This window comes from Nocardioides endophyticus (assembly GCF_039543845.1).
In the GTDB taxonomy this organism is placed as follows: Bacteria; Actinomycetota; Actinomycetes; order Propionibacteriales; family Nocardioidaceae; genus Nocardioides; species Nocardioides endophyticus.
Genome location: NZ_BAABKN010000015.1, coordinates 57,672 through 168,586 on the forward strand (window position 1 = coordinate 57,672; position 110,915 = coordinate 168,586).

The window sequence follows — 110,915 nt, forward strand, 5'->3', positions numbered from 1 at the left end:
ACCCCTGTGTCGCGTTGGTGAACCCGGGCGACCGCTACGACTACCTCCTTCGGATGGTCAACGCGGGCACGGAGCCGGCCACGGCGATGCGGATCATCGACCGGTTCCCGGTGCAGGGCGACAAGGGCGTGGTGCTCAGCGGCACCGACCGCGGTACCGAGTGGGACCACCGGCCGCGCCTCGCGACCGAGCCGGCGCTGGTCGGCAGCGGCACGCTGACCACGACGTACGCCGACAGTGAGGCGGGCGTGTGCACCGACGACCTGTCGATGACCGACGCGTGCGCCGCCGGCACCTGGGCGGCCGACTTCAGCGCCGCCGCCGTCGCCGCGCAGCTGCGCGTCGCGTGGCCGACGCCGCTCGCCCCGGGCGACGGCGTGAGCATCACGTTCTCGATGGACACGCCGCTCGAGGTTGCGCAGGTCTCCGACCCGACGATCGCCTGGAACTCCTTCGGACACGCCGAGACCACCCGGCGGGGCAACGGCAGCACCCGCGTGCTGCCCCCGACGGAGCCGATCCAGGTCGGTGTCGCGACGGCGTACGGCACCCTGCGCGTCGAGAAGCAGCTCCTGGACAACCCGGGTGACCTGCCGGTCGACGACCGTGAGTTCGACATCGACTACTCGTGCCACATCGAGCCGGTCGGCAACCCCGACCAGGTCGTCGCCACGGGCACCCTCACGCTGCGGCCGGGGGAGTCGGACCAGGTGACCGGGCTGCCCGGCGGTGCGATCTGCAAGGTGTGGGAGACCGACGCGTACGGCGGCGTCACCAACCACCCGGCCGACGACCCCGCGGTCGTCACGATCGACCCGCAGCTCGGCCCCGACCCGGCGCCCGCCGCGTCGGTGACCGTCACCAACAGCTACCCGCTCGCGGAGATCGAGCTCGTGAAGTCCGTCGAGGGTGACGCCGCGTCGTACGGCGCGGCCACGACGTACCCCGTCCAGGTGCTGTGCGCGATGGACGGAGAGACGGCTACCGGTTTCCCCGTGACCGTCGACCTGGTCGGTGACGACAGCGAGACGCTCGACGCTCCGGTCGGCTCGACCTGCACCGCGACCGAGCTCGACAGCGGTGGCGCGACCTCGTCGACCGTGACGCCGTCGGCGGGCTTGCTCGTCACGCCGGGTGCGACGACACCGCTGACTCTGACGGTGACCAACACCTTCGAGGAGGGGCACCTGCAGATCCGCAAGCTCGTCGCCGGGACCGGTGCCTCGCTGCCCGACGGGCCGTTCGAGTACGACGTGGCGTGCACGTTCGAGGGCACGGCGATCGCTCCCGTGACGGTGACGATCTCGCGGCCCGCGGGTGAGACCGAGCTGACCGCTGACGTGCCGCTCTCGCTGCCGGTCGGCGCCGAGTGCACGGTGACCGAGACCGACGACGGCGGCGCCGACGCCACCCCGGCGCCGGTGACCGTGACGATCGTCGAGAACGCCGACGACAACACCGTCGCCGCGACGTTCACCAACGAGTTCTCGGCGGGGACGGTCGCGCTCCGCAAGGCGCTCGACGGCGCCGCGGCCGGGGCGTCGTACGCCACCGGGGCGGTGTTCACCGTCGACGTCACCTGTGCGTTGGGCGCACCCACGAACGTCCTCTACTCCAGGCCGGTCGCGATCAAGGGTGGCGAGCGGATCGAGCTGGAGGACGCCCTGGGCGACCCGGTGCTGCTGCCCGTCGGAGCACGCTGCTGGGCCGTCGAGAGCAACACCGGCGGGGCGAGCAGCCACGTCGCGAACGCTCGCTCGTACGACGACGGTCTGACGGTGGTCGCCGGCCAGCCGAGCGACGTGCAGGCGCTGGAGCTGGAGGTCACCAACACCTTCGCCCGCACCAGTCTGGTCATCGACAAGGTCGTGACGGGTGACGCCGCCCGCTACGCCGAGGGTCGGGAGTACGACGTCGCCGTGACGTGCGTCCTGCCGCAGGGCGGTGTCGAGACGCCGATCATCACGGCCCAGCCGTACACCGTGACGGCAGACCAGTCGGTCACGGTGCCGGACCTGCCCGTCGGAGCGAAGTGCTGGGCGGTCGAGACCGACAATGGCGGCGCGACGGAGTCCATGGTCGACCACGGGGGTCCCGCCGCACCGTTGGTGCTCGACGGTCAGCCCGGCACCATCGTGGTCACCAACGAGTTCGACGCCGCCGACCTCACGGTCACGAAGAAGGTCGTGAACGGGCCGGCAGGCCCCTACTCCTTCGAGGTCTTGTGTGTCACCGACGAGGGCCCGGTCGAGCTGCGTCCCCAGGACGCGGCGTTCACGCTCCGCGACGGCAAGCACCGGACGATCGGTGTCCCGCTCGGTGCGACCTGCACGATCGAGGAGGTCGACGTCGCGGACCTGGTCGTCGTGAGCTTCCGCGAAGGTCGTCGAGGTGACGGGCGAGCCGACGGGAAGGTGGTGGTCGACCGCGACCGCGACGTGACCGTCGTGAACACGTTCGCTGCCGAGGTCGACTCGAACCTGCACGGCGACGACGGCGACGAGGGCGACGAGGGCGACGTCGGTGGCACCGAGGCCGGGACAGACGACGGCGACGGAGTGCTGCCGAACCTCGGCGGCCCGGCTATGGGCCTCCTCGGGATCGCCGCGCTGTTGCTCGCGGGCGGTGCAGTGCTCGTGTGGCGCAGTCGGCGGACAGGCAGGGCCTGAGGGTTGGAGTACGCCCGGTCCGGGTCGGCCGCTTCGGCCGCCCGGGCCGGGCGTCTGTCGCATTCCCGCTGCATGACGACAAGCGGCCGCTCCTGGGCCGCAAGCTGCACCACAGTCCGCGGAGGAGCTGCGCGTCGGGCTCGTCGTCGACGAGCCTGGCGGCCGCTGAGTCTTCTTCAAGGTTTCCGCAAGACCGGTACGAACCACTTGGGGCCGGTCGGATCGGTCATTAAAGTTGCGATCACAAGCCGCGCTGGTGACCCGAGACGCCAGCGCGGCTTGTTTCTATTTTTCCGGCTCGGTGGGTCAGAGCCCGCCGATGCCCTGGCCGAGCAGCACCACGCCGATCACGAGCAGCAGGACGCTCATCACGGCGACGTGGTTGGCCTGCAGCCAGTGCGCAGCTCGTCCAGCGGCTGACGCAGCCGCTCGTGCGCGACGAGGAAGCCGACGACGGGCACCGCCACCGGTGCTCGCGGCGATCAGGGTGAAGATCGCGATCGCGGCGACCACTTCGCTGGTCCCCAGCCCCGCGCTCCCGATCGCGGAGCCGGCCGCGATGCACATCAACAGGTTCTTGGGGTTGACGGCCGACAGCAGGAGCCCGAGCCCGAGCGCCTTGACGAAGGTGAACGAGTCGATCGCGGCCATCCACGTCGGGAGGGCGGCGACCTCGCCGGCCTTCGGACGCCTGCGCCACTGCCGTACGCCGAAGAGCAGGAGCAGCGCGCCGAGCACGATCTTGATCCAGGCCGCCGCGGCGGAGGAGGTCTCCGACGACACCGTTCATGGGCTCCCTCGCGTTCCCCGAGCCTCCTGCGGCTCACCCGGAGAGGGTGGTCCGCCGGAGTCTCGGCGAGGCCAGGGAGCGCTGCTCGTCACGTCGTCTTAGCACAACCTTCATCCGCGAACTGAGAAAACCGGGCCGAGAAGGTTCGATCCGGAGCGATGGTTGGTAACGTGTCTTCTGCAACAGGTGCAAGTTCCAGCAGGTATGACGCCGGCGGAGTTTGTGATCCAACGGCGTTTCTTCTTTCGTGGGCCTACCACTCATGCGAAGTCGGAGCGACGTGTCACCGCACCTGATGTGGGACCGTCGAAGTGACGGTCTCTCGCCCCGACAGAGGAGTAACGAGCACATGGCTCAGGGCACTGTTAAGTGGTTCAACGCAGAAAAGGGCTTCGGCTTCATCGCTCAGGACGGCGGCGGCGACGACGTCTTCGTTCACTACTCGGCGATTCAGACCCAGGGCTACAAGTCCCTGGACGAGAACCAGAAGGTCGAGTTCGAGGTCACCCAGGGTCCCAAGGGCCCGCAGGCGGAGAACGTCCGCGCGCTGTGATCTGACGGTCGTCCGAGCGGCGGCCTGAAGGGGCTCCACCCGCGAGGGTGGGGCCCCTTCATCCTTTGTGGCCCCCGGTTGCTCCCCGGCCAGTTCCCTTCGGAGCAGGCGAGCATGGCCCGGACGGGTCAGATTTCCGGTTGCCGCGTTTGTCGGCGTGACCGTCGGGCAGGCTGGCCGTTAGGGGAGGTCAGACGATGCCTGAGACCAGGGCGGCGCGTGCGGGCCCGACGCATACAGGCCGAACCCGGATGGGAGTGATGGACGTGCAGGACCAGTTCGACGTCTCCCTCGAGGACTCCGATCTGCTCGGCGAGGTCGAGCTGACGACCAACCTGATCATCGCTGCCAGTGAGTCCGACGAGCACCTCTCTGTCGACGAGATCGACAGGATCCTCGGCGTCGTGCCCTCGCCGCGGAGCGAGGCCTGAGCCGTCGCAACCGTGGCCGCATACCCCTGAGGGGTATGCTGGACACATGAGTGAGCACGTTGCCGGCGAGCACCAGCACGGCTACATCCAGCGCAAGGACGACTACCTCCGGCGACTGCGACGTATCGAGGGGCAGGCCCGGGGCCTCCAGCGGATGGTCGAGGAGGAGCAGTACTGCATCGACATCCTCACCCAGGTCGCGGCGATGACCAAGGCACTGCAGGCGGTCTCCCTCGGTCTCGTCGAGGAGCACCTCGCCCACTGCGTGGTGGACGCGGCCCGCGCCAGCGACGAAGCCGCGCAGGAGAAGATCAGCGAGGCCGTCGAGGCCATCGCCCGGCTGGTGAAGTCGTGACGGGGTCGACGACCGCGACCTGGCAGGTCGTCGGCATGACGTGCGGGCACTGCGTCTCGGCGGTGCGCGAGGAGCTCTCGGCCATCGAGGGCGTCCAGTCGGTCGACGTCGTGCTGGAGTCCGGCAGCGTCACCGTGGTCAGCTCAGGTCCGCTCGAGCCGCAGTCGGTCGCGGCGGCGGTCGAGGAGGCTGGCTACCAGCTGGCCTGATCGTCCTCGGGACGGACCGTCAGCACGTGGCGAACAGCACCGGCCCGGACGAGAGGTCGGAGAAGACGTACGACCCCTCCTTGGGACTGAGGTCCAGGGTCACCAGGTCGCCCTCGGCGGTGGCCGAGCTGACGGAGAACCGCTCGGCGAAGTTGCCGCCCTGTCCCGGTGCGGGCCCGATCGCCAGGGTGGAGCGGCTGTCGGCGTTGGTGCGGGCCTGCTCGTCGTCGGCGAAGGCCATCACGGTGCGTACGTCGCCGCCGGGCTGGACCGACATCGCGTACGCCGTCAGCGGGTCGACGGTGCCCGCCTCCTTGATCAGCCGGTCGGCGGTCTGCTGGTCGTCGTCGTCGGCCTGGCTCATCGCGAGGGCGCGGCACACCCGGTCGCCGTCGTACACCGCGGCGGTCAGCGGCTCCCCGGACGCGGCGACGACCGAGCGCATCGGCCCGGAGATCTCGTCGTCGCCGAGCCCGTCGACGACCTGCTGCAGATAGTCGTCGCGGTCGCTCGTGAGGACGAGTCCCGCGTCGGCGTCGAGGGCGACGTACTGCAGCTCGGGGGTGAGGTTGTCGCCGACCTCCGGGAGCAGGGTGTCGCCGCCCATCCACACGCCGTCGTCGTCCTTCGGGCGGGCGAACCCGAGGTCGTCCAGGTGGTCGGCCACGGCGCCGACGGCAGCACCGTCCGGGAGCTTGACGATGACGACGGCACCCTCGGCGGACTGGCTGAAGAGCTCCCATTCGGCGTTGGCGGGGGAGAAGCCGAACTCGCTCTCGAGCACTGGCGCGGACTCGACGAGGGCCGAGGCGGACGACAGATCGGCGTCGAAGGCTGCGTCCAGGTCGGAGCCGACCTGTTTGCGGACCGCCGACCAGTTGGTCCAGGAGAGGCGCTCCGCGTCGCTCGGTGCGTACGCCGCCGCCTGCTCGAATGTGGTCTCGTCCCGGCCCTGCCACCAGTGGACGCCGACGACGACGGCCGCCGCGAGGAGAGCCAGCCCCAACACCGCCACGACCATGATCGTCACGCGTTTGGGCACAGGTGGGTCTCCTCTTCGGGCCGGGGTGGTGTGAGACTAACTGCATGGCCACGAAGGACGTGCTCGCCGCCGGCGCCGTCGTGTTCCGCCCCGGGAAGCGCGTCCTGCTGGTGCACCGCCCGCGCTACGACGACTGGTCCTTCCCCAAGGGCAAGCTCGACCCGGGGGAGCACGTCACCTCGGCCGCCGTACGCGAGGTGTCGGAGGAGACCGGCCTGCACATCCGCCTGGGCGTGCCGCTGTCGTCGCAGCGCTACCCGGTGACCGGCGGCCGGACCAAGCAGGTCTCCTACTGGGTCGGGCGGGTGGTCGGCAGCGACGACGTGTCGCACTACCGGCCGAACGCCGAGATCGACGCGGTGGAGTGGGTGCCGTACGACGCGGCGATGGACCGGCTCTCCTATGACTACGACCGCGCGACGCTGAAGGAGGCCCGACCGCAGCGCCGCAGGACGCACGCGGTCGTCGTGCTCCGGCACGGCCACGCGCGCTCCCGGAAGGGGTGGCGCCAGGACGACCGGCTGCGACCGCTCGTGCAGCTCGGCCGCACCCAGGCTCAGCAGCTGGTGCCGGTGCTCGCGGCGTACGACGTCACCAGGGTCGTGAGCTCCGGCAGCATGCGCTGCCTGGAGACGGTCACGCCGTACGCCGACACGACAGGTTGGAGCCTCGAGATCGCCGACGGGGTCAGTGAGGAGGGAGCGAGTCCCTCGGCAGTGGCCGAGGTGGTCGATGGCCTGGTCGCCGGCGACGAGGCTGCGGTCCTGTGCACCCACCGCCCGGTGCTGCCGTCCGTGCTCGACGCTCTCGGTCTCGAGGACACCAAGCTGGAGCCCGGGTCGATGCTCGTGGTGCACCTGCGTCAGGGCACGGTGACCGCTACCGAACTCCACCGGACCGGGTGAGTCAACGGGTTCCTGGGCTTGTTCACGTGATTGCCGTCTCGTGAGCGGCTGCCGGACTCCATCTGGGCGATTCGAGTTCACCGCTCGTTCACCAACGACCCCGGAACCGTCCACTTCGACTCCCTAACTTCGCTGTTGTCAGAGACAGAGAAGACAGAGGAGTCTTGAAGTGATCCGCACTTCCATCCGCCGGGCAGTCGTGCCGGGCATCGCCGTTCTCGCGCTCGCCCTCACGGGCTGCGGCGCGGGGAACAGCAGCGACACCGACAGCGCCAGCGACGGCAGCAGCAGCGGTGCCGCCAGCCTCAGCGGCTCGCTCGCCGGCGGCGGTGCCTCCTCGCAGGAGTCCGCGCAGACCGCCTGGCGCGCCGGCTTCCAGACCGCCAACTCCGGCGTGACCATCACCTACGACGCCGTCGGGTCCGGCACCGGACGCGAGAACTTCATCAACAAGGCGACCTCGTTCGCCGGCTCCGACTCCTACCTGAGCGACGACGAGGGGCAGCTGACCGCCGCCAAGGAGCGGTGCGGCGGCACCGACGCCATCGAGGTCCCGGCGTACGTCAGCGCGATCGCGATCGTGTTCAACGTGCCGGGTGTCGACTCGCTCAACCTCGACGCCAAGACCGTCGCGTCGATCTTCGACGGCAAGATCACCACCTGGAACGACCCGGCCATCGCCGCCCTCAACGACGGCGTCGAGCTGCCCGACTCGAAGATCTCGCCGGTGCACCGCTCCGACGACTCCGGCACGACGGACAACTTCACCGACTACCTGAGCAAGGCCGGCGGCGGCGCCTGGCCGCACGACGCCGACGGCGTGTGGCCGATCAAGGGCGGCGAGGCTGCTGAGGGCACCTCCGGCATGGTCGCCGCGGTCAAGGGCGGCGAGGGCACCATCGGCTACGCCGACGAGAGCCAGGCCGGTGGCCTGGGCCTCGTCTCGGTCCAGGTCGGCGAGGAGTTCGTCGCCCCGTCCGCCGAAGGTGCCGCCAAGGCGCTCGCCGTCTCCAAGCCGGTCGAGGGTCGCGCGGACGTCGACATGGCGATGGAGATCGACCGGACCACGACCGAGTCCGGCGCCTACCCGGTGCTGCTCGCGTCGTACCTGATCGCCTGCCAGACCTACGACGACGCCAACGAGGCCGCGCTGGTGAAGGGCTTCCTGTCCTACATCGTCTCGGACGAGGGCCAGCAGGTTGCCGCCGAGCAGGCCGGCGCCGCTCCGCTCGACGCGACGCTCGCCTCCCAGGCAGCCGACATCGTCGGAGCCATCTCCGCCAAGTAACGACGTCGGACGTACGGCGGCCCGCGACCTGGGTCGCCGTACGGCCGCAAGAACAGCTAGAGCAACGAACTCCCGACAGGAGCCCCGTGTCCGTCACCGCACCGTCCCCGCCGAGGGCCGACAAGCCGGTCGTGCGTCCCGGCGACCGGATCTTCGCAGGCACCGCCAGGCTCGCCGCCCTGACGATCATGCTGGCCCTGGCCGGGGTCTTCGTGTTCCTGGCGATCGAGGGCTTCCCGGGACTGAGCGCTCCCGAGAACATCTACGCCCCCGCCACCGACTTCTGGTCGTACGTCGGCCCGCTGGTCTTCGGCACGATCCTGGCCGCCGTCGTGGCGCTGGTGATCGCGGTGCCGTTCTCGATCGGCGTCGCGCTCTTCATCTCCCACTACGCGCCCGCTCGCATCGCCTCCCCGATCGCCTACGTGATCGACCTGCTCGCGGCGGTGCCCAGCGTGGTCTACGGCCTGTGGGGCGGCCTGGCGCTCGCGCCGGCCCTGCGACCGGCCATCGACTGGCTCTACGACCACCTCAGCTTCATCCCGCTCTTCGCCGGCCCGCCGTCGGTCACCGGCCGGACCATGCTCACGGCCGGCATCGTGCTGGCGATCATGGTCGTGCCTATCACCACCGCGATCTCGCGTGAGGTCTTCGCCCAGACCCCGCGCCTGCACGAGGAGGCCGCGATGGCCCTCGGCGCCACCCGCTGGGAGATGATCCGGCTCGCGGTCTTCCCGTACGCCCGCTCGGGCGTGATCTCCGCGGTGATGCTCGGCCTCGGTCGCGCGCTCGGCGAGACCATGGCGGTCGCGATGGTCCTCTCGGCGACGCCGGTGGTGACGCTCAACCTGATCTCCGACACCAACCCCGCGACCATCGCCTCCAACATCGCCTCCAACTACAAAGAGGCCTCGCCGGACAAGCAGGCGGTCCTGATCGCCACCGGCTTGGTGCTGTTCGCGGTCACCTTCGCGGTGAACTTCGCGGCCCGGTGGGTCATCGGTCGCGGCGAGAGGAAGCTGACTCGATGAACCACCCCACGAAGTCGCTCGCTCCCTCCGCTTCGCTCCCTCCGCTCACGACTCCGAGGGGACCCCGATGAACCACCCCACGAAGTCGCTCGCTCCCTCCGCTTCGCTCCCTCCGCTCACGACTCCGAGGGGACCCCGATGAGCACCACGACTCCGCTGGAGCCGGACTCCTTCGCGATCACGGCCAACCTGGCCCAGCCACGGCTGCCCAAGTGGGCGCTGGTCCTGGTCGCCGTGCTGTCGCTCGGCATCGCCGGGCTGCTCACACTGCTGCTCGGCTGGAGCCCGTTCGCCGGCCTGGTCCTGGCGATCGCGCTGGCCGCCGTCGGCCTGCCGCTCTGGGCACTGCTTCTCGAGGGCAAGCGGTCGGCCGCCGACCGGCTCGCCACCTCGCTGGTCTGGGCGGCCTTCGGCGTGGTGCTCGTGCCGCTCGTCTGGCTGATCTGGCTGGTCGTCAAGAACGGCATCGGCGTCATCAACGGCGAGTTCCTGACCTACGACATGCGCAACGTCGTGGGCGCGGGCGGCGGCATCTACCACGCCCTGTGGGGCACCATCCTGGTCACCCTGGCCGCGGCGATCATCTCGATCCCGATCGGTCTCTTCACCGCGATCTACCTGGTGGAGTACGGCCGCGGCAGCCGTCTCGCCCGGGTCACGACGTTCCTGGTCGACGTGATGACCGGCATCCCGTCGATCGTGGCCGGCCTCTTCGCGCTGTCGCTCTTCGTGCTGATCTTCGGTCCGGCGATCCGGATCGGCTTCGGCGGCGCGGTCGCGCTGTCGCTGCTGATGATCCCCACGGTGGTCCGCTCGGCCGAGGAGATGCTGCGGCTGGTGCCGAGCGACCTGCGCGAGGCGTCGTACGCGCTCGGCATCCCGAAGTGGCGCACGATCGTCAAGGTGGTGCTCCCGACCGCGCTCGGCGGCATCATCACCGGCGTCGTGCTCGCGATCTCGCGGGTGATCGGCGAGACGGCTCCGCTGCTGGTCGTCGCGGGCGCGACCGACTCGGTCAACTTCAACCTCTTCGAGGGCCGGATGATGACGCTCCCGGTCTACATCTTCAGCCAGTACAGCTCGCCCGGCGTGGTGCCGATCGGCATGGAGGGTGACCCGCCCGGATATGCCCGCGCGTGGGGTGCCGCCCTCGTGCTCATCGCTATCGTGATGGTGCTCAACCTCGTGGCTCGCATCATCGGCGCCTACTTCGCCCCCAAGACCGAACGGCGCCGCTGAGCGCCTGTGTGAGAGAGAAACCATGGCCAAGAGCATCGACGTCTCCGACCTCAACATCTACTACGGCGACTTCCTCGCCGTCGAAGGTGTCAACATGACGATCCGCGCCAAGGCGGTGACCGCGTTCATCGGTCCCTCCGGGTGTGGCAAGTCGACCTTCCTGCGCACCCTCAACCGGATGCACGAGGTGATCCCCGGCGCCCGCGTCGAGGGCAAGGTGATGGTGTCGGGCCAGTCGCTCTACGACCCGGCGATCGACCCGGTCGCCGTACGCCGCCAGATCGGCATGGTCTTCCAGCGGCCGAACCCGTTCCCGACGATGTCGATCTACGACAACGTCCTCGCCGGGTCGAAGCTGAACTCGAAGAAGATGAAGAAGTCCGAGGCCGACGCGATCGTCGAGAAGTCGCTGAAGAGCGCCAACCTCTGGAACGAGGTCAAGGACCGGCTCGACAAGCCCGGCATGGGCCTCTCCGGTGGTCAGCAGCAGCGCCTCTGCATCGCCCGCGCGATCGCGGTGTCGCCGGAGGTGCTGCTCATGGACGAGCCGTGCTCGGCCCTGGACCCGATCTCGACCGCGGCGATCGAGGACCTCATCCACGAGCTGAAGTCCGAGTACACGATCGTCATCGTGACCCACAACATGCAGCAGGCGGCGCGGGTCTCCGACGACACCGGCTTCTTCAACCTCAAGGCCACGGGTGAGCCCGGGCACCTGGTGGAGTTCAACCCGACCAACAAGATGTTCACCAACCCGGACGAGGAGTCCACCGAGGCGTACATCTCCGGCCGGTTCGGTTGACGGGGACGCGCCAGCGGACCCGTTGATGGTGGTCAAGCAAGCGGCGCGGCTGAGGAACGAAGTCGCGACCCGCGTGTCGAGACCGGATCGCTCAGATCCCGGCTGATCGTGCCGATACAGCGATCATGCCTCGTCGTGCAGTCGTGATCGAGGACGACGCGGACATCGCGTCGCTCCTCGAGCTCGCGCTGTCCTCGCAAGGCTTCGAGGTGGCGATCGCGACCGACGGCCAGGAGGGAGTCGCGCTGGTCACCGCGCTGAAGCCCGACCTGGTCACGCTGGACGTCGGGCTGCCCGGGATCGACGGCCTCGAGGTGTGCCGACGGATCCGGCCGATCACCGACGCGTACGTCGTCATGGTGACCTCGCAGGCAGAGGAGATCGACCGCCTGATCGGTCTCGAGACCGGCGCCGACGACTACCTCGCCAAGCCGATCAGCGTGCGCGAGCTCAAGGCACGGGTCAACGCGATGTTCCGCCGGCCGCGCCACTTCTTCGAGGTGCCCGACGCGGCGTACGACGTGGCGCCGGTCGCGGCGATCGCCGAGGCTGCGGGCGCCGCGGAGCACGAGGTGCTGCGCCACGGTGACCTGCTCGTCGATGTCGACGCCCACCGAGCGTGGCGCGCGGGCGAGGAGGTCGTCCTGACCCCGACCGAGTTCGACCTGCTCACCACGCTGATGCGCTCGCCGACCCGGGTGTGGCCGCGGGCGCTGCTGATGCAGGAGGTCTGGGGCCAGAGCTGGGGTGAGACCCACCACGTCGAGGTCCACATGGGCAACCTGCGACGCAAGCTGGGAGACCGGCGCGGCGAGGTGCGGTTCGTGGAGACCGTGCGTGGCGTGGGCTACCGCTTGCGCGCGGCCAGCTCGAGCACCGAGCCCGAGCCCAGCCGGGCTCCGATCGGCTCGTCGACCAGCTGACCGGTCGTGAACCGGGTGCCCGGCCCGCCGAGCTCCACATCGTCTGCGGCGGCCACGAGTCGGCGCGGCCGCAGCGGCAGGAACTTCGAGTCGTCGGTGATCATGGGCGTGGCTCCGATGTGATGAGGGTGAGGCGCGGACGCGCGTCCGGTGCCGGCGCGCGGTGGCGGAGTGGGTCCTGCCGCCAGATCAGGCTCAGCCCGAGCAGGACGACGCCGCCGAGGGCGACCCAGACGGCGCCGTACCGCACGACGGTCGCGCGGACCGCCTGGACGACGTGGCCGACCTTCGGCACGACGTACGCCGTCTCCCAGACCTTGCCGCCCGGCACCATGCCCTTGGCGTCCACGTGGATGCCCTGGTCGTCGTCGTTCATCAGCACGCTGACCTTGGCACTCCCGATGCTCACGTCGGCGGACGTCGTGCCCGTGTAGGCGCCGTACGTGCCGATGCCGGCGACGGCTGCCGCGCTGGCGACGAGGGCGACCGTCGCGAAGATCTTGACGGCGTTGCGGCGTGCAGTGGTGGCGCGCATTGCGGGTTCCTCCCCCAAGGTTCCCCCAGGCGTCCGCCTGGTGATGACCCGATCAAACCCTTCCGATCGCAAGACGCTGCCCGCCCGATCCCCCGTTTTCCTACAAGACAAATGCAAGGTGCTCAGGTGGGGGTGGGCGGGGTGAAGGGGTAGCCGGGAGAGCGAAGCGGCATAGCCACGGACGAAATGGTCGTCCCGTGCCCCTGGGGCCAGCCATATCGTCCGTGGCTATCCCCGCTGCCACCCAAAGGGGCCCTTCGCTATGGCGGATGGTCAGCGCTGGTGGGCTGTGGATGACGCGAGCAGGATCTGCTCGAACATCGCACCCTGGGCCACATGATGTGGTTGACCGAGCCGCCGCCGTACGACGTGGGACGCGCGCCACTCGTCCGGCCGGTGCGGATCGATCCGCTGGGTCGCGCCGGCCCGACCCGCGCCCAGGCCCGCGGCCCGCGGTGGCGCCGCACGGGCCAGGGCTTCTACGTGCCGGCAGACGTAGACGCAACGTTGCCCGCACAGCGCATCCTCGAAGCCAGCCACGATCTCCGCGGCTCCCAGTCGGTAACGGGGTGGGCGGCGCTCCACTGGCACGGTGCGTTCTGGCTCGACGGCTTCGACGCCCCCGGTCGGCCCGCGCCGGTGAAGATCGCGGTCGTCCACGGGAGTCGTCGACCGCAACTTGGCGTGGAGGTCACGTCGGAGTTCATCCCGCCCAAGGAGCGCCAGACCGTCGGTGGTCTGCAGGTCGTGTCACCGCGGTGTGCGGTCGCCTTCGAGATGCGCTACGCGCCGACTCCCGTTGCGGCAGTTCGAGCCTTCGACATGGCCGCGGCCGCAGACTTGGTCTCCCGAGCAGAGCTGCTCGACTACTTCGAGCAGCTCTATCACTGGACCGGCATTCCCGGCGCTCGCGACGCGGGCCTGCTGGTCGACGAGAACGCCTGGTCGCCGCCGGAAGTCGACGCACGGCTGGTGTGGCCGCTGGAGTTGGGTCACGCCCCGCCGCTCACCAATCGACCGCTTTTCGACCGCTCCGGCCGGCACATCGGAACACCGGACCTCCTCGACCTCAACGCCGGCCTGGTCGTCGAGTACGAAGGAGCCCTGCATCTTGCGGGGGTACGACGCGCGAAGGACCTGGTCCGCGAGGATGCCTTCCGCAAGGTGGGGCTGGAGTACCTGACCCTGGTGTCGGCTGACCGCGCTGATCGATCGCGCATGGCGCTCCGGGTCGCTGCTGCCCTGGACCGCTCGCCGTACCTGCCCCGTGAAGAGTGCGCCTGGACAATCGAGCCGCCGCCGTGGTGGCTCCCGACCCACACCGTGGAACTGCGGCGCGCGCTGTCACCGGAGCAGCGCGAGCGGTTCCTGGGATATCGCCGTACAGCGTGACGGTCCGTGATGCGCGACCGGCGCAGGCACAAGTCGGGGTAGCCACGGACGATCGGGTTGCTTATCCGCGCCTATGGCAACCATTTCGTCCGTGGGTATCGGGCCCTCAGCCCCGACGAGCGATCCTCAGACCCCAAGCACCGCATGCAGTACGACGTAGCACCCGGCGGCGACGAGACCGGCCATGGGGAAGGTGAGGACCCAGGCGGCGACGATCGAGCGGGCGACACCCCAGCGGACGGCGGAGAAGCGCTTGGTGGCGCCGGCGCCCATGATCGCGGAGGTGATCGTGTGGGTCGTCGAGATCGGGGCGTGGAAGAGGAACGCCGTGGTGTAGAGGACGCCTGCGCCGACCGACTCGGCGGCGAAGCCGCGGGCCGGGTCGAGGTGGATGATCCGGCGGCCGAGGGTGCGCATGATGCGCCAGCCGCCGGAGTAGGTCCCGAGCGAGATCGCGGAGGCGGCGAGGATGACGACCCAGAGGGGGAGGTTCTCCTGTGGCTCGCCCGCGGCGTTCGTGTAGTAGCCGGCAGAGGTGAGCGTCAGGAAGATGACGCCCATCGTCTTCTGAGCGTCCTGCAGGCCGTGGCCGAGAGCGAGCGCCGCGGCGGAGAAGGTCTGGGCCATCCGGAAGCCGCGGAAGACCTTGTGCGGGTTCCGCTTCCGGAAGATCCACATGATGGCCAGCATCACCGCGAACGCGGCGAGGAAGCCGAACACCGGCGACAGCACCATCGGGATCAGCACCTTGTCGACGATCGTCGCCCAGTGCACGAGCGCCCCCGCCGTGATCGCGGCGCCGACGAGACCGCCGATCAGGGCGTGCGACGAGGAGGAGGGCAGCCCGAAGTACCAGGTGACGAGGTTCCACACGATCGCGCCGAGCAGGCCGGCGAGGATGACGACGAGACCGGCGTTGCCGGCCATCGGTGAGATCACGTCACTGACCGTGTGCGCGACCTCCTGGCCGAGCAGGGCGCCGACGAAGTTCATCACCGCGGCCAGCACCAGCGCGATGCGCGGCGTGAGCGCGCGCGTCGACACCGAGGTGGCGATGGCGTTGGCGGCGTCGTGGAAGCCGTTGGTGTAGTCGAATGCCAGGGCAACGACGACGACCGTGATGACGATCGCGAGCTCCATGTCCGGTCAGGACTCCTTGACCGCGATCTGCTCCACGATGTTGGCAACCTTCTCGAACGCGTCGATCGCCTCCTCGAGGGACTCGACGATGTCCTTGAGCTTCAGGACCTCGATGGTCTTGAACTCGCCGCTGAAGAGCTTCGCGATCGTACGCCGGTGGTTCTTGTCGCCGGCGTTCTCGAGGCGGTTGATCTCGATCCAGTACTCCTCGAGCGACTGCAGCGACTGCAGGTTCGGCATCGACGACGCCGTCAGTTCCGCGCACCGCTGGAGGACCTCCACCTGGGTGGACAGCTCCGGCGGCAGCAGCTTCACCTCGTACAACAGGATCATGTCGACGACCTCGTCCATCAGGTCCATCACGTCGTCGAGCCCGGAGGCCAGCGCGTAGATGTCCTCGCGGTCGAACGGCGTCACGAAGGTCGAGTTCACCTTCTTGACGATCGCGTGCGTCGTCTCGTCGGCATTGTGCTCGGCTTCGCGCATTCGACGGGCTACGTCGTTGTGGTCAGCGCCTTCGGCGAGCATCTCCGCCAGGAGCGAAGCGCCGGTCACGAGGTGCTGAGCCTGTTCGGTGAAGAGGATGTAGAACGACGTGTCGACAGGGCGGAATCGGAATCCCACGAAACAACTCCTGGTGAGGAGGAAACGAACGCGATCAGACTAGGGGGTGGCCAGCCGAATCGCGCAAGCGCCGCCCCCGTCGTACGCCGAAGCCGGGCCCCGGGGTGTGGCTCAGGTCACCGCCGGCGGCGCTGCGCCTCGATCAGGTTCTCCTGCAGATGCACGGTGCCCGCGTTGCGGGTCCAGTGTCCGGCGCTGTCGAGCTCCCACGCACTGGTGCTCTCGTCGAAGGCGAGGTCGAGCAGCGCGCCGATCGACGCCACGTTGTCATCGCCGGGCAGTCGGACCAGCACCTCGACCCGCCGGTCCAGGTTGCGGTGCATCATGTCGGCCGAGCCGATCCACGCCTGAGGGTCGCCGTCGTTCTCGAACCAGAAGATCCGACTGTGCTCGAGGAACCGCCCCAGGACCGATCGCACCGACACTGTCTCCGACAGGCCTGGCACCCCCGGGCGCAACGAGCAGATGCCGCGGACGAGCAGGTCGACCGTCACTCCGGCCTGCGAGGCGAGGTAGAGGGCATCGATGACCGCCTCGTCGACGACGGAGTTGGCCTTGAGCCGGATCCCCGCTGCACGCCCGGCCTGGTGGTGGGCGATCTCGCGGTGGATCTGCTCGATCAGGCCCGAGCGCACGGAGTCGGGCGCCACCAGGAGCTGGTCGTACGACGCGTTGCGCGACCAGCCGGACAGGTTGTTGAAGAGGTGAGCGACGTCGTCGCCGATCCGTTCGTCGGTGGTGATCAGGCCGACGTCCTCGTAGAGCCGCGACGTCTTGGGGTTGTAGTTGCCGGTGCCGATGTGGGTGTAGCGGCGGATGCCGTCAGGCTCGTCGCGCACCACCATGGCCAGCTTGCAGTGGGTCTTGAGGCCCACCAGGCCGTAGACGACATGGCAGCCCGCTTGCTCCAGCTTGCGAGCCCACCGGATGTTGGCCTCCTCGTCGAAGCGCGCCTTGATCTCGACGATGACCAGCACCTGCTTGCCGGCCTCGGCGGCGTCGATGAGGGCGTCGATGATCGGGCTGTCACCGGAGGTGCGGTAGAGCGTCTGCTTGATCGCGAGCACGTGCCGGTCGGCGGCGGCCTGCTCGATGAACCGCTGCACCGAGGTGGCGAACGAGTCGTACGGGTGGTGCAGCAGCACGTCGTGCCGCCGGGCCGCCTTGAAGACGTCGACGGGTGCGGCCGACTCGACCTCCGCCAGCAGGGGGTGGGTGGTCGGGACGAACGCAGGGTACTTCAGCTCCTGACGCGGCAGGTCGGCGATGTCGTGCAGGCCACGCAGGTCGAGGGGTCCGCGGAGCTTGAACACCTCCTCCTCGCGTACGTCGAGCTCCGAGACCAGCAGTTCGAGCACCTGGGGGGCGATCGACTCCTCGACCTCCAGGCGCACGGGCGGCCCGAACCGGCGGCGGAGCAGCTCCTTCTCGAGAGCCGCGAGGAGGTTCTCGGCGTCGTCCTCCTCGACCTCGAGGTCCTCGTTGCGGGTCACCCGGAAGGTGTGGACCTCCAGGACCTCCATGCCCGGGAAGAGCCGCTTGAGGTGCTCGCCGATGACGTCCTCCAGCGGCACGAAGCGCTGGTTGCCGACCGGCACGAAGCGGGAGAAGATCGGCGGCACCTTCACCCGCGCGAAGTGCTCCTTGCCGGTCTTCGGGTTGCGGATGAGCACCGCGAGGTTGAGGGACAGGCCGGAGATGTAGGGGAACGGGTGCGCCGGGTCCACCGCCAGCGGCGTGAGGACCGGGAAGACCCGGTCCTTGAAGAGCCGCTTGCAGGTCTTCTGCTCCTCGCGGTCGAGGTCGTCCCAGCGGACCAGCTCGATCCCGGCGTCCGACAGCGCCGGGACGATCTCGTCGCGGAAGAGCCGCGCCTGCCGTTCGACGAGCTCGCGGGTGGTCGACCAGATCACCTCGAGCACCTCGCTCGGCATCAGCCCGGAGGCGGCCGGCACGGCCAGCCCGGCGGCGATCCGCCGCTTGAGGCCGGCGACCCGGACCATGAAGAACTCGTCGAGGTTGCTGGTGAAGATCGCGAGGAAGCGGGTCCGCTCCAACAGCGGCAGGTGGGGGTCCTCCGCGAGCTCGAGGACGCGCTGGTTGAACCGCAGCCAGGAGAGCTCTCGATCGAGGAAGCGGTCGCCGTACTTCTCCACCGCGGCGAGCGCCTCGTCGTCCGGCTCGTACGGCGGCTCGACGTCGAAGGGCTCCTCGGGGACTCCCTCGCCATGGCTGGAGGCCGCATCCGGCTGCAGGCTGTCGAGCGTCATGTCCTCAGTCTGGCACTGCGAGGTGAACGGTAGGTTGCGCTCGTGACCGCCCTCGACCGCGCCAAGACGTGGGGGCTGCATGCGGCCCTGGCACTCCCGCATCGAGTGCAACGTGTGCTGGCCGGCCGGCCGGTGGTGGTGGACGGGGCGCCGCTGGCCGCGGACATCCAGCTGATGCTGCGACTCCAGCGCCTGACACGCGAGCAGGGGGCGGAGACGCTGCCGATCCCGGAGGGTCGCCGGACGATCCGCACGCACACCCGGATGACGGCCGGCCGCCAGCCGGTGGGTGCCGTCCGGGACCTCACCGTGGCCGGGATGCGCGCTCGCCTCTACTCACCGTCGCTGTCGCGCGGCGGACTGCTGGTCTTCTTCCACGGCGGCGGCTTCATGTACGGCGACCTCGAGTCCCACGACGCCGGGTGTCGGTTCCTCGCGGAGCGATCCGGCGTCCGGGTGCTCGCGATCGACTACCGGCTCGCCCCGGAACAACCCTTCCCTGCGGCGTACGACGACGCGATCTCGGCGTACCGCTGGGTGGACGAGCACGCCGACGAGCTCGAGGTCGACCCGTCACGACTGGCGGTGGGGGGTGACTCCGCCGGCGCCAACCTGGCGATCGGCGTCGCCATCGAGGCGGCCCGCACGGGGCTGCCGCTGGCCTTCCAGCTCCTCGTCTACCCCGTGACCGACGCCGTCCGTGACACCGCGAGCGCGCGGCTGTTCGCCGACGGCTTCTATCTCACCAAGGCGTTCATGGACCTGGCCGAGACGGCGTACGTCGTGGGCGTCGAGTCTCGCGATCCCCGGGTGTCGCCGGCATACGCGGAGCTTCCGGCTGGGCTCGCCCCGGCGTACGTCGCCACCGCCGGCTTCGACCCGCTGCGTGACGAGGGCGAGGCGTTCGCGCACAAGCTCGCCGAGTCCGGCGCTCCGGTCGAGCTGCGCCGGTTCGACGACCTGATCCACGGGTTCTTCAACATCGTCGGCCCCGGTCGGTCCGCGCGCGCCGCCAACACCGAGATCGCCGCTGCGCTGCGGGCGGGGCTGAAGAAGAGCTAGCTAGCTCCCGTGGAAGCGGCTGCGGCAGGGGCAGGCCCAGCCGAGGTCGGTCTGCTCGCCGCACTCGACGCGCTGTGGCTTGCGGCCGACGGCGCGTCGGACGAGTTGGGCGACGCCGCTGGGCGGATGCCGGCGGGCATGCCCGCAACGCCGACAGCTGTCGTCTGGCAGGGAGCTCTCAGACATACGGCCATTGTGCGCCCATAAACCCGAGCGCACGGCAGATCCCAACAGTTGACAGAGATTCTCGCCATTTCATCGAGTGGGCGAGACGTTCAGGTGAACGCAGAGTTAACGGCCGCGCCGCCAGCCGCGCTTCTGCTGCTGCAGGTCGAGGAGCTCGGCGCGCACCTCGGCGATCTCCTGGGCGAGCTCGCGAGCCTTCTCTTCGGCCGCGACCCGCTCCAGCATCGCCTCCTCGGCGATCTCGGCCTGATGGCGTACGGCGGCCTCGACCGCGCTGCGATCGGTGGTGCGCTCGGTGGCCACGGCCTCGGCCTCGGCCCGGAGCCGGGCCTGCTCCGCGGCTGCCTGCTCCGCGGCCTCGCGGGCCTCCACGGCGACGCGCAGGTCCTCGGCCTGAAGGGCCGCAGCGGCCGACGTGGCGTCGAGGACCTCGCGCAGCTTCTGCTCCGCTGCCTGCCGCTCCGCTGCGGCGGCAGCTGCGAGCTCGGCATGCGCGCGCGCATCGTTCTCCGCGACTCGGCGGGCCTCGAGCGCCTCGGTCGCAGCGAGCTCGGCGGCCTCCCGGGCGGCGGCGTGCTCCTGGGCGGTGGCATCCGCGGCAGCGCGGGCCTCGTGGGCGGCGCGGGCGTCCGCAGCCTGCTGCTCCGCTCGCTGGTGGGCCGCGGTCTGGTCGGTGGCCGCCTGCGCGGCCGCCTCGGCCTGCTCGCTGGCCCGCATCTCGGCCTGTTCGCGGGCGACCTGCGCGGCCTCGGCCCGCGCGGCCGCCGCCGCGGCAGCCCGGTCGGCCGCCTCGCGGTCGCCGTGTGCGGCCGCGGCCAGGTCGAGCTGGGCGCGGGCCTGCCGCTCCGCCTCCTCGCGCGCGGCGACGGCGGCGGTCGCGGCCTCCTCCGCGGAGAGCCGAGAGGCGTGTGCCAGCTGCGCCCGCTGGGCGTGGACGGTCGCGTTCTCGTCGGCAGCGATCCGTGCGTCGTTCGCGGCCTGCAGCGCCTCCGCCATCTGTGCGGCGGTGCGCCGTGCCTCCTCCTCGCCCGCGGCGGCGGCCGCGGCCGCCTCTGCCTGTCGGGTGGCGGCCTCCTCGGCGCGCGTGCGCGCTGCTTCGGCCGCCTCGGCCTCGGCTGCCTGCCGGCGGGTGGCCTCCTCGGCCTGAGTACGGGCGACGTGAGCCTCTTCGGCGAGCCGGGCGTGCTCGGTCGCGGCCTCGTCGGCGGCGGCCCGGATCCGGCTGGCCTCCTCGGCCGTGGCCTCGGCGGCTGCCCGGGCGGTGGCCTGGTCGGCGGCCTCCCGCTCGGCAGCTGCGCGGGAGTCCTGAGCCACCCGGACGAAGTCCTCGTGTGCCTGGGTGGCGGCGGCCAGCTGCGCGGCCAGCTCGGTCGCCCGTGCCTCGGCGGCCTCCCGGTCGGTCTGCGCCTGCTGGGCGCTCGCCTCGGCGGCTCGTACCGACTGGTCGGCCTCGGCCGCGGCATCGCGCACGGACTGCTCGGCGGTGGCGGCGGTGGCGCGCACGGACTGCTCGGTGGAGGTCGCGAGCTCCTGCACCGACTGCTCAGCGGTGGCGGCCGTCTCTCGCACGGACTGCTCGGCGGTGGCGGCCGTCTCGCGCACCGACTGCTCAGCGGTGGCGGCCGTCTCGCGGACGGACTGCTCGGCGGCCGTGGCCCTCTCGCGTACGGACTGCTCGGTCGAGGTGGTGAGCTCCTGCACGGACTGCTCGGTCGCGGTCGCGAGCTCGCGCAAGGACTGCTCCGTCGACGCCGCCAGCTCCTTCAGCGAGGCCCTGGCCGAACCGGCGGTCTCGTGCAGCGACTCCAGGCTGGAGTTGGCGGTGTCCATCAGGGCCTGTTGCGCCGACGCGGCTGTGTCCTGCAGCGACGCCTCGGCGGTGGACGACTTCTCCAGCAGCGAGGACTCGGCTGCCGACGTCCTCTCCAGCAGCGACTGCTCGGTGGCGTTGGCCGTGTCGCGGAGCGCCTGTTCGGCCGTGGCCGACAGCTCGCGCAGGGACTCCTCGGCGCCGGCGGCGGCCGCGCGTGCTGCCTCCTCGGCCTCGGTCCGGGCCGCGTGGGCCGCGGTGGCTGCCTCGGCCTGCTCGCGAGCCGCCGTCTCGGCCTGCTCCCGCGCAGCGTCCGCGGCGGCGGACCGCTCGGCGGCGTCACGCGCCGACTCTTCGGCGGCGGTCCGATCGACGGTCGCCTGGGCGGCGGTCTGCTCGGCGGCGAGCCGCAGCGCGGTGGCGACCTTCGCGGAGTCGACCAGCTTGCGGGCGGCCTCCTCGGCCTCGTTCCGGGCGCGGGCCGCTTCGGTCGCGGCCTCCTCGAGGCGGGCCCGCTCGGCGGCGTGCGCCTCGCCGGCCTCCTCGGCGGCGCGGCGGGCGTCGTACGCCTCCTGCGCCTTGGCCGCGTGCTCGGCGGCTGCGGTCTCGGCCTCGGCCCGGGCACGGGCAGCGGCCTCGGCGGCCTCCTCGGCGACCAGTCGCTCCGCGGCCTGCTCCGCGGCGGCCAGCTCGGTGCGGCGCCTGAGCTCGGCGGTCCGCTCGATCGCGGCCTCGAGGTCGGCGGGTTTGCGCGTCGCCGGAGGGGGCGCCGCGGGTGCCTGCGGCGGCGGTGCCGACGGGGCGTCGGTCGACGGAGCTGCCGGCTCCGGCTTGCGTTGCCACCAACGGGTGGGCTGAGCGTCTGTGTCGACCTCGTCGTCAGGTCGGCGTGGTGGTGTCGCGTCCATCGCTGCTGAGACTAGTGCTTGAGAGTGACCGTGTGTGACCGGTGTCAGTACACCAACGCCTGGGCGTCCGGAGCCAGCGCCTCCTCGACGAAGGTCGAAGCCCCCGCGATCCGTACGCCGGGCAGCAGGTCGGCCTCGGTGATCTCGCGTCGTACGGCGCACTGGGTGCAGACCGTCACCTGGCCTCCGGCGGCAACCGCCGCCACCAGGTCGGCTGCCGGAGCGGCGTGCGGCAGCACGAATCCCTCGCGCCCGGCCACCCCCAGCCAGGCGCCCTCGCCGGTCAGCCACAGGCTCACCGAGGCGCCGGCGCTCAGCGCGGTCGCCGCGACCGTGAGGCCCTGGTTGGACCGCTCCGGGTCGTCAGCTCCGCAGGTGACCTTCACGACGAGTGGGCGAGTCATACCGACCACCCTAGAGTGATCCTCATGGTGTTCGAGCTGCCCGACAACCTCCACCCCGACTGCGCCCCGGTGGCCTGGCTGCTGGGGCGATGGGGCGGACGCGGGAAGGGCGACTACCCGACGATCGAGCCGTTCGAGTACGGCCAGGAGCTGGTGTTCACCCACGACGGCCGCCCGTTCTTCCACTACTTCGCGCGGTCGTGGATCGTGGACGCGGACGGCGAGAAGGTCCGCGACGCCGCTCAGGAGGCAGGCTTCCTGCGGTGCCGCCCCGGCGGCGACCTCGAGCTGGTGCTGGCGCACTCGTCGGGCATCTCCGAGATCTGGTACGGCAAGGCCGAGGTCGCCAAGTTCGAGCTGCACACCGCGGGCGTGGGCTTCACGGAGTCGGCGAAGGAGGTCACCGCAGGCAAGCGCCTCTACGGCAACGTCAACAGTGACCTGCTCTACGCCTACGACATGGAGGCCATGGGCCAGCCGCTGCAGCCGCACCTGTGGGCGCAGCTGGAGCGGCAGTAGTCGCCATGACCGACGAGCTCGCGTCCCGGCTGCACAGCCTCGGCTACCGGCTGACCCCTCAGCGCCAGCTGGTGCTCCAGGCGGTCGAGAAGCTCGGCCACGCCACCCCTGACGAGATCCTCGCCGAGGTGCAGCAGCACGCCAGCGCCGTCAACGTCTCGACGATCTACCGCACGCTCGAGGTCCTCGAGGAGCTCGGCCTGGTGCGCCACGCCCACCTCTCCGACCGCGCCCCGACGTACCACTCCGTCACCGACCACGTGCACTTCCACCTGGTCTGCCGGAATTGTCACCGGGTCATCTCGGTTGCCCCTGAGGTAGTCGCTCCGTTCGCGGGCCGGCTCCGCGAAGAGCAGGGGTTCGCGATCGATGTGGGCCACCTGGCGATCTTCGGCGAGTGTGTGGAGTGTGAGGAAGACAGTGAGTAGTCGATTGCCGAGTCCGTTGCTGCAGCTGCCCGGAGCGGTCGGCGCCGACGGCATCGACCGCGACGTGGCCGCGCACTACGGCTCCTTCAACGGTGAGCAGCGCACGCTCGAGTCCGGCGCCGGCTTCGTCGACCTCTCCCACCACGACGTGCTGCGCGTGTCCGGCCCGGACCGGCTGACCTGGCTGCACTCCCTGACGACCCAGCACCTGGAGACGCTCGCGCCGAAGGTGTGGACCGGCGTCCTGATCCTCAGCCCGCAGGGCCACGTCGAGCACGCCTTCTTCGGGTACGACGACGGCGAGGCGTTCACGGCCTTCACCGAGCCGGGGGCGGCCGAGGCGCTCGTGACGTTCCTGGACCGCATGCGCTTCATGATGCGGGTGGAGGTCGCCGACGTCACCGACGAGCTGGCCCTCACCTGGCGGCCGTCCGCCACCGGCGACGGACCGTACGCCGGCTACGAGCTGGTCCCGCGCGACCAGCTGTCGGCGTACGCCGAGGCGGCCGGGCCGGCCTGCGGACTGTGGGCCTTCGAGGCGTTGCGGATCGCGCGCGGCGAACCCCGGCTCGGCCTCGACACCGACCACCGCACGATCCCCAACGAGGCCGGCTGGATCGGGCCCGCCGTCCACCTCGACAAGGGCTGCTACCGCGGCCAGGAGACCGTCGCCCGCGTGCACACGCTGGGGCGCCCGCCGCGCCGGCTCACGCTCCTGCACCTCGATGGGTCGGAGAACCGGCTGCCCGCCGTCGGCGCCGAGCTGCTCCACGGCGACAAGGTCGTCGGGTTCGTGGGCACGTCGGCTCGGCACCACGAGCTCGGCCCGATCGCGCTGGCGATGGTCAAGCGCAACGTGCCCCTCGACGTCGACCTGACCGTCGACGGGATGCCGGCCGCCCAGGAGGTCATCGTCGACCCCGAGGTGGGCCTGCACGTGCGCCCGCTGCGCTGAGCCCGCCGCCTCGGGGGCCCAGCAGGGCCAGCGGCACGACGGCGATGCCGTCGCGACGGCGATAGGCCTCGTCGCCGGTGTTGAGGACGACCGCGTCGAGCAGCCGGTCGCCGTTGCGGGTCCGCAGGTGTCCGACGGACGCCTCGGCCGCCTGAGCAAGGACGCGGACCGTCAGCGCGGCCAAGGACTCGAACAGTGCGCCGAGGAGGCTGCTGGACTCGCCGCCGAGATGGTGCTTCGGGGCCTGTTGCAGGCGAGCGGACGCGTTGCCGGTCGGGATCCACCCCGGGACCGGGTCGAGCAGCCACAGGCGGGAGAGGATGTAGCGGTAGCCGATCGTCGTGGTCTTGGCCGGCCTGTCGGACTCGCCGGGCGAGGCGGCATCGAGGATCCGGTTGTACGACGTGGCGGTAGCCGTCGCAGCGGCGTACGACGTCCCACACCTCGGGGACGCGCTGCCACTCGTCGATGAAGGTCGGCAGCGCGCCGCGTAGGACGGGCGCCGGGTCGGCCTGCACGATCTGACGGCGCTGGCCCGAGTCCAGTTTGTTGAGGGTGAGGACACGACGCGTCTCGGTCTCGGTCTCGGTCCTGCCGACGCCCTTCGGCCACTCGAGTGCGATGGCCGCCAGCGCTGCGAAGAGGCCGTCGAGCTCACCGTCGATGACCCGGCGCAGATACATCGCCCTAATCTGCCGTTAGCAGGGCCTGTGGCAGACCGTGAGCATAGGTGGTTCAGCGGTGCCGGTACATCACGTGGGTGTCGGCGTCGGCATGGGTGAAGCCCAGTCCTGAGTAGACGGCGACGGCAGGCGCGTTGTCGGACTCGACGTACAGCAGCACCTCGGCGACACCGCGCCCCGCGAGGTGGTGGAGCCCGGCCAGGGTGAGCACCTTGCCGAGGCCGCGTCCCTGGGCGGCCGGGTCGATGCCGACCACGTACACCTCGCCGAGGTCGGGGGAGTGCTGCTTGGTCCAGTGGAAGCCGAGCAGGCGCTCTCCGTCCGTCGCAAGCAGCAGCCCCGCGGGGTCGAACCACGGCTCGGCCATCCGCTCGGCCAGGTCGGTGGCATCCATCGAGCCTTGCTCGGGGTGGTGTGCGAACGCCGCGGCGTTGACCCGGATCAGCTCATCGGCATCGCCCGGGGTGTAGGCCTGGATCGTCAGCCCTGCCGGTACGACGAGCTCGGCGAGCGGCTTGCTGGTCGGTCGACGCATCACCCACAGCGACCGCACCCGCTCGAAGCCGTGACTGCGCGCCAGCGCCGCTGCCGCCGGATGGTCGCCGTGTGACCAGGCGCTGACCGGGCCGGCGGGGAGAGCGTCGGCCAGGAGTGCACCCCCGACGCCACGTCCCCGGGCGCCCGGGCGTACGACGAGGCTCAGCTCGCCCCCGATCAGCAGTGCGACTCCGTCATCGATGACCCAGGACCGCACACTCTCAGGTCGGTGCCGCAGCGCGCGCCAGGTCGCCTCGTCGAGCGGGGCCGCCCCGTCCTCGGCCTCGGCCTCGGCAGCGACTTCGGCAACAACGTCGAGGTCGATCACGACCCCAGACTAGGTCCGACTCAGACGGACTCGTCGACCCGCTCGGTCGCACGGGCGTCGGCGGCGGCCTGCTGGTCCTTGGACGGCAGCACGAACCGGTAGCCCACGTTGCGCACGGTGCCGATCAGCGTCTCGTTCTCGACGCCGAGCTTGGCGCGCAGGCGGCGGACGTGGACGTCGACGGTGCGGGTGCCACCGAAGTAGTCGTAGCCCCACACCTCCTGCAGCAGCTGCTGGCGGCTGAAGACGCGACCGGGGTGCTGGGCCAGGAACTTCAGGAGCTCGAACTCCTTGAAGGTCAGGTCGAGCGGGCGGCCACTGATCTTGGCGGTGTACGTCGCGTCGTCGACGACGACCTCGCCGGAGCGGATGACGTGCGACTCCGGGTCGTCCGCCTCGCGCCGTGCGTTGAGTCGGCCGATCGCGAGCTTGATGCGGGCCTCGAGCTCGGCGGGGCCGCACGTGTGCAGGACGACGTCGTCCATGCCCCAGTCGTGCAGCACGACGGCGAGACCGCCCTCGGTGCAGACCAGCAGCACGGGCACGTCGGTGCCGGTGGTGCGGATCAGCCGGCAGAGATCGCGAGCGTGGGCCAGGTCCTGACGGCCGTCGACCAGCAGCAGGTCGGAGTCCGGGGCCTCGAGCAGGGCGCTGCCCTCGGACGGGAGGATCTTGACCTGGTGGCCGAGCAGCGCGAGCGCGGGCAGCACCTCGGCGGACGGCTGGAGGGCGCTGGTGAGAAGCAGGAGCGTGCTCATGAGATGGTCTCCTCCCGGATGGGGCGGGGACCGAAACGCAACACTGGGCTTCGGCCGATCGCTGGTTCTTCGTGAACAATACCGAAACATGGGTGTCTCATTGGAAGGTCCCAAGCGAAATGAGACCGACATCATCCGGGTCCACTACTGGGCGTCGGCCCGGGCTGCTGCCGGTGTGAGCGGTGACGACCTCGCCGTCGACGGCCCGATCACCCTGGCCGAGGTCGTACGCCGCGCGGTCGCACTGCACCCCGGCGCGCGGCTGGCCGAGGTGCTCCAGGTCTGCTCGACGCTGGTCGGCGACCAGCCCGTCAGCACCGAGGACCCGGGCGACGTCGTCATCGAGCCGGGGGAGTCGGTGGAGTTCCTGCCGCCCTTCGCCGGCGGCTGAGCCGTCGAGCAACCAGCACCGCGACCCCACCGACGAGCCCGCCGAGCGTGTTGGCCACGATGTCGACCTGCGAAGCGGTGCGGTGAGGGAGCAGGGCTCCCTGGGTGAGCTCGACCGCGCACGCGATGACGAACGCGTACGCCGTCCAGTCGCGCCACGTCGTACGCGCCCAGATCAGCGAGCCCAGCGCCGACACCGGAGCGAGGATCGCCGCGTTGCACAGGAACTCCGCCCGCGACTGGCTCGCGGTCTCCGCCGAGAAGCCGACCCAGACGCCGAGGTCGCTCACCCACGACGCCATCCCGGACTGCGTGCCCGATGTCGGCGCCAGCAGCGCGATGCCGAGGAGCACCGAGTAGACGACCAGCGCGACCTTCATGACCGGTGACGCTTTCACATCGACGGAATGTGACGGTCGCCGCGACCGTTGCACGGACGTGAACAGTGGAGCCTGGATCGTCGTCGCCGCGGTCGTGCTCGGTGTCGGCTTCGGCCTCTACCGGCTGCTGACCGACGGCCGGTTCCGCGGCACCCACCGGGTCCGCGCGGCGAGCTCGCTGGTCGAGCAGGGAGGCGCCCCGGCGCCGACCGGGTCGAGACCCCCGCAGGCCAGCGACGGCCTGTGGCCTGACGTGCTGGCCGCGATCCCGGACGCCAAGCTCGGTGAGAAGGCCACGCTCCTGCAGTTCTCCTCGGCGTTCTGCGCGCCCTGCCGAGCGACCCGGCGGACCCTGTCGGAGGTGGCCGCGGTCGTCCCCGGCGTCGAGCACCTGGAGGTCGACGCCGAGCACCACCTGGAGCTCGTACGCCGCCTCGGGATCCTGCGAACGCCGACGACACTGGTGCTCGACGCGGCCGGTCGCGAGATCAATCGAGCGGCCGGTGCGCCGCGCAAAGATCAGGTTCTCAACGCTTTGACGAGCGTGTGATGTCCAACATGCGGACAATCGTCTCAATCTGCAAGACGCGGATTGTCGGCTCGACGCGAGACGTCCCTACTCTGGTCGACATGTCCTCGACCATGCTGACCAAGCGCCGCGCAGTGGATCACTGCCGCACGCGCTCGGCGCTGTGTCGAATGCGCTGACCGAACCGCGCCCTCGGCCTCCGTGCTGACCTGCGTGGTCCCGTCCACGCATCCGTCCGCAGGAGAGACATGTCCACCACCACAACACCGCAGCACGCTCGTTCCGCTGCCGGCATCGACCCGCGTGGTCCGCAGTTCGCCGCCGGGATCACCGCCCTGGTCCTGATCGGCGTGCTGCTCCTGGCGCCCGGTCCGGCCGCGACCGTGCTCCTGGCTGCCCAGGCGGCCGTGTTCGCGATCGGCGCGATCCGGGGCGTACAGCACACGCCGTACTCCTGGCTCTTCCGCACCTCGGTGCGGCCCCGGCTCGGAGCACCGGGGGAGCTCGAGGACGCGGCGCCGCCGCGGTTCGCCCAGGCCGTGGGCCTCGGCTTCGCGGTGGTCGGACTGATCGGCTTCGTCACCGGCCTCGACCTGCTCGGCGAGATCGCCGTCGGCTTCGCCCTGCTCGCCGCCCTGCTCAACGCGATCTTCGGGTTCTGCCTCGGCTGCGAGGTGTACCTCCTCTTCAAACGCGCAACCGCGCACTGACCTACCAGAAGTTATCCAAGACCCCGCGCCCCTTCCTCGGCGCACAAGAAAGGTAGAAACAGATGACCCGCGAGAACACCCTTGTCACCGCCCAGTGGGTGGCGGACAACCTAAACGACCCGAAGGTGGTGCTGATCGAGGTCGACGAGGACACCACTGCCTACGACAAGGGCCACATCGAGGGCGCCATCAAGCTCGACTGGACGACCGACCTGCAGGACCAGGTGCGTCGTGACTTCGTCAACAAGGAGCAGTTCGAGGCGCTGCTGTCGAGCCGCGGGGTCGCGAACGACGACACCGTCGTGCTCTACGGCGGCAACAACAACTGGTTCGCGGCCTACGCCTACTGGTACTTCAAGCTCTACGGTCACCAGGACGTCAAGCTCCTCGACGGCGGCCGCAAGAAGTGGGAGCTCGACTCCCGCGAGCTGACCGCGGACCTGCCGAGCCGCGAGACCACGTCGTACACCGCGCAGGAGCAGGATCTCTCGATCCGGGCGTTCCGCGACGAGACCGTCGCCGCGATCGGCGTGAAGAACCTGGTCGACGTCCGCAGCCCCGACGAGTACGCCGGCCGTCTGCTCGCCCCGGCCCACCTCCCGCAGGAGCAGGCCCAGCGCGCCGGCCACGTGCCGACGTCGATCAACGTGCCGTGGAGCAAGGCGGCCAACGACGACGGCACCTTCCGGTCCGACGACGAGCTGCGCGAGATCTACAGCGCTGCCGGTCTCGACGACAGCAAGGAGACCATCGCCCTGTGCCGTATCGGTGAGCGCTCCTCGCACACGTGGTTCGTCCTCAAGGAGCTGCTCGGCCACCAGTCCGTCAAGAACTACGACGGCTCCTGGACCGAGTACGGCTCCCTGGTCGGCGTCCCGGTCGCCCTCGGCGACGAGCCCGGGGAAGCCTGATGTGCGGCGCCACTGAGGGCGGGCTGTCCCTCGACGGCATCGACGTCAAGAAGGAAGCGATCGTCCAGGGCCAGGTCCTGCGCGGCGGCGAGCCGGTCGGTACGGCGTACGTGCGCCTGCTCGACCGCACCGGTGAGTTCACCGCCGAGGTCCCGACCTCGGCCAGTGGTCACTTCCGGTTCTTCGCCGGCAACGGCGAGTGGACGCTGCGGACCCTGGCCCCCCAGGCCGAGCCCGTGGACACCAAGGTCGTCGCGTCGGTCGGCGCGGTCGCCGAGGTCGTTGTCGCCATCTGAACACCGCAACAAAGGGGGCCCGCACCGCTCGGTGTGGGCCCCTTGTGCGTCTGAGCTGTCCAGACCATGGACGCGAGTGATGCGAATCACGCCACGAACTTTTGAGGCGACCCCAGGCCGCACCTGCCGCCTTCAATAGCCCAAATGGGTCACTATCGGCACTCGGGACCAGCATCTGAGGTAAACCTACTGGCGAGTCCGTGACGGCGGCGTAAATTCTCGGGCACTCATGGGGGCCAATGGCCATCATCGATGCCCACATACCCAATCTTTATGATTGGATTGCCGCTCCAGACCGAAGCACTCATGGGGAGTCCCAATGAAGAAGCTCATCTCCGGCCTCATCGCAGCGTTCCTGCTGTCCGCCGGTTTCGTCGCGGTCTCCGCCGAGACTGCTTCCGCCGCCTGCAAGCCGAGCCAGTACACGCCGTGCCCGTCGTCTACGACGAAGGCGGCCGGCGCCAAGACTGTCAGACAGGGCCAGAAGCCCAAGACCGCCATAACGGTCCGCACTGCGGGCAACGTCAAAGCGAAGGGCACCGTCCTCGTCACGTACAAGGGCCCCGGCGTCAACAAGACGATCCGCGTGAACTACAACGGCAAGCCCATCAAGGTGACTGGGCCGGCGCTGAAGAAGCCGGGCAAGTACACCGTGACTGTCGTCTTCAAGGGTGACAACACGAAGGACTCGAAGTCGTCGTACAAGATCACCGTCAAGAAGAAGCGGCGATAGTCCGCCTCAGGCTCGAGTACGAAGGGAGTGTCGGCCAGGCCGACGCTCCCTTCGTCAGTTTCGGCTTCCGTTGACGAGGCTGCGGCGAGTACATGCCGCGGGCTAGGTAGGTTCTCCGCATGCACAAACGCAAGGTTTGGGTGGCGATCGTACTCGGCGCGGCGCTCTTGGTGGCAGCGTGGGTGGGTTGGACGGCCTTCCGGGTCAACCAAGACCTCACCGCTTCCGTAGGCGACGCAACGACGCTGAGGAGCGCACTGGAATCTGGGAACGACGCAACGGTCGATGCGGCGCTTGCCGACCTCAAGCAGCACAGCGGCGACGCCGCTGACCGCACCGGCGGTATCACCTGGAAGGTACTTCAGCATCTACCGCTGTTGGGTGACGATGCCCGGGGGGTCGCAGTCGTGAGCAGTGTTATCGACGATCTCAGCGGGGATGGCATCGCTCCTCTCGTGGAGGTTTCCGACAATCTGGAGTCGATCGTGCCGAGCAACGGCCGTATCGATCCTGATGCTGTGGCCGCGCTGCTGCCACCCGCCGCGGCAGCCCATGCGGCGTTCGCCGACGCCGACGTCCGGTTGTCCGCTGAGGATCCCAGTGGCTACGTCGAAAGGCTCAAGAGCAAGTACCGAGAGTTGGCCGCGCAAGTCGACGACGGCGCCAGGGCATTGGGTAGTGCCGAGACCGCGGTCCGCGTTCTTCCCACTATGCTCGGGTCCGACAGGCCGCAGACCTACATCCTGGTCTTTCAGAACAATGCGGAGATCCGCGCTACAGGTGGCCTTCCGGGGGCAGTCTCCCTGGTTCGATCGGATGACGGCAAGCTGCTGATGGGCCGCCAGGTGGCAGCCAGTAGCTTCGGCTTCACCAAGAAGCCTGTTCTTCCACTCACTCCTGCCGAACGAGAGATCTACGGCGACATCGTCGGGACCTTCTTCCTAGACGCCAACCTCCAACCCGACTTTCCCCGCGCGGCCGATCTCTGGAAGGCGCGCTGGGAGCAAGTCCAACCCGAGAGCATTGACGGAGTGCTGTCGATCGACCCTGTCGCGATCTCGTACGTGCTCGGGGCAATCGGATCGATCAGTGCTGACGGTGTGACGCTGACGGAGGAGAACGCGGTCGACCAACTGCTGCACGAGGTGTACATCCGTTACCCGGATCCAGATGACCAAGACGCCTTCTTCCGAGTGGTTGCACGCGCAATGTTCGACAAGATCGCTGGTGGCGGCGAGTCGCCACGAAACCTGATGGCGGCTCTAGCGAAGGGCGCAGATGAACACAGGATCTACGTCCACGACTTCGACGAGGCTGTCCAAAACGAGTTGGCAGGGTCGAGGGTCGCCGGTGAGTTGCTCACGAACGCCGACACCGAGCCGCAAGTCGGCGTCTACTTCGCAGACGGGACAGGCGCAAAGATGTCCTACTACCTGCGCTATGACGTCGACCTCCGCGCAACCTACTGCTCAGGGGATGTGCAGGCGCTAACGGGGCACCTTCGGCTGTCCTCTGAAGCGCCTCTCGATGCTGCTACCTCGTTGTCCGACTACATCACGGGCGGGGGGACCTACGGCGTGAAACGTGGCGACCAGCTCGTCTTCATCCGCTTGTACGGCCCTGTGAACGGAACCATCTCCGCCGTGACGTTGGACGGGGACCCGATTACCGGCTTCCCAGCCGTCGACGCCGAGGGACGCAAGGTGTTCACCGCGGTCGTGCAATTGAAGCCCCAGCAGAAGAGTGACCTAACATGGCGCATGAAGACTGGCCCGGGCCAGGTTGGCGACACAGTCCTATCGGTGACTCCCAGCGTCGCAGAGAACAATTCATCATCCGTGGTCGCGAGTTCGTGCTGATGGCCGAACTTGTGCGAAGCGTCGGACCCTGGCGATCGGTCAGCTCCTTGGTCCGGGGAAGCGACTTGCTCCAAGGCGAGCGCGAGTGCCGCCCACCTAGTTCGGTTGCGTTGCGCCGTACGACCGCCGGTGTGAAGGGAAATTGAGCATTGGAACTCCGCGACTATCTCCGTATTCTGCGACGGCGATGGCTGTTGGTCACGGCATCTACGTTAGTAGTGCTCTCTGCGACCGCCGCCTACACGTTCGTGGTGACACCGCAGTACACCTCGACCGCGCGACTCTTCGTTTCGACGCCGCAGAACAGTGATTCGAATGATGTCTATCAAGGCGGACTCTTTTCGGCCCAACGGGTCACGTCGTACGCCGACTTCGTTACGGGACGGGAACTAGCTACGTCCGTCGTCAAGAGCTTGGATCTCGATCTCTCTCCGTCCGAACTGACCGCTAAAGTCAGCGCGGAGGTTGTGCCCGACACGGTCAACCTCAACATCTCGGTCACGGACCCGAGCGCCGCACGCGCGCAGGCACTGACGCAAGCGTACGCGGAGGGCCTCGTGGACTTGGTTCGTGAGCTCGAAACACCGCCGGGGACACGAGATGCACCGATCAAGGTGACAATCGTTGACTCCGCGTCGTTGCCGACGGCGCCGTCCTACCCGAAGCCCGTTCGGAACCTCGCGCTGGGGCTGGTGCTGGGCGTCATCGCGGGACTCGGCCTTGCGCTGTTGAGGGAACTCTTGGATAACACGGTCAAGAGCCCAACCGACGTCGCAATCGCGACCGAATCGCCATTGTTGGGCACGATCGCGTTTGACAGCGGCGCGCGTTCCAAGCCGTTGATCAGCTCATTGGACAGCCACGCGCCGCGGATTGAAGCCTTTCGCGTCCTCCGTACGAATATGCAGTTTGTCGAGGTCGATCAGCAGAACAAAGTATTTGTCGTTACCTCAGCTGTCCCGGCTGAAGGCAAGACCAGCACCTCCGTAAACCTAGCACTGACGATGGCGCAAGCGGGCAACCGCACTTTGCTCCTCGAGGCGGACTTGCGTCGGCCTAAGGCAACGGCGATGTTTGGGATGGATCACGCCATCGGCGTCACAACCGTCCTATTGGGGCGGTTGACTTCAGGCGATGCTATTCAGCACGATGAGGTGAGCGGGTTGGACGTGCTAGCTAGTGGGGCCGTTCCTCCTAATCCCTCAGAGCTGCTGCAGTCGAACGCGATGAAGGAATTGATCGCCGAGTTGAGGTCCGTGTATGACGTCGTCATTGTCGATGCGCCACCGCTTCTCCCAGTGACTGATGCAGCGCTACTCGCCGCGCAGTCCGACGGAGCGCTGGTGGTAGTCCGATACGGCAAGACGACCAAAGACCAGCTCGCACAGGCGATCAAGAGGCTGGACCAGGTCGACGTACGACCTGTCGGCGTCGTCATGAACATGGTGCCAAGCAAGAGGCTCAGCGGCTACGGCTACGGCTACGGCTACGGCTATGGGTACAGCTATGCGCCCGAGACGAACGAATGAAGGCCCACGTCGGGGTGCGTTGGAACGGAGGGGCATGATGGGCCAGGACCGGGTAGTGCTTGTCAATGCCTGGCACGATCTAAATGCGGGCGACTCTGCGATCGCCGATGTCTCCGTGTCTCTTGCCAAGCAGCGATGGCCGAACAGCGCAATCGTCGTTCACACGATGCTCGGGGATTCGGACCCCGACTACCCTGGATGGAACCGACACCTACAACGTAGTCATCCGGACGTTGAGTTTCTGCCGGCCTTGTACCCGGAGCCCCAGAACGCAGGTTCAACGCTGGTGCGCCGTGCGAACCTGGCCCGCCGCAGCTTGGAGAGTCTCCCGCTCCTGTGGGGTAGAGGTCGGGGTCGTGCCGACCGGCACCTGGCTGGCTGTCTGGCTCTGGTTGTTATCGGCGGAAGCGACCTCTTTGCAGTGCGCAGTCCTCGTGTTCTACCCGACCTGAGACTCGCCCGGCTTCTTCAGCCGGCTCTTCAGGCCGCGGCACTCGGCGTGCCGGTCCATATCTGGGGGCACACTCTCGGGCCGTTTGAGACCCCTCGGTCTCGTCTGCTCATGGCCAAGGCTCTCGATGTGGCGACGGAGGTGGTTGTTCGCGAGTCGAGATCCCGCGACCTGGCTACCGAACTCTTGCCGGCGTCCGATCCGGTGGAACTGCCCGACTTGGCATTCGCTCTGACTGGCACAGTAGCCGCAGGCAGCACGACAGCGCGTGTGATCTTTGTGCCCCGTGCGCAGATCCACGCTGGAGCAGAGGCAGCGAACCAGCGACTGGTTCGCACGTTCGCTGAGTTCGGGCGCGAACTAGTCCAATCCGGTCGGTGTGCCGAGGTGCTCGTCACACCCCAGGTTGGCGGACCCGGCGAGCGCGAGCAGGACTCGCGCATCTGCGAGGACATCGTGCACGCGGCGAGTGACTCGAGAGTCGTCATGGGCCCAGAAGGGCTTGGTCCGAGAGACCTTCGCAATCTGTACGCCGGATCGAACGCAGTAGTCGCCGTCCGTCTCCACGGCGCAATACTTGCCATGAGCGCAGGGGTGCCGTCGTTCGCGGTCTCTTACTTCACAGCGAAGACGGCCGGAGTGATGGAAAGCGTTGGAGCTCCCACCTCTTGGTGCGAATGGGACGACTTCACTGTCGCACGCGCCCTGGACTGGTACGACAACGACCGACCCCGGACAACGGGGCCTCTTCAGGGCCGGGTCGATTCGCACCGTCATCGCATTTTGGACGAACTCGGGAGGCCAAGGTGAGCGATCTTGGATGGCGTACTCGCTTGACCGATGATCGTCGCAAGAACGCCGGTGACCGAAAAGCCGAGCTGATCGTGCTCATGTTCAGACTGACCTCGGCGGCGGCGCAAGGCCCACGTGCCACGAAGCTCTTGGGTTGGCCGTTACGAGTGGCGTACAGAGTCATCGTGGACTGGATTCTTGGCGTCGAAATTCCGCCCGGCACGAACATCGGTGGAGGGCTTCGGCTACACCACGCACATGGCATCGTCATTCACGGTGCAACGATCATCGGCAGAGATGTCGAGATTCACCAAGGAGTCACGCTGGGAGCGCGCCGTACCGGTTCGGACTGTCCGACGATCGGGTCGAGGGTGAAGATCGGCACAGGCGCGATCATCATCGGAGCTGTGACGATCGGTGACGACGCGAAGATAGGCGCGGGAGCGGTGGTCATCTCTGACGTCCCAGCGCGCGGAATTGCTGTAGGGAATCCCGCACGGGTTATCCCTCCCGCCGACTAGCCACGACTCTGAACAGCGCCTTTCAAAACAAGGGTGCTCGACTAAAACGGACTCCTTGCCCGAGGTGCTGAACAACTACGGGCGGTCCGCAGTTCGCTCAGAGGCAATTTGGCGTGCGGGAACGCCAGCGATCCTGGAGCCATCCGGGAAGGACCGGGTCACGACGGCTCCCGCTCCTACGGTGCACTGATCGCCGAGAGTAACGCCGTCGAGAATCGTCACCCTGTGACCCAGCCAGCAGCCGCGCCCCAATTTGATGCCGGCACGAGTGACCTCGATCCCCTGATCCGTACTGGTGGGATGGGACGCATGGTTTTCCGAAATCAGTGTCACGCCGGACCCGATCTGGCAGTCGTCGCCGATATCGATCGGCCCGCCGACGCCGATGATGGCTGCTGGACCGATGTACACATCAGAACCTATAACGAGTTGATCGCCCGGATTGCTCGGGGAAGACGAGCATTGGATCCATCCGTTTTCTCTAATGGTCACGCGCTCGCCGAACCGCACGCCGTTCCGCGAGAAGGCATTGACTCGAACGTTGTCGCCGAGGAACACGCCGCGGCCAGCAGACACTTGACCGGCGTAGAAGATTCGGACTCTGCGACCCACGAACACCGGCCGCGCGAAACCTCTGAGTCGAAGGGACCAGACTGCTCCGCGCAACATAGGTCCCGCACCCATTCGCCAAGCCCAGCCAGCTTGCTCGAACACATCGACGTTGTCGTCGGCAGCTCGTGGACGGACTCGTCGGATGAGACCCCGAATCAGGCTCTCCGCAATGCCAGAAATCACGCTTCCGACCTCCCCTTCCTCGCGACGGCGTCTTGATACGCCATGTCGATCACCGCGACCGTCGACTCCCAGGTTGCAGCGTAGTTGGCGCGTGGTCGCGGTCCGGTCGTGCGCGCCTTTGCCGTGAGCAGGCCCTCCGTCACATCAAAGGAGTCCAGCACTTCGACTGACTCCGGAAGCCATTCCGCGCTATGTCCGGCCGGTGTGGCGACCACCGCGCATCCGCACAAAGATGCCTCAAGGTCGACGAGGCTTTGGACCTCGGCCCAGGACAGATTCAGAACAACCCTATGGCTACCGAAGATGTTGAGCACCTCAGCATGGGGTCGTGGGCCATCCCAATGTACGAAGTTCGACGACGACGCCAGTCGCCGGAATTCATCAGCATAGACCGGGTCGCTGCCCACGCCACCGACCACCCGGATAGGAATACCTGCACGATGTGCCTGCTGCGCAACTTCGAGTATTCGCTTTCTAGGTTCGACTCGTCCGACGATCAAGATCACTGGTTCTCGATCCTCCCAGTCCATCAGTTCGACCTGCGCTGGGAGTTCCACTGCGTTCGGAGTGAGTGCCGCATTCGTACCGGACCACCCGGTGTCGCGCATCAACGCTCTGCGCTCTCCGTCCGCCAACACAAAGACCCGGTCGCATCGTGCTAGGACGCTCCCGGCCGACCGCCATGGACGCCACAATAGGCGAGCCGAGCCGAGCATTGCGCCGAGACGGGAACGCGTCGGCATCGGCGGACGAAGAATCGATCTGACCATGAAAGCGAGATATTCTCGAACCGTTTCAGGAAACCTCCGATCGACAATGCGACGTAATCCGCGAGACGGTACCGACTCCCTCATTTGTCGAACAAGTGCGGAGTCGTGATGAATGGGGGAGGCGACCAATATGCACTGCCTGGCCCGGTGCGCGGCATACAGAAAGTCGAATATTCGGTCGATGTTGACCAGATGGACGATCGCCGATCGAGGAAATGACATCGTTACTGCGAATGGGACGATGTGGCATACGTACCCCAGCTTCTCCAGCCGACGACAGTACGTCGCGACCTGTATAGAGTCGCCGCCTTCCTTCACCGCCTCGTCGGAGCGCATGACGAAGAAGACCTCTTGATTAGCCATCGACTTCCCCTCCGGCCTGTAAGTTGGATGCGCGCTGGCTTGCTGCCAGTACCACTAGTAGTAGTACGGCGACCCGCATCGCGAACGGTAGATCGATAACGAGGCTGCCAACGAGGGTCGCAAGCAGCGCTGATCGACCTGCTACGTCCGATCGCCTAAAGAGCGACACGTAGAGAACGCACCACAGAAGGAGGCCGACAATACCGGTCTCGACGAAGATGCGAAGCAGTGCGCCGTCGACAGAAGGACCCGGAAACGATGGACCCAAGCCGAGCAGATAAGCGCCCTCGGCAGATAACGCAAACAGCAGGAGATTCCAGCGATAGAACCGGATGAGACTGCTGTTGTCCGCTGAGGGGCCTTCTTGAATGCTGGAGATGCTGCCGTACGCGATCTGAAAGTACTGCATGGACGAATGCGGGGTTGGCACGACGCTCGCGATCTCCCGCGAATCGTGCCAGGTCGATAATATTGACGTACTCGTCAGCCTGTCGGAAAGAGGCGAAGTGATCGATCCCATGACTGGCGACGCAATGAGCGCCACAACCAAGGCCATACTCCCGAGTGTGACGCCCACCGTTCCAGGGCGGACTGTCGTCGTGCTCCGCCGCCTGAGCAGAAGTGCCCCGACTAGGAAAGTTGCGCCCACCAGGTAGGCAACGAGCGAGATCCGCGACGCTGAAAGCAGAATGCCTAGGAGTCCGACCGCGAATATCGCGAGGTTTCCTCGACCGAGGGCATACAGACCGCCAATCACGCAGATCGCTCCGAGCTCGTATGGTCCGGCTGTTAGCCCCGCTCCTCGCTCGACGCTGAACTTTGAAAAGCCAAAGCTCACTCCTCCCAGTACCTGTGCTGAGGCTGCAGCTACCTGCACGAGCACCACCACGTAGACGAGCCGTCGCAACCTAGATTCCGAGACGGTCAGTCGCCCCTTGGCGGGCACAAGTGTGGCGTACACCACCCAATACTCAAGAGGACGCAGCGCGTACAGCAAGCCGACCGGAGCCTCAACTCGACCGGCGCCACTAGCAAACCCGAGGCTCATGACCGAAGCCGCGGCAATCAGAAGCATCAGCAGGTTGACGCGGTCCTTGGCCAACTCAGGTAGACGCGGCAGCAGTCGCGCCGCCAAGCCGGCAAGGATGACGTCCTCAAGTCGGACGGACGAGCCGCCCAAGGAGACGAGATCAACTCGTACACCGAGAAGAAGCCAAGCGATCGACAGCAGTGAGATCCATTGCGTCTGCGCGGAAACCGGATCGTCGAACGGAGGCCGCGAAGTGACCTGTGCTGTCGTCATACGACGCTCGTTTCGGGAACCTTCGCCTCAATGTTGCTCCATGCGCTCCTCAGCCCAGCGCTGGTGCAAGCAACCGCGAGGACTTGGACCGCAAGGTATGTCGCGGCGTAGAGGACTACCCGGTCCGGGGCAACCTGAGCGACTGCCAAGCAGCAGACCAGTGCGATAGCGACATTAGCCAGCGACAAGATCGTCGCCCCTCGGCCGCTTACGGCTGCCAGACCGATCAGCAGCCACCTGTTTACCCCGTACGCTAAGCCGGCGATCGCGAGCATCGGCAGGATGTGCGCCGCCTCATGAAAGTCGCTGGGGAACAGCAGCAGGACTGCAATTATGCCCGCCACCGAGATCAGCAAGGTTAGTGCTGCAGTCTCAACTATAGGTCGCACAGTAGCGGCAGCCCTCCGATGAAGCAACGCTCCAACCGCGGCGCCTTCAGTAGCGTTGGAGACTACAAGAGCCAGCGTGAAACCAATTTTTCCGACCGCGTACACGCCGAGGATCTGCGGTGTTGAGACTGCACCGAGGATAATGACGTCAATGTTGAGAACAATGGTTGGAGCTACATTCGTAACGGAGAGCTTCCAACAATCCCGCAGGAGCCCATCTGCAAAGTTCGCACCGTGACTTCCGATATAGTCCACTAGCCGAAAGGTCATGGCAAGCATGATTCGCGCGGCTTCCACCGCGATACAAACTGCAATTGCTGCGTGAAGGGAGTATTGACCAGAGGCAAGGAGGATGCTGGAAACACCAACGTCTACCAAGCTGGGCACTCCAACCAACATGACGATGCGTTTCTGCAATTGTCGAAGCTGGGCGTCTACTAGCTCAAACTGTAGAATGGTGTAGAGCGGCGCAATCGCCACACAGATTACGATTGCAATCATGACGCTGCGTGGGTAGTCGTACCCAAGAGCGACGCAAACCGCTCCGACAGGGAAAGCTACGCAGAGACTTGATGTGACCAAGCCACCGTAAGGGACTGAGAATCGGCTATCGCCACTCAGGTGATGCTTGTAGGCGGCTGGTCGTGCGCCGAGGATGGATACGTTGATAATCACCAGAAGAGCTGCTTGGAAGTATGCCAAGGCGCCTCGCCCGTCGACGTCCAGTGCTGAAGCTCTTGCCGGTGCTAGGACAAATGGAAGCGCGTTCGAGCCTAGTATGACCAAGCCCGACAACGACGTTTTGTTGAGCCTTATCCGCACCATCAGGCACTTTCTGTGCAGTCAAGGTTGGCGTGGGCGCAGTCGGCGGTTTCGACTTGGAGCCAAGACCGCATGTAGCTTGGATAGATTCGATGAAGTGCGCTCGGCAGTAACAGATATGGCCGAAGGCGATAAAATGTTCGAGCGGCACGGATTTCGCGTTGCCACGGTTTCCACTGGAGTTTTTTAGTTTCGCGGGCCCATTGATGCACGACGGGAGTGCATCCACAGATGGTGGTTGGCACACCTGACCTCCACGCTCGCAGGGAGATCTCGGCGTCTTCGTAGTAGAGAAAAAAGCGCTCGTTCCAGCCACCCAGTGAACGGACGGTCGATGTTGCGCCGAAGACGGCCGCTCCCATAGCCCACGACGCGGAAACCGCCTTTCCGGGTGGCGCGAACAGCAGATAGTTCGACCGATTTCCGAACAGTCGGTTAGCGAACTTTGCCCAAATTGTCGGATAGCCCCGGCCGGCTGGCTGGGTGCTTCCATCCGGGTATGTCAACTGCGGCGCAGCAAGGCCGGGGTGCTGTTCCAAGTGACGCGCCATGTTGGCAACATGATCTTCATTGATCGTGATGTCGGGATTGACAAAACCTACGTACTTCGAATCGCAACGTGACAGCCCTATATTGTTGGCGCGAGAGAAGCCAACATTCTCGGATAGCGAGATGACCTCCGCGCCTAGATCGCGGGCCACCTGAGCGGAGTCATCGATGGAAGCATTGTCGACGACAATCCACCGCACCGAACTGGACACAGTCTGCCAACAGCTTCGAAGCGTTGCAGCGCTGTTATACGTCACCGTAATTAGCGTGACTTCGTGGGCCTTATCCATTCGCACCTCCGCACCGAACTTCCTACGGGCTCAGCGTAGAGGCCATCAATGGCGGGCAGGTTACGAAGCCGAGTTGATCATGCCGGCGCCCACTGTGACGCCGGTCGCCTCGTCGATGAGGATGAAGGACCCGGTGGTGCGGTTCTTCGAGTACGGGTCGCACAGCAGCGGCACCGTGGTGCGCAGCTGGACGCGGCCGATCTCGTTGACGCCGAGCTCCTTGGTCTCCTGGTCACGGTGCAAGGTGTTGACGTCCAAGCGGTACTGGATGTCCTTGACCAGGGCTCGCGCCGAGCGGGTGGTGTGCTTGATGGCGAGCTTCTGCCTTGGACGCAGCGGCTCGTTGGTCATCCAGCAGACCATCGCGTCGATGTCCTGCGACGGCTTCGGGGCGTTGTTGACTCGGGCGATCAGGTCGCCGCGAGAGACGTCCACGTCGTCCTCGAGCCGGACCGTCACCGACATCGGCGGGAACGCCTCGGTGATCTCCTGGTCGAAGAGGTCGATACCCGCGATCTTCGAGGTCATGCCGGACGGAAGCACGACGACCTCGTCGCCAGGCTTCAGCACGCCGCCGGCGACCATGCCGCCGTAGCCGCGGTAGTCGTGGTGCTCGTCTGACTTCGGGCGTACGACGTACTGCACCGGGAAGCGGACGTCGACCAGGTCGCGGTCGGAGGCCACGTGGACGTGCTCGAGGTGGTGCATGAGCGTGGGGCCGGAGTACCACGACATGTTCTCGGAGCGGTTGACCACGTTGTCGCCCGCGAGCGCCGAGATCGGGATGACCTCCAGGTCCGGGATGTTGAGCTTCGTCGCGAACGCGGTGAACTCGGCGTGGATCCGCTCGTAGACCTCCTGGGAGAAGTCGACGAGGTCCATCTTGTTGACCGCGAGCACGAGGTGCGGGACCCGCAGTAGGGAGAGGATCACCGCGTGGCGGCGCGACTGCTCGGTGAGGCCCTGGCGGGCGTCCACCAGCACGAGGCCGAGGTCGGCCGTGGAGGCGCCGGTGACCATGTTGCGTGTGTACTGCACGTGCCCCGGGGTGTCGGCGATGATGAACTTGCGGGCCGGGGTCGCGAAGTAGCGGTAGGCGACATCGATCGTGATGCCCTGCTCCCGCTCCGAGCGCAGGCCGTCGGTCAGCAGTGCGAGATCGGTGTAGTCGTAGCCCTTGGACTGCGAGGTGGCCTCGACCGCCTCGAGCTGGTCCTCGAAGATCGACTTGGAGTCGAGCAGCAGGCGACCGATGAGGGTCGACTTGCCGTCGTCGACGGAGCCGGCGGTGGCGAAACGGAGCAGGTCCATCTGCTCGCTCTTGACGGTGGCCATCAGAAGTAGCCTTCCTTCTTCCGGTCTTCCATGGCGGCTTCGGAGAACCGGTCGTCGCCACGAGTGGCGCCGCGCTCGGTCACGCGGGCCACGGCGACCTCGTCGATGATCTCGTCAATGGTGCTGGCGGTGGACTCCACGCAGCCGGTGAGCGTCAGGTCGCCGACGGTCCGGAACCGGATCGTGCGCTCCTCGACGGTCTCGCCGGAGCGCAGAGGGTTGTGCTCGCTCTCGCTCAGCAGCATGCCGTCGCGCTCGAACACGCGACGCTGGTGAGAGAAGTAGATGGTCGGGATCTCGATGCCCTCGCGGCCGATGTAGTCCCAGATGTCCAGCTCGGTCCAGTTGGAGATCGGGAAGATCCGCATGTGCTCGCCCTCGTGCAGGCGCCCGTTGTAGAGGCTCCACAGCTCGGGGCGCTGCATCTTCGGGTCCCACTGACCGAACTCGTCACGGTGCGAGTAGACCCGCTCCTTGGCGCGGGCCTTCTCCTCGTCGCGGCGCCCACCACCGAAGGCGGCGGTGAAGCCGTTCTCCTCGATCGCGTGGAGCAGCGTGCCGATCTGGAGCCGGTTGCGGCTGGTCTTGCCGTCATCGACGACCACACCGTTCTTGATCGCCTCCTCGACGCTCGCCACGATCAGGCGTACGCCGAGCCGGTTGACCCAGTTGTCGCGCGTGGCGAGCACCTCGGGGAAGTCGTAGCCGGTGTCGACCTGCAGCACCGGGAACGGGATCTTCGCGGGGTAGAACGCCTTCTCGGCAAGGCGCATCATCACGATCGAGTCCTTGCCCCCGGAGAACATCAGGACGGGCTTCTCGAACTCGGCGGCGACCTCACGGAAGATGTGGATCGACTCCGCCTCCAGCTGGTCGAGCTGACTCAGCCGGTAGTCGGTGTGCGTTTGGGTCATGACGGGGGGAAAACCTCTCCTCGGGACAAGCAGCCCACATCGTAGCGATCGGCGCCCGTCCGGGACGAAGCGCCGAGCAAGTCGAGTGACGCGCTTCACTTTAGCCGCCGCAGGGCGATCCCGGTGGCCGTCTCACCTCCGGTTCCATCCCGGGCGAGCAGGGGGCACGGCACGAACCGCCTACCAAGATCAGGTGAACGTTCGGCGCACCCCGGCTACAGGCGTGTTTCGCGTCTTACCTTCACAACGTGAAGGTGGCCATTGCAGGGATCGGGTACGTCGGGCTGTCCAACGCCGTCATCCTCGCCCAACACCACGACGTCGTCGCCATCGACCTGGATCGCCGCCGGGTCGACCTGGTCAACCGCCGGGAGTCGCCCATCGAGGACCGGGAGCTGGAGGAGTACCTCAGCTGTCGTGCGCTGCGCCTCACCGCGACCCTCGACCAGACCGAGGCGTACGCAGGCGCGGAGCTGGTCGTGATCGCGACCCCGACCGACTACGACCCGCACACCAACAAGTTCGACACCTCGTCGGTCGAGGCCGTCATCCGCGACGTGATCGCGATCGCCCCGGGGGCGGCCATCGTCATCAAGTCCACCGTGCCGGTTGGTTTCACCGCGGAGATGCGCGAGGAGCATCCGGATGCCGAGATCCTCTTCAGCCCCGAGTTCCTCCGCGAGGGGCGGGCGCTCTACGACAACCTCCATCCGTCGCGGATCGTCGTCGGGGACCGTGGGGAGGCGGGGAAGGTCTTCGCCGAGCTGATGGTCGAAGGTGCCGTGGACAAGACGGTGCCGGTCCTGCTCACCGACTCGACCGAGGCAGAGGCGATCAAGCTCTTCTCCAACACCTACCTGGCTCTGCGGGTCGCCTACTTCAACGAGCTCGACACCTACGCGGCGACGTACGGTCTCGATCCCGTGCAGATCATCGAGGGCGTCGGCCTCGACCCGCGGATCGGCAACCACTACAACAACCCGAGCTTCGGGTACGGCGGCTACTGCCTGCCGAAGGACACCAAGCAGCTCCAGGCGAACTACCGGTACGTCCCGCAGAACCTGATCAGCGCGATCGTGGACGCCAACACCACCCGCAAGGACTTCATCGCCAACGACATCCTGCGTCGGCGCCCGAAGACGGTGGGTATCTACCGGCTGATCATGAAGGAGGGATCCGACAACTTCCGGATGTCATCGGTGCAGGGCGTGATGAAGCGGATCAAGGCTCGCGGTGTCGAGGTGGTCGTCTACGAGCCCAACCTCGAGGGTGACACCTTCTTCCGCTCCCGGGTGATCCGGGACCTCGACGAGTTCAAGCAGGCGGCGGACGTGATCGTCACGAACCGTCGCACCGACGTGCTGACGGACGTGGACCACAAGATCTACACGCGCGACATCTACGGCCGCGACTGACCCTCTACCTGGGAGGTGGTGGCGCGCCGTACTCGACCGCGTCGAGCTCGGTGACGGTCGGAGCGCCGAACATCGGCAGTCCCTGGGTCTTGCGGACCAGTCCCCAGATCAGCGGCACCAGTGCCAGCATCACCAGACCGATGACCCCGATCAGGATGGGGTGCGTCTCGTCCTTGCCGAGCGGAGCCCAACCCGACTTGTCCAGCAGAGCGACGCCGGACATCGTGAGCACGATGACGATGCCGCGTCGGATGATCGACTGCGGCACGCGCGGGGCGATCCGGCTGCCGATCATGGTGCCGGGGGTCGAGCCGATGACGAGCGGGATGAGGATCGACCAGTCGAGCCCGTTGATCGCGATGTTGGAGATCGCCGCGGCGAGCACCAGGGGGACTGCCTGGACGAGGTCGGTGCCGACCAGCTTCACGGCCGACAGGCCCGGGTAGAGCATCAGCAGGGCGATCATGATGACCGAGCCCGAGCCGACGCTGGTGATGCCGACGAGCAGTCCCCCCAGGGCGCCGACGAGCAGCGTCGGGATGGGGCGGATCGGTGGGTTGGGGTCAGCGTCCGGGTGGCCGCCGCGCACGCGCCGCAGGTTGATGTAGAGACGCAGGGCGTACGTCGAGGCCGCGAAGAGCAGGGCGAACCCGATGCAGGTCTTGAGGAGGGTGTCGAGAGACTCCGGCTCCTGACCCGCGATCTGGTGGATGATCCACGGCCCGAGCAGGGCCATCGGCACCGAGCCGACGATCAGCCACTTGGCCAGTCGGTAGTTCGGCGACCCCTCACGGGCGTGCACGGCCGCGCCGCCGGACTTGTAGATCGCCGCCGCGGTGAGGTCGGCGGTCACGACGGTCGCAGCGTCGCCCACGCCGAGGAAGATCAGTGCGGGAGTCATCAGGGCGCCACCGCCCATGCCCGTCAGGCCTACGATGACGCCGACGAAGAAGCCGGCGGCCAGGATCGAGAAGAACGTGGTCGTCAGGACATCGTTCACGCCGGCAGTCTCCTCGCGTCGGCCAGCGCCGGGACCACGACGCGCAGCAGCTCCTGCAGCTGGGTTGCGCAAGCCTGGGCGGCTTCGGGGCCGCGCCGATAGGGGTCGGGTACGTCGAGCGTCGGGTCGGCCGGTCCGCGGTGCTCCCCGGCGTACGAGATCAGGTCCCGGCCGCGCAGGTCGGTGGCGCGGGCTGCCTCGGCGAACTGCCCGAGCGTGAAGACCTTCCGGAAGTCGGCCGGGTGGTCGTCGAGGATGAACTGCCGGTGCGTGTGCTCCGCGGTCAGCACCAGATCGGCGTCGCGCAGCAGCGCCGCGGTCAGTGGCCTGCTCCGGAAGCTCTCGCGGTCGACGGCGTCGAGCAGCGCCGCCATCTCAGTGTCCATCGCGCTCTCGCGGAAACCGTGGGTGCCGGCGCTGCTGAACGTGATCTCGGCGTCCGGGCCGGCGACCTGTCGGGCGACCAGCTCCATGTACGGCGAGCGGCAGATGTTGGCGGTGCAGACGAAGAGGACGTTGAGGGGAGCGATGGGCTCGAGGCTCGTCGAGCTCGCACCGTTGGTCGAGCTTGTCGAGACCCCCGCGGCCCGGGCACCACCGTTCAGGTCCAGGTAGCCGGACTCCGCGAGCGCGTCGAGGACGTCCTCGAGGGCCTCCTCGATGGTGCGGCCGGTGGTGTCGACGCGGACGTCGGCGTCCTCCGGCTCCTCGTACGGAGACGAGATCCCGGTGAACTCGGGGATCTCTCCTCGACGCGCCTTCGCATACAGCCCCTTGCGGTCGCGCCGCTCGCACTCCTCGAGCGGCGTGGCGACGTGGACGAGGAAGAAGGCGCCGCCGGCGTCCTCGACCATCTCTCGCACCTGTTGCCGGGTTTCATCGAAGGGAGCGATCGGGCTGCAGACGGCCAGCCCGCCGTGCCGGGAGATCTCGGCGGCCACCCAGCCGATCCGCCGGATGTTGGTCTCGCGGTCCTGCTTCGAGAAGGTCAGGCCGGCCGAGAGGTGGCGGCGTACGACGTCGCCGTCGAGGCTCGTCACCGAGCGGGCGCCCTGCTCGAGGACCCGGTCCATCAGTGCCCGGGCCAGCGTCGACTTGCCGCTGCCGGACAGGCCTGTGAAGAAGAGGACGAGGCCCTGGTCGGCGGGCTCGGGGCGCTCCTGGTCGACGATGGCCTGGATCGTCGGCGGGCAGGGCGCGGTGGAGTCGGGGACGCCGATGACCGGGTCGGGGCCGGCGTAGTTGGCCACGACCTGCAGGCCGAGGGCATGGTCTGCCTCGCCGTCGTCGTGCGAGGCCAGGGGTACGGCGACGACCGCGGCGTCCGGCAGCAGGTCCGCCGCGGCCAGGGTGGCGCGGATCAGTCCGGTGGCCGGCAGGCCGGGGGTCCCGTGGCCGACCAGGGCGAGGAGCAGGACCGGTCCAGCGCCGGAGAGGACGGCGATCTCGTCCTCGGTGAGGGCGTCGACGACGGGGACGACGGTGCGCCCGGCGTACAGCTCCCGGGACCGGGCGGGCGACAGGTAGAGCCGGCGGAACGGGCCGTACTGCGCGTGGCTCAGCGGGGTGACGACACCGCCGGGGACGCCGACCCGTGCGAGGGGCAGTCCCTCCGGGTCCACCAGTTCGACGGCACCGGCCTCCTCGGCTGCGGTGGCGACCTCGGGCGGCAGCGTGAGCGTGACCGGGCTGCCCGGCTCGTCGAACGCTGCGGTCGGCGCGAGCGCCCCGGAGGCCAACAGCTCGAGGTCGTCGAGCTCACGCGGCGTCGGGCAGTACTGCGGGGCGGGCGTCGGCACGGCGCAATCCTGCCATCTCGCTGAAGTTAATCTGCACTCATGCCGAACCCCGTGGTCTCTGTGCCGGTCGTCGTTGCAGAGCTCGTCCGTTCCGGCTTCATCGAAGGACACCACTACGGCTCGGTGGTCGCGCTGGACCAGACCGGCGCCGTCGAATGGTCGGTCGGCAGCACCGAGCGGCCGATCCTCCCTCGGTCGAGCAACAAGCCGCTCCAGGCGGTGGGCATGGTCCGGCTCGGACTGGATCTGCCGCCCGAGCTCCTGGCTCTCGCATCCGCGTCCCACTCCGGCGAGCCGTTCCACCTCGACGGCGTACGCCGGATCCTCGCGTTGGCCGGGTTGTCCGAGGCCGCGCTCCAGACACCGCCGGACTATCCGCTCGAGGATGCCGAGTGGCATGCCGTCGTGGCCGCCGGCGGGCAGCGGACGCCGCTGCAGATGAACTGCTCGGGCAAGCACGCGGCGATGCTCGCCACCTGTGTCGTCAACGGCTGGGACACGAGCTCCTATCTCGACCCGGCGCATCCGCTCCAGCAGGCGATCCTGGCGACCGTCGAGGACCTGACGGGCGCGCCCGTGGCCGCGGAGGCCGTCGACGGTTGTGGCGCGCCGCTGCTGTCCGCCTCCTTGGTCGGACTCGCGGGCGCGTTCCGGCGCCTGGCCGTCGCTGAGGATGGTGCGGAGCGGCAGGTGGCCGAGGCGATCCGCGCCCACCCCGAGTGGGTCTCCGGCACCCGTCGCGACGAGCGCGCGCTGCTGGGCGCCATCCCGGGCGCCGTCGGCAAGGCCGGGGCCGAGGCGTGCTACGCCGTGGCGCTGCGGGACGGACGCGCGTTCGCACTCAAGGTCGACGACGGCGGCGCTCGCGCCCGGCCCGTCGTGATGGCGGCGGCGCTGCAGCGCTCCGGAGTCGACGCAGAGGCGGGTGTCGACGGCGACGCCGTACGCCGCACCGGTGACGCGCCGCTGCTCGGTGGGGGACGGCGAGTCGGCGAGATCCGCGCTGTGTTGTGAGCTCGACCACCGGCGGTGCGAGCGAAGCGAGCCTCGAAACCACCCGACTGTGACAGGATTTGGCGGTGACGAGACGTGCGCTGATCACCGGCATCACCGGCCAGGACGGGTCCTATCTCGCTGAGCTGCTGCTGGCGAAGGGCTACGAGGTGCACGGGCTGCGCCGTCGGTCCTCCACGTTCAACAGCGTGCGGATCGAGCACCTGTACCAAGACCCGCGCGACCCGGGCACCCGCCTGTTCCTCCACTACGCCGACCTCACGGATGAGTCCCGGCTGATCCGGCTCCTGCGCCGGATCCAGCCGGACGAGATCTACAACCTCGCCGGGCAGTCCCACGTGGGCGTCAGCTTCGACGAGCCGGAGTACACCGCGGACACGGTCGGGCTCGGTGCCGTGCGCCTCCTGGAGGCGATCCGGACGGCGGACCTCGACTGCCGCTACTACCAAGCGTCGAGCTCCGCGATGTACGGCACCGCGCCGGCGCCACAACGTGAGGACACGGCGTTCCGCCCGAGCTCGCCGTACGGCGCCGCCAAGCTCTACGCCCACAATGCGACCACCATCTATCGCGAGGGATACGGGATGTTCGCGGTGAGCGGCATCCTCTTCAACCACGAGTCCCCGCGACGCGGCGAGACGTTCGTGACCCGCAAGGTCAGCCGCGCTGTGGCGCGCATCCAGGCCGGCCTCGCCGACTACCTCTACATGGGCAACCTGGACGGCATCCGTGACTGGGGCTACGCGCCGGAGTACGTCGAGGGCATGTGGCGGATGCTGCAGGCTGACCAGCCGTCCGACTACGTGCTCGCGACCGGCAAGAGCTTCAGCGTGCGCGACTTCGTGATCGCGGCGTTCGAGCACGCAGGGCTGGACTGGGAGAAGCACGTCCGGACCGACGAGCGCTACCTGCGCCCCACCGAGCCGTCGGCGCAGATCGGCGACGCGAGCAAAGCCGGGCGCGAGCTCGGGTGGACGGCGCAGGTCTACGGCAAGCGGCTGGTGGAGATCATGGTCGACGCCGATGCCGCCGCCCTCGGGCACGAGGGCAAGCTCTGGGTGGACCGCCCACGCGACTGGCCCCCGGCCTGAGACGAGCCGTCAGCCGACGGGGACGCTCGCGACAGCGAGCGTGCCCTCGCCCTCGAGGGCGATCGCGCCGTCGGAGTGCGAGACGAAGAGCGTCTGTCCCCGGCGGAGCTCGTGGCGGGCGTGGGCAGACGTCACGACGAGCTCGCCCTCGAGGCACAGCAGCGTCCGCGGCCCCTCGGGCGGCAGCCGGTCCCCGGGCTCGCGCGCGATCGTGAGTGCGAACTCCGCGACCGGAGGCCGGTAGGTGAGCGTGTTGGAGCTGACGGCCGTCGGCTCCCAGAGCGGAGCGGGCATCGGGGTGAAGTTCGCGATGCGGAGCAGCTCGGGGACGTCGACGTGCTTCGGCGTCAGACCGGCGCGCACCACGTTGTCCGACGACGCCATGATCTCCACGCCGAAGCCTGAGCTGTAGGCGTGCACCACGCCCGCGTCGAGGAACATCGCCTCGCCCGGGGACAGGACGACATGGTTGAGGAGCAGGGTGACCAGTACGCCGGGGTCGGCGGGGTACTTGTGTGCGAGAGAGGCGGTCTGGGCGAAGAGCCGCGTGCTCTCCCGCTCGACGCTGGCCCGGTCGAGGTACATCCGGCCCGACGTGCGGAAGGCCTGGTGCCCGCGCTGCTCGGCAGCGGCCGCCGCCTCGGCGACCTCGCCCACGAGCTGCCGGAGACCGTCGCCGCTCTGGTCGAGGATCTCGCTCACCACGGAGTGCAGTGCCTGGTACGCCGGCGCGGTGTCCAGATCCTTGGCGACCCGATCGGCCCAGGGGTGCTCGAGCAGGCGCAGGATCTGCGCCGTCTTCTCCACGTCGCGGAAGCCGGCCATACCCTCGAACCGGGTGATCGCCACGATCATCTCCGGCTTGTGGAAGCAGTCCTGGTAGCTCCGCTCGGGAGAGCCCACCGCGATGCCGGCCTGGTTCTCGAGCTCGAAGCCGATCCGGGCGCGCTGGGAGGTGGGGTGGACCTGCAGTGAGAGCGGCTCCGCGGCCGCGAGAGCCTTGACCAGGTAGGGCAGCCGGGGTCCGAAGGTCTCGAGAGCGTGGTCGCCGAGCGTGCTCTCCGCGTGGTCGCGGATGTGGTCGTCGAGCCGGGTCCCGTCGGGCAGTCGGGCCGGGTCAGCAGGGTGGGCTCCCACCCACAGCTCCGCCTGAGGTCGGCCGTCGGCAGGGGTGCCGAGGAAGCGCGGGATCAGGTTCGTCGAACCCCACGCGTAGTCACGCGTCACACACGTCAGCTCCTCCACATCTCGATCGTAGGCCCGGTCGCACCCGCCGAGCGGCCGTTGTAGACCAGTCGTTGCCGACCCGTTCCGTCCTGTGTGCAAGCTGTTGCCAGCGCGTAACTCTGAGCACTGTGGAAGGACTCACACTCCCTGTGCTTGCAAGTGCTAGCAATTGCAAGCACAGTGGGAGACATGGCAATGGGCAAGGTCGGCAACGCCGTCGAGACTCTCGGTGACTACCTCCGGCAGCAGCGCGAAGGCGCACAGCTGTCGTTGCGTCAGCTCGCCGAGCAGGCCGGCGTCTCCAACCCGTACCTGAGCCAGATCGAGCGCGGGCTGCGCCGGCCGTCTGCACAGGTCCTGCAGCAGCTGGCCAAGGCGCTGCGCATCTCCGCCGAGCAGCTGTACGTGCGGGCGGGGATCGTCAGCCTCGAGGAAGGCATCGGCGGAGCCGTCGAGCTCGCCATCCTCGCCGACCCCGTGCTCACCGAGCGACAGAAGCAGTCGCTGCTCGACGTCTACGCGTCGTTCCTCGCCCTCAACGGGACGACGACCCAACCGAAGGAGTAACACCATGGCCAAGTTCGAACTGCCTGCATTTGATCTGCCGACCTTTGAGATCCCGACCGAGGCCGCGCGCCCGCTGTACGCCGGAGTCGGCGCGACCGACCTCGTGGTCGGCTTCGTCCGCGACGCCTTCGCCGACCTGCAGAAGCAGCTGGCCGACGTCCAGAAGGACGTGCAGGCCCGCTTCACGAGCATCGAGCTCGAGCCGAAGGCGCTGCGCGACCAGGCCATCACCGTCGTGACCACCCAGATCGACGCGCTCTCCAAGGACGCCAAGGCGCGTCGCGAGGCCATCGAGGCCCGCGTCGCCGAGCTGCAGACCGAGGCCAACTCGGCGTACGCCGATCTCGCCAAGCGCGGCGAGACCCTGGTCGGTCGGATCCGCACCCAGGAGTCGACGAAGGCGACCACCACCGCCGCGAAGACCACGACCGCCAAGGCGAAGACCACCAAGACGCAGGCCACCAACGCTGCGAGCAAGACCACCACAACCGCCAAGAAGTCGACGAAGTCGGCGGCCAAGAAGGCCACCTCGACGGCCAAGAAGACGTCGACCGCGCCGAAGAGCAGCGCGAAGGCGACCTCCACCGCTGCCAAGAAGACGGTGGCCGCGGCCGCGGAGGCGACCACCGACGCCGCCGCCAAGGTCGGCGACTGATCGTCCCTCCCGGTGGTCGAGCAGCGAAGGCGCCCCTGGCGCCTGAGTGGAGTCGAGACCCCCTTGAGTCCCTTGCAGGGCGGTGACTACGGTCGCCGCCCTGCGTGCTCTCCCCGGTTGAGACAGGACTCCGTCCTTCCTCAACCGGCGTGGGTCGGACTCGTCCCTCCGCGACGCCGGATCCACGTAGGCTGTGGCCCGTGATGACGGTCTTCGGTCTCGAGTCGGGCTTCATGCTGGTCGTGGAGCTGGTGCTGCTCGCCGTGAAGGTCTTCACCTTCGTCAACTCGTTGCTGTGGTCCTCGGAGTCCTACACGGCCGCCGGCAAGCTCACGAAGCCCGCGTGGTCGATCATCCTCGGACTCGGGCTGGCCGTGCAGGTCTTGATGCCCGGCGGGCCGATCAGCCTGCTCAACCTGGTCTTCACGATCGCGGCGTTCGTCTACCTCGCCGACGTGCGACCTGCGCTGTCCAACCTCACCCGGCGGCGCTGACGTACCTCTCCAGCGCGACCATGGCGTCCTCCGGGACGAACCCGGTCGCCTGGATCTTGGCCAGGCTCATCGCGCTGTTGAGCGGTCGCGGGGACGCCTCCGGCTTGTCGGCGAAGTACGCCGCCGTGGTCGTCGCGGTGACGTCGGACGCGTCGCGGCCGGCCAGCCGGTAGACCGCCTGCGCGATCTCCGCCCATGACATCACCGCTCCGCCGTTGCTGAGGTTGTAGGTACCGTGCTCGGCGCCCGTGTCGAGCAGGTGCCGGGTAGCGCGCGACAGCTCCGCGGTGAACGTCAGGCGCCCGGTCTGGTCGCCGACGACGCTGGGGGAGACGCCCTTGTCGGCGAGCGTCTTCATCGTCCGGACGAAGTTGTTGCCGTCGCCGATGACCCACGACGTACGCAGCAGGTAGTGGCGCGGGGCCGTCGCGACCGCGATGTCGCCGGCCGCCTTGGACTGGGCGTACACCCCCAGCGGCGAGACCGGCTCGTCCTCGGTGTGCTCGTCAGCCGTGCCGTCGAAGACGTACTCCGACGAGTAGTGCACGAGGGTGAAGCCGTGCTCGCGCGACAGGCCGGCGAGGGTTGCCGGTGCTCCGGCGTTCGCCGCCCACGCCGTGCGGCGCCCGTCAGGGGTCTCGGCTGCGTCGACCGCGGTGTAGGCGGCGGCGTTGAGCACCAACGCGTACTCGTGCCACGGCCAGGCCGCGACAGCCTCGGCGTCCGTCACGTCCAGCTCGTCCAGGTCGACCAGGTCCGAGCCCGGGAAGTCGACCTGCAGGGCGCGTCCGAGCTGGCCGCGGCAGCCGATGATCAGCGTCTTCTTCGGCGGCATCGGCGTCACCGCGTCGAGCCTGGGGTTGGCGAGGTCCTTGTCGGAGATCTCGGCCTCGGCGAGCGGGATCGGCCACGGGATCGCCGCGGTCGGGTCGGCGAGGTCGAGGGCGGGGTACGCCGTCGCCGGCCGCCAGTGCTCGTTGACCAGGTAGGAGTAGGTGACGCCGTCCTCGAGGGTCTGGTAGCTGTTGCCGACGCCGCGAGGCACGAAGACGGCAGTGGCCGGATCGAGCTCGACCGTGTGCACCGCACCGAAGGAGTCGCCCTCGCGCATGTCAACCCACGCGCCGAACGCGCGGCCGTTGGCGACCGATACGAACTTGTCCCACGGCTCGGTGTGGATGCCCCGGGTCGTCCCGCGCGTCGCGTTGAAGGACATGTTGTTCTGCACCGGCCCGAAGTCCGGCAGGCCGAGCGCGACCATCTTCTCGCGCTGCCAGTTCTCCTTGAACCAGCCACGGGCGTCCTCGCGCAGGTCGAGCCGCAACACGACCAGGCCGGGGATCGGGGTGGTCTCCAGGGAGGGGAGCCCCATCACTGGCCCTTCGCCGCGTACGACGCCTCGACGGCGTCCTTGTGCGGACGCCACCAGGCCTCGTTGGCGACGTACCAGTCGATCGTGGCCTGCAGGCCGGCGTCGAAGTCCTGGTACTGCGGCTGCCAGCCGAGCTCGTGGCGCAGCTTGCCGGACTCGATGGCGTAGCGGCGGTCATGGCCGGCGCGGTCGCGCACGAACTCGATGTCGTCCGCGCTGCGGCCGAAGTGGCGCAGGATCGCCTGCACGACCTCGAGATTGTTCTTCTCGCCGTCGGCGCCGATCAGGTAGGTCTCACCGATCCGGCCGCGCTCCAGGATCGCCAGCACGGCGGACGAGTGGTCCTCGGTGTGGATCCAGTCGCGGACGTTGAGGCCGTCGCCGTACACCCGCGGCCTGCGGCCGTCGATGACCTCGGTGATCTGGCGGGGGATGAACTTCTCGATGTGCTGCCAGGGCCCGTAGTTGTTGGAGCAGTTCGAGATCGTCGCCCGCACGCCGAAGGAGCGCACCCACGCCCGGACCAGGTGGTCCGAGCCGGCCTTCGAGGCGGAGTACGGCGAGGACGGGTTGTAGGGCGTGTCCTCGGTGAACCGCTTCAGGTCATCCAGCTCGAGGTCGCCGTAGACCTCGTCGGTGGAGACGTGGTGGAAGCGCTTGTCCTGCTTGCGGACGGCCTCGAGCAGCGTGAAGGTGCCGACGATGTTGGTGCGGATGAACGGGCCGGGGTCCTCGAGGCTGTTGTCGTTGTGCGACTCGGCCGCGTAGTGCACGACCGCGTCCACGCCGGCGACCAGCGGCTCCACGATCTCGGGCTCGGCGATGTCACCGACCACCAGCTCGACCCGGTCCGACGGCAGCCCGTCGAGGGACTCCCGCGTGGCGGCGTACGTCAGCTTGTCCAGCACGGTCACGTGGGCGTCGGTGTTGGCGACGACGTGGTGGACGAAGTTCGAGCCGATGAAGCCGGCTCCGCCGGTCACGAGGATGCGATCCATGGGTTGATCCTAGGAGTCGCACGCCATCACGTGTTTGCGGCTCCGGCACAAGTGACGCACGTCGCCACCGTAGGATCCGTGCCCATGCGCGGAATCATCCTGGCCGGTGGCACCGGTTCCCGGCTGCACCCCATCACCTTCGCGGTGAGCAAGCAGCTGATGCCGGTCTACGACAAGCCGATGATCTACTACCCGCTGTCGACGCTGATGCTCGCAGGGATCCGCGACGTCTTGGTCATCACGACCCCCCACGAGGCCGACCAGTTCGTGCGGCTGCTGGGTGACGGCAGCCAGTTCGGCATCTCGATCACGTACGCCGTGCAGCCGAGCCCCGATGGGCTCGCCCAGGCGTTCCTGATCGGCGAGGAGCACATCCAGGGCGGCAGCGCCGGTCTGGTGCTGGGCGACAACCTCTTCTACGGACCGGGTCTGGGCACCCAGCTGGCTCGCTTCAAGGAGCTGGACGGCGCCGCGGTGTTCGGCTACCGGGTCGCCGACCCCACGGCGTACGGCGTCGTGGAGTTCGACGACGAGGGCCGAGCGCTGTCGCTGGAAGAGAAGCCCGCGAAGCCGAAGAGCAGTTTCGCGGTCCCGGGCCTCTACTTCTACGACCAGACGGTCGCCGACCGGGCGAAGGCCCTGCAGCCGTCGGCGCGCGGCGAGCTCGAGATCACCGACCTCAACCGCACCTACCTCGACGAGGGCAATCTCCAGGTCGAGGTGCTCCCGCGGGGCGTGGCCTGGCTCGACACCGGCACCATCGACGACCTCAACGAGGCCGGCAACTACGTGCGAGCGATCGAGCACCGGCAGGGCACCAAGATCGGCTGTCCCGAGGAGGTTGCCTGGCGCCAGGGGTTCCTGAGCAACGAGGAGCTGGCGGCGCGAGCTGAGCCGCTGCTCAAGAGCGGCTACGGCACCTACTTGATGGGGCTGCTCGCCGACTGATCGTCGAGCGCGGCCAGGTCGGCCTCGACCATCCGCCCCACGATCTCGGAGAACGGCGTCGTGGGCTCCCAGCCGAGCAGCCGGCGGGCCCGCGACGCGTCGCCGACCAGCTCGGTGGCGTCGGCAGGCCGGACCAACGCCGCGTCCACCTCGATCCGATCCTCCCAGTCGGAGACGCCGGCGTGGGAGCAGGCGGCGGCCACGAAGTCGCGGACCGAGTGGCTGATCCCGGTCGCCACCACGAAGTCGGTCGCGTCGTCGGCGCGGGCGGCCCGCACCATCGCGTCCACGTAGTCGGGAGCCCAGCCCCAGTCGCGCCGGGCATCCAGGTTGCCGAGGGTGAACCTCTCCGCACGCCCGCGGGCGATCTCGGCGACGGCCGCCGTGATCTTGCGAGTCACGAAATGACGTTGGCGGCGAGGGGACTCGTGGTTGTAGAGGATGACGCCGACTGCGTGCAGGCCGCGCTGGCGGTAGACGTGGGCGCTCAGGTGCGCGAACGCCTTCGCGGCGCCGTACGGGTTGATCGGGCGGACCGTGGTGGTCTCGTCCTGCGGTGACCGGTCGGGCTCGCCGAAGATCTCCGCGCTGGAGGCCTGGACGAACCGCACCGACCGCCCGGACCGCTGCTGGGACCGCCACGCCGACTCCATCAACGCCGCCGCGGCCACGCCGTTGAGCCGGGCGGTCAGGTCCGGCTGCTCCCAGGACTGCGCGACCGAGCTCAGCGCGGCCAGGTTGTAGATCTCGTCGGGCGCAAGGTCGAGGACCAGGCGGCGTACGGCGTCGATGTCGGTCAGGTCGCCGGAGTGCAGCTCGACGCCCGGGGCGTCCGGCAACGGCTCGTGGACGTTGGCGAGCGCGTGCACCTCGACGCCGTCGGAGTTGAGCCGTTCGGCGAGGTAGCTGCCGTCCTGGCCGCTGATCCCCGTGATGAACGCGCGGCCTCCTCGCTGCGTCACCGGCTCACCAGCCCTGCCGGGTGGCAGCCAGGTCCGCGTCGACCATCATCGCGACGAGCTCTCGGAAGGACACCTTGGGCTTCCAGCCGAGCACGTCGCGCGCCTTGCTCGCGTCCCCGATCAGGTGGTCGACCTCGGCGGGGCGCATGAACCGCTCGTCCTGACGGACGTACGGCGCCCAGTCGTCGATGCCGACGTGGGCGAACGCCGCGTCGAGGAAGTCTCGGATCGAGTGGGTCTCCCCGGTCGCGACCACGTAGTCGTCGGCCTGTGGCTGCTGCAGCATCAGCCACATCGCCTCCACGTAGTCGCCGGCGAAGCCCCAGTCGCGCTCGGCGTCGAGATTGCCCAGGACCACGTGGTCCTGGATGCCCAGCTTGATCCGAGCGACGGCCTCACTGATCTTGCGGGTCACGAACTCGGGTCCTCGACGCGGCGACTCGTGGTTGAAGAGAATGCCCGAGGACGCGTGCATGCCGTACGACTCGCGGTAGTTGATCGTCATGTAGTGGCCGAAGACCTTGCTCACGCCGTACGGCGACCGCGGCCAGAGCAGGGTGCGCTCGTGCTGGGGCACCTCCTGCACCTTCCCGAACATCTCCGAGCTGGACGCCTGGTAGAAGCGGAGGCCATCGGGGGCGTCGCCTGCGTGCAGCCGGACCGCCTCGAGCATGTTGAGCACGCCCTTGGCGGTGACGTCGGTGGTCAGCGCCGCGTTCTCCCACGAGTAGGCGACGAACGAGACGGCGCCGAGGTTGTAGACCTCGTCGGGGTCGGAGTCGCGCAGCGCTCGGATCAGGCTCGACATGTCGGTGAGGTCACCGTTGTGCAGGCGTACGTCGGGCAGCAACTCCTCGACCAGGTCCCGCTTGGGGTTGTTCTGCCCCCGGATGACCCCGTGGACGTCGTACCCCTTGGCGAGCAGGAGCTCGGCCAGGTAGAGCCCGTCCTGGCCGGTGATCCCGGTGATGAGTGCGGTCGGCATGCCTGGGATTGTGCCGGACGCGTCCGTACGGCGGGACAGTACGGAGTCAGTAGGCGCCGCGGGAGCCGAAGACGGCGCCGACCGTGCGGCCCAGGATGGAGACATCCTGGACCAGCGACCAGTTGTCGACGTAGTAGAGGTCGAGCCGGATGGCTTCCTCGACGCTGAGCTCGCTGCGGCCGGAGACCTGCCACAACCCCGTCATGCCGGGTCGCACCCGGAGCCGGCGCGACATCGGTCCCTTGTACAGAGCAACCTCGCGGGCGACCTGCGGCCGCGGGCCGACCAGGCTCATGTCGCCGCGCAGGACGTTGAACAGCTGCGGGAGCTCGTCGACCGAGTATCGACGGATCCACTTGCCCGGCTTGGTGATGCGCGGGTCGTCCTTCATCTTGAACAGCAGAGCGCTCTGCCCGACGTCCACCTGCAGCTGGGCGATCAGCTCGTCGGCGTTCACGACCATGGTCCGGTACTTGAGGCAGGTGAACTCCTCGCCGCCCTTGCCGATGCGGGTTTGGCGGAAAAGGACCGGCCCGCGGTCGTAGAGCTTGATGCGCGCGGCGGCGAACAGGAAGAGCGGTGTGAACGCGATGATGAGCGCCAAGGACCCGACCACGTCGAAGGTGCGCTTGCCGATGCTCGACGCGTCCGTCGAGCGAGGCGGGTCGATGTGCATCAGCGGTAGGCCACCGACCGGCCGAACCCGGACCCGCTCGCTCGAGATGTCGCTGACGCTCGGCGCGACGACGACCTGGACCTCGTCCTTCTCCAAGTCCCAGGCGACCTGCCGGAGCTGCGCGGCGGACGTGAGGGCGCCGCCGGCGAAGAAGATGATGTCCGCATCCGAGTCGCGTACGACGGCAGTCACATCCTCGCAAGCGCCTACGACCGGCAGCCCCGAGCCCGTCTGGTCTCGAGTCTGGCCAGCGGGAAGTAGAGCGCCGACGACCTCGTAGCCGAGCCAGGGCTCGCGCCGCAACACCGCAGCGATCTCGTCCACGTGCACGTCTGAGCCAGCGATCAGGACGCGGTGCTGGAGATAGCCCTGCCGGCGGGCCCGGTGCATGGCCTGCCGCAGCACGAATCGACCTACGAGGAGTGCGGGCACACCTATGCCGAAGGCGAGCAGGAAGAAGCCCCGGGAGAGCTGGAACTTCGTGAGGTAGGAGGCCACGCCGACCAACCCGGCGGTCATCAGGCTGGCGTTGAACACGCGCTTGTACTCGTCGGTGCCGGCGCCGAAGACGTCGTTGCGGTAGCCGCCGAGGGCGGCGATCAGCACCAGCCAGCCGAGCAGCATGAGTGGGCCGGCGACTTGCAGCGTGGCCGTGACGTCAGAGGTGTTGTCGAAGACGTCGAGCCGGTTGCGGCCGAGGATCGCGAGCGCGAAGACACCGACCATCACCAGGAGGTCGAGGACCAGGGCCGAGACGGGGAGGTAGTGGAGCGCGCGACTAGGAGGTCCGAGAGTGCGTGTCCTCTTGACCGAAAGAAGCGTCATATCAGTCCCATGCAATGCCTCGAGCGTGTTGGTTTTCGCAGCGAAGCCCCCCGTGATTAGCCATGCTGAACTCTGCACGATGGATCGAGACTGTGCAGCCGAACAGTCGACAACCTTAGGTGGGATTTGTTACATCCAGTGCAAGGACGTGCGTCCGTGGGATGTCCGATGCCCGCCCTTGAAGACTGGTCGTGTGGCGGGTGTTTGTCAGACCGTGATCGTGGTCACACTGAGGTCATGACCGCTCTCGTGCTCGTAGCCCTCGGGGTCGCATTGTGGTGCCTGGTCCCGCTGCCCGTGGCCGTCGTCGTGGGGCGGGCCTTCCGGGCCGGCGAGACCGATGACGAGTTCGCCGGGACGGTCCGCGACTACGACGCCGTCGGGATGTGACTCGTCTCCACCCCGATGCTGTGCTCGTAGAGCGGCCACGCGCGCGAGTCCTCGGGGTGGAGGTCCATCGACGCGCACCACTCCTCGAACGGGGTGGCCAGCGACTCCGAGTCGTCGTCGGATGAGAACACCAGGATCATGCCGCTCACATCGGCGCCTTGCCTGAGGACCTGAGCGAACCCGCGCTCACCATTTGTGCAACCGATTGGTTGACAACCTCGTGAGACGATGGCAGGCTCGTCATTCAACCAATAGGTTGAATGACGAGGGAGATCGCGTGACCGACCAGCTGTCCCGGGCGTTCCAGGCCCTGGCCGACCCTACGAGGCGCGACCTGGTCGCCCGGCTCGCCGCTGATGGCGACGCGAGCGTGGGCGACCTGGCGGCGCCGTACGACGTGACCGTGCAGGCGGTCTCCAAGCACCTCAAGGTGCTCGAGGAGGCCGGGCTGGTGAGTCGTAGCCGAGACGCGCAGCGCCGGCCGGTCCACCTCGAGGCGGAGGTGCTCGACCTGATGACGAAGTGGATCGCGCGCTACCGGCAGCAGGTGGAGGAGCGGTTCAGTCGGCTCGACGCCGTACTGGCCGCCATGGACGAGAGCGACGACAACGACGAGGCGGAGGGAGCAGCATCATGAAGACGCAGAACCAGACCCAGATCGAGGCGGTGCCGGACCTGCCGGTCATCCGCATCATCCGCGAGTTCGAGGCGCCACCGGAGCGGGTCTTCCGTGCGTTCGTCGACCCGGAGCTCTTCGCCCAGTGGTGCGGCCCGCGCAGCATCGACACCACGGTCGACCGGTGGGACGCGCGGACGGGTGGGGAGTGGCGCTACACGGCGAGCCGCGCGGGTGACGACTTCACCATGGGGTTCTGGGGGTCGTTCCACGAGGTCCGTCCCGCGGAGCGGATCGTGCAGACCTGGGCGTTCGACGGCAACCCCGACGGCGTGAGCCTGGAGACCATGACGTTCGAGGAGCTCGACGGCGGCCGCTGCCGGGTGACCGCCCAGTCGGTGGTCGAGTCGATGGAGATCCGCGACCAGATGATGGCCAGCGGCATGGAGACCGGAGTCCTCGAGGGCTACGAGCAGCTCGACGAGCTCCTCGAGGGGGAGCGGTGACGACCCCGGCCGACCACCACCGCGAAGTGGCGGACGGCTTCACCCGACGTGTCGACGCGACGACCGACTGGGACGCCCCGGCGCCCGTGGACGGCTGGACGGCCCGCGACGTGGTCGGACATCTCGTCGACTGGTTCCCCGGCTTCCTGGAGGCCGGCACCGGCATCCGGCTCGCGGCGGGTCCGTCGGTGGACGACGATCCTGTCGCCGCCTGGCACGCACATGCGGCCGCGGTGCAGGGCCTGCTCGACGATCCGGCGTACGCCGGTCGGGTGCTGACCAACCCGCACATCGGCGACGTACCCGTGCCGGAGGCGGTCGACCGCTTCTACACGGCCGACGTCTTCATGCACACCTGGGACCTCGCCCGGGCGACCGGACAGGACGAGACGCTCGACGCCGAGACCTGCGCGGTGATGCTCGCCGGCATGGAGCCGATGGACGAGGTGCTCCGAGCCAGTGGTCAGTACGGCCCGCGTGTCGAGGTGGCGGCCGATGCCGACCCGCAGACGAAGCTGATCGGGTTCATCGGTCGCGACCCGGACTGGCGAGCGCCCTGACGCTGCTCGTCGGCTTTCGGAACCATCGCCGCCCGCCGCGGGTATTCGAGACGGTTGCCAGCGCGACCTCCTCGACCGCCGGGGACTCAACCACCGCGCCGCCGTAGGGTTGGGCGCATGAAGATCCTGGTGACCGGCGGCGCCGGCTATATCGGCTCGACGACGGCGAAGGCCCTGATCGAGGCCGGGCACACGCCCGTCATCCTCGACTCGTTGCTGACGGGGCCGCACGCGTTCGTGCGGGACCGGATCTTCTACGAGGGAGACATCGGCGACCGGTCCCTGGTCCGGCGCATCGTCGACGAGCACCCCGACCTCGACGCCACCATCCACATGGCCGCCCGGATCGTGGTGCCCGAGTCGGTCGAGAAGCCGTACGAGTACTACAAGGACAACGTCGCCAAGTCGCTGGAGCTCTTCGACGAGCTCAACGCCGTCGGCAAGCCGCGGGTGCTCTTCTCGTCGTCCGCATCGCTCTACGCCACGAAGGACAGCTTCGAGGTCACCGAGGAGGACCCGCTCGCGCCGCAGTCCCCGTACGCGCGGACGAAGGGAATGATGGAGCAGGTCCTGATCGACATGGCGGCCGCCACCGACCTGCGCGCGATCATCCTGCGCTACTTCAACCCGATCGGCTCCGACCCCGACCTGGAGTCCGGGATCTACGCCAAGGAGCCGTCGCACGTGCTCGGCCAGCTCGTGATGGCCGCCCGTGGGCAGAAGGACTCCTTCACCATCACCGGCACGGACCTGCCTACGCGCGACGGCACCGGCATCCGCGACTACATCCATGTCTGGGATCTCGCGCGCGCTCACGTGCGCGCGGTCGAGCGGTTCGACGACGTGCTCGCGCAGGTCGACGCGACCAGCGTCGTGATCAACGTCGGGACCGGGGAGGGGGTCACCGTGCGCGAGCTGATCTCCGCCTTCGAGGGTGTCTTCGGCCAGCAGGTCCCGACCGCCGAGGCGGCCGGGCGGCCGGGCGACGCGGTGGGCGCGTTCGCCAACGTCGACCGGGCGACCGAGCTCCTCGACTGGCGCGCCGGCCTGTCCCTCGACGACGCGATCGCGTCGGCCCTCGCCTGGGGCGAGAAGCGCCGGGAGATCCTCGGCTACGAGTGAGGTTCGCCGCTGGGAGAGGTGCGGCGTGCCTGCTCGGTGGCGATGCCGTCCAGCACCATCGCGACGACGAACGCGGCACGGGTCTCGATCGCGGCGTCGCCGTCCGTCCGGCCCTCGAGCCGCTCGGAGAGTGAGTTGACGATTGCGGCGCCGTAGATCGTCTCGGTGACGACGCCGAGCGGGAAGTCCTCGATCATCTCGCCACGCTCGACGGCTCGGAGACAGATCTGCTCGACCTGACGGCCGTGCACCTGGCTCACGGCCTCGGAGAAGTCGCCCAGGCGCTCCGGCGAGCTGGCGCAGTCGAAGGTCACCCGCATGGCCGCCCAGCCGCCAGAGCTGTGGAAGTGGCGCAGCATGTTGACGGCCAGCTGCTTCAGATCGCCCTCGAAACTGCCCGTGTCGACCGCGGTGAGCTCCATCCCTCGGTTGGTGACAGCGTTGGTGAGCAGCGCGTCCTTGTCGGCCCAGCGCAGATAGACCGTCGACTTGCCGACGCCGGCGCGGCGCGCGACGCCGTCCATGGTGAAGCCGGCCCAGCCGCGCTCGCCGTACTCGTCCAGGGCAGCGGTGAGGATCTTCTCCTCAGCACCAGGCGTGCGCGGCCGGCCGCGACCGCGCCGCGGCGCTTCCCCCGAAGTCATGCCGGTGATTGAAACATCAGACACCTGCCGTCGGAATGGCCCGAACGGCTATTTCTCGGCTGGGGGTCGACGGATCAGACCGTCGAGGACGACGTTCACGACGTCGGCCACCCGGGCGGTGAGCTCCTCCTCCTCGACCTGCCGGTGGTCGAGCCGACGGCCGAGCGCGAAGAACAGGCCGGCGCCGTAGATCAGGTCGGTGACGGACAACGGCGCCACGTCGCCGCTGAACTCGCCCCGGTCCCGCGCGCGCTGGAAGACCCCCTCGATGACCTCACGGTGCCGTCCGCTCAGCTCGCGGGTGAACTGACCGAGCGGCTGGCTCGCGCTCGCGGTGTCGATCAGCATCCGGAACCGCGCCCACCCCTCGGGGTCGGCGTACTCCCGGAAGGCCGCGGTCGCCAGGGCCGTCAGGTCGCCGTGCAGGGAGCCGGTGTCCACCTCGAGGATGACCCGGGTGCGCAGGCGCACGGCGTCAGTGAGCAAGGCGTCCTTGTCGGCCCAGCGCAGGTAGAGGGTGGACTTGCCGAAGCCGGCCCGGCGCGCGACGCCGTCCATGGTGAACCCGGCCCAGCCGTGCTCGGTGTACTCCTCGAGTGCGGCATGCAGGATCTTCTCCTCCGCACCCGGCGACCGTGGTCGGCCGCGGCCACGCCGCGGCTGCTCGTCGCTGGAAGTCATACTCGATCTAAACACCCGACAACTGCTGTCGGATATGACCCTGATGGTCAAATTTGCCCTTGGGTCGGTCCGTGGGCGCAGTCGTCTACTCTCGATCGCGTGCCCGACGCTGCCCTGCCTGCCGAGCTCGAGGGGTGGCTCCGGCGACACACGCACCACTGGGACGACTGGACCCTGGAGTCCCTGGTGGCGGCGAAGGGCGGTCGGGTGGTCAGCCTCGTCGTCCCGGCGCGCAACGAGGCCGCGACCGTCGGCGACGTAGTCACCCAGGTCCGCTCGGCACTGATGGACACCGTCGCGCTCGTCGACGAGATCGTGGTCATCGACTCCGACTCCACGGACGACACGTACGCCGTCGCGACCGACGCCGGCGCGACCGTGCACCGGTCCGCGGAGATCCGCCCCGACCTCGGCACTCGGCCGGGCAAGGGCGAGGCGATGTGGAAGTCACTGTTCGTCACCTCCGGGGAGCTCCTCGTCTTCATGGACGCCGACCTGGTCGACTGGGACACGCACTTCGTGCCGGGGCTGCTCGGCCCGCTGCTCACCGACTCGGCGGTCGAGCTGGTCAAGGGCTTCTACGAGCGCCCGATGCTCGACGGTGGCGTCGCCGTCCCCTTCGAGGGTGGTCGGGTCACCGAGCTGGTCGCCAGGCCGTTGATCCGGCTGCTCTTCCCGGAGCTGTCCGGGCTGCACCAGCCGCTGGCGGGGGAGTGGGCGGTGCGTCGGTCGCTCTTCGAGCAGCTGCACGTCCCGCACGAGTACGCCGTCGAGCTCGCCGCCCTCGTCGACACCCAGCGGGCCCGAGGTCTGGAGGCGATCGCGCAGGTCGACCTCGGCGTACGCGCCCACCGGCACCAGTCCCTGCGCGACCTGAGTGGCATGTCGACCCAGATCCTCGCTGCCGCCCTGGCCCGGGTCGGCGCCGGGCCCGCGATCGAGGAGCGCCCGCCTGCGCGGGACGCTGTGAAGGTGGAGCTGCGATGACGCTGCGGCTCGGGCGGCACTCCTTCGAGGACGAGGCGACGCTGATGATGGCGATCGTCAACCGCACCCCCGACTCCTTCTACGACCGGGGCGCGACCTGGGCCGAGGACAGCGCCTTCTCCCGCGTCGAGCTGGTGGTGTCGCAGGGTGCGGAGATCGTCGACATCGGCGGCATCAAGGCCGCTCCCGGCGTCGAGATCTCCGCGGCCGAGGAGATGTCCCGCGTCGTGGACTTCGTGGCCAGGGTGCGGGCGGCGTACCCCACCCTCGTGATCTCGGTCGACACGTGGCGCGCGTCGGTGGCCGCCGCGGTCTGCGCCGTCGGGGCCGACGTCATCAACGATGCCTGGGGCGGCGCCGACCCGGAGCTCGTCGATGCCGCGGCCGAGGGCGGCGCGGCCGTGATCTGCACCCACACCGGCGGCGTGACGCCCCGGACGCGGCCCTACCGGATCGAGTACGACGACGTGGTCGCCGCGGCGATCGCCGACACGGTCGCGTACGCCGAGCGGGCCGTCGCCGCTGGGGTGTCTCGGGAGTCCGTCGTGATCGACCCGGCTCACGACTTCGGCAAGAACACCTTCCACTCCCTCGAGGTCACTCGCCGACTCGGCGAGATGGTCGACACCGGCTATCCCGTGCTCGTCTCGCTGTCCAACAAGGACTTCGTCGGCGAGACTCTCGACCTGCCGGTGGGCGAGCGGCTCGTGGGCACGCTGGCCGCCACCGCGATCTGTGCCCTCGCCGGCGCCCGGATCTACCGCGTGCACGAGGTCGTCGAGACCCGCCAGGTCGTCGACATGGTCTCGTCGATCGCGGGCCGGCGCCCGCCCCGTCGCGCGATCCGGGGACTGCAGTGACGAGGGTGGTGCTGGTGCCGGGCGTGCTCGCGCTGCTGCCGGAGTACGCCGGCCTCGAGGACCCGGTCGCGGAGCTGCGAGCCGCCTGCCTTGGTGCGATCGCGTGGCTGGAGTCCGGCCCGGTCACCGTGCTCGCCGATCCGCAGGGGGCCCGGGTGGCCAAGGCGTTGCTCGAGGCTTGCGGTGGTTTCGAGGCTCAGGCACCAGGGCGCCTTCGCACCTCAACCAGCGGAGGGACCGCGGCGTCGTACCTCGTCGTCGGCAACGGCTCCGCCTGCCGGAGCGAGAGGGCGCCCGGGCACCTCGACGAACGGGCGGCGGCGTACGACGACGCGTTGCGAGCCGGGCTGGCGTCGAGTGACGTGAACGGGCTGGATCTCGACCTCGGGCGCAGCCTCTTGGCGTCACTCGACGGGATCGCCCGGCTGCCAGAAGTGCTGCCGGATGGCACGCCGGCGCAGATCGACTACGACGACGACCCGTTCGGGGTGCAGTACTGGGTGATGAGGTGGCAGGCGTGAGGGTGCTGGTCGGACCGCAGACCGACGACCTCCAGGAGCTGTACGCCGTGCCCGCCGACCGGCCGTGGCTCCGGGTCAACATGGTGAGCAGTGTCGACGGCGCCGCGACCGGCGACTCCGGGAAGAGCGGCTCGCTCAACAACGCCGCCGACAAGCGGGTCTTCGACCACCTCCGCTCGGTCGCGGACGTCATCGTGGTCGGCGCGGGCACGGCCCGGGCGGAGGGCTACCGGCCGACGGACCGCCCGATCGTGGTGGTCAGCCGAGGAGCCGAGCTTCCCGAGACTCTGCGCGGAGCCGCTCCGGGTTCGGTGGAGCTGTCATCGCTCGATGACCCGATCGCGTTCAGGCAGTCGTTGGTGGAGCGCGGGTGGACGAACATCCTGTGCGAGGGAGGCCCGTCGCTTCTCGGCACCCTGCTCGCCACCGGGGTCGTCGACGAGCTCTGCACGACGACGGTGCCGCTGCTGGTCGGCGGCGAGCATCCCCGGATCGTGGTGGGCCCGCAGGTCGACGTACCCCTGCGGCTGCACACGCTGCTGGAGTCCGACGGCACCCTGCTCGCGCGCTGGCTGGTCAATACCTCAACTTGGGGATGACGGCCGCGACTGCGAAATCTAGCGTCGGTGACATGTCCCGTCGTCACGCCACAGCCGAGCAGCTGGTGTGGAGGTCGCTCGTCGCCCTCCTGCTGCTCGTCGTGCTGTGGACGGCGCTCGCGACCTCGCTGATCGACCTCTGAGCCGACCTACTCGCCGGCCGCCAGGCCCGCGTGGTCCTCGCGCAGCTGGCGCTTGAGGATCTTGCCCGACGGGTTCTTCGGGAGCGCGTCGGCGACGACGACGTACTTGGGCGTCTTGAAGCCGGCCATCAGCGACCGGGTGTGCTCGAGGACCGCGTCGGGCGTCAGGGTCGCTCCCTCCTGGGCCACGACGACCGCGGCGACCGCCTCGACCCAGCGTGGGTGGTCGACGCCGAAGACGGCGACCTCGGCCACACCGTCGAGCTGGTAGATCGCCTCCTCGACCTCGCGGCTGGCGACGTTCTCGCCGCCGGTCTTGATCATGTCCTTCTTGCGGTCGACGACGTAGAGACGGCCGCCGTCGTCGAGGTAGCCGAGGTCGCCGGAGTGGAACCAGCCACCGCGGAAGGCTTCGGCGGTCTTCTCCGGGTCCCGGTAGTAGCCGAGCGTCGCGTGCGGCGACCGGTGCACGATCTCGCCGACCGTCCCCGCCGGCACGGGTCGGTCCTGGTCGTCGACGATCCGCGTCTCGACGTTGAGCGCCGCCCGACCGGCCGAGCCGGGGTGGGTCAGCTGCTCCGCGGGTCCGAGGATGGTGGCGAGCGGAGCCATCTCGGTCTGGCCGTAGAAGTTCCAGAGGTCGACGTCGGGGAGCAGGCGGCGCATCTCCTCCAGCACGGCGACCGGCATCGGCGAGGCGCCGTAGTAGCCCTTGCGCAGCGAGGACAGGTCAGCAGTGTGGAAGTCCGGGTGGCGCAGCAGGGCGATCCAGATCGTCGGCGGCGCGAAGAACTTCGTCACCCGGTGCTCCTCGATCGCCCGCAGGATCGCGCCCGGCTCGGGTGCGGGCAGGATGATGCTGGTGGCTCCGAGGTAGACGTCGACGCCGAGGAAGCAGTCGAGCTGCGCGCAGTGGTAGAGCGGCATCGTGTGCAGCTCGATGTCGTCGGCGCTCATCTGCCCGTCGATCGCGCACGACACGTACTGCCACATCAGTGACCTGCTCGACAGCAGCGCACCCTTCGGGCGCGACTCGGTGCCGGAGGTGAACATCATCCGCACCGGGTCGTCGTCGTCGAGGATCACGGGGTACGGCGCGCCGTCGTGGTCGAGCCAGGCCTGCAGGTCAGCCCAGCCATCGGGCACCTCGCCGTCGGCCAAGCGGACCACGGCGCGGGTCGTCGCCGCGCCCTTCGACGCCGCGAGCGCGCGCTCCGCGACCGGAAGCAGCGCGTCCTCGACCACGAACGCCGCCGCGCCGCTGTGATCGAGGATGAACGCGATCTCCTCCGCGCCGAGCATGAAGTTGATCGGGACCAGGATCACGCCGGCCCGAGCACACGCGAAGTTGAGCACGACGTACTGCCAGGAGTTGTGACACAGCAGCGCCAGGCAGTCGCGCGCCACGAGGCCGCTGGCGTTGAGTGCGGCCGCCGTACGGTCCACGACGGCGTCGAGTTCGGCGAAGGTCAACCGGACCTCCCCGTGGATCACCGCGAGCTTGTCGGGCGTACGACGTGCCGTCCGCCGCGGCACGTCGCCGAGGGACTGGTGTCGCGCCTCCTGGACCAGGGGTGAGAGTGCCATGTCAGAAACGTAATCCGATCCGGCTCGCGCTGCTGCAGCGGTTCCTCGGCGGCGCCGCCACCGTGACCGACGCGACCGCGCCGACGGGCGACGCCGACGACGCCTTCGGCACGAGCGGGCAGGTCTACCACCACCTGCGCCAACTGGTCGCCGCCGGTTGGCTGCGAAGCACCGGCAGCGGTCGGTACGAAGTGGCGCCGCAACGCGTCGTTCCGCTGCTGTCCATCGTCCTGGGAGCCCATCGATGACAGTCCTCCGCCGTCGGATCGCCTGCCTGCGCACACGACGTCGTGGCGTTCACCTTGGCGAAGGGCGTCACCACCACCGTGGTCACGCTCTCCGCGGCGACCACGAAGTACGGCACCGGCGCCACCGGCACCGTCGCCGGCTCGTCCGGCGGCACCGTGTCCGTGACGGTGGGTGGCACGTTCACCCTGCCGGCATCGCTGGTGCCCGGCAGCTACGCCGTGGTCGCGTCGTACTCCGGCTCCGACCTCGACGAGCCGAGCACCTCCACGGTCACCTACACGGTGACCAAGGCGGCGTCGAAGGCGACGGTGAGCGTCCCGGCCAAGGGCACGTCGGGCAAGTCCGTCACGGTGACCGTCAAGGTCGCCGGTGTCGCCCAGGGTGTCGCGCCTACCGGCAAGGTGACCATCAAGCTCGGTGCGAAGACGGTCGCCAAGGTCACCGTGCCGGCGTCCGGCAAGATCACCAAGAAGGTGAAGCTCGCCGGCGCTGGCGCCAAGAAGGTCACCGTCACCTACTCGGGTGACGGCAAGTACGGCGCCTCCTCTGCCGCGAAGTCGGTGAAGGTGGTGAAGGCGAAGAAGAAGTAGTCGCCAACCAGTCGTCCGCCCCGGTCCCCTCCCCATGGGGGGCCGGGGCGGACCCGTGCCCGGACCACGGGGACGCCTCGCCCCCGCGCCGGGTCGGCCGTGGGAGGGTGACCGCCATGCAGCTGGGCATGACGTTGCCGGTGATGGAGCCCGACCTCTGGTCGGCGGACGACACCCTCGAGTCGTGGGCGCGCGCCGTCGACGAGGGGCCGTGGTCGTCGTTGTGCTGGGGCGAGCGGATGGCCTTCGACAATCCGGACTCCCTGACGCTGCTCGGCGCGGTCGCCGCCTGGACCTCGCGGGCGCGGCTGACGACGACGGTCGTCGTACCTCAGCTGCACGACCCGGTGTCCCTCGCCAAGGCGCTCGCCACCGGCGACCGCCTCAGCCGGGGTCGCCTCTCGGTCGGGCTGGGCGTCGGCGGACGCGAGGAGGACTACCGCGCCGCGGGCGCGCCGCTGAGCACCAAGACCATGGGCGACATGGCCGACCGGGTCGCGGTGATGAAGCGGGTCTGGGCGGGGGAGAAGGTCGTCGACTCCGAGCGGCCGGTCGGCCCGGCCCCGGTGCAGTCCGGCGGGCCGGAGCTGCTGGTCGGCACCCTCGGGCCGCGCACGATCCGGTCGGCTGCTGCGTGGGCGGACGGGCTGGCCGGGATGTCCCTCGACGTCGACCTCGCCGAGATGGCTCGGGTGTTCGACCTGACCCGGGCGGCATGGGCCGACGAGGGGCGCCGTACGCCGCGGGTCACGACGTCGTTCTGGTTCGCTCTGGGTGCGCCCGACGAGGCGCGGGAGCAGGTCCGTCGGCACCTGCGGCACTACATGAACTGGATCCCCGAGCAGTACGTCGACGCGCTGGCCGCCACTGCTGGGTTCGCCGGTACGACGGCCGAGCTGCGCGACGTGCTGCGTCGCATCGAAGATCTCGGCTGCGACGAGGTGCAGCTGATCCCGACCCACTCCGATGTCGGCCAGGTGCACCGGCTGGCCGAGCTGGTCTGAGCGTCTGCCGGATTGTCACTCGGACCGGTGGTCAGAGCCCTACGGTGTGCTCGTGCGGATGGACTGGCTCCCGATCTCGGCAGCGTTGCTCGTCACCGGGGCACTGGCCCTGTGTCTGGGCTCCTTCCTGCTGCCCTCGTCCGACGGGACCGCCGAAACGCTGCGGATCGTGCAGCACCAGGGTGGGCAGTGGCTGACCGTCGCGGCGATCCTGTTCCTGGCCTCGGTGTGCCTGACGCTGGGGCTGCCGACGATCTTCACGCTCTTCGACCGCCGCGGCTGGGCCCTCGCCCTGGTCAGCGCGATCGTCCTCGAGATCGGGTTCATCGGCACCGCCGGGTTCTCGATGCTGATGGTCTTCTTCCGCTCGCTCGTGATCACCGACGCGCTGAGTCACCAGGGACTCGAGGACGCGACCTCCGAAGCCGGTCTGACGGTCTTCCTGATCGGCTGGATCGCCGCGCTCTACCTCGGCGAGCTGCTGCTCGGCGTCGCGCTGCTGCGCGCCCGCGCGACCCCGCGCTGGGTGCCGCTGGCACTGATCGCTCACGCGGTCTCGGTGCTGTTCGCGCCGTTGCTTCCCGAGCCCGCGTCGAAGGCCCTGATCCTGCTGCTGGTCGCCGGGTTCTGCGGGATCGCGATCCAGGCGACCTCGCCGGGGACGCTGCGTCGGTCCGGCGGAGCCAGATCTGGCTTGTAACGCGGGGTTATGGCATCTGGTCACCCCGTTCTGACGGGTTCATGGACCCCATAACACCGCGTTACATGCCGCGCAGCGCGCCAGCCAGGTCCGCAATCTGCCCCATCGGCGGCTCGTAGCCCGGGAAGTAGCAGCACACCCGTTCGGCGACGTCCCCGAACCGTCGGCCGATCTCGGCGGCGCACTCCTCCGGCGTCCCGCGTACGGCGAGGGTCGCGAGCATCTCGTCGGTCACCAGCTCGAACATCGCGCCGAAGTCGCCGGTCTTCGACAGCCGGTTGAGCTCGGGCTGCACGCCCTCCCAGCCCTCGGCCTCGAGCACCGGCACGTACGCCGGGGTCGATCCGTAGAACGCCAGCAGTCCACGAACCCCCGCGACGGCCGCTTCCATCTCGGCGGAGGTGCGCCCCATCGCCACGATCGCCTGCGGCAGGATCGAGAAGTCCTCACGACGACGACCCGAGCGGCTCAGGCCCTCGTCGACGGCCGGCAGCGTCCGGGTCCGGAAGTGCTGGTGGCTGTGGAACGGCATCACCAGCAGCCCGTCGGCCACATCCGCGGCGGTCCGGGTCATCACCGGCCCGAGGGCGCCGAGGAGGACAGGCGGCACGCCGTACGGGCTCGGACCCGGCACGAACGTCGGCGGCATCAGCGTATGCCGGGTGTGCTCGCCCTCGAAGTGCAGCGGCGTCCCGTCCTGCCAGGAGCCGAGGATTGCCTTGACCGCCAGCACGATCTCGCGCATCCGGGCCGCGGGCGGCGACCAGGTCGCGCCGTACCTCTTCTCGATGTGCGGCTTGATCTGCGACCCCAGCCCGAGCCGGAACCGCCCGCTGGACATCAGCTGCAGGTCGTACGCCGTGTTGGCGAGGTGCATCGGGCTGCGCGGCATCGCGATCGCGACGTTCGTCATCAGGTCGGTCTCGACCCCGGCGGCCGCCGCCGCGGCCAGCGGCAGGAACACGTCGTGCGGTCCCTCGAAGGTGAACAGTCCGGCGATCCCGGTCGCGGCGAGCTCGCGAGCCCGGGCGACCGCGAGATCGGGGCGGGCGTCGAGCTGGATGTCGAGGAGCACGCGGTCAGTGTCGCGCAACCACCGGGGCCACGCTCACTGCGCTGCCGATGGGGAACCCGAGGTAGCGCAGCACCTGGTTGACGCCATCCCGATGCCCTGCATCGCGCGACCGGCGACGAGCACGCCGTACGACGTCGGCACGATCGCCAGAGCGGTGCCCAGCGTGACGACGAGCAGTCCGGCCAGGATGGTCGGCCGCCGCAGCCGTCCGCTCTCGAACCGGCCGACGATCGGGATCGCGACCGCGCTCGCCAGCAGGGTCGCGGTGAGCGACGAGAGGACCGCCGTGATGGTGGTCAGCAGGGCCAGGGTGGGCAGCACACGCTACTCCCCGCCGCGACCAGTCACAGCGCCGCCGCGGGTGCCGTCCGCGTGCGAGATCGCAGGGCAAAAGCGATCGCGATCAGCACGACCCCGGCGACCCGGAGCCAGCCCAGGATCTCGTGCAGGGCTTCGTGTCTGGCGCTCCAGTCGAGAAGGGTTGTGCTGTCGAGCCAGCGGAGCCCGGCGTACTCCGCGAAGGCATAGCCGGAGAGTGTCGCGCTGAGAGCGCCGCCGAGCACGGCGAGCACTGCCCAGGGGTGCCGCCGCACCCGCGAGACACCCACAGCGGCGATCGCCAGGAACGCGAGCGCCTCCAGGAGGGACTGGAACAGCAGGAACGTCGGAACCTCATAGAAGGTCAGGTCCGCCGCCCTACTTGCTCGCCTTACGCGCTCGGCTCGCGATCTTGGCCCGCTCGTTCTGGTCGAGGATGACCTTGCGGATCCGCACGTGCTCAGGGGTGACCTCGACGCACTCGTCGTCGCGGCAGAACTCCAGGCTCTGCTCCAGCGACAGCTTCTTCGCCGGGATCAGCTTCTCGAAGTTGTCGGAGGTGGCGGACCGGATGTTGGTCTGCTGCTTCTCCTTGGTGATGTTGACGTCCATGTCGTCGGCACGGGAGTTCTCGCCGACGATCATGCCCTCGTAGACCTCAGTGGTCGGCTCGAGGAACATCACGCCGCGCTCCTGCAGCGAGGTCATGGCGTACGCCGTCGCCGCGCCCTTGCGGTCGGCGACGAGCGAGCCGTTGTTGCGCGAGCGGATCTCGCCGGCCCACGGCTCGTAGCCCTCGGAGATGTGGTGCGCTATGCCGGTGCCGCGGGTGTCGGTCAGGAACTCCGTGCGGAAGCCGATCAGGCCACGTGCCGGGACCAGGAACTCCATCCGCACCCAGCCGGTGCCGTGGTTGGTCATCTGCTCCATGCGGCCCTTGCGGGTGGCGAGCAGCTCGGTGATCGCGCCGAGGTACTCCTCGGGGGCGTCGATGGTCAGGCGCTCCATCGGCTCGTGGACCTTGCCGTCGATCTCCTTGGTGACCACCTGCGGCTTGCCGACAGTCAGCTCGAAGCCTTCGCGACGCATCTGCTCGACCAGGATGGCCAGCGCCAGCTCGCCGCGGCCCTGCACCTCCCAGGCGTCGGGGCGCTCGGTCGGGAGGATCCGCAGCGACACGTTGCCGACCAGCTCGGAGTCGAGGCGGTCCTTGACCAGGCGGGCGGTGACCTTCGAGCCCTTGACCCGGCCGACCAGCGGCGAGGTGTTGGTGCCGATGGTCATCGAGATCGCGGGCTCGTCGACGTGGATGAGCGGCAGCGCGACCGGGTTCTCCGGGTCGGCGAGGGTCTCGCCGATGGTGATCTCCGGGATGCCGGCGATGGCGACGATGTCGCCGGGACCGGCGGACTCGCCCGGCTGGCGCTCGAGGCCCTCGGTGACGAGGAGCTCGGTGATCTTGACGTTCTTGGTCGTGCCGTCGCGCTTCATCCACGCGACCTGCTGCCCCTTCTTCAGGGTGCCCTCGTGGACCCGGACCAGCGCGAGCCGCCCGAGGAACGGCGACGAGTCGAGGTTGGTGACGTGGGCCTGCAGCGGCGCGCCCTCGGTGTACGTCGGCGCGGGGATCGTCTCGAGGATCGTCTTGAACAGCGGCTCGAGGTCGGGGGAGTCCGGCAGCTCGCCGTTCTCCGGCGCGGTCAGGGCGGCGACGCCGGCGCGGCCCGACGCGTAGACGACAGGGAAGTCGAGGGCGTCCTGGCTGTGGCTCTCGTCGAGGAGGTCCATGAAGAGCTCGTAGGTCTCGTCCACGACCTCGGCGATGCGGGCGTCGTTGCGGTCGGTCTTGTTGACGACCAGGATCACCGGCATGTCGGCGTTGAGCGCCTTGCGCAGCACGAAGCGGGTCTGCGGCAGCGGGCCCTCGGACGCGTCGACCAGCAGCACGATGCCGTCGACCATCGACAGGCCGCGCTCGACCTCGCCACCGAAGTCGGCGTGGCCGGGGGTGTCGATGATGTTGATGACCATCGGCTTGCCACCACCGGCGGGACCGGCATAGTGCACGGCGGTGTTCTTCGCGAGGATCGTGATGCCCTTCTCGCGCTCGAGGTCACCGGAGTCCATGACCCGCTCGGCCACGCTCTCGGCCTGGTGCTCGGTGAAGGCGCCGGCCTGGCGCAGCATGGCGTCGACGAGCGTGGTCTTGCCGTGGTCGACGTGCGCCACGATGGCGACGTTGCGGAGGTCCGTGCGAGTGGTGGTCGTCATGCGCGCTGCAGCATTCCGTTCGGGTGGGCGAGTGGGGCCCGAATGGGCCTCGCCGAGTCTAGTGGCGGTCGACGTCTCGTCCCGCATCGGTGAAATCGGCGGGACTTGTCAGCCGGAACCCGCACGACACGCCGGGGCGACTCGGCGTGTCGTGCGGGTTTCCCCGGTCGACCGGTGAAACCCGCCGCCGCTCGATACCCTCAGTACGTGGGGGGACGAGCGCTTCGTGCTGCGCTTGTGACGGCCATCGCCGTTGCGAGCCTCGTCGCCGTACCCACCGTCACGGCGTCCGCGGTGAGCACCGGACGGCCCACCGCAGTGGCGGTCGCGGCCGACGGCACGTCGTACGTCGGGTTCGCCGACGCCGACGGCCTGCTGGTGCTGGCGCCTGACGGGACGCCCAAGGGCTCGCTCGCGCTCGCCGGCGTCGGGCCGGTCACCGGACTGGCCGTCGATCCTGGCGGGAGCATCTGGGTCGACGACGGCTCGACCGTCGCGCGCTTCAGCCCGTCGGGTGTCGGGCTGGGCTCGTTCCCGCACCGGCCTGCCGCGAGCTGCTCGGCCGACGCCGGTCGGTACGGCGGCCTCGATGTCACGTCCTCCCGCGTCTACGTCGCCGAGCGATGCCGAACCAGTGTCGGCGTTTACACCCGGACCGGCGCACTGCTGCCCGGGACCCCGCGCGGCATCGCCTTCGCGCCCGCGTTCACGTACGGGCGAGCCAAGAAGGTGCCGGCCCGCCTCTATGTCTCCGTCCCGGATGCCGGGAAGGTCTACGGCTACAACGCGGGAGGCATCGGCTCCCGCTCGAAGCCGGTGGCCACCCTGACGCGCACTCGTCCGGGCGGGGTGAGTGCCGACGACCGGGGCCACGTGGCCGTGCTCGACTCCGCGACCCATGGCCTCTACCTCTATGACGCCACCAAGCGCTACCGGCTCTACCGCACGCTCGGCCACCCGCCGACCGCTGCCGCCACCAAGGGCTACCTCAAGCGTCCGGCCGCAGTGGCCCAGGGTGGAGCGCCGGTCGGGCGGCACTACTGGCTGGCGGACACGGGCAACGGTCGCGTGCAGCGCTGGAACCCGGCCGGCACGACCCAGTGGATGGCCGACACGCAGCCGTCCAGCGCGCCGGGGACGCCGACCAGTACCGGGGTCCCGGTGATCGGCGGCAACCCGGTGCCCGGCGCCGAGCTCACGTGCACCGACGGGTCGTGGACCGGTGGCCCCACGTCGTACGCCCATGCCTGGCTGCGCGACGGCGAACCGATCGGCGGCGCCGCCGCTTCGTCGTACGTCGTGGCCGCCGAGGACGTCGGGACCGAGCTCAGCTGCGTCGTGACCGCGACGAACGCGGCCGGCGAGAGCGCGCCGGCGGGCAGTGTGCCGGTCGTGGTCGACGACGGACTGCCGGACCCCGAGCCGGTCCCCGTGACGACCTGCCGGGGTGAGCCGTGGGTGCGGATCGAGCCCGCCACCCGGATCGTCAGTCGGCCGTTCGTGACGCTCGAGATCCAAGCGCCCGAGGGTGCCGAGCAGGTGGAGATCTCCAACGACGGCTTCAAGAGCTCCGACGTCAAGCCGCTCGCCGCCGGTTGCCGCTACGAGTGGACCCTCGACGACGGTCCCGGCCGGAAGCCGAAGCTGGTGTCGGTGCGGTTCCCGGGCGCGCCGGGTGTCGTGCAGGACCAGGTGCTGCTCGACGGTGCCGCGCCGGTGATCCACCGGGTGAGCGCGAAGTGGATCACCGCGCGCCAGGGCTGGGTCCTGAAGATCAGGGCGACCGATCGCGGCACCGGCATCTCCAAGGTCCTGGTCGGCAAGTTGCGATCGAGTGCGCGCAGCTACAAGTGGCCGGCCGACATCGTGTCGTGGGACAGCACCCAGCTGCGTTGGATCCGAGTGGTCGACGGGGCCGGCTACCGGAGCAAGTGGTATCGACTCCGGCTCTGATGGGTTTCGAGACGTGTCGCTCAGTCCCGCGCTGGCGCGCGTGTCTGGGCCGACACCCTCAACCTCCTCGCCTTTCGCGGCACGAGCAAGCTCGGTCCGCGGGCTCGGATACCGTGAAGGGATGCCTCGCATCGCCACCGCAGACCGGGTCGACCTCGAGCAGCTGCTGGACTTCGTCCGCACGCGGCACCACCTGGTGCTCGTCACCACTCGTGCCGACGGACGCCCGCAGGTCTCGCCCGTCACCGGCGGAGTCGATGCGGCTGGCCGGATCGTGATCTCGACGTACCCCGACCGCGCCAAGGCGGTGAACCTCCGCCGCCGCCCGACGGCCTCCGTGCTCGTGCTCTCCGACGCCTGGGACGACGCCTGGGTGCAGGTCGACGGGGTCGCGGAGGTGCTCGACATGTATCCCCACGAGGCTTCGGGCCTCCCCGGGTCCGCTCCTCCGGACGCGAACCCCCGCAGGGGCCCCGAAAGCATGCCCTCGCCGGAGGCGGAGGACGGGCTGGTGGAGTACTTCCGCTGCATCGCGGGTGAGCACCCGGACTGGGACGAGTACCGCGCGGCGATGCGGCACCAGGGCAAGTCGCTGATCCGGATCTCCGTCGACAGCTGGGGCCCGGTGGCCACTGGTGGCTTCCCCCCGGACCGCGCCCCGGCCTGACTGGACCGGTCCAGTCAGGAGGACAAGGACGCCGCGCGGAGGCTACTCGCGGGTTAGCCTCGCGCTGTGATGGCCCTGGTGGGCCGGCTGCTCTGCCTGGCCCTGATCTCAGCGGGCCTCGGGACCGCGACCTTGACGACCCTCGAACCTGCCGCGGCCGCAGTCGGCGGCGGTCCGACGGCGGTAGCCGTGGGCCCTACGGGCACGTCGTACGTCGGGTTCGCCACGGGCGGCCGTTTGCTCCGGCTCAGCCCGCAGGGCCACCGTCACGGGAGCGTGCCGCTCGACCAGAGCGGCCCGGTCGACGGGCTCTTCGTGAACGCGGCCGGGCAGATCTGGGTCGACTACGGGACGAGCGTCTCGTTGCTCGGCCCAGGAGGCCGGGTCCTGCGGCACTTCGACCACGACCCGGTGAGCTCGTGCGCCGGCAGCCCGGCGACGCGGTACGGCGGGATCACCGCCGGTGGCGGTCGCGTGTGGGTCGCCAACCGCTGCGACGACACGATGACCGTCTACAGCCAGGGCGGTCGCCGGATCGCGACGGTCGACCTGCCGGGTCGCGGCCACCCGCGGGGCATCACGTACGGCGCCGCCCAGTCCGGTCGCGGCGCTACCGTCTATGTCGCACTCCCCGACTCCGGACGGATCGTCGCCTATCGGGCCGGCCGGGTCAGCGATGCGACCCAGCCCTGGCGCACCCTTGCCATGCGCCGCCCCGCGGGTGGCGCCCGGCCGAGTCCCGGCGGCATCGCGGTCGACAGGTTCGGCCAGCTCACCGTGGCCGACCTGGCCAACAACGCGATCTTCCTGCTCGACACCAACCACGACTTCAACGTCTACCGGACGCTCGGGCACCCGCCGCGGGCGAGCCGCGCGGTCGGTCGCCTGAGCAGCCCGAGCGCGATCGCGCAGCACGCCCAGGACCGTGGCTCGTTGTCCGGCAACCTCTTCATCGCCGACACCGGCAACCGCCGGGTGCAGCGCTGGAACACCAGCGGCTGGACCTACTGGGCGAAGAAGGTGCAGGCCGGCAGCGACAGCCCGGCCGGCCCGGTCGTGGGGCCGGTCAACACCGCACCGCCGACCGTGGTCGGCGGCGGCTCGGTCGGTACGGCGCTCACCTGCTCGCCGGGCAGCTGGTCCGGAGCGGGGGGCGTCCAGTACTCCTACGCCTGGTCGCGCAACGGCGTACCGATCGCGCACACCGCGTCGTCGAAGTACGTCGTCCTCAACGCCGACACCGGCTCCGTCCTCGGCTGCACCGTCACGGCCACGGCCGCCGGCGGCTCCGCCAGCGCTTCCTCAGCGGGCCGGATGATCTCCGGACCATCCGGCCACGCGCCGGCCAACCTCACCGCGCCGACCATCTCGGGCGTGCCGGTCGCCGGCCACACCCTGACCTGTGACCCGGGCACCTGGAGCGGCTCGCCTTCCACGGTGCTCGCGCTGTGGCAGCGCGACGGCGCGACCGTCGCCAACGGCAGCTGGACCTACGTCGTGGGTGCCGACGACGTCGGCGCCGCCCTCCAGTGCGTCGTGGTGGCCGACAACGGCTGGGGCTCCGGGGTGGCTCGCTCGACGCCCGCGGCCCCGGGCGCCTGCGGCACAGCCGGCGGGGTCGAGATCAACGGCGGCGCGACCGAGACGACCTCGCCGTACGTCACCCTCACCCTCCGGGCGCCTCGCGGCACGAGCACGGTACGGATCTCGAACGACCCGAGCTTCACCGCGGAGACGATCGTGGCCTTCCCGGCCGGCTGCACCTACAACTGGGTGATGCCATCGATCCCCGGGATGCCGCTGGCCTGGACGGTCTACGTGCGGTACGGCGACGGCGCCACCTACAGCGACTCGATCGTGGTCAACGAGCACAGCTGACCGGGGCGGTGGCACGCTGGTCGCATGGGCCGCTGCCGGTTCGTGCCGCCGTACCTCCTCGCCCGGGTCGCCCCCGGGAGCCTCGTCGTGGACGAGGCGCTGCGCGCCGGCCGGGCGGTGCCCGTCGAGGTGCGTCGCGTCCCGTCGGCAGCGCCGGCCCCGGCCTGGACCGTGCACACGGCCGACAGCACGACGACGTTGCCCGGGCGCGCAGTGCGCTCTGCCGGGTCGCCGGCGTCGGGCGACATAGCCGTCGACGAGGCGGCGACCGGGATCACCGGCGCCCTGGCGCTCTTCGCCGAGGTCTACGGGCGGGCGTCGTACGACGGCGCCGGCGCTCCGGTCAGCCTGACCGTCCACTATGGGCAGGACTACGACAACGCGTTCTGGGACGGGACCCAGCTCGTGTTCGGCGACGGTGACGGTCGGGTCTTCGAGCGCTTCACCAAGCCCGTCGACGTGCTCGGGCACGAGCTGACCCACGCCGTGACCGAGCACTCCGCCGGGCTGGTCTACCGCGACCAGCCGGGCGCGCTCAACGAGTCGGTCTCCGACGTGTTCGCGGCCTGCCTCAAGCAGCGCCTCCTCGGGCAGACGCCGGACGAGGCTGACTGGCTGATCGGCGAGGGGATCTTCGCCGCCGGTATCCAGGCCCGTGCGCTGCGCGACATGGCGGCGCCAGGCACGGCGTACGACGACCCTGCACTGGGACGCGACCCGCAGGTCGGGCACCTCGACGACTATGTCTCGACCTCGGACGACAACGGCGGCGTCCACCTCAACTCGGGGATCCCCAACCGCGCCTTCCAGCTCGCCGCGGTCGCGATCGGTGGCGCGACGTGGGAAGGCGCCGGGCGGGTCTGGTACGACGCGCTCACGGGCGGCGCGGTCGGCCCGACCACGGAGTTCGCCGCCTTCGCCGCCGCGACCGTTGCGGCTGCCGGCGCGCACGCGGACGCGGTCGGCTCGGCGTGGGAGACGGTCGGCGTCACGCCGGGCGCCTCGGCGGCGGGATCGCCCGTACCCGCTGCCGGTGCCCGGCGGGTGTCTGTCCGCCGTACGGGTGGCTTCGCGGGCCTGCGCGCCACCGGCGAGCTCGACCTCGACGGCGACGACCCGCGTGTCCCCGAGGTCGCGGCCCTCGTCGACCGCGTCGACCTGCGGGCGGCCACCGGTGGGTCGCCGCAACCGGACCGGTACGTCTACGCCTTCGACCTCTGCGGCGACTCCGCGACCGTCCCCGAGCAGCACCTCACCCCCGACCTCCGTCGGATCGCCGACCTGGTCCTCGAGGCGTAGCGGCGGGGTAGTCCCTTGACGGAATGGTTCCTTCTGGTCCCTTCAGGCAACCAAAACGTCTGGGACTAAGGCTAGGCCAGCGCGCGGTCCAGCGCCGCGGCGACGTGGAGGGCGGTGGCGGGGAAGACCGGGATGTCGGCGTCGGCCTGCTTCACGAGCAGCTCGAGCTCGGTGCAGCCGAGGATGACCCCGCCGGCGCCGGCGTCCCAGAGCTCGTCGATGAGGCCGACGACCGTACGCCGGGAGCTGTCGAGCACCTTGCCGTGGACGAGCTCCTCGTAGATGACCCGGTTGAGGGTGTCGTGGTGGCGCGCGTCCGGGACCACCACGGTGAGCCCGTGCGAGGCGATGCGGTCGGTGAAGAACGTCCGGGACATCGCGAACGTCGTACCCAGGAAGCCCACCGACTCCAGACCCTGGGCCTTGCACGCCTCGGCCACGACATCGGCGAGGTGCACGACCGGGATGCCGACCGCGTCGGCGACCTGGTCGGCCACCCGGTGGAAGGTGGTCGTGCACAGCAGCAGGAAGTCCGCGCCGCCCGCCTCGACCCCGCGTGCGGCTGCCGACAGGATCTCGGCGACGTCGTCCCACCGCTCCTGCTCCTGCAGCGCAGTGACCTCGGCGAAGTCGACCGAGGCCATCACGCTGCGCGCCGACGACAGTCCGCCGACGCGGGCCTCGACGCCCCGGTTGAGCTCTTGGTAGTAGACCGCACTGGATTCCCAGCTGAGGCCTCCGACGAGTCCGATCGTCTGCATGCCGGGGAGTCTGTCAGATCACGGCTCAGGTGACCCGGTGCACCTTGTGGTGGGTGGCCTGCGCCCGCGGCCGGATCACCAGCTCGTCGATGTTGACGTGCGGCGGGCGGGTGACCATCCAGGTGATCGCGTCGGCGATGTCCTCGGCGACGAGCGGCTCGGCCACGCCGGCGTACACCGCCTCGGCCTTCTCGCGGTCTCCCTCGAAGCGCACGAGCGCGAACTCGTCGGTCTTCACCATCCCCGGTGCGATCTCCATGATCCGCACCGGCTGGTCCCACAGCTCGAGCCGCAGGGTCTCGGTGACGACCTGGGTGCCGTGCTTGGCGGCGGTGTAGCCGGCGCCGCCCTCGTAGGCGATCCGCCCGGCAGTCGAGCCGACGTTGAGGATCGCGCCGGCGCCGCTGGCGAGCAGGGCCGGCAGCAGCGCCCGGGTCACCTGCATCAGGCCGATCACGTTGACCTCGTACATCTGCCGCCACTCGTCGCTGTCAGCGGCCGACACCGGTGAGGCACCGAAGGCGCCGCCCGCGTTGTTGACGAGTACGTCGAGCCGCTCGCCGACCGCCGCGGCCAGGCCGGCGACGGACTCGACCGAGGTGACGTCGCACTCGACAGCCGTACCCCCGATCTCGACGGCCAGCGCCTCGATCCGGTCGCGTCGACGGGCAGCGCAGAAGACGTGGTAGCCGGCCGCGGCGAGCTGGCGGGCGGTGGCGGCGCCGATGCCGCTGCTGGCGCCGGTGACGACGGCGGTCTTCGGGGAGGTCATGGGTTCATTGTCGATGATCGGGGTAGGGATCGTGACGGGGAGGTCTCGGAGAGGATGAGGACTGGTGCGCATTGGTGCAGCCCTGGCAGGACTCGTCGGCGGACTCGCGTGGATCGTCGCCTTCGTCCTGGACAAGACGGACCACGCCGGGCTCGGGGATTCCGTCGCCGGGTTGGGACTGGTGCCGCTCACGGTCGCGACCCTGGCCGCCGGGGCCGGACTGGTCAGCCGCTCGGCGACGTGGCTGCGGGTCATCGTCGCGGTCTGCCTCGCGCTGCTGGTCTGGTCGGTGCTGCAGGTGCTGTCCGACGGCGTCGACGAGCGCCTCGTCCAGGCAGCTGCCGGCCTGGCCGTCGTCGCGATCGCGGGCGCTGTGCTGTCGCGCCGACCGCGGCCGGTCCAGGAGCCTGTGGTCCAGTCACCAGGCCACCGCGCGCGTCGATCCCATGTGCGCTGAGACGCGTCGGGGAATCAATCGGTTGATGCGGGCGTTCACCCGAGTCGGACCAGTCGCCGAGACTGGATCACGAGATGGTGGCGAGGTGCCTGTGGAGTCGATGCGGCGGGTAGCGATGATCAGCCTGCACACTTCCCCGCTCGACCAGCCGGGCACCGGTGACGCCGGTGGGATGAACGTCTACGTGATCGAGCTGGCCCGCCGGATGGCCGCTCAGGGCATCGAGGTCGACATCTTCACCCGCGCCACCAGCTCCTCGCTCGACCCGGTCGTCCCCGCAGGGGACGGCGTGCAGGTCCGCCACATCCACGCCGGGCCGTTCGAGGGTCTCAGCAAGGGCGAGCTGCCCGGGCAGCTGTGCGTGTTCGCGCGCGAGGTGCTCCGCGCGGAGGCCTCGCAGCCGTTGGGCCACTACGACGTCGTGCACTCCCACTACTGGCTGTCGGGCCAGGTCGGCGCGCTGGCCCGGGACCGCTGGGGGGTGCCGCTGGTGCACTCGATGCACACGATGGCCAAGGTCAAGAACGCCGCGCTGGCCGACGGTGACACCCCCGAGCCGACCGCCCGCATCATCGGCGAGGAGCAGGTGGTCGAGGCCGCCGACATGCTGATCGCCAACACCGACCTCGAGGGCCGGCAGCTGGTCGACCTGTACGACGCCGACCCTGCGCGGGTCGAGGTCGTGCACCCCGGGGTCGACCTCGACGTGTTCCGGCCCTACGACAAGGCGGCCGTCCGAGCCCAGCTCGGCCTGCCCGCCGACGCGGCCGTGCTGCTCTTCGCCGGCCGAATCCAGCCGCTCAAGGCGCCCGACGTACTCCTCCGGGCCGTCGCCGAGCTGCTCACCCAGTCGCCGTCGCTGCGGTCGCGGTTGGTCGTCCCCATCGTGGGCGGCCCGTCCGGCAGCGGCCTCGAGCATCCCGAGTCGCTCGCCCAGCTGTCCTCCCACCTCGGCCTGGACGACGTGGTGCGGTTCGTGCCGCCGGTCGCCCAGGACGAGCTGGCCCGCTGGTGCTCGGCGGCGACGCTGGTCGCCGTACCTTCCTACAACGAGTCCTTCGGCCTGGTCGCTGCCGAGGCACAGGCCACCGGCACCCCCGTCGTCGCGGCCGCGGTCGGTGGCCTCACCACGGTCGTCCGCGACGGCCACAGTGGGCTGCTCGTCGACGGCCACGAGCCGCGGGCCTGGGCCGACGCGCTGCGCCGCATCGTCGAGGACGACGTGCTGCGACTGCGCCTCGAGGGCGGGGCGCTCGAGCAGGCGCGACGGTTCTCCTGGGAGCGCACCGCCGAGCGCACTCTCGCCGTCTACAACCGCGCCCAGGCCGAGCTGCGGGAGACCGTGTGAGCACCGACCCGGCCCAGGTCATCCGCGACCACCTCACCAGTGCCGAGGTGGAGTACGACGAGATCTCCGACGGCGTCTTCTCGTTCGCGCTGCCGGGGGAGAAGAAGCTCCAGACGGCGGTGCGACTCGACGTCGGCAAGCACGCACTCGGCATCCACGCCTTCGTCTGCCGCAAGCCCGACGAGGAGCACGAGCGCGTCTACCGCTGGCTGCTCGAGCGCAACCTCAAGATGTACGGCGTCGCGTTCGCCGTCGACCGGCTCGGAGACATCTACCTCGACGGTCGCGTGCCTCTCGCCGCTGTCACGTCCGACGAGCTCGACCGGCTGCTCGGCGCGGTGCTGACCTACGCCGACGAGTCGTTCAACACCATCCTCGAGCTCGGCTTCGCGAGCTCGATCCGCAAGGAGTGGGAGTGGCGCAAGCTCCGCGGCGAGTCCACCCAGAACCTCGAGGCGTTCCGCGGCTGGCTGGAGTCCGACGACGGTTGATCCGGGACTTCCGAGGTGGCCGTGGTCAGCACCCCCGACTCAACGCGTGGGCTCACCAGGCGAGCAGGACGGCGCCGAGCGCGAGTAGCGCCGGCACCGCCTGGACGACCAGGATCCGGCTGCTGACGGTGATGGCGCCGTACACCCCGGCGACGATCACGCAGGCCAAGAAGAACACGCAGACGTCGTACCGCTGCGTGACCAGTCCCCAGACCAGGCCGGCGACCAGGAAGCCGTTGTAGAGGCCCTGGTTGGCGGCGAGCACCTTGGTGGCCTCGGCGAACTCCGGGGTGTTGCCGAAGGTTCGCCGGCCGAGGGGCTTGGTCCAGAGGAACATCTCGAGCACCAGGAAGTAGAGGTGCAGTGCGGCGACCAGGCCGACGAGTAGGTATGCGACGACGTCCACCCGAGCAGCATGGCGCATCAGGCGGGTGGCGTGACCTCCTCCGCCGCAGCGCGCGGCTTGCGGCGCGCCACGGCCACGCCGACGAGGGCGAGTGCGCCACCGACGTACGCCATCGCGGGCGGCGCCTCGTCGAGGAAGATCAGGCCCATCACGATCGTGATCGGCGGCACCAGATAGGTCGTGATCGCGAGGCTGCTGGCGCTCATGTGCTGGAGCGCGTAGGCGTACGTCGTGAACGCGATCGCTGTCGGGAAGACGCCGAGGTAGACGACCCAGAGCACCGAGGAGGTCGGTGCGTCGCGGGTCTGGTCGACGAGCTGGCCGACGAAGGGGAGGCAGGCGATCGCACCGATCGTGCAGGCCAGCCAGGTCACGTGGATCGCGGGGAGCTTGGCGACGAGCGGCTTCTGCAGGATCAGGCTGATCGAGTAGACGACCGCCGAGACCAGGCAGAGCAGTACGCCGATCACGTCGTGGTCGCTGGACTCGGACGACGACATGCTGATCAGGCCGACGCCCGTGAACGCGAGAGCGAGGCCGAGGCCGATGTAGACGGTGAACTTCTCGTTGAGGAAGATCGCGGCCAGGACCGCGACCAGCACCGGTGAGACCTGGATCAGCATCGCGGCGGTGCCGGCGTCCACGCGCCGCTCGCCGGCGTTGAGCGCGACGTTGTAGACGCCGAACCAGAGCACGCCGATCGTGATGAGCGAGACCCACTGGCGGCCGGTGGGGTGCGGGACGCCCTGGCTGGCCAGCGCGACCACGCCGAGGCAGAGTGCGCCGACCAGAGTCCGGCCCAGCGAGAGCGCACCCGGCGAGAAGTCCTCACCGAGGTGCCGGATCGCGACGAACGCCGACGCCCAGAACACCAGCGTCACCGCCACCGCCGTCACCGGGAGCCAGGCCGGGGTGGTGTCGGTCGCCGGAGTGGTCGGGGGCGTCGCCGTACTCGTCACCGGCTCAGCCTAGGGACGCCCACCGACGCCTGACACGCGGTTTTCGGACGTGGTTGACCGATCCGCTGCCAGGTCGGGGCCGTGGAAGGTGAGCTCTGTCGGTCGACCGACAAGACTCACGGCCGTCAGAGGTCCAGCTTGTAGCCCAGACCGCGAACGGTGACGAGGTACTTCGGCTCGCCCGGATCAGGCTCGATCTTCGCGCGCAGCCGCTTCACGTGGACGTCGAGGGTCTTCGTGTCGCCGACGTAGTCGGAGCCCCAGACGCGGTCGATGAGCTGACCGCGGGTGAGGACCCGGCCGGGGTTGCGCAGGAACATCTCCAGCAGCTCGAACTCCTTGAGAGGGAGACGCTGAGCCGACCCGTCGACGGTGACGACGTGGCGTTCGACGTCCATCCGCACGGGGCCGGCCTCGAGTGTCGGGGGTGCCAGGTCGGGCTCCTGCCCGCGGCGGAGTACGGCGCGGATCCTGGCCACCAGCTCGCGCGGGGAGTAGGGCTTCGTGACGTAGTCGTCGGCGCCGAGCTCGAGCCCGACGACCTTGTCGACCTCGTCGTCCTTCGCGCTGACCATGATCACCGGGACGCTGGACGTCTGCCGGATCTGGCGGCACACCTCGGTGCCGGGGATGCCGGGCAGCATCAGGTCGAGGAGCACGATGTCGGCCCCGTTGCGGTCGAACTCCACGAGCGCGGCGTTCCCGTCCGCGGCGATCGCGACCTCGAAGCCTTCCTTGCGCAACATGTAGGCGAGCGCCTCGCTGTAGCTCTCTTCGTCCTCTACGACGAGTACGCGAGTCACCGGTCTGCCTCCTGGCTCTCCCTGAGGGAGCTGTAGCGGGGGAGGGTCAGGGTGAACGTAGACCCTTGGCCCTCTACTGACCACACGTTGACGTCCCCGCCGTGCGACGCGGCCACGTGCTTGACGATGGACAGGCCGAGGCCGGTGCCACCGGTGGAGCGGTGCCGGGCCGGGTCGACCCGGTAGAACCGCTCGAAGATCCGGTCGATCTCGTCGTTCGGGATGCCGATGCCCTGGTCGACCACCGAGATCGAGACATTGTGCTCGTCGACCTTCGTCGAGACCACCACCGTCGAGCCCGACTCGGAGTACGACACGGCGTTGGCGACCAGGTTGGCGACCGCGGCGGTGAGCTGCTCGTTGTTGCCCAGCACCTCGACGCCGCGTACGCCGCTGGTGACCACCGCGATGTGCTTGGAGACCGCGTCGATCGCGCTGGTGTCGACGGCGATCTCGATCGCCGCGTCGATCGAGACCGGGACCGGCGCCTCGAGCGGGTCGTCGCCCTGCAGCCGGGACAGCTCGATGACCTGCTGCACCAGCCGCGAGAGACGCTCGCTCTCGATGAGCATCCGGTTGGAGAAGCGCTTGACCGCTTCGGGGTCGTCGGCGGCGTCGTGCACGGCCTCGGCGAGCAGCCGGATCGCGCCGACGGGCGTCTTCAGCTCGTGGCTGACGTTGCCGACGAAGTCGCGACGGACGGCCTCGACCCGGCGTTCGCGGGTGCGGTCCTCCACCAGTGCCAGGACCAGCCGCGCGCCGAGCGGCGCGACCCGGGCGGTCACGTGCCGGGCCGGCACACCGGGGCGCGCCATCACCAGCTCGGTCTCGCGGATCTGCCCGTCGCGGCGTACCTGCTGGACCAGCAACGCGAGCTCGGACGAGACCAGCTCGTGCCCGCGGACCAGCCCCATGGCGTACGCCGGGGCCGACGCCTTGAGCACGGTGTCGCTGTCATCGACGACGACGGCGCTGCTCTTGAGGACCGAGAGGACGGTGGCGACGCCGGCCGGTACGACGGGCTCGTCCGTCGGCACGTTCGCGTTGTGCTGTTGGCGGTCGCTGATGTGCCACGCCAGCACGGCTCCGCCAGCGACGACGGCGCCGATGACCGCGGCCAGAAACGCCTGCGTCGTCGCATCCACGTTGTCAATCGTACGAGGGAATTCAGCGGGAGTTCGCCCACGAGGCCTGGGCTTCCGAACGTTCACCCCTCGTTCACGTCACAACCCCGGCTGGACACCTACGATGCTTAGGGTCTGTGCCATGCGAGAGGCATTCCACGAACAGCTCGACGGTATCTTCCACGACCTGGCCGACATCTGCGGCAGCGTCGAGTCCGCCGTCCGGCTCGCGACCGAGTCACTGCTCAGCGGCGACGCCGACATCGCCGAGCAGGTGATCAGCGCGGACGTCGACATCGACCGGGCCCGTGAACGTGTGGAGGACTCGGCGTTCCTGCTGCTGTCGCTGCAGCAGCCGGTCGCCAGTGACCTGCGCACGGTCGTCGCCGCCCTGCGGATGGTGAGCGAGCTCGAGCGGATGGGCGACCTGTCGGTCCACGTCGCGAAGATCGCGCGGCTCCGGGTGCCCAACCTGGCCGTGCCCGCCGCCGTACAGCCGATCATCGAACGGATGGCCGCGGTCGCCGAGGACATGGTCTGCCGGGTCTCGAAGATCATCACCGACCGCAACGTCGACGACGCCCTGGCCCTCGTGCACGCTGACGAGGAGATGGACCAGCTGCGCCGCCAGAGCTTCGCCGAGCTGCTCTCCACCGACTGGAGCCACGGTGTCGAGGCTGCGGTCGACGTGGCCCTCCTGGGTCGCTACTACGAGCGGATCGCCGACCACGCCGTCTCGGTCGCCAACCGGGTCGTCTTCGTCGTCACCGGCGAGAACCCGCGCTCCGTCGACGGCTGAGGTCGAGCCACCGCGGCGGCATACCCACGGACGATCTGGTCGTTCTGAGGACCTTGGAACGACCAGATCGTCCGTGGGTATCGCTCCGTGCGCCCCTCAGCGACCCTGGTTCGCGACGGCAGCAGCGGCGGCGGCGGCGGCCTCGGGGTCGAGGTAGCGGCCACCCTTGACCGTCGGCTGGAGCGACTCGTCGAGCTCGTAGACCAGCGGCATGCCGGTGGGGATGTTGAGCCCGGCGATGTCCTCGTCGCTGATCCCGTCGAGGTGCTTCACGAGCGCACGCAGGCTGTTGCCGTGGGCGGCGACCAGCACGGTCTGGCCGGCCTGCAGATCGGGCACGATCGCGGACTCCCAGTAGGGCAGGAACCGGACGATGACGTCCTTGAGGCACTCGGTGCGGGGCAGGTCGGCGCCGAGGTCGGCGTACTGCGGCAGGCCGGCCTGGGAGAACTCGCTGTCGTCGTCGAGCGGCGGCGGCGGTACGTCGAACGAGCGACGCCAGAGCATGAACTGCTCCTCGCCGTACGCGTCCAGCGTCTCCTTCTTGTTCTTGCCCTGCAGCGCTCCGTAGTGGCGCTCGTTGAGCCGCCACGAGCGACGCACCGGGATCCAGTGGCGGTCCGCGCCGTCGAGCGCGGTGGCGGCCGTGTTGATCGCCCGGCGCAGCAGGGAGGTGTGCACGACGTCGGGGAGTACGCCGGCGTCGCGCAGCAGCTCGCCGGCGCGCACACCTTCGGCGCGACCCTTGTCGTTGAGCGGGACGTCGACCCACCCGGTGAAGAGGTTCTTGGCGTTCCACTCGCTCTCGCCGTGGCGGAGCAGGACGAGCGTGTACGTCATCAGTGCTCGACTTCGCTCGCCTCGGGCACGCACTCCTCAGCGGGGGTGCCCGTCTCCGCCGTCGCGTCGAGGCCGGCGTACTCGTAGCAGTCGGCGACCGACGGGACGTCGAGCGTGGTGGACGTGCCGTCGCCGAAGGTGAACTCGAGCGTCATGAACTGACCGGTCGTGAAGTCGCCCTCGACCGTGATCGGGGCGTCGGCGGTGGGGCTGTCGTCGCCGGCGAGGTTGACGTAGGCACCGGGCGCGATCTCGATCGGGTCGAAGTCACCGATCGTGAGCGCCGTGTCGTCGCCGGCACCGGCGATCGCAGTGACCGTCGCCGAGTCCTTCTCGCTGTTGTTGGAGAACGTCGTGATCAGCGTGCCGGAGCCGTCCTCGGCGCTGACGACGACGGCGCTCAGCACGTCGACGTCGCCGTCCTGGTCGTTGGTGCCGGCGCCCGGCGTGTAGGGCCGATCGGTCGCGTAGTTGAAGCCGCAGGACGAGAGCACCGGGGCGGCGAGGAGGAGCGCTCCCGCGGCGGTGAGCAGGCGAGCGGAACGGCGAAGCTGCATCTTCAGAGCCTTCACGTGTGGCGACGACGGGTGCGGGTTCAGCCTAGCGGTCGCCGACCCGGCCTACTGACTGAGGCCGACCGCATTGCCGACGAGGAGCAGTCCGACCAGCGTGAGCGCGGTCCAGGCCAGGGCGACGACCAGCAGCCGGGTGGCGCCGATCTTGAGGGCGATCCGCAGTGGCAGGTGCCGGATGCCGTCCTCGTGGTCGGCCACCAGCCCGGGCAACGCGCACAGGAAGTGCACGCCGACGCCGAGCAGTGCGGCGAGCACCACCATGGCGATCTCGGGCGGGTTGCCGGTCGTCTGGCCGCCCCAGCCGCCGTACGACAGGAAGCCGGGATAGAGCGCGTACGCCGCCGCCCAGGTCAGCCAGGAGAACCAGCCCTGGCGCAGGACGACGTTGCCCATCAGCCCGAGGCCCACGGACGCCAGGTAGAAGCAGCCCGCGGTCACCCCGTTGGTGACCGCGAGCGGGACCAGCAGGAGCAAGCCGCAGCTCAGGGCGAACCAGGCGGTGGCCGGGTCGAGGTAGCCGTCCGCGATCGGCTTGCCGCTCGGCAGCCGCTGCGCGTCGCGTCGGCGGTCGACCAGGTCGTTGTGCCAGCCGAGCACCGCCTGACCGACCAGGACGGTCGCGAACACCAGCCCGACTTCGCGGCCGGGCCTGCCGGCGAGCGCGGCGGCTGCGGCGAGCCCGACAGCGGTGAGCACCGCCTGGCGCGGGTGCGCGGCGCGGAGGAGGAGGATCGGGGTGGCGTGGGCGAGGGTACGACGCCGCTCGCGGCCGGTGGTAGGTGCCGGCTCGTCTGGTGGTGGCTTCGCGGCCTCGACGGTGGTCGTGTCCGTGGTCTTGCCCGCGAGCTTGCCCGTGAGCTCCGCCGTGGCACCCCGGACAGGATCCTCGGACGGCCTCTCGGCAGATTTCTCTGCCTGCTTCTCGGGGGCGGTGGTCGTGGTGGTGGAACCGGTACCGGCGACGTTCTGCTCGGCCGGCTCCGTCCTCCGTCGACGAAGGCGGGGCGACATACCTCGCAGTATCAACCAGGCGTCCCGTGGGTATGCCTCTTCCGGGCCGACAACTGTCGGCTGGATGCCGGACGCAGTGTCGGCAGGCCCGTGCGCAGCGGGTCCGCCACCACACGGACTGCGGTTCTGTCAAGCCCGGATTGTGCCCCTGACCTGCGCAAACGATGAAGAGGTCTCAGGGAGGGCGTGTTAGAATCCTCACCTAGGAAGGGGTACTTCACATATGACTTTCACCGTCGGCGAAACGGTTGTTTACCCGAATCACGGGGCCGCGATCATCGAGGACATCGAGATGCGGACCATCAAGGGAGAGGACCGGGAGTACCTCGTACTCCGGATCGTCGCCCAGCAGGACCTGGTAGTGCGAGTCCCCGCCTGCAACCTCGACCTGGTCGGGGTGCGGGACGTGGTCGACAAGGACGGTCTCGATCGGGTGTTCGACATCCTCCGCGCCGCTCACGTCGAGGAGCCGACCAACTGGTCGCGTCGTTACAAGGCCAACCTCGAGAAGCTGCACAGCGGCGACGTGATGAAGGTGTCGGAGGTCGTCCGCGACCTGTGGCGCCGGGAGCGCGACCGCGGTCTGTCGGCCGGCGAGAAGCGGATGCTCGCCAAGGCCCGTCAGATCCTGGTGTCGGAGCTCGCGCTCGCTGAGCACACCAACGAGGACAAGGCCGAGGCCCTGCTCGACGAGGTCCTCGCCTCCTGAGCACCGCATGACCCTCAGCAAGGCCCCCGGTTCGCTGGGGGCCTTGCTGCGTCTAGGGTCGAGAACATGTACGACGACGAGCTGTCACCCGCGCTCGGCACGGTGCTGGACGACGACCGCGGGCACCTGCCGTACGCGCTGATCCACGGCGAGGGCCTGGTCGCGGCGGCCGCGTGGGCCCTGGGCGAGGCCGGGGTGACCCCGGTCGACCACGGTACGGCGTGGGCGGGGCTGGTCGACGCGGACGAGCCGTTCGTGCTGCACGACCCGCTGTGCCCGATGACGCCGCCGGCGTTCATCGCCGAGTGTGTCGAGCGTGCCGCCGCACGGGGCTGCGTGGTCGTCGGCGTACGCCCGGTGACGGACACGGTGAAGGTCGTCGCGGACGGCGTCGTCGGCGAGACCGTGGACCGCGAGGCGCTGGTCACGGTTGCCTCGCCCATCGTGCTACCCGCCGGTGTGGTGGCCTCCCTCACCGGGCTCCCGAGCACCGACTTCGTCGAGCTCGTCGCCGCCCTGCGACGCCGCTACCCGGTCGAGCTGGTCGAGGCGCCGCCCACGGCCCGCCGGGTCGGCTCGCTCGAGGACGTGCGGGTGCTGGAGGCGCTCACGCGAGTCGCAGCGCCAGGTCCAGGTCCTCGGGAAACGTGATCTTGAGGTTGCCGGGGGTGCTCGGGACGGCCGCGACCGGAAGGTCCGAGTAGCGGGCCCAACAGGCGGCGGTGTCGGTGCCCTCGAAGCCCTCCGCGGCGGCGGCGGTGTAGGCCGCGACCAGGTCCACGGCGCGGAACGCCTGCGGGGTCTGGACGCCGTCCAGCTCGGGCGGCAGGTCCCGGCCGTCGCGAGCGAGCAGGCCGAGCAGCGGTACGACGGGGATCGCGCCGCCGCTCTCGCGAGCGGCCGCGATCGTCGCCGCGAAGAGCTCTCGGCCGGCGAGCGGCCGGGCGCCGTCGTGGATCGCGACCACGTCCACGTCGCCCGCCTCGATCTCGGGGCCGAGTGCACGCAGCGCGGCCCACTCCGAGGCGTGCCGAGTCTCCCCTCCCTCGACCAGGCCGATCTCGCCGTCGCCGAGGTACGGCGCCAGCGCGGCGGCCACCTCGTCCCGCTCACCCGGGCGGACCACGACCAGCACGCGCCGTACGTCGTCCAGCGCCGACGCGTCCCGGACCGACCACGCCAGCACCGGCCGGTCGCCGAGCGGGAGCAAGACCTTGTTGGAGCCGGCTCCGACGCGTGAACCGGTCCCGGCGGCGAGGATCACGACGGCGGCGGGCACCCGGCGAGGCTACTCCGCGATCCGTGGAGTGTTTTCACGGCTGTTACACGACGAAACAGATGCTTGACGCGTCACCTCTACGTTCGGGGGACCAGGAAGGGGCTCTCGGATGACGCCTGTGGCTGACCAGCGTGCGGAGGAGTGGCAGCCCGTCTGCCGCATCGTCGAACTCGCTGTCGAGCGCGGTGCGACGGCGTTGGTGCACGGCCAGGCGATCGCGATCTTCCGCACCCAGGACGACCAGGTCTACGCGCTCGGCAACCACGACCCGTTCGCCAAGGCCTCGGTGCTCGCGAAGGGCATCGTCGGCACCCGCGACGGTGTGCCCTTCGTAGCATCGCCCTCCCACAAGCACGCCTTCGACCTGCGCAGCGGCCGCTGCCTCGACGACCACCACGTCTCCGTCCCGGCGTACGACGTCCGCGTGGTCGAGGGCGTGGTGCTGATCGGGCACCGGAAGGTGGTCGCGGCCTGACGCTGGTCGAGCAGCGAGCGCCAGCGAGTCTCGTCGGGCCCCCGCCGGGCGGCGGTGAGCAGGCAACTGTTCGTGGCAGTATCGACGGCGGAAATGGTTGCTGGCTCACCGCTCCATCACCCCGGACTGCTTGACGTGCCGCCCTAGGCCGGCGGCGCGGCCCGCGAAGGTCTCGCGCAGCGACACGACGAACGGGACCGGACCCGACGATCTGCTTCGGCTTCCGGATTTCGAGGCGGGCCTGGCGGCCCTCCTCAACCACCGGAGCTAGTAGACGAGCGCCGTCGCGATCGCGGCCACGCCCTCGCCGCGGCCGGTGAGGCCGAGCCCGTCGGTGGTGGTGGCGGAGATCGTGACCGGCGCGCCGACGGCGACGGAGAGCGCGTCCTGAGCCTCGGCCCGGCGCGGGCCGAGACGTGGCCGGCTGCCGATCACCTGGATCGCGACGTTGCCGATCGAGAAGCCGGCGGCCCGCACCCGGGCGGCGGTCTCGGCCAGGAGGGCGCACCCGGAGGCGCCGGCCCACTGCGGCTCCGCCGTACCGAAGTTGGATCCGAGGTCGCCGAGGCCGGCTGCGGAGAGCAGGGCGTCGCAGGCGGCGTGGGCGGCGACGTCGGCGTCGGAGTGGCCCTCCAGGCCCTGTGGCTCGTCGGGCCAGGCGAGTCCGGCGAGGTGCAGGGGGACGCCGTCGACGAGGCGGTGCACGTCGGTGCCGATGCCGACGCGAGGGAGTTGGTCCACGCGACGATCATGCCTGAGACAGAATCATCCGAGTGAGGAGCTCGCGAGGTCGTTGGTCGGTGGCCGGTCTGGTCGCCGGGTTTGCCGGCCTTGCCGCCAGCTATTGCGTCGCGATGGTGATGACGACGCGGGACTCGCCGGTCACCGCCGTGGCCGAGCTGGTGACCCGGCTGACCCCCGGGCCGGTCGTCGAGCGGGCCATCCGGATCCTCGGCCATCACGACAAGCAGTTCCTGCTGCTGATGATCCTGCTGCTGTCCGGGGTCGTCTTCGCCTGGGCAGGCCGGCTCGCGCGCCGGTCGTGGTGGGCGCCGACGATCGTCTTCGCCGTCCTCGGTGTCGTGGGCGGCATCGCCGTCTGGCTGCAGCGGGGGTCGGGCGCGATCGACATCCTGCCGATCGGGGTCGGGTTCGCGACCTGGCTGGTCTGCCTGTCGCTGCTCACCGAGCCCCTGCGCCTGCACGAGCGGGCGCTGACCGCGGCCGCTGAGGTGCCCGAGCAGCCCGGGATCCCGGCGCGGGCCGACCACACGCGTCGTACGTTCCTGCTCCGCGCCGGCATCATCGTCGCCGGGACCACCGTCGTCGGCACCGTGGGCCGCGTGGTCGGACGCGGTCGCCGGCACGTCGAGGAGGCGCGGCGGCTGCTACGGCTCCCGGGTGTGACCGGGCCACATGTCCCGGACGGCGTCCGGGTGGGCCTGGAGGGGGTGACCCCGTGGGCGACGCCGGCGCGCGACTTCTACCGGATCGACACCGCGTTCGTGGTGCCCACGATCGACCCCACGGACTGGCAGTTGCGGATCCACGGCATGGTCGACCGCGAGATCGTGCTGACCTACCAGCAGCTGATCGACCGCCAGGTCACCCAGGCGTGGGTGACCCTCAACTGCGTGTCCAACCCGGTCGGCGGTGACCTGATCGGCAACGCGTGGTGGAGCGGCGTGCGCATCGCCGACCTGCTTGCCGCGGCCGGGGTCCAGCCGGGTGCGGACGCCGTGCTGCAGACGTCCGACGACGGCTGGACCTGCGGTACGCCGATCGGCGCGCTCACCGACCAGCGCGACGCGATGCTCGCCTTCGCGATGAACGGTCGACCGCTGCCAATCGACCACGGCTTCCCGGTGCGCACGATCGTGCCGGGGCTCTACGGCTACGTGTCCGCGTGCAAGTGGGTCGTCGAGATGAAGGTGACCCGCTTCGCCGACATCGAGGCCTACTGGACGAGCAAGGGCTGGTCGGAGCTCGGCCCCGTGAAGATCTCCTCCCGCATCGACGTCCCCGGCGACGGCGGTGAGGTGCTCGCCTCGGGTGGCCGGGTCGGCGGCATGGCGTGGTCGCAGCACACCGGCATCTCGGCGGTGGAGGTCTCCGTCGACGACGGACCGTGGCAGCCCGCCGACATCGGTGGCGTGCCGAGCACGGACACCTGGGTGCAGTGGGCGGCGACGATCGACGTCGAGCCGGGCGACCACACCCTCGCCGTACGCGCGACCGACGCAGACGGCCAGGTGCAGACCGGCGAGGAGCAGGACGTCCTGCCCGATGGCGCGACCGGCTGGCACACGATCGACTTCAAGGCGACGGAGACGACGGATGAGTGACTTCGGTGGGCGCACAGGGGTGGCGCTGGTCATCGGCGGGAGCGGTGGCCTCGGGCTGGCGATCACCAGGATGCTGGCCAGCCGCGGCTCCGATGTCGCGATGACCTTCCGGTCCAACCCCGACGCGGCCGCGGCCGCCGTCGAGACGAGTCGCGAGTGGGGCGTGCACGCGTCGTCGTACGCCCTCGACCTGGGTTCGCCGACCGTCGCCGACGACGCCGCCCGCGTCGTCGAGGAGGTGGCGGCAGCGCTAGGCGGCATCCACACGCTCGTGTACGCCGCCGGCCCGCACGTGCCGATGACCCACCTCTCCGCCGTCGAGCCCGCGGCGATGGCGACGCAGCTCGCCGTGGACGCGGCCGGGTTCTTCGCCGTGGTCGCACCGTCGCTGCCGCACCTGCGTGCCAGCGAGGGCTCGATCGTGGCGGTCACGACGGCGGCGACCGCTCGCTTCCCGGTGCGCGACGGGCTCTCGTCCGCGCCGAAGGCCGCGGTCGAGGCGATGGTGCGCGCGTTGGCCGCCGAGGAGGGCCGGTACGGCGTACGCGTCAACGCCGTCGGCCCCGGCATGCTGACCGACGGCATGGCCGCTCGCCTGATCGACTCCGGGGACCTGTCCGACGGGGCCCTCGTGATCACCCGTCGCAACATCCCGATGCGCCGCTTCGGCACCGCCAACGACATCGCCGAAGCGGTCTGCTTCCTGGCCTCCGACCGGGCTGGCTTCGTCTCCGGGCAGAAGCTCGACGTGGATGGTGGCTACGGCGTCTGAGTAGAAGCGAGCGCCGGTGCCTGTCGTCCAAGTTGGCTGTTGCGCGCCGCAAGCGTCGTCGCGAGGGTTGGTAGGCGACCTCGGAGGAGGTGACGACCATGAGCTACCGCCAGCGCCGCGTCCTCTCGCCGGCCGCCGAGTCAACGGATCGCCTGTGGGTGATCGGGGACCCACGAGCGCCCCTGGCCGAGAGCGTTCCTAGGTCGATCCCGCAGACCAGTACGTCACCATCGACGAGCGAGTCGGGGGAGTTGTCGGTGTCGTGGCAGCCGACTGGCCGATGATCGATGAGGGCGGCTCTGGTTCGAAGGAGAGATCTCGTGGCGTGGTTCGATGAAGCCGAGCTGCAGTCGACCGTCGACCGATGGCGAGACGCGGCCGACCAGCTCCGCCGCCCGTTGCGGATCGGCGACACCTTCTGGGTCCGCGGATACAGCCCGTCATCGGCCGAAGGCTGGGCAGACCTGCGCGACGTCACGATCCACGCCCGGGCCATGGCCAAGGCCGGCGTCGCGCTGGTGGCTCGGGCTGCGCCGGTTCTTCCGCCCCGTCGAGCTGACCGTCCTCTCTCCGGCTCGCGCCGTGTTCACCGCGGCGGCCTTGGGCGGTCAGGCGAACTGGGCGACCAACGCAGGCTCCGCCAGGCACCGCTGCAGCCAACGCCGACGCGGGGTCGCTGGCGCTGATCACGCGGGGTCGGCGTCGCCAGCTCTGGCGGTTCGGTGACGCAGCTGATCAACGCGTCGATCTCACCCAGGGCCGCCGGTGGTCTTGACGATGAGGGGCGCTCGCGCCGACATCCCTAGACTGATCGGGTGACCTTCAGGCTCTATGACACCGCGACCCGCGAAGTCCGTGACTTCGTTCCCCTCCGGGAGGGGAAGGCGGGTCTCTACGTGTGTGGTCTGACCGTGCAGTCCGAGCCGCACGTGGGGCACGTCCGGTCGGCCGTGAACTTCGACGTGCTGCAGCGCTGGCTGCGCCACCTCGGGTACGACGTGAGCTTCATCCGCAACGTCACCGACATCGACGACAAGATCCTCACCAAGGCCGAGGCCCAGGGTCGACCCTGGTACAATCTCGCCTACGCCATGAAGATCGAGCTCGACAAGGCGTACGCCGCGCTCAACGTCACCCCGCCGACGTACGAGCCGGCGGCCACTGGGCACATCCCCGAGATGGTCGAGCTGATCGACCTGCTGATCGAGCGCGGGCACGCGTACGCCGCGGCGGACGACTCGGGCGACGTCTACTTCGACGTCCGCTCCTGGGCGCCGTACGGCGAGCTCACCCACCAGGGCATCGACGACATGGAGGCCGCCGAGGACGCCGACCCCCGGGGCAAGCGAGACCCGCGGGACTTCGCTCTCTGGAAGGGCCGCAAGGACTCGGAGCCCGACACGGCGTCGTGGCCGAGCCCGTGGGGACGTGGCCGTCCCGGCTGGCACATCGAGTGCTCGGCGATGGCCGGCAAGTACCTCGGCGAGGCCTTCGACATCCACGGCGGCGGTGTCGACCTGCGCTTCCCGCACCACGAGAACGAGCAGGCCCAGTCCCGAGCGGCCGGCCACGCGTTCGCGTCGTACTGGATGCACAACGCCTGGATCACCACCGCCGGCGAGAAGATGAGCAAGTCGCTCGGCAACACCCTGTCGATCCCGTCGGTGCTGCAGCGGGTCCGCGGCATCGAGCTGCGGTTCTACATGGTGGCCGCGCACTACCGCAGCCATGTGGAGTTCAGCTTCGAGGCGCTCGACGAGTCCGCCGTGGGCTTCCGGCGCATCGAGAGCTTCCTCGCCCGGGTCGGCGACGTCGCGCCTGGCGAGCTGCCGCAGGCCTTCATCGACGCGATGAACGACGACCTCGGCACCCCCGCTGCCGTGGCGGTCCTGTACGACGCCGTCCGTGACGGCAACCGCGACCCGGCCGTCGCCCGCGAGCAGGCCGCTGCGGTCGTCGCGATGCTCGACGTGCTCGGCCTCAACCCCGCCGACCCCGCCTGGGGTCCGGCGTCCAGCAACGACCAGCAGCTGACCGACGCCGTGGACGTGCTCGTCCGCGGCCTGCTCGAGCAGCGCGCCCAGGCGCGAGCGAGCAAGGACTTCGCCGCCGCCGACATGATCCGCGACCAGATCAAGGCCGCCGGGATCGAGATCACGGACACCCCCGACGGCCCGACGTGGTCACTGGAAGCAGGAACGAAGTAATGGCTGGCAATTCGCAGCGCAAGGGCTCCATCAAGAAGTCCGGCAAGGGCAATCCCACCGCCGGCTCCGGCGGTCGCGTCAAGCGCGGCCTAGAGGGCCGCGGCCCGACGCCGAAGGCGAAGGACCGTGAGTACCACAAGGCCTACAAGGCGGCCAACAAGGTCGACAGGTCCGCGGCCGCCCGGCCGAAGAAGCGCCGCACCGGCAGCACCGACGCCGAGTGGATCGCGGGCCGCAACTCCGTCGTCGAGGCACTGCGCGAGGGCGTGCCGATCAACGGCGTGTACGTCGCCGAGGGTGCCGAGCGCGACGGTCGCCTGCGTGAGGCGTTCGCCCTGGCCGCCGACCGCGGCATCAGCCTGCTCGAGGTGACCCGCAACGAGCTCGACCGGATGACCTCAGGCGCCGTCCACCAGGGCCTCGCCGCGCGCATCCCGTCGTACGAGTACGCCCACGCCGACGACCTCCTCGACGCGGCCGCGGCCAACGGCGAGCAGCCGCTCATCGTGGCCCTGGACTCGGTCACCGACCCCCGCAACCTCGGCGCGATCGTCCGCAGCGCGGCCGGTTTCGGCGCCCACGGCGTCGTCATCCCCGAGCGTCGCGCGGCCGGCATGACCGCCTCCGCCTGGAAGACCAGCGCCGGTGCCGCGGCCCGGATCCCGGTCGCGCAGACGGTCAACCTGGTGCGCCAGCTCAAGGCCTACCAGGACGCCGGCTGCATGGTGATCGGCCTGGCCGCCGACGGTGACGTCAGCCTGCCCGACCTCGAGCTGGCCGACGGCCCGCTGGTCGTCGTGGTCGGCTCGGAGGGCAACGGCCTCGGCCGCCTCGTCGCCGAGACCTGCGACCAGCTCGTCTCGATCCCGATGGCCAACCAGCTCGAGTCCCTCAACGCGGGTGTCGCCGCGTCGGTCGTGCTCTTCGCGATCTCCGAGGCGCGCCGCTGACCGTGCCGTCGGTGGGGCGACGTGTCACCCAGGTCCTGGCGTACGCCGGGGCCTGGTTGGTGTGCGCGGCTGCGGTCACGGCGGTGCTGTTCTTCTCGGGGACCCGCTCGATCGAGCTGGCCAGCCATGACGCGGTCGTGCATCCGACGCTGACGGGTGCAGCGGTCCTCGAGACCGGCCCGGTCCTGCCCGACGTACGGATCAAGGGCACCGGCTTGCTCGGCGTCGACATCCGGCTGCAGAAGACCGACGCCGCGTCCACGGACGAGCTGGTCCGTCGCTACGGCTACATCGCCGGCCAGCCGGAGGGCCAGATCGCCAAGGTGGGCGACGCCGTCGCGGACATGCTCGGCGACGCCGCCCTGCGAGGTGCGGTCGCCGGTCTCGTCCCGATCGCCGTCTGGCTGCTCGTCGGTCGCACCCGACGGCGCGAGCTGGCCTCCCGGATCGGGCTGCCGCAGGTGCTCGTCGGAGTCGGAGTCGTGGTCGTGCTCGGCGTCGCGGTGTGGCAGCCCTGGACGACCGAGGGTGAGCCGGTCGCGGCCGGCGACGAGTGGGTGTCGCTGCAGGACTTCCTCGGCCCGCAGGTGCCGCTGCCGGACGGCCTCGAGGACGTCGAGGTGCGCGGCGACGTGACCACCGCCCAGACGCGGCGGCTGATCGAGAGCGCCGTCGACACCTATGACAAGAGCAAGGTCTTCTACGCCGAGGCCGCCGCCGAGGCAGTGAACCTCGACCTGCGCCAGCCCGACGAGGGCGACACCGTCGTCGCGTTCGTGTCCGACCGGCACGACAACATCGGGATGGACCCGGTCGCGCGCGCCGTTGCCGACGCCGCCGGCGCGACCGCCGTGTACGACGGCGGTGACGACACGTCGTCCGGCAAGAGCTGGGAGGCGTTCTCCCTCGACTCCGTCTCCGAGGCGTTCGACGGGTTCGATCGCTGGGCCGTCGCCGGCAACCACGACCAGGGCTCCTTCGTGCACGACTACCTCGGTCGTCACGGGTGGACGATGCTCGACGGTCAGGTGGTCGAAGGTCCGGGCGGTACGACGCTGCTCGGCGTCGACGACCCGCGCTCCAGCGGGCTCGGCTCGTGGCGCGACGAGACCGGTCTGAGCTTCGCCGAGGTCGAGCAGCGTCTCGCCGACGCCGCGTGCGACAGCGACGTCCGGGTGACGACGATCCTCGTGCACGACGCGAACCTCGGCCGCGAGGCCCTCGCTCGCGGCTGCACCGACCTGGTCCTCGGGGGTCACGTGCACGTCCGCTCCGGGCCGACCCGCGTCGACGGCCCCGGGGGCGAGACCGGCTACACCTACACGACCGGGACGACCGGCGGGGCGGCGTACGCCATCGCGATCGGCAGCAAGCCGCGCCGGGCCGCCGACATCAGCCTGGTGACCTACCGGGACGGACGACCGGCCGGCCTGCAGTGGGTGACCGTCCAGCCCAACGGCACCTTCCAGGTCGGGACGTACGCCGAGCTGCGCTACCCGGAGACCGAGCCGACGGACTGACCGCTGCGCGCCTCCTGAAGAGCGGGTCGTCCGCTTCTCGGCTAGCCAGGGGTGCTTCTCAAGCGGACGACCCGACTATTCGTCGTCTGCGGTGAGGACCTCGTCGGGCTTCTTCGTCAGCACCGTCTCCATGTAGTCACGTGCGGTGTCGAGCAGGTCGACCTCATGGCCGGCGCGCTCGGACAGGTACCACCGGTGCACCAGGATCTCGTGGAAGATCTCCGCCGGTTCGAGCTTGCCGCGCCCCTCGGGCGGGATCATCGCCACTATGGGCTCGTAGGCCTGGTTGAGCCACTTCGCGGCGACCAGGGACCGGTCCTCGCGGCCGAGGTCGAAGTGGGCGGTGAACGCCGCGATGTCGTTGAGCATCCGGCGCGCCTGGGCGTCCTGGACGTGCAGCCCGGTCAGGGCCTGCAGCTCGCGCTGGTGGTGACCGAGCTCGACGACCTTCGGCTGGATGCGGATCTTCTCCCCGTCCCAGTCGGTGACGATGTCGATCTCGTCGACGTCGAAACCGAGGTCGTTGAGCCGTTCCACGCGCTGCTCGATGCGCCACATCTCGTGGGTGGCGAACTCCTCGGCCTCCGTCAGCTCCGACCAGAGCGCGTCGTACCTCTCACGCAGCATCTCGACGATGTCGAGGGCCTGTACCTCGTGGTCGAGGGAGTCGCTGGCCTGGAGATCGAGCAGCTCAGCGAAGACGTTCTCGCTGGCGATGGTGATGTCGTGCTCGCGCAGGCGGTCGGACAGGGTCGACTTGAGCTCGCCGGTCTCGGCGTCGACGAGGTACGCCGCGAAGCCGCCTGCGTCGCGGCGGAAGAGGACGTTGGAGAGCGACACGTCGCCCCAGTAGAAGTCGGCCAGGTGCAGCCGCACCAGCAGCACCACCATGGCGTCGATGAGCGACGGCAGGTTGTCGGCGGTGAGGCCGTGCGAGAAGAGGCTGCGGTAGGGCAGCGAGAACTGCAGGTGCTGGGTGAGCAGCGCCGCCGGCAGGTCCTCGCCGTGCTCGTCGACGCGGCCCGTCACCACGCCCTGCGCGACGACGGCGGGCAGCCCCATCCGCTGGAGGTCGCGCAGGAGGCGGTACTCCCGGAACGCGATCGGCTCCTGGGTCTCCTTGACGGCGTAGGTGTTGCCGCCGAGCCGGATGATCCGGACGACGTGGCGCGACAGGCCGCGGGGGAGCGGCACGACGTGCTCGGTCCACTCCTCCAGCGGCGTCGACCACGGCAGTCCCAGCAGTGCCGGGTCCGGCCGGTTCGCGACGATGCGGAGCGCCATACCCGCCAGGCTAATGCTCCGTGCCGCCCCCGACGGCGGTGAGCAGGCAACCGTTTGCTCGGGCCGAAGGGTTGCTGACTCACCGCTGGGCGGCGGATGGCGCGGTGGCGGTGAGTGGCACGGTGGCGGTGAGTGGCACGGTGGCGGTGAGTGGCACGGTGGCGGTGAGTGGGCAACCGTTCCGGGGAGGCATTCGGTTGCTGGCACACCGCTGCCGGGGTCGCTGCTGGGCGGGCCTGCTAGAGCCTCCAGACCGAGAACGACGGCCCGTCGCTCGCCGGCAGCGTGACGACGCCGTCGGCCTCGACCAGGTCGGCACCGGTGCCGAGCAGCAGGGACCCGTCGGCGAAGCCCAGGGGCCCGGCCTCGAGGGCGATCGCACGGCCCGCCGTACGACGGGCCGCGACCAGGACCGACCCGGCGGGGTGCTCGCGGAGGTAGACGAGGGTGTCGTCGTCGACGTGCGCCCAGCGCAGCCCGCCACGACGGAGCGCCTCGTGCTCGCCGCGCAGCCGCGCCAGCCCGGCGTACGTCGCCAGAGCGTCGTCGTCCCACTTGTCCGGGTCGCCCCAGGGGAAGGGGCGCCGCGAGTCCTCGCCGTTGACGCCCTCCAGGCCGATCTCGTCGCCGGCGAAGAGCATCGGGACGCCGGGCATCGTGAACTGCAGCCCGGCCGCCACGCGGTGGACGGCGCCGGACCCGGTCACCGTGCGGATCCGGGCGCTGTCGTGGGAACCGAGGATGTTCCAGGAGCAGGTGGTCGCCCGCCAGCCGTAGCGGCCCTGCCACTCGCGGATGCTGCGGACCATGGCGTCGCCGGGTCGGCGCGGCACCGGCACCGGCCGCCCGAACGCCCGCGCGGGCGACTCCGGGTCGCGCAGCCACGACCAGACCGGCCAGGAGAAGCCGGAGTAGTTCATCGTGCCGTGCCAGCCGTCCCCGTCGACGTCGGCCGACGCATCGTGGTTGTGCTCGCCGATCACGAAGGCGTCCGGGCGCTCGGCCTCGGCGGTGCGCCGTACCAACCGCGCGATCTCGTGGTTGACGTCGATCGAGCCCAGGCGGCCGGTCATGTTGGCGACGTCGACCCGCCAGCCGTCGAGGTCGTACGGCGGACGCAGCCAGCGCGCCACGACCGAGTCGGGCCCGTCGACCATCGCCGCACGCAGGGCAGGATCGGCGTGGTTGAGCTTCGGCAGCGTGCCGTGGCCCATCCAGCACTCGTAGGCGCCGTTGGGGAGGAAGTAGTAGAACGACCGCGCCGGAGCGCCCTCGACGTCGCGCGCTGCGACGAACCACTCGTGGGTGTCGCCGGTGTGGTTGGTGGTCAGGTCGCCGAGGATCCGCCACCCGCGCTCGTGCACGGCGGTGGCCAGCCGGACGTACGCCGCGTCGCCGCCCAGCAGCGGGTCCACCTCATCGAAGGTCGAGGCGTTGTAGCGGTGGTTGCTCTCGCCGGGGAAGACGGGCGTCGTGTAGACGACGCTGACGCCGATGTCGGCGAGGTGGTCGAGGTGCTCGGTGATGCCGTCGAGGTCGCCGCCGTAGAACTGGGCCGGGGTGCGTGGGTCGAAGCCCTCGAAGACGACCGCGTCATCCCACTCCGCAGGCACTGCCCAGGCCGGGGTCTCGCGCTCGTCGGCGGCGGTCGAGCGGGCGAACCGATCGGGGAACACCTGGTAGACGACGGCGTCGCGGGCCCAGTCCGGGGGTGCCTTGTGGGAGCTGAGCCGGAAGTCGAACGCGTCCGGTGGGTCGTGCTCGACGACCCCGACCGCGCTCAGCCACCGCTGCTCGCCCGCTCCGTCCAGCAGGAATCGGTAGTTGGTGACGGGGTTGTGCACCGGCAGCGAACCCTCCCACCACGTGGCGTGCTCGTCGCGCGAGGCGACGGTGCAGGGGTGGTACGTCGGCTCGGCGTCGTACGTCGTGCGGACCCACACCTGCTCGACGGGGTCGGCCGCATCGGTGCGCAGCCTGACGGTCACGGTCGAGCCGGGCGCGGGCGCCTCGTCGGAGACGTACGTCGGGGAGCCGTCGTGGTGCGGCTCGCGAAGAGAGGTCATGGGGTCCTTCGTCCGTGGGGCTCGAGGAACACCGCGCCGGGTCCCCATTGCGCGGCCTCGTCACCGGGGTTGGTGAGCGCGCAGGTCTTGAGGCTCAGGCAGCCGCAGCCGATGCAGCCGTCGAGACGATCACGCAGGCGTTCGATCCGCTCGATCTGCTCATCGAGACGAGGCCGCCAGGCCTTGCTCAGCCGGTGCCAGTCGGACTTGGTGGGTGCGCGGCCGTCGGGGAGGGTCGCCAGCGCCTCGCCGATCTCGTCGAGGCTGAGCCCGACGCGCTGCGCCGTACGGATGAAGGCGACCCGGCGCAGCGTCGACTGCTCGTAGCGTCGCTGGTTGCCCGTCGTACGCACCGAGGTGATCAGGCCCCTCGACTCGTAGAAGCGGATCGCGGACGTCGCCACGCCCGCCCTCTCGGCGAGGTGGCCGATCGTCACGTGGGTCATGGAGCAAGCGTTGCGGGACTTCAAGCATTGTTCAAGTTTCGGGGTAGTCCCTGACGGAATGGTGCGCCCGTCTCCTCGGGACCAGCCACTTCGCCAGGGACTACCCCGATAGAACGTGTTCTAGTAGCGTCCGGGCTGTGACTGTGCCCACTACTCCCCGCGTCGTCGTCATCACTGGTGCTGCCTCCGGCATCGGATATGCCACCGCGGAGCTCTTCCGCGACCTCGGCGACACCGTCTACGGCCTCGACATCAACCCGACCGTGCCGGACGGCGTGACGTACGTCGAGTGCAACGTCGGCAGCAAGGCCGCCGTCGACGCGGCGATCGAGGTCTGTGCCGCCAGCGGGAAGATCGACGTCCTGGCCAACGTCGCCGGCATCGTGCAGTTCGGCCGGATCGAGACCGTGACCGAGGCCGAGTGGGACCGCGTGCACGCGGTCGACCTCAAGGGCCCGTTCTTCCTGATCCAGGCCGCGCTCCCGCATATCCGCGCGGCCAAGGGCAACATCGTCAACGTCTCGTCGGTGGCCGGCAACGCGCCGCAGCCCTACGCCACGGCGTACGCCGCCGCGAAGGGTGGGCTCACCCAGTTCACCCGGGCGCTCGCGCTGGAGCTGTCGCCCGAGGGCATCCGGGTCAACGTGATCTGCCCCGGCACCGTCGACACCCCGATCGTCGAGCAGGTCTTCCACAAGCTCACCGACGACCTCGACACCCGGGTCGCCGACCGGCTGATGATGATGCTGCCCGGTGGCGCCATCAAGCCCTCCGAGATCGGCGAGACCGTCGTCTGGCTGGCCTCCCCGGCCGCCCGGATGATCACCGGTGCGGTGATCGCGCACGACGGTGGCATGAGCTGACCTCGGGCCGACCCGTAACATGTGGCCTCGCCGCCGGCATGCCGGCGGCGACGCCGGTGTAGCTCAGTAGGTAGAGCGCCTCTCTTGTAAAGAGGATGTCGCGGGTTCGACTCCTGTCACCGGCTCTCAGCGCAGTCGGCGCACCTCGAAGCTCATCGGCGGTACGGCGATGGCGTCCTGGGCGGCGACGAGCTGGATCTCCCGGGTCCCCGCGGCGATGGTGGCCTCGAGGATCCCGTAGACCGACGAGGTCGTGCGGGCGAGAGCCTCGGCGGCCGAGCCCGTCGTGCGCAGGTGGGCGAGGTAGAGGGCGGCCGTGACGTCGCCGCAGCCGTTGGGCGTGATCGGCAGCAGCGGGGTCTCGACCGCCCACGCGCCCTCGTCGGACACGGCGACCACGTCGAGACGGTCCTCCGGGACGTCGCCGTGCAGGACGCTGGTGACCAGCACGTCGCGGGGACCGCGCGCCCGTACGTCGTCGACGGCGTCGAGGATCTCATCCAGCGTGGTCGTCGTCCGGCCGGCGAGGAAGTCGAGCTCGAAGTGGTTGGGCGTGACGATGTCGGCCTGCGGCACCACGGTGTCGCGCATGAACTCCGGGATCCCGGGCCGCACGAACATCCCCCGACCGACGTCGCCCATCACCGGGTCGCAGCAGTAGACCGCGTCCGGGTTGAGCTCCTTGACCTTCGCGACCGCGTCGAGGATGACCGCCCCGACGGCAGGGTCGCCCTGGTAGCCGGACAGCACGGCGTCGGCCTCGCAGAGCACCCCGCGGTCCTCGATTCCGGCGATCACCTCACGCACGTCGTCGGCCGCGAGCAGCGGTCCGCGCCAGGCGCCGTACCCGGTGTGGTTGGAGAAGTGCACCGTGATGACGGGCCAGACCTCGTGGCCGAGTCGCTGGAGCGGGAAGACCGCGGCGGAGTTGCCGACGTGGCCGTAGGCGACCGAGGACTGGATCGACAGGATCTTCACAGCTGCATCCTCTCGCGGGCCGGTCGGCGCGCCCAGCCGGACGGGCTTCCGTGCGACAACTAGAACGCGTTACAGTTGCTGACATTCCCTCGGTATGTCCTTCTCATCACTGGAGTTGCTCACTCGTGGCCAAGAAGTCCTATGCAAGCGAAGCCGACTACGTCGTGGTGGGCTCCGGCAGTTCCGGGGCGGCGATCGCCGGCCGTCTGGCGCAGTCCGGCGCCAGCGTGATCGTGCTGGAGGCCGGCAAGAGCGACGAGCAGTACCTGGTGAAGAAGCCCGGGATGATCGGCCCGATGCACTCCGTGCCCCAGATCAAGGCACGGGTAGACTGGGGCCTCTACTCCAGCCCGCAGAAGCACATGCTCGACCGCAAGATGCCGGTCCCGCGGGGCAAGGTCGTCGGCGGGTCGAGCTCGATCAACGGCATGGTCTACGTCCGTGGCAACCGCGCCAACTACGACTCCTGGGCGGCCGAGGGCAACACCGGCTGGGGTGCCGACGACGTCAATGCGGCGTACCGGCGGATGGAGGACTTCGAGGACGGCGCCAGCGACTACCGCGGTGCCGGCGGCCCGATCCGGGTCACTCGCAACAAGGCGCCGCAGGAGGGCTCGCTGCAGTTCATCCAGGCCACGTCGGACACGCTGGGCGTGCCGGTCCTCGACGACTACAACGCGGAGTCGCAGGAAGGCGTCAGTCGGATGCAGCAGAACGCAGCGGACGGCCTGCGCTACAGCGCTTCGCGCGGCTATATCCACCACCTCGACGTGCCGACGCTCCAACTGCAGTCCGAGGTGCTGGCCCGCTCGGTCGTCATCGAGGGTGGGCGGGCGACCGGCGTCGAGGTGACCGACAAGGACGGCACGCGGCGCGTCGTCCGTGCGGGCAAGGAGGTCATCCTCTCGGCCGGGTTCGTCGGGTCGGCGCAGCTGCTGATGCTGTCGGGCATCGGTCACGCCCAGCACCTGCGCGACCACGGGATCGAGGTGCTCGCGGATCTTCCCGTAGGAGACAATCTGCACGACCACCTGTTCCACGCGCTCACGTTCAACGTGACCACGTCGAAGATGCGGGGCAATGCCCGCTTCTTCGGCATGGGGGTGGTCAAGGAGGCGCTGCGGCCGGGGACGACGTTCATGGCCAACTCGGTCTTCGAGGCGGTCGCCTTCCTGCGTACGTCGCAGGCGACTGACGTACCCGACCTGCAGCTGCACCTGCTGCCCTGGTCGTACGTCTCGCCCAATCAGGACGAGCCGATCCAGCACAAGGTCGACCCGCGACCGAGCCTGACGCTGCTGTCGACGTTGATCTACCCGCGCAGCCGCGGCACGCTGCGGCTGGCGTCGACCGACCCGACGGTGTCGCCGCTCATCGACTTCCAGTACCTCTCCGACCCGGCCGACCTCGAGGTGCTCGCCGAGGGCTCGGAGATGGTGCGGGAGATCATGGCCGGCAGCGCCTTCGGCGGTGCGGTCAAGGAGGAGATCCACCCTGGCGCGACGCTGACGGGCCAGCCGCTCCGTGACGCGATCCTCAACCGGGCGACGTCGGTCTACCACGGCGTCGGCACCTGCCGGATGGGCACCGACGAGCTCGCCGTCGTCACGCCGGACCTCAAGGTCCGCGGTGTGGAGGGCCTCCGGGTCTGTGACGCCTCGATCATGCCGTCGATCACCGGCGGCAACACCAATGCACCCGCGATCATGATCGGAGAGCGCGGGGCCGACCTCGTGCTCGGAAGGGCCTGACGATGAGCCTGCGACGACCCGCGTCCGTGACCGACGACTTCCTACGGGCGCTGGTTGCCCGGGTGCCGTCGAGTGACGGTGGCACGTGGAAGCTGACCGAGGTCTACACCGGTGAGCTGCTGGTGGAGCTCCCGCAGTCGACCGAGGCCGACATCGAACGCGCCTTCGCGACCGCACGCGCCGCGCAGGCCGAGTGGGCGGCCCGGCCGCTCAAGAAGAGGCTCGAGGTGTTCAAGCGCGCCCACGCACTCTTCCTCGAGCGGGCCCAGATCACCACCGACCTGATCCAGGTCGAGAGCGGGAAGAACCGCCGGATGGCGATCGAGGAGACCTGCGACCCGGTCATGGTGATGAGCCACTACCTCAAGCGGGCGCCCAGGCTGCTCGCACCGGTCAAGCGCGGCGGGCCGATCCCGTTCCTCACCACGTCGACCGAGATCCGTCAGCCCAAGGGCGTCGTCGGGATCATCGCGCCTTGGAACTTCCCGTTCGCCACCGGCATCTCCGACTCGATCTCGGCGCTGATGGCCGGCAACGCGATCGTGCTCAAGCCGGACAACAAGACCGCTCTCTCGCCGCTCTACGGGATCCAGCTGCTCGAGGAGGCGGGGCTGCCGAAGGGCCTCTTCCAGGTCGTCTGTGGCGAGGGCCCGGACGTCGGGCCGACGCTGATCGACCACGCGAACTACGTCATGTTCACCGGGTCGACCGCGACCGGTCGCGTCATCGGTGAACGGGCCGGGCGCAACCTGATCGGCTGCTGCCTCGAGCTCGGCGGCAAGAACCCGATGATCGTGCTCGAGGACGCCGACCTCGCCGACGTCGTACAGGGCGCGATCTTCGGCGCCTTCGGCAACACCGGCCAGATCTGCATGCACATCGAGCGGATGTACCTGCCCGAGACGCGGTACGCCGAGTTCCGCGACGCCTTCGTGGCGGCGACGGAGAGGCTGCTGCTCGGTGCGTCGTACGACTTCGGCCCCGATATGGGCTCGCTGGTCTCGCCCGACCACATGGAGCGGGTGAGGTCCCACGTCGATGACGCCGTCGCCAAGGGCGCGACGGTGCTGACCGGCGGCCGGCCGCGCCCCGACCTCGGGCCCGCGTTCTTCGAACCCACGATCCTCGAGGGCGTCACGACCGACATGCTCGCCGGTGTCACCGAGACCTTCGGGCCGGTCGTGGCGCTGCACCGCTACCGCACCGTCGATGAGGCGATCGAGCTCGCCAACGACACCGACTACGGCCTCAACGCCTCCGTGTGGGGTAGCGACGTTGCGACCGCCTGCCAGGTCGGCATGCGCATCCACTCGGGAAATGTGAACGTCAACGACATCCTCGCGACGGCGTTCGCCGCCAAGGGCACGCCCTCCGGCGGCGTCAAGCAGTCGGGTGTCGGCGGGCGCCACGGCGACCAGGGGATGCTCAAGTACACCGACGTCCAGAACCTCGCCGTGCTCAAGAAGCAGGTGATGGGCGCACGACCCGGCCAGGACTACGACGAGTACGTCAAGGGGATGCTCGGCGGCCTGCGGATGATGCGTAAGGCCGGTATCCGCTGACGTCGGACGGCCGCGCGGAGCGCCGCGAGCAGGTGCTCGTGGTCGAGGGGGCGAAGTCTCCGCCGGCCGTGACGGCGATGGCGACCGCGGCGAGCTGGGACTTCACCTCCAGCTTCGCGAGGATGGACCTGACCTGGGTGCGGACGGTCGCTTCGGAGACCACGCGGTCACGCGCGATCTCCACCGGGTTGCGGCCGCGGGCGAGCTCGACGAGCACCTCGCGCTCACGGACGGTGAGGGCGTAGAGCCGGCTTCGAGCCGTCTGCCGCTCGTTCGTCGCTCTCGACGCCGCCACTCGCCGATGCGCGTTCTCCGCCGAATACACCGGGACCCGGACGATCGCGCACGCCACGGCCTGGAGGAGTACGCCGACGGAGTCGGTCCTGGACACGACGCTGGTGGCCCCGGCGATGAGCGCCCGGCCGAGCGCGGCCTCGTCGGCGTCCGGATCCGCGGTCTCCAGTGCGACGACCGGGATCTTCTCGCGCGTCAGGCCGCAGACCAGCGACTCGCTGTCGAACAGTGAGCCGAGTGCGAGCGTGACGACAGCGGCCGCAGGCCGAGCCGCGAGCGCGGCACCGACGATGGACGTCGGTGTCGCGGCCGGCTCGACGAGCAGCGGGTGGACGTCGTACCTCGGTTTCAGCGCCATGGTCAGGACGTCGCTGACGGCGAGATGGCGCTCGATGACCAGGACTCTCGGCACC

General features: G+C 69.4%; 117 protein-coding genes and 1 tRNA gene (1 of these 118 only partly in view). 66 read left to right on the forward strand and 52 right to left on the reverse strand.

What is annotated here, in order from left to right; all coding sequences use genetic code 11:
- Positions 1–2,669, forward strand: the end of a protein-coding gene (locus ABEA33_RS12740) for a DUF5979 domain-containing protein (protein WP_345527155.1). It extends 3,421 nt beyond the left edge of the window; the window shows 2,669 of its 6,090 coding nt (coding positions 3,422–6,090); the start codon falls outside the window, past its left edge; it ends in the stop codon at positions 2,667–2,669.
- Between the two features lie 306 nt (positions 2,670–2,975).
- Here the strand turns inward: ABEA33_RS12740 and ABEA33_RS12745 are convergent, their stop codons facing one another.
- Positions 2,976–3,452, reverse strand: coding sequence for a GAP family protein (locus ABEA33_RS12745; protein WP_345527156.1), 477 nt, complete (start codon positions 3,450–3,452; stop codon positions 2,976–2,978).
- A 356-nt stretch (positions 3,453–3,808) separates the two neighbouring features.
- Here ABEA33_RS12745 and ABEA33_RS12750 point away from each other — a divergent pair, with 356 nt between their 5' ends.
- The 4 genes from ABEA33_RS12750 (at position 3,809) to ABEA33_RS12765 (ending at position 5,007) form a co-directional block, all read left to right on the forward strand.
- The gene (locus ABEA33_RS12750; protein ID WP_028644610.1) at positions 3,809–4,012 is read left to right on the forward strand and encodes a cold-shock protein; all 204 of its coding nucleotides are present in this window, start codon (positions 3,809–3,811) and stop codon (positions 4,010–4,012) included.
- A 260-nt stretch (positions 4,013–4,272) separates the two neighbouring features.
- Positions 4,273–4,443: a hypothetical protein gene (locus tag ABEA33_RS12755; protein ID WP_345527157.1), complete on the forward strand. Its 171-nt coding sequence runs from the start codon at positions 4,273–4,275 to the stop codon at positions 4,441–4,443.
- Positions 4,444–4,489: 46 nt separating this feature from the next.
- A complete protein-coding gene (locus ABEA33_RS12760; protein ID WP_345527158.1) occupies positions 4,490–4,798 on the forward strand; it encodes a metal-sensitive transcriptional regulator in 309 nt (102 codons plus the stop codon).
- On the forward strand, positions 4,795–5,007 hold the full coding sequence (locus ABEA33_RS12765) for a heavy-metal-associated domain-containing protein (RefSeq protein ID WP_345527159.1): 213 nt from the start codon (positions 4,795–4,797) through the stop codon (positions 5,005–5,007). Before ABEA33_RS12760 ends, ABEA33_RS12765 begins: the two co-directional genes overlap by 4 nt.
- A 19-nt stretch (positions 5,008–5,026) precedes the next feature.
- Here ABEA33_RS12765 and ABEA33_RS12770 read toward each other — a convergent pair whose 3' ends face one another.
- Positions 5,027–6,049 (reverse strand): hypothetical protein, encoded by a 1,023-nt coding sequence (locus ABEA33_RS12770; protein WP_345527160.1) that lies wholly within the window; start codon positions 6,047–6,049, stop codon positions 5,027–5,029.
- Between the two features lie 44 nt (positions 6,050–6,093).
- Here ABEA33_RS12770 and ABEA33_RS12775 point away from each other — a divergent pair, with 44 nt between their 5' ends.
- From ABEA33_RS12775 to ABEA33_RS12800, 6 genes are all read left to right on the forward strand, one after another.
- A complete protein-coding gene (locus ABEA33_RS12775; protein ID WP_345527161.1) occupies positions 6,094–6,954 on the forward strand; it encodes an NUDIX hydrolase in 861 nt (286 codons plus the stop codon).
- A 169-nt stretch (positions 6,955–7,123) separates the two neighbouring features.
- Positions 7,124–8,242: a phosphate ABC transporter substrate-binding protein PstS gene (gene pstS / locus ABEA33_RS12780; RefSeq protein WP_345527162.1), complete on the forward strand. Its 1,119-nt coding sequence runs from the start codon at positions 7,124–7,126 to the stop codon at positions 8,240–8,242.
- 86 nt (positions 8,243–8,328) lie between these two features.
- Positions 8,329–9,273 carry a phosphate ABC transporter permease subunit PstC gene (gene pstC, locus ABEA33_RS12785; RefSeq protein ID WP_345527163.1) on the forward strand — a complete coding sequence of 315 codons (945 nt, stop codon included), beginning with the start codon at positions 8,329–8,331 and terminating at the stop codon, positions 9,271–9,273.
- 138 nt (positions 9,274–9,411) lie between these two features.
- Complete coding sequence (gene pstA, locus ABEA33_RS12790; RefSeq protein ID WP_345527164.1) at positions 9,412–10,512, forward strand: phosphate ABC transporter permease PstA; 1,101 nt, start codon at positions 9,412–9,414, stop codon at positions 10,510–10,512.
- 22 nt (positions 10,513–10,534) lie between these two features.
- Complete coding sequence (gene pstB / locus ABEA33_RS12795) at positions 10,535–11,314, forward strand: phosphate ABC transporter ATP-binding protein PstB (RefSeq protein WP_345527165.1); 780 nt, start codon at positions 10,535–10,537, stop codon at positions 11,312–11,314.
- A 125-nt stretch (positions 11,315–11,439) separates the two neighbouring features.
- Positions 11,440–12,237, forward strand: a complete 798-nt coding sequence (locus tag ABEA33_RS12800; RefSeq protein ID WP_345527167.1) for a response regulator transcription factor — start codon at positions 11,440–11,442, stop codon at positions 12,235–12,237.
- Here ABEA33_RS12800 and ABEA33_RS12805 read toward each other — a convergent pair.
- Together ABEA33_RS12805 and ABEA33_RS12810 are read right to left on the reverse strand one after the other, a co-directional pair.
- Positions 12,162–12,341, reverse strand: coding sequence for a hypothetical protein (locus ABEA33_RS12805; RefSeq protein ID WP_345527168.1), 180 nt, complete (start codon positions 12,339–12,341; stop codon positions 12,162–12,164). The two genes, ABEA33_RS12800 and ABEA33_RS12805, sit on opposite strands and share 76 nt — an antisense overlap.
- A complete protein-coding gene (locus ABEA33_RS12810; protein ID WP_345527169.1) occupies positions 12,338–12,772 on the reverse strand; it encodes a hypothetical protein in 435 nt (144 codons plus the stop codon). The genes ABEA33_RS12805 and ABEA33_RS12810 overlap by 4 nt, the downstream gene beginning before the upstream one ends.
- Before the next feature lie 336 nt (positions 12,773–13,108).
- On the opposite strand from ABEA33_RS12810, the gene ABEA33_RS12815 reads away from it, so the two are divergent.
- On the forward strand, positions 13,109–14,164 hold the full coding sequence (locus ABEA33_RS12815) for a hypothetical protein (protein WP_345527170.1): 1,056 nt from the start codon (positions 13,109–13,111) through the stop codon (positions 14,162–14,164).
- A 126-nt stretch (positions 14,165–14,290) separates the two neighbouring features.
- On the opposite strand, the gene ABEA33_RS12820 is transcribed toward ABEA33_RS12815, so the two are convergent.
- The 3 genes from ABEA33_RS12820 to ABEA33_RS12830 all read right to left on the reverse strand — a co-directional run bounded on the left by ABEA33_RS12820 (position 14,291) and on the right by ABEA33_RS12830 (position 18,198).
- On the reverse strand, positions 14,291–15,304 hold the full coding sequence (locus ABEA33_RS12820; RefSeq protein ID WP_345527171.1) for an inorganic phosphate transporter: 1,014 nt from the start codon (positions 15,302–15,304) through the stop codon (positions 14,291–14,293).
- Positions 15,305–15,310: 6 nt separating this feature from the next.
- Positions 15,311–15,928: a DUF47 domain-containing protein gene (locus ABEA33_RS12825; protein ID WP_345527172.1), complete on the reverse strand. Its 618-nt coding sequence runs from the start codon at positions 15,926–15,928 to the stop codon at positions 15,311–15,313.
- 116 nt (positions 15,929–16,044) lie between these two features.
- A complete protein-coding gene (locus ABEA33_RS12830) occupies positions 16,045–18,198 on the reverse strand; it encodes an RNA degradosome polyphosphate kinase (protein WP_345527173.1) in 2,154 nt (717 codons plus the stop codon).
- A gap of 42 nt (positions 18,199–18,240) precedes the next feature.
- Here ABEA33_RS12830 and ABEA33_RS12835 point away from each other — a divergent pair, with 42 nt between their 5' ends.
- On the forward strand, positions 18,241–19,260 hold the full coding sequence (locus ABEA33_RS12835) for an alpha/beta hydrolase (protein ID WP_345527174.1): 1,020 nt from the start codon (positions 18,241–18,243) through the stop codon (positions 19,258–19,260).
- Between the two features lie 291 nt (positions 19,261–19,551).
- Here ABEA33_RS12835 and ABEA33_RS12840 read toward each other — a convergent pair whose 3' ends face one another.
- Both ABEA33_RS12840 and ABEA33_RS12845 read right to left on the reverse strand, forming a co-directional pair.
- A complete protein-coding gene (locus tag ABEA33_RS12840) occupies positions 19,552–22,164 on the reverse strand; it encodes a coiled-coil domain-containing protein (RefSeq protein WP_345527175.1) in 2,613 nt (870 codons plus the stop codon).
- A 44-nt stretch (positions 22,165–22,208) separates the two neighbouring features.
- Complete coding sequence (locus tag ABEA33_RS12845) at positions 22,209–22,568, reverse strand: DsrE family protein (RefSeq protein ID WP_345527176.1); 360 nt, start codon at positions 22,566–22,568, stop codon at positions 22,209–22,211.
- Positions 22,569–22,592: 24 nt separating this feature from the next.
- Here ABEA33_RS12845 and ABEA33_RS12850 point away from each other — a divergent pair, with 24 nt between their 5' ends.
- The 3 genes from ABEA33_RS12850 to ygfZ are packed head-to-tail and all read left to right on the forward strand — an operon-like array spanning position 22,593 to position 24,470.
- Positions 22,593–23,087, forward strand: a complete 495-nt coding sequence (locus ABEA33_RS12850; protein ID WP_345527177.1) for a heme-binding beta-barrel domain-containing protein — start codon at positions 22,593–22,595, stop codon at positions 23,085–23,087.
- 5 nt (positions 23,088–23,092) lie between these two features.
- On the forward strand, positions 23,093–23,515 hold the full coding sequence (locus tag ABEA33_RS12855; RefSeq protein ID WP_345527178.1) for a Fur family transcriptional regulator: 423 nt from the start codon (positions 23,093–23,095) through the stop codon (positions 23,513–23,515).
- The gene (gene ygfZ / locus ABEA33_RS12860; RefSeq protein ID WP_345527179.1) at positions 23,508–24,470 is read left to right on the forward strand and encodes a CAF17-like 4Fe-4S cluster assembly/insertion protein YgfZ; all 963 of its coding nucleotides are present in this window, start codon (positions 23,508–23,510) and stop codon (positions 24,468–24,470) included. The genes ABEA33_RS12855 and ygfZ overlap by 8 nt, the downstream gene beginning before the upstream one ends.
- Here the strand turns inward: ygfZ and ABEA33_RS12865 are convergent.
- The 3 genes from ABEA33_RS12865 to ABEA33_RS12875 form a co-directional block, all read right to left on the reverse strand.
- The gene (locus tag ABEA33_RS12865) at positions 24,424–25,035 is read right to left on the reverse strand and encodes an ATP-binding protein (RefSeq protein ID WP_345527180.1); all 612 of its coding nucleotides are present in this window, start codon (positions 25,033–25,035) and stop codon (positions 24,424–24,426) included. The genes ygfZ and ABEA33_RS12865 overlap by 47 nt on opposite strands.
- A 170-nt stretch (positions 25,036–25,205) precedes the next feature.
- On the reverse strand, positions 25,206–26,018 hold the full coding sequence (gene mshD, locus ABEA33_RS12870; RefSeq protein ID WP_345527181.1) for a mycothiol synthase: 813 nt from the start codon (positions 26,016–26,018) through the stop codon (positions 25,206–25,208).
- A 20-nt stretch (positions 26,019–26,038) separates the two neighbouring features.
- Positions 26,039–26,776: a response regulator transcription factor gene (locus tag ABEA33_RS12875; RefSeq protein WP_345527182.1), complete on the reverse strand. Its 738-nt coding sequence runs from the start codon at positions 26,774–26,776 to the stop codon at positions 26,039–26,041.
- An 88-nt stretch (positions 26,777–26,864) separates the two neighbouring features.
- Here ABEA33_RS12875 and ABEA33_RS12880 point away from each other — a divergent pair, with 88 nt between their 5' ends.
- On the forward strand, positions 26,865–27,167 hold the full coding sequence (locus tag ABEA33_RS12880) for a MoaD/ThiS family protein (protein ID WP_345527183.1): 303 nt from the start codon (positions 26,865–26,867) through the stop codon (positions 27,165–27,167).
- Here the strand turns inward: ABEA33_RS12880 and ABEA33_RS12885 are convergent.
- Positions 27,115–27,546, reverse strand: coding sequence for a VanZ family protein (locus ABEA33_RS12885; RefSeq protein WP_345527184.1), 432 nt, complete (start codon positions 27,544–27,546; stop codon positions 27,115–27,117). The two genes, ABEA33_RS12880 and ABEA33_RS12885, sit on opposite strands and share 53 nt — an antisense overlap.
- A gap of 58 nt (positions 27,547–27,604) precedes the next feature.
- On the opposite strand from ABEA33_RS12885, the gene ABEA33_RS12890 reads away from it, so the two are divergent.
- From ABEA33_RS12890 to ABEA33_RS12925, 9 genes are all read left to right on the forward strand, one after another.
- On the forward strand, positions 27,605–28,096 hold the full coding sequence (locus ABEA33_RS12890; protein WP_345527185.1) for a thioredoxin family protein: 492 nt from the start codon (positions 27,605–27,607) through the stop codon (positions 28,094–28,096).
- 227 nt (positions 28,097–28,323) lie between these two features.
- Positions 28,324–28,785 (forward strand): DUF4395 domain-containing protein, encoded by a 462-nt coding sequence (locus ABEA33_RS12895; RefSeq protein WP_345527186.1) that lies wholly within the window; start codon positions 28,324–28,326, stop codon positions 28,783–28,785.
- A gap of 62 nt (positions 28,786–28,847) precedes the next feature.
- Entirely contained in the window at positions 28,848–29,696 is an 849-nt protein-coding gene (locus ABEA33_RS12900) for a sulfurtransferase (protein ID WP_345527187.1), read from the forward strand.
- Entirely contained in the window at positions 29,696–29,992 is a 297-nt protein-coding gene (locus ABEA33_RS12905) for a DUF1416 domain-containing protein (RefSeq protein ID WP_345527188.1), read from the forward strand. Before ABEA33_RS12900 ends, ABEA33_RS12905 begins: the two co-directional genes overlap by 1 nt.
- A 319-nt stretch (positions 29,993–30,311) precedes the next feature.
- Entirely contained in the window at positions 30,312–30,725 is a 414-nt protein-coding gene (locus ABEA33_RS12910) for a hypothetical protein (RefSeq protein WP_345527189.1), read from the forward strand.
- Between the two features lie 119 nt (positions 30,726–30,844).
- Positions 30,845–32,584: a DUF4012 domain-containing protein gene (locus ABEA33_RS12915; protein ID WP_345527191.1), complete on the forward strand. Its 1,740-nt coding sequence runs from the start codon at positions 30,845–30,847 to the stop codon at positions 32,582–32,584.
- A gap of 149 nt (positions 32,585–32,733) precedes the next feature.
- Positions 32,734–34,113, forward strand: a complete 1,380-nt coding sequence (locus ABEA33_RS12920) for a tyrosine-protein kinase domain-containing protein (RefSeq protein ID WP_345527192.1) — start codon at positions 32,734–32,736, stop codon at positions 34,111–34,113.
- A gap of 37 nt (positions 34,114–34,150) precedes the next feature.
- Positions 34,151–35,374, forward strand: a complete 1,224-nt coding sequence (locus ABEA33_RS27470; RefSeq protein WP_425577420.1) for a polysaccharide pyruvyl transferase family protein — start codon at positions 34,151–34,153, stop codon at positions 35,372–35,374.
- Positions 35,371–35,877 carry a serine O-acetyltransferase gene (locus tag ABEA33_RS12925; protein WP_345527193.1) on the forward strand — a complete coding sequence of 169 codons (507 nt, stop codon included), beginning with the start codon at positions 35,371–35,373 and terminating at the stop codon, positions 35,875–35,877. Before ABEA33_RS27470 ends, ABEA33_RS12925 begins: the two co-directional genes overlap by 4 nt.
- A gap of 75 nt (positions 35,878–35,952) precedes the next feature.
- Here ABEA33_RS12925 and ABEA33_RS12930 read toward each other — a convergent pair whose 3' ends face one another.
- From ABEA33_RS12930 to cysD, 7 genes are all read right to left on the reverse strand, one after another.
- On the reverse strand, positions 35,953–36,453 hold the full coding sequence (locus ABEA33_RS12930) for an acyltransferase (RefSeq protein ID WP_345527194.1): 501 nt from the start codon (positions 36,451–36,453) through the stop codon (positions 35,953–35,955).
- 215 nt (positions 36,454–36,668) lie between these two features.
- Positions 36,669–37,805 carry a glycosyltransferase gene (locus ABEA33_RS12935; RefSeq protein WP_345527195.1) on the reverse strand — a complete coding sequence of 379 codons (1,137 nt, stop codon included), beginning with the start codon at positions 37,803–37,805 and terminating at the stop codon, positions 36,669–36,671.
- A complete protein-coding gene (locus ABEA33_RS12940; RefSeq protein ID WP_345527196.1) occupies positions 37,798–39,108 on the reverse strand; it encodes a hypothetical protein in 1,311 nt (436 codons plus the stop codon). The genes ABEA33_RS12935 and ABEA33_RS12940 overlap by 8 nt, the downstream gene beginning before the upstream one ends.
- On the reverse strand, positions 39,105–40,322 hold the full coding sequence (locus tag ABEA33_RS12945; protein ID WP_345527197.1) for an oligosaccharide flippase family protein: 1,218 nt from the start codon (positions 40,320–40,322) through the stop codon (positions 39,105–39,107). The genes ABEA33_RS12940 and ABEA33_RS12945 overlap by 4 nt, the downstream gene beginning before the upstream one ends.
- Entirely contained in the window at positions 40,322–41,158 is an 837-nt protein-coding gene (locus ABEA33_RS12950; RefSeq protein ID WP_345527198.1) for a glycosyltransferase, read from the reverse strand. Before ABEA33_RS12950 ends, ABEA33_RS12945 begins: the two co-directional genes overlap by 1 nt.
- A 60-nt stretch (positions 41,159–41,218) precedes the next feature.
- Positions 41,219–42,493: a sulfate adenylyltransferase subunit CysN gene (cysN, locus tag ABEA33_RS12955; RefSeq protein WP_345527199.1), complete on the reverse strand. Its 1,275-nt coding sequence runs from the start codon at positions 42,491–42,493 to the stop codon at positions 41,219–41,221.
- The gene (cysD, locus tag ABEA33_RS12960; protein WP_345527200.1) at positions 42,493–43,407 is read right to left on the reverse strand and encodes a sulfate adenylyltransferase subunit CysD; all 915 of its coding nucleotides are present in this window, start codon (positions 43,405–43,407) and stop codon (positions 42,493–42,495) included. The genes cysN and cysD overlap by 1 nt, the downstream gene beginning before the upstream one ends.
- 248 nt (positions 43,408–43,655) lie before the next feature.
- Here cysD and ABEA33_RS12965 point away from each other — a divergent pair, with 248 nt between their 5' ends.
- Positions 43,656–44,822: a nucleotide sugar dehydrogenase gene (locus ABEA33_RS12965; protein ID WP_345527201.1), complete on the forward strand. Its 1,167-nt coding sequence runs from the start codon at positions 43,656–43,658 to the stop codon at positions 44,820–44,822.
- Between the two features lie 4 nt (positions 44,823–44,826).
- On the opposite strand, the gene ABEA33_RS12970 is transcribed toward ABEA33_RS12965, so the two are convergent.
- Together ABEA33_RS12970 and cysC are read right to left on the reverse strand one after the other, a co-directional pair.
- On the reverse strand, positions 44,827–45,822 hold the full coding sequence (locus ABEA33_RS12970; protein ID WP_345527202.1) for a sulfite exporter TauE/SafE family protein: 996 nt from the start codon (positions 45,820–45,822) through the stop codon (positions 44,827–44,829).
- Positions 45,819–47,621: an adenylyl-sulfate kinase gene (gene cysC / locus ABEA33_RS12975; protein WP_345527203.1), complete on the reverse strand. Its 1,803-nt coding sequence runs from the start codon at positions 47,619–47,621 to the stop codon at positions 45,819–45,821. The genes ABEA33_RS12970 and cysC overlap by 4 nt, the downstream gene beginning before the upstream one ends.
- Before the next feature lie 39 nt (positions 47,622–47,660).
- Here cysC and ABEA33_RS12980 point away from each other — a divergent pair, with 39 nt between their 5' ends.
- Entirely contained in the window at positions 47,661–48,635 is a 975-nt protein-coding gene (locus ABEA33_RS12980; RefSeq protein ID WP_345527204.1) for an asparaginase, read from the forward strand.
- A gap of 65 nt (positions 48,636–48,700) precedes the next feature.
- On the forward strand, positions 48,701–49,726 hold the full coding sequence (gmd, locus tag ABEA33_RS12985) for a GDP-mannose 4,6-dehydratase (protein ID WP_345527205.1): 1,026 nt from the start codon (positions 48,701–48,703) through the stop codon (positions 49,724–49,726).
- Between the two features lie 9 nt (positions 49,727–49,735).
- Here the strand turns inward: gmd (ABEA33_RS12985) and manA are convergent, their stop codons facing one another.
- On the reverse strand, positions 49,736–50,971 hold the full coding sequence (gene manA, locus ABEA33_RS12990) for a mannose-6-phosphate isomerase, class I (RefSeq protein WP_345527206.1): 1,236 nt from the start codon (positions 50,969–50,971) through the stop codon (positions 49,736–49,738).
- A gap of 171 nt (positions 50,972–51,142) precedes the next feature.
- Between manA and ABEA33_RS12995 the strand changes: the two genes are divergently transcribed.
- From ABEA33_RS12995 to ABEA33_RS13005, 3 genes are all read left to right on the forward strand, one after another.
- A complete protein-coding gene (locus ABEA33_RS12995) occupies positions 51,143–51,520 on the forward strand; it encodes a helix-turn-helix domain-containing protein (protein ID WP_345527207.1) in 378 nt (125 codons plus the stop codon).
- Positions 51,521–51,524: 4 nt separating this feature from the next.
- Positions 51,525–52,175, forward strand: a complete 651-nt coding sequence (locus ABEA33_RS13000; protein WP_345527208.1) for a hypothetical protein — start codon at positions 51,525–51,527, stop codon at positions 52,173–52,175.
- A gap of 203 nt (positions 52,176–52,378) precedes the next feature.
- Positions 52,379–52,669, forward strand: coding sequence for a DUF2516 family protein (locus ABEA33_RS13005; protein WP_345527503.1), 291 nt, complete (start codon positions 52,379–52,381; stop codon positions 52,667–52,669).
- Here ABEA33_RS13005 and ABEA33_RS13010 read toward each other — a convergent pair.
- A complete protein-coding gene (locus ABEA33_RS13010; protein WP_345527209.1) occupies positions 52,653–54,041 on the reverse strand; it encodes a sugar nucleotide-binding protein in 1,389 nt (462 codons plus the stop codon). The genes ABEA33_RS13005 and ABEA33_RS13010 overlap by 17 nt on opposite strands.
- A complete protein-coding gene (rfbB, locus tag ABEA33_RS13015) occupies positions 54,041–55,039 on the reverse strand; it encodes a dTDP-glucose 4,6-dehydratase (protein WP_345527210.1) in 999 nt (332 codons plus the stop codon). Before rfbB ends, ABEA33_RS13010 begins: the two co-directional genes overlap by 1 nt.
- 84 nt (positions 55,040–55,123) lie before the next feature.
- Between rfbB and rfbA the strand changes: the two genes are divergently transcribed.
- Positions 55,124–55,987: a glucose-1-phosphate thymidylyltransferase RfbA gene (gene rfbA / locus ABEA33_RS13020; RefSeq protein WP_345527211.1), complete on the forward strand. Its 864-nt coding sequence runs from the start codon at positions 55,124–55,126 to the stop codon at positions 55,985–55,987.
- On the opposite strand, the gene ABEA33_RS13025 is transcribed toward rfbA, so the two are convergent.
- The 3 genes from ABEA33_RS13025 to ABEA33_RS13035 are packed head-to-tail and all read right to left on the reverse strand — an operon-like array spanning position 55,960 to position 59,435.
- On the reverse strand, positions 55,960–56,949 hold the full coding sequence (locus tag ABEA33_RS13025) for a GDP-mannose 4,6-dehydratase (protein ID WP_345527212.1): 990 nt from the start codon (positions 56,947–56,949) through the stop codon (positions 55,960–55,962). The genes rfbA and ABEA33_RS13025 overlap by 28 nt on opposite strands.
- Before the next feature lie 4 nt (positions 56,950–56,953).
- Positions 56,954–57,934, reverse strand: coding sequence for a GDP-mannose 4,6-dehydratase (gmd, locus tag ABEA33_RS13030; RefSeq protein ID WP_345527213.1), 981 nt, complete (start codon positions 57,932–57,934; stop codon positions 56,954–56,956).
- Between the two features lie 46 nt (positions 57,935–57,980).
- Positions 57,981–59,435: a sugar transferase gene (locus tag ABEA33_RS13035; protein ID WP_345527214.1), complete on the reverse strand. Its 1,455-nt coding sequence runs from the start codon at positions 59,433–59,435 to the stop codon at positions 57,981–57,983.
- Positions 59,436–59,672: 237 nt separating this feature from the next.
- Here ABEA33_RS13035 and ABEA33_RS13040 point away from each other — a divergent pair, with 237 nt between their 5' ends.
- Positions 59,673–59,825, forward strand: a complete 153-nt coding sequence (locus tag ABEA33_RS13040) for a hypothetical protein (RefSeq protein WP_345527215.1) — start codon at positions 59,673–59,675, stop codon at positions 59,823–59,825.
- Here ABEA33_RS13040 and ABEA33_RS13045 read toward each other — a convergent pair.
- Positions 59,804–59,974: a hypothetical protein gene (locus ABEA33_RS13045; RefSeq protein ID WP_345527216.1), complete on the reverse strand. Its 171-nt coding sequence runs from the start codon at positions 59,972–59,974 to the stop codon at positions 59,804–59,806. The two genes, ABEA33_RS13040 and ABEA33_RS13045, sit on opposite strands and share 22 nt — an antisense overlap.
- A gap of 128 nt (positions 59,975–60,102) precedes the next feature.
- On the opposite strand from ABEA33_RS13045, the gene ABEA33_RS13050 reads away from it, so the two are divergent.
- The 4 genes from ABEA33_RS13050 (at position 60,103) to galE (ending at position 62,629) form a co-directional block, all read left to right on the forward strand.
- On the forward strand, positions 60,103–60,462 hold the full coding sequence (locus ABEA33_RS13050) for an ArsR/SmtB family transcription factor (protein WP_345527217.1): 360 nt from the start codon (positions 60,103–60,105) through the stop codon (positions 60,460–60,462).
- Positions 60,459–60,947, forward strand: a complete 489-nt coding sequence (locus ABEA33_RS13055) for an SRPBCC family protein (protein WP_345527218.1) — start codon at positions 60,459–60,461, stop codon at positions 60,945–60,947. Before ABEA33_RS13050 ends, ABEA33_RS13055 begins: the two co-directional genes overlap by 4 nt.
- Positions 60,944–61,507, forward strand: a complete 564-nt coding sequence (locus ABEA33_RS13060; RefSeq protein WP_345527219.1) for a TIGR03086 family metal-binding protein — start codon at positions 60,944–60,946, stop codon at positions 61,505–61,507. Before ABEA33_RS13055 ends, ABEA33_RS13060 begins: the two co-directional genes overlap by 4 nt.
- A gap of 117 nt (positions 61,508–61,624) precedes the next feature.
- A complete protein-coding gene (gene galE / locus ABEA33_RS13065; RefSeq protein ID WP_345527220.1) occupies positions 61,625–62,629 on the forward strand; it encodes a UDP-glucose 4-epimerase GalE in 1,005 nt (334 codons plus the stop codon).
- On the opposite strand, the gene ABEA33_RS13070 is transcribed toward galE, so the two are convergent.
- Both ABEA33_RS13070 and ABEA33_RS13075 read right to left on the reverse strand, forming a co-directional pair.
- The gene (locus tag ABEA33_RS13070) at positions 62,620–63,273 is read right to left on the reverse strand and encodes a TetR/AcrR family transcriptional regulator (protein ID WP_345527221.1); all 654 of its coding nucleotides are present in this window, start codon (positions 63,271–63,273) and stop codon (positions 62,620–62,622) included. The genes galE and ABEA33_RS13070 overlap by 10 nt on opposite strands.
- Positions 63,274–63,321: 48 nt before the next feature.
- On the reverse strand, positions 63,322–63,954 hold the full coding sequence (locus tag ABEA33_RS13075; RefSeq protein ID WP_345527222.1) for a TetR/AcrR family transcriptional regulator: 633 nt from the start codon (positions 63,952–63,954) through the stop codon (positions 63,322–63,324).
- Positions 63,955–64,053: 99 nt separating this feature from the next.
- Between ABEA33_RS13075 and ABEA33_RS13080 the strand changes: the two genes are divergently transcribed.
- The 4 genes from ABEA33_RS13080 to ABEA33_RS13095 are packed head-to-tail and all read left to right on the forward strand — an operon-like array spanning position 64,054 to position 66,921.
- Positions 64,054–64,941, forward strand: coding sequence for a glucosyl-3-phosphoglycerate synthase (locus ABEA33_RS13080; RefSeq protein ID WP_345527223.1), 888 nt, complete (start codon positions 64,054–64,056; stop codon positions 64,939–64,941).
- A complete protein-coding gene (gene folP, locus ABEA33_RS13085) occupies positions 64,938–65,801 on the forward strand; it encodes a dihydropteroate synthase (protein ID WP_345527224.1) in 864 nt (287 codons plus the stop codon). Before ABEA33_RS13080 ends, folP begins: the two co-directional genes overlap by 4 nt.
- Positions 65,798–66,322: a class III extradiol ring-cleavage dioxygenase family protein gene (locus tag ABEA33_RS13090; RefSeq protein WP_345527225.1), complete on the forward strand. Its 525-nt coding sequence runs from the start codon at positions 65,798–65,800 to the stop codon at positions 66,320–66,322. Before folP ends, ABEA33_RS13090 begins: the two co-directional genes overlap by 4 nt.
- Positions 66,319–66,921: a dihydrofolate reductase family protein gene (locus ABEA33_RS13095; protein WP_345527226.1), complete on the forward strand. Its 603-nt coding sequence runs from the start codon at positions 66,319–66,321 to the stop codon at positions 66,919–66,921. The genes ABEA33_RS13090 and ABEA33_RS13095 overlap by 4 nt, the downstream gene beginning before the upstream one ends.
- 149 nt (positions 66,922–67,070) lie before the next feature.
- On the opposite strand, the gene ABEA33_RS13100 is transcribed toward ABEA33_RS13095, so the two are convergent.
- On the reverse strand, positions 67,071–68,651 hold the full coding sequence (locus tag ABEA33_RS13100; RefSeq protein WP_345527227.1) for an acyl-CoA synthetase: 1,581 nt from the start codon (positions 68,649–68,651) through the stop codon (positions 67,071–67,073).
- Here ABEA33_RS13100 and ABEA33_RS13105 point away from each other — a divergent pair.
- From ABEA33_RS13105 to ABEA33_RS13120, 4 genes are all read left to right on the forward strand, one after another.
- On the forward strand, positions 68,645–68,899 hold the full coding sequence (locus ABEA33_RS13105; protein ID WP_345527228.1) for an ArsR/SmtB family transcription factor: 255 nt from the start codon (positions 68,645–68,647) through the stop codon (positions 68,897–68,899). The two genes, ABEA33_RS13100 and ABEA33_RS13105, sit on opposite strands and share 7 nt — an antisense overlap.
- Before the next feature lie 42 nt (positions 68,900–68,941).
- Entirely contained in the window at positions 68,942–69,490 is a 549-nt protein-coding gene (locus ABEA33_RS13110; RefSeq protein ID WP_345527229.1) for an Ig-like domain repeat protein, read from the forward strand.
- 116 nt (positions 69,491–69,606) lie between these two features.
- On the forward strand, positions 69,607–70,494 hold the full coding sequence (locus ABEA33_RS13115; RefSeq protein WP_345527230.1) for an LLM class flavin-dependent oxidoreductase: 888 nt from the start codon (positions 69,607–69,609) through the stop codon (positions 70,492–70,494).
- A 52-nt stretch (positions 70,495–70,546) separates the two neighbouring features.
- Positions 70,547–71,194, forward strand: a complete 648-nt coding sequence (locus ABEA33_RS13120) for a hypothetical protein (RefSeq protein WP_345527231.1) — start codon at positions 70,547–70,549, stop codon at positions 71,192–71,194.
- Positions 71,195–71,255: 61 nt separating this feature from the next.
- Here ABEA33_RS13120 and ABEA33_RS13125 read toward each other — a convergent pair whose 3' ends face one another.
- From ABEA33_RS13125 to typA, 4 genes are all read right to left on the reverse strand, one after another.
- Positions 71,256–72,269: a TIGR03617 family F420-dependent LLM class oxidoreductase gene (locus ABEA33_RS13125; RefSeq protein ID WP_345527232.1), complete on the reverse strand. Its 1,014-nt coding sequence runs from the start codon at positions 72,267–72,269 to the stop codon at positions 71,256–71,258.
- Between the two features lie 33 nt (positions 72,270–72,302).
- Positions 72,303–72,590, reverse strand: coding sequence for an MFS transporter (locus ABEA33_RS13130; protein ID WP_345527233.1), 288 nt, complete (start codon positions 72,588–72,590; stop codon positions 72,303–72,305).
- A gap of 23 nt (positions 72,591–72,613) precedes the next feature.
- Positions 72,614–72,877 carry a hypothetical protein gene (locus tag ABEA33_RS13135; protein WP_345527234.1) on the reverse strand — a complete coding sequence of 88 codons (264 nt, stop codon included), beginning with the start codon at positions 72,875–72,877 and terminating at the stop codon, positions 72,614–72,616.
- A gap of 88 nt (positions 72,878–72,965) precedes the next feature.
- The gene (gene typA / locus ABEA33_RS13140; protein ID WP_345527235.1) at positions 72,966–74,858 is read right to left on the reverse strand and encodes a translational GTPase TypA; all 1,893 of its coding nucleotides are present in this window, start codon (positions 74,856–74,858) and stop codon (positions 72,966–72,968) included.
- A 207-nt stretch (positions 74,859–75,065) separates the two neighbouring features.
- Between typA and ABEA33_RS13145 the strand changes: the two genes are divergently transcribed.
- The 4 genes from ABEA33_RS13145 to ABEA33_RS13160 all read left to right on the forward strand — a co-directional run bounded on the left by ABEA33_RS13145 (position 75,066) and on the right by ABEA33_RS13160 (position 80,655).
- Entirely contained in the window at positions 75,066–76,811 is a 1,746-nt protein-coding gene (locus tag ABEA33_RS13145; RefSeq protein WP_345527236.1) for an NHL repeat-containing protein, read from the forward strand.
- A 121-nt stretch (positions 76,812–76,932) separates the two neighbouring features.
- Positions 76,933–77,478, forward strand: a complete 546-nt coding sequence (locus ABEA33_RS13150; protein ID WP_345527237.1) for a PPOX class F420-dependent oxidoreductase — start codon at positions 76,933–76,935, stop codon at positions 77,476–77,478.
- A gap of 66 nt (positions 77,479–77,544) precedes the next feature.
- Positions 77,545–79,356 (forward strand): hypothetical protein, encoded by a 1,812-nt coding sequence (locus ABEA33_RS13155; protein ID WP_345527238.1) that lies wholly within the window; start codon positions 77,545–77,547, stop codon positions 79,354–79,356.
- A gap of 24 nt (positions 79,357–79,380) precedes the next feature.
- Entirely contained in the window at positions 79,381–80,655 is a 1,275-nt protein-coding gene (locus ABEA33_RS13160; protein WP_345527239.1) for a protealysin inhibitor emfourin, read from the forward strand.
- Positions 80,656–80,726: 71 nt separating this feature from the next.
- Here the strand turns inward: ABEA33_RS13160 and ABEA33_RS13165 are convergent, their stop codons facing one another.
- Together ABEA33_RS13165 and ABEA33_RS13170 are read right to left on the reverse strand one after the other, a co-directional pair.
- Positions 80,727–81,416 (reverse strand): aspartate/glutamate racemase family protein, encoded by a 690-nt coding sequence (locus ABEA33_RS13165; RefSeq protein ID WP_345527240.1) that lies wholly within the window; start codon positions 81,414–81,416, stop codon positions 80,727–80,729.
- 25 nt (positions 81,417–81,441) lie between these two features.
- Positions 81,442–82,188: an SDR family NAD(P)-dependent oxidoreductase gene (locus tag ABEA33_RS13170; RefSeq protein WP_345527241.1), complete on the reverse strand. Its 747-nt coding sequence runs from the start codon at positions 82,186–82,188 to the stop codon at positions 81,442–81,444.
- A 64-nt stretch (positions 82,189–82,252) separates the two neighbouring features.
- Here ABEA33_RS13170 and ABEA33_RS13175 point away from each other — a divergent pair, with 64 nt between their 5' ends.
- The 3 genes from ABEA33_RS13175 (at position 82,253) to ABEA33_RS13185 (ending at position 84,484) form a co-directional block, all read left to right on the forward strand.
- On the forward strand, positions 82,253–82,645 hold the full coding sequence (locus ABEA33_RS13175; RefSeq protein WP_345527242.1) for a hypothetical protein: 393 nt from the start codon (positions 82,253–82,255) through the stop codon (positions 82,643–82,645).
- Positions 82,646–82,730: 85 nt separating this feature from the next.
- Positions 82,731–83,993: a D-inositol-3-phosphate glycosyltransferase gene (gene mshA, locus ABEA33_RS13180; RefSeq protein ID WP_425577407.1), complete on the forward strand. Its 1,263-nt coding sequence runs from the start codon at positions 82,731–82,733 to the stop codon at positions 83,991–83,993.
- Positions 83,990–84,484: a type III secretion system chaperone family protein gene (locus ABEA33_RS13185; protein ID WP_345527243.1), complete on the forward strand. Its 495-nt coding sequence runs from the start codon at positions 83,990–83,992 to the stop codon at positions 84,482–84,484. Before mshA ends, ABEA33_RS13185 begins: the two co-directional genes overlap by 4 nt.
- Before the next feature lie 52 nt (positions 84,485–84,536).
- Here ABEA33_RS13185 and ABEA33_RS13190 read toward each other — a convergent pair whose 3' ends face one another.
- The 4 genes from ABEA33_RS13190 to ABEA33_RS13205 all read right to left on the reverse strand — a co-directional run bounded on the left by ABEA33_RS13190 (position 84,537) and on the right by ABEA33_RS13205 (position 87,797).
- Positions 84,537–84,890 (reverse strand): DUF1304 domain-containing protein, encoded by a 354-nt coding sequence (locus ABEA33_RS13190; RefSeq protein ID WP_345527244.1) that lies wholly within the window; start codon positions 84,888–84,890, stop codon positions 84,537–84,539.
- A gap of 17 nt (positions 84,891–84,907) precedes the next feature.
- Complete coding sequence (locus tag ABEA33_RS13195; protein ID WP_345527245.1) at positions 84,908–85,849, reverse strand: DMT family transporter; 942 nt, start codon at positions 85,847–85,849, stop codon at positions 84,908–84,910.
- 125 nt (positions 85,850–85,974) lie between these two features.
- Positions 85,975–86,652: a response regulator gene (locus ABEA33_RS13200; RefSeq protein WP_345527246.1), complete on the reverse strand. Its 678-nt coding sequence runs from the start codon at positions 86,650–86,652 to the stop codon at positions 85,975–85,977.
- On the reverse strand, positions 86,649–87,797 hold the full coding sequence (locus ABEA33_RS13205; protein WP_345527247.1) for a sensor histidine kinase: 1,149 nt from the start codon (positions 87,795–87,797) through the stop codon (positions 86,649–86,651). The genes ABEA33_RS13200 and ABEA33_RS13205 overlap by 4 nt, the downstream gene beginning before the upstream one ends.
- 121 nt (positions 87,798–87,918) lie before the next feature.
- Between ABEA33_RS13205 and phoU the strand changes: the two genes are divergently transcribed.
- Positions 87,919–88,575, forward strand: a complete 657-nt coding sequence (phoU, locus tag ABEA33_RS13210; RefSeq protein WP_345527248.1) for a phosphate signaling complex protein PhoU — start codon at positions 87,919–87,921, stop codon at positions 88,573–88,575.
- A gap of 96 nt (positions 88,576–88,671) precedes the next feature.
- Here phoU and ABEA33_RS13215 read toward each other — a convergent pair whose 3' ends face one another.
- From ABEA33_RS13215 to ABEA33_RS13225, 3 genes are all read right to left on the reverse strand, one after another.
- Complete coding sequence (locus ABEA33_RS13215; protein ID WP_345527249.1) at positions 88,672–89,415, reverse strand: phosphoglyceromutase; 744 nt, start codon at positions 89,413–89,415, stop codon at positions 88,672–88,674.
- Complete coding sequence (locus ABEA33_RS13220) at positions 89,415–89,972, reverse strand: hypothetical protein (RefSeq protein ID WP_345527250.1); 558 nt, start codon at positions 89,970–89,972, stop codon at positions 89,415–89,417. The genes ABEA33_RS13215 and ABEA33_RS13220 overlap by 1 nt, the downstream gene beginning before the upstream one ends.
- Positions 89,973–90,035: 63 nt before the next feature.
- Positions 90,036–91,001 carry a UbiA family prenyltransferase gene (locus tag ABEA33_RS13225; RefSeq protein WP_345527251.1) on the reverse strand — a complete coding sequence of 322 codons (966 nt, stop codon included), beginning with the start codon at positions 90,999–91,001 and terminating at the stop codon, positions 90,036–90,038.
- 223 nt (positions 91,002–91,224) lie between these two features.
- Between ABEA33_RS13225 and ABEA33_RS13230 the strand changes: the two genes are divergently transcribed.
- Together ABEA33_RS13230 and ABEA33_RS13235 are read left to right on the forward strand one after the other, a co-directional pair.
- The gene (locus ABEA33_RS13230) at positions 91,225–91,710 is read left to right on the forward strand and encodes a CarD family transcriptional regulator (RefSeq protein ID WP_056151458.1); all 486 of its coding nucleotides are present in this window, start codon (positions 91,225–91,227) and stop codon (positions 91,708–91,710) included.
- A 66-nt stretch (positions 91,711–91,776) separates the two neighbouring features.
- Positions 91,777–92,361: a 2-C-methyl-D-erythritol 4-phosphate cytidylyltransferase gene (locus ABEA33_RS13235; protein ID WP_345527254.1), complete on the forward strand. Its 585-nt coding sequence runs from the start codon at positions 91,777–91,779 to the stop codon at positions 92,359–92,361.
- On the opposite strand, the gene ABEA33_RS13240 is transcribed toward ABEA33_RS13235, so the two are convergent.
- Positions 92,318–92,989 (reverse strand): IspD/TarI family cytidylyltransferase, encoded by a 672-nt coding sequence (locus ABEA33_RS13240; RefSeq protein WP_345527256.1) that lies wholly within the window; start codon positions 92,987–92,989, stop codon positions 92,318–92,320. The genes ABEA33_RS13235 and ABEA33_RS13240 overlap by 44 nt on opposite strands.
- A 109-nt stretch (positions 92,990–93,098) precedes the next feature.
- On the opposite strand from ABEA33_RS13240, the gene nirD reads away from it, so the two are divergent.
- Positions 93,099–93,464 (forward strand): nitrite reductase small subunit NirD, encoded by a 366-nt coding sequence (nirD, locus tag ABEA33_RS13245; RefSeq protein ID WP_345527257.1) that lies wholly within the window; start codon positions 93,099–93,101, stop codon positions 93,462–93,464.
- Between the two features lie 267 nt (positions 93,465–93,731).
- Here the strand turns inward: nirD and ispF are convergent, their stop codons facing one another.
- Positions 93,732–94,205, reverse strand: a complete 474-nt coding sequence (ispF, locus tag ABEA33_RS13250) for a 2-C-methyl-D-erythritol 2,4-cyclodiphosphate synthase (protein WP_345527258.1) — start codon at positions 94,203–94,205, stop codon at positions 93,732–93,734.
- Positions 94,206–94,237: 32 nt separating this feature from the next.
- Here ispF and ABEA33_RS13255 point away from each other — a divergent pair, with 32 nt between their 5' ends.
- The 5 genes from ABEA33_RS13255 to ABEA33_RS13275 all read left to right on the forward strand — a co-directional run bounded on the left by ABEA33_RS13255 (position 94,238) and on the right by ABEA33_RS13275 (position 101,258).
- Positions 94,238–95,809, forward strand: a complete 1,572-nt coding sequence (locus tag ABEA33_RS13255) for a molybdopterin-dependent oxidoreductase (RefSeq protein ID WP_345527260.1) — start codon at positions 94,238–94,240, stop codon at positions 95,807–95,809.
- A complete protein-coding gene (locus tag ABEA33_RS13260; RefSeq protein WP_345527262.1) occupies positions 95,802–96,581 on the forward strand; it encodes an SDR family NAD(P)-dependent oxidoreductase in 780 nt (259 codons plus the stop codon). Before ABEA33_RS13255 ends, ABEA33_RS13260 begins: the two co-directional genes overlap by 8 nt.
- Positions 96,582–97,396: 815 nt before the next feature.
- A complete protein-coding gene (cysS, locus tag ABEA33_RS13265) occupies positions 97,397–98,788 on the forward strand; it encodes a cysteine--tRNA ligase (protein ID WP_345527263.1) in 1,392 nt (463 codons plus the stop codon).
- Positions 98,788–99,738, forward strand: a complete 951-nt coding sequence (gene rlmB, locus ABEA33_RS13270) for a 23S rRNA (guanosine(2251)-2'-O)-methyltransferase RlmB (protein WP_345527264.1) — start codon at positions 98,788–98,790, stop codon at positions 99,736–99,738. Before cysS ends, rlmB begins: the two co-directional genes overlap by 1 nt.
- An 11-nt stretch (positions 99,739–99,749) precedes the next feature.
- Complete coding sequence (locus tag ABEA33_RS13275) at positions 99,750–101,258, forward strand: metallophosphoesterase (protein ID WP_345527265.1); 1,509 nt, start codon at positions 99,750–99,752, stop codon at positions 101,256–101,258.
- A 75-nt stretch (positions 101,259–101,333) separates the two neighbouring features.
- Here ABEA33_RS13275 and ABEA33_RS13280 read toward each other — a convergent pair whose 3' ends face one another.
- From ABEA33_RS13280 to soxR, 3 genes are all read right to left on the reverse strand, one after another.
- Complete coding sequence (locus ABEA33_RS13280) at positions 101,334–102,542, reverse strand: DUF4032 domain-containing protein (RefSeq protein ID WP_345527266.1); 1,209 nt, start codon at positions 102,540–102,542, stop codon at positions 101,334–101,336.
- A 239-nt stretch (positions 102,543–102,781) separates the two neighbouring features.
- A complete protein-coding gene (locus ABEA33_RS13285) occupies positions 102,782–104,608 on the reverse strand; it encodes an alpha-amylase family glycosyl hydrolase (protein WP_345527267.1) in 1,827 nt (608 codons plus the stop codon).
- Entirely contained in the window at positions 104,605–105,054 is a 450-nt protein-coding gene (gene soxR / locus ABEA33_RS13290) for a redox-sensitive transcriptional activator SoxR (RefSeq protein ID WP_345527268.1), read from the reverse strand. Before soxR ends, ABEA33_RS13285 begins: the two co-directional genes overlap by 4 nt.
- A gap of 137 nt (positions 105,055–105,191) precedes the next feature.
- Here soxR and ABEA33_RS13295 point away from each other — a divergent pair, with 137 nt between their 5' ends.
- A complete protein-coding gene (locus ABEA33_RS13295) occupies positions 105,192–105,917 on the forward strand; it encodes an SDR family NAD(P)-dependent oxidoreductase (protein ID WP_345527269.1) in 726 nt (241 codons plus the stop codon).
- A gap of 52 nt (positions 105,918–105,969) precedes the next feature.
- Positions 105,970–106,042: transfer RNA gene (locus ABEA33_RS13300), tRNA-Thr, on the forward strand.
- Position 106,043: 1 nt separating this feature from the next.
- Here the strand turns inward: ABEA33_RS13300 and pdxY are convergent.
- Positions 106,044–106,895, reverse strand: a complete 852-nt coding sequence (gene pdxY / locus ABEA33_RS13305; RefSeq protein WP_345527270.1) for a pyridoxal kinase PdxY — start codon at positions 106,893–106,895, stop codon at positions 106,044–106,046.
- A 125-nt stretch (positions 106,896–107,020) separates the two neighbouring features.
- On the opposite strand from pdxY, the gene ABEA33_RS13310 reads away from it, so the two are divergent.
- Together ABEA33_RS13310 and ABEA33_RS13315 are read left to right on the forward strand one after the other, a co-directional pair.
- On the forward strand, positions 107,021–108,646 hold the full coding sequence (locus ABEA33_RS13310) for a GMC family oxidoreductase (RefSeq protein WP_345527271.1): 1,626 nt from the start codon (positions 107,021–107,023) through the stop codon (positions 108,644–108,646).
- A 2-nt stretch (positions 108,647–108,648) separates the two neighbouring features.
- The gene (locus ABEA33_RS13315; RefSeq protein WP_345527272.1) at positions 108,649–110,208 is read left to right on the forward strand and encodes a succinic semialdehyde dehydrogenase; all 1,560 of its coding nucleotides are present in this window, start codon (positions 108,649–108,651) and stop codon (positions 110,206–110,208) included.
- Here the strand turns inward: ABEA33_RS13315 and ABEA33_RS13320 are convergent.
- Entirely contained in the window at positions 110,156–110,914 is a 759-nt protein-coding gene (locus tag ABEA33_RS13320; protein WP_345527273.1) for a helix-turn-helix transcriptional regulator, read from the reverse strand. The genes ABEA33_RS13315 and ABEA33_RS13320 overlap by 53 nt on opposite strands.
- Between the last annotated feature and the right edge of the window lies 1 nt (position 110,915).

Excerpts from the sequence above, each read along its gene's own strand:
- ABEA33_RS12750 (WP_028644610.1), top strand. The coding sequence starts at position 3,809 with ATGGCTCAGGGCACTGTTAAGTGGTTCAACGCAGAAAAGGGCTTCGGC.
- ABEA33_RS12755 (WP_345527157.1), top strand. The coding sequence starts at position 4,273 with ATGGACGTGCAGGACCAGTTCGACGTCTCCCTCGAGGACTCCGATCTG.
- ABEA33_RS12760 (WP_345527158.1), top strand. The coding sequence starts at position 4,490 with ATGAGTGAGCACGTTGCCGGCGAGCACCAGCACGGCTACATCCAGCGC.
- ABEA33_RS12775 (WP_345527161.1), top strand. The coding sequence starts at position 6,094 with ATGGCCACGAAGGACGTGCTCGCCGCCGGCGCCGTCGTGTTCCGCCCC.
- pstA (WP_345527164.1), top strand. The coding sequence starts at position 9,412 with ATGAGCACCACGACTCCGCTGGAGCCGGACTCCTTCGCGATCACGGCC.
- pstB (WP_345527165.1), top strand. The coding sequence starts at position 10,535 with ATGGCCAAGAGCATCGACGTCTCCGACCTCAACATCTACTACGGCGAC.
- ABEA33_RS12800 (WP_345527167.1), top strand. The coding sequence starts at position 11,440 with ATGCCTCGTCGTGCAGTCGTGATCGAGGACGACGCGGACATCGCGTCG.
- ABEA33_RS12805 (WP_345527168.1), bottom strand. The coding sequence starts at position 12,341 with ATGATCACCGACGACTCGAAGTTCCTGCCGCTGCGGCCGCGCCGACTC.
- ABEA33_RS12810 (WP_345527169.1), bottom strand. The coding sequence starts at position 12,772 with ATGCGCGCCACCACTGCACGCCGCAACGCCGTCAAGATCTTCGCGACG.
- ABEA33_RS12815 (WP_345527170.1), top strand. The coding sequence starts at position 13,109 with ATGATGTGGTTGACCGAGCCGCCGCCGTACGACGTGGGACGCGCGCCA.
- ABEA33_RS12820 (WP_345527171.1), bottom strand. The coding sequence starts at position 15,304 with ATGGAGCTCGCGATCGTCATCACGGTCGTCGTCGTTGCCCTGGCATTC.
- ABEA33_RS12830 (WP_345527173.1), bottom strand. The coding sequence starts at position 18,198 with ATGACGCTCGACAGCCTGCAGCCGGATGCGGCCTCCAGCCATGGCGAG.
- ABEA33_RS12840 (WP_345527175.1), bottom strand. The coding sequence starts at position 22,164 with ATGGACGCGACACCACCACGCCGACCTGACGACGAGGTCGACACAGAC.
- ABEA33_RS12845 (WP_345527176.1), bottom strand. The coding sequence starts at position 22,568 with ATGACTCGCCCACTCGTCGTGAAGGTCACCTGCGGAGCTGACGACCCG.
- ABEA33_RS12850 (WP_345527177.1), top strand. The coding sequence starts at position 22,593 with ATGGTGTTCGAGCTGCCCGACAACCTCCACCCCGACTGCGCCCCGGTG.
- ABEA33_RS12855 (WP_345527178.1), top strand. The coding sequence starts at position 23,093 with ATGACCGACGAGCTCGCGTCCCGGCTGCACAGCCTCGGCTACCGGCTG.
- ABEA33_RS12875 (WP_345527182.1), bottom strand. The coding sequence starts at position 26,776 with ATGAGCACGCTCCTGCTTCTCACCAGCGCCCTCCAGCCGTCCGCCGAG.
- ABEA33_RS12880 (WP_345527183.1), top strand. The coding sequence starts at position 26,865 with ATGGGTGTCTCATTGGAAGGTCCCAAGCGAAATGAGACCGACATCATC.
- ABEA33_RS12885 (WP_345527184.1), bottom strand. The coding sequence starts at position 27,546 with ATGAAGGTCGCGCTGGTCGTCTACTCGGTGCTCCTCGGCATCGCGCTG.
- ABEA33_RS12895 (WP_345527186.1), top strand. The coding sequence starts at position 28,324 with ATGTCCACCACCACAACACCGCAGCACGCTCGTTCCGCTGCCGGCATC.
- ABEA33_RS12900 (WP_345527187.1), top strand. The coding sequence starts at position 28,848 with ATGACCCGCGAGAACACCCTTGTCACCGCCCAGTGGGTGGCGGACAAC.
- ABEA33_RS12905 (WP_345527188.1), top strand. The coding sequence starts at position 29,696 with ATGTGCGGCGCCACTGAGGGCGGGCTGTCCCTCGACGGCATCGACGTC.
- ABEA33_RS12910 (WP_345527189.1), top strand. The coding sequence starts at position 30,312 with ATGAAGAAGCTCATCTCCGGCCTCATCGCAGCGTTCCTGCTGTCCGCC.
- ABEA33_RS12915 (WP_345527191.1), top strand. The coding sequence starts at position 30,845 with ATGCACAAACGCAAGGTTTGGGTGGCGATCGTACTCGGCGCGGCGCTC.
- ABEA33_RS27470 (WP_425577420.1), top strand. The coding sequence starts at position 34,151 with ATGGGCCAGGACCGGGTAGTGCTTGTCAATGCCTGGCACGATCTAAAT.
- ABEA33_RS12935 (WP_345527195.1), bottom strand. The coding sequence starts at position 37,805 with ATGGCTAATCAAGAGGTCTTCTTCGTCATGCGCTCCGACGAGGCGGTG.
- ABEA33_RS12940 (WP_345527196.1), bottom strand. The coding sequence starts at position 39,108 with ATGACGACAGCACAGGTCACTTCGCGGCCTCCGTTCGACGATCCGGTT.
- ABEA33_RS12945 (WP_345527197.1), bottom strand. The coding sequence starts at position 40,322 with ATGGTGCGGATAAGGCTCAACAAAACGTCGTTGTCGGGCTTGGTCATA.
- ABEA33_RS12950 (WP_345527198.1), bottom strand. The coding sequence starts at position 41,158 with ATGGATAAGGCCCACGAAGTCACGCTAATTACGGTGACGTATAACAGC.
- cysN (WP_345527199.1), bottom strand. The coding sequence starts at position 42,493 with ATGGCCACCGTCAAGAGCGAGCAGATGGACCTGCTCCGTTTCGCCACC.
- cysD (WP_345527200.1), bottom strand. The coding sequence starts at position 43,407 with ATGACCCAAACGCACACCGACTACCGGCTGAGTCAGCTCGACCAGCTG.
- ABEA33_RS12980 (WP_345527204.1), top strand. The coding sequence starts at position 47,661 with ATGCCGAACCCCGTGGTCTCTGTGCCGGTCGTCGTTGCAGAGCTCGTC.
- ABEA33_RS12995 (WP_345527207.1), top strand. The coding sequence starts at position 51,143 with ATGGCAATGGGCAAGGTCGGCAACGCCGTCGAGACTCTCGGTGACTAC.
- ABEA33_RS13000 (WP_345527208.1), top strand. The coding sequence starts at position 51,525 with ATGGCCAAGTTCGAACTGCCTGCATTTGATCTGCCGACCTTTGAGATC.
- ABEA33_RS13005 (WP_345527503.1), top strand. The coding sequence starts at position 52,379 with ATGACGGTCTTCGGTCTCGAGTCGGGCTTCATGCTGGTCGTGGAGCTG.
- ABEA33_RS13010 (WP_345527209.1), bottom strand. The coding sequence starts at position 54,041 with ATGGGGCTCCCCTCCCTGGAGACCACCCCGATCCCCGGCCTGGTCGTG.
- rfbB (WP_345527210.1), bottom strand. The coding sequence starts at position 55,039 with ATGGATCGCATCCTCGTGACCGGCGGAGCCGGCTTCATCGGCTCGAAC.
- rfbA (WP_345527211.1), top strand. The coding sequence starts at position 55,124 with ATGCGCGGAATCATCCTGGCCGGTGGCACCGGTTCCCGGCTGCACCCC.
- gmd (WP_345527213.1), bottom strand. The coding sequence starts at position 57,934 with ATGCCGACCGCACTCATCACCGGGATCACCGGCCAGGACGGGCTCTAC.
- ABEA33_RS13035 (WP_345527214.1), bottom strand. The coding sequence starts at position 59,435 with ATGACGCTTCTTTCGGTCAAGAGGACACGCACTCTCGGACCTCCTAGT.
- ABEA33_RS13040 (WP_345527215.1), top strand. The coding sequence starts at position 59,673 with ATGACCGCTCTCGTGCTCGTAGCCCTCGGGGTCGCATTGTGGTGCCTG.
- ABEA33_RS13055 (WP_345527218.1), top strand. The coding sequence starts at position 60,459 with ATGAAGACGCAGAACCAGACCCAGATCGAGGCGGTGCCGGACCTGCCG.
- galE (WP_345527220.1), top strand. The coding sequence starts at position 61,625 with ATGAAGATCCTGGTGACCGGCGGCGCCGGCTATATCGGCTCGACGACG.
- ABEA33_RS13070 (WP_345527221.1), bottom strand. The coding sequence starts at position 63,273 with ATGACTTCGGGGGAAGCGCCGCGGCGCGGTCGCGGCCGGCCGCGCACG.
- ABEA33_RS13075 (WP_345527222.1), bottom strand. The coding sequence starts at position 63,954 with ATGACTTCCAGCGACGAGCAGCCGCGGCGTGGCCGCGGCCGACCACGG.
- folP (WP_345527224.1), top strand. The coding sequence starts at position 64,938 with ATGACGCTGCGGCTCGGGCGGCACTCCTTCGAGGACGAGGCGACGCTG.
- ABEA33_RS13100 (WP_345527227.1), bottom strand. The coding sequence starts at position 68,651 with ATGGCACTCTCACCCCTGGTCCAGGAGGCGCGACACCAGTCCCTCGGC.
- ABEA33_RS13115 (WP_345527230.1), top strand. The coding sequence starts at position 69,607 with ATGCAGCTGGGCATGACGTTGCCGGTGATGGAGCCCGACCTCTGGTCG.
- typA (WP_345527235.1), bottom strand. The coding sequence starts at position 74,858 with ATGACGACCACCACTCGCACGGACCTCCGCAACGTCGCCATCGTGGCG.
- ABEA33_RS13150 (WP_345527237.1), top strand. The coding sequence starts at position 76,933 with ATGCCTCGCATCGCCACCGCAGACCGGGTCGACCTCGAGCAGCTGCTG.
- ABEA33_RS13160 (WP_345527239.1), top strand. The coding sequence starts at position 79,381 with ATGGGCCGCTGCCGGTTCGTGCCGCCGTACCTCCTCGCCCGGGTCGCC.
- ABEA33_RS13165 (WP_345527240.1), bottom strand. The coding sequence starts at position 81,416 with ATGCAGACGATCGGACTCGTCGGAGGCCTCAGCTGGGAATCCAGTGCG.
- ABEA33_RS13170 (WP_345527241.1), bottom strand. The coding sequence starts at position 82,188 with ATGACCTCCCCGAAGACCGCCGTCGTCACCGGCGCCAGCAGCGGCATC.
- phoU (WP_345527248.1), top strand. The coding sequence starts at position 87,919 with ATGCGAGAGGCATTCCACGAACAGCTCGACGGTATCTTCCACGACCTG.
- ABEA33_RS13215 (WP_345527249.1), bottom strand. The coding sequence starts at position 89,415 with ATGACGTACACGCTCGTCCTGCTCCGCCACGGCGAGAGCGAGTGGAAC.
- ABEA33_RS13220 (WP_345527250.1), bottom strand. The coding sequence starts at position 89,972 with ATGCAGCTTCGCCGTTCCGCTCGCCTGCTCACCGCCGCGGGAGCGCTC.
- ABEA33_RS13225 (WP_345527251.1), bottom strand. The coding sequence starts at position 91,001 with ATGTCGCCCCGCCTTCGTCGACGGAGGACGGAGCCGGCCGAGCAGAAC.
- ABEA33_RS13230 (WP_056151458.1), top strand. The coding sequence starts at position 91,225 with ATGACTTTCACCGTCGGCGAAACGGTTGTTTACCCGAATCACGGGGCC.
- ABEA33_RS13235 (WP_345527254.1), top strand. The coding sequence starts at position 91,777 with ATGTACGACGACGAGCTGTCACCCGCGCTCGGCACGGTGCTGGACGAC.
- nirD (WP_345527257.1), top strand. The coding sequence starts at position 93,099 with ATGACGCCTGTGGCTGACCAGCGTGCGGAGGAGTGGCAGCCCGTCTGC.
- ABEA33_RS13260 (WP_345527262.1), top strand. The coding sequence starts at position 95,802 with ATGAGTGACTTCGGTGGGCGCACAGGGGTGGCGCTGGTCATCGGCGGG.
- rlmB (WP_345527264.1), top strand. The coding sequence starts at position 98,788 with ATGGCTGGCAATTCGCAGCGCAAGGGCTCCATCAAGAAGTCCGGCAAG.
- ABEA33_RS13280 (WP_345527266.1), bottom strand. The coding sequence starts at position 102,542 with ATGGCGCTCCGCATCGTCGCGAACCGGCCGGACCCGGCACTGCTGGGA.
- ABEA33_RS13285 (WP_345527267.1), bottom strand. The coding sequence starts at position 104,608 with ATGACCTCTCTTCGCGAGCCGCACCACGACGGCTCCCCGACGTACGTC.
- soxR (WP_345527268.1), bottom strand. The coding sequence starts at position 105,054 with ATGACCCACGTGACGATCGGCCACCTCGCCGAGAGGGCGGGCGTGGCG.
- ABEA33_RS13315 (WP_345527272.1), top strand. The coding sequence starts at position 108,649 with ATGAGCCTGCGACGACCCGCGTCCGTGACCGACGACTTCCTACGGGCG.